The organism is Nocardioides sp. HB32 (genome assembly GCF_054058995.1).
The window spans coordinates 666,435-777,983 of record NZ_JBSSBS010000001.1 but is presented as its reverse complement, the minus strand read 5'-3'; the positions used below and the strand labels follow the sequence as shown (position 1 = coordinate 777,983).

The following is a 111,549-nucleotide window of genomic DNA, read 5'->3' as shown; positions in this document are numbered from 1 at the left end:
CAGAGACTTCCCGCCTGAGCGCGGGCTCATCCCCCTCACCCCAGCAAGGAGCCTGATCGCGTGGGACCCCTCGGCGACATCGGCCACTTCATCATGACGCCGCTGTACTACGCCATCTCGGCCATCCTGGTGGCCTGGCACTGGATGTTCGTCAACATCCTGCAGATGGACTCGGCCGGCGGCGCCACCTGGGTGCTGTCCATCATCGGCCTGACCCTGACCGTCCGGGCCGCCCTGATCCCGCTGTTCGTCAAGCAGATCAAGTCGAGCCGGAACATGCAGCTGATCCAGCCGAAGGTCAAGGAGCTGCAGAAGAAGTACGGCCACGACCGGGAGCGGCTCGCCCAGGAGACGATGAAGCTGTACCGCGAGAGCGGCACCAACCCGTTCGCCTCGTGCCTGCCGATCCTGATCCAGATGCCGATCTTCCTGGCCCTGTTCCGGCTGCTGGACCACCACGCCGCGAAGAGCTCCGGGATTCGCGTTCCTGACCGATGAGCTGGCGCGCAGCTTCGGCGAGGCCAAGCTGTTCGGCACCATCCCGATCACCGCGAGCTTCCTGCACTCCGGCGGCGTCCTCGCGGTGCAGGTGCTGGCCGCGGTGCTGGTGGTCGCGATGACCGCGACCACGTTCACCACCCAGCGGCAGCTGATGAGCAAGAACATGCCGCCGGACGCGCTCAGCGGTCCGTACGCCCAGCAGCAGAAGCTGCTGCTCTACGTGCTGCCCGTGGTGTTCGCCGTCGGCGGCATCGCGTTCCCGATCGGTGTCCTCTTCTACTGGACCACGTCGAACCTGTGGACCATGGGCCAGCAGTTCTACGTGATCCGGAACAACCCGGCGCCGGGCACCGCGGCGGCGAAGGCCAAGGAGGACCGCGACCGGGAGAAGGCGCTCAAGCACGGGACGGTGGTCGAGACCGTGGTCGAGGAGCCGGAGCCCGAGCGTCGCCCCCAGCAGCGCCAGCAGCCCAAGAAGCAGTCGCGCGAGAAGCGCAAGAAGACCAGCGGGCCGCAGCCCGCCCCGAAGCCGAAGCCCGAGGGAGGCACCCATGACTGACGCCGCGAACGAGACCGAGCCCGGGGCGGACACCGACACCGGGACCGAGGGGGACGGCGAGACCGGGACCGAGGCCCCGCTCGGGGAGGGATCCCGCATCCAGCGGCTCGAGCAGGAGGGCGACATCGCCGCCGACTACCTCGAGGAGCTGCTCGACATCGCGGACCTCGACGGCGACCTGGACATGGACGTCGAGGGCGACCGGGCGGCCGTCTCGATCGTCGGCGCGGACCTGTCCCAGTTGGTGGGTGCCAACGGCGAGGTGCTCGACGCCCTCCAGGAGCTCACCCGGCTGGCGGTCTACCGCGAGACCGGCGAGCGGTCCCGGCTGATGCTCGACATCTCGGGCTACCGGGCCGAGAAGCGGACCGAGCTGGTCAAGCTGGCCGAGGAGACGGTGGCCCACGTCAAGGAGACCGGCGCCCCCGTCTCGCTCGACCCGATGTCGCCGTTCGAGCGCAAGGTCGTGCACGACACCGTGGCAGCCGCCGGCCTCACCTCGGAGTCCGAGGGTGTCGAGCCGCGACGCCATGTGGTGGTGCTCCCCGCGTGACCACATGAGCGAGGTTTCACGTGAAACACCCTCCGCGCCCGAGGTGGCGCGGAGGGTGTTCCCGTCTGCGCGGCTGCCGCTGGCGGAGCGGTACGCCGAGCTGCTGGCCACCGACGGGGTGGTCCGCGGGCTGATCGGCCCGCGCGAGGCCCCCCGGCTGTGGGAGCGGCATCTGGTGAACTGCGCGTTGCTCGCCGACCTGGTGCCCGAGAACGCGGCGGTCTGCGACATCGGCTCCGGCGCCGGCCTGCCGGGCCTGGTGCTGGCCATCGCCCGCCCGGACCTCCGGCTCACGCTGGTCGAACCGTTGCTGCGCCGCACGACGTTCCTGGACGAGGTGATCGCCGACCTCGCGCTGAGTGGCGTCGAGGTCGTGCGGGGTCGTGCGGACTCCCTGCACGGGGAGCGTCGGTTCGCCGTCGTCACCTCGCGCGCGGTCGCACCGCTGGACCGGTTGCTCGGCTGGTCGATGCCACTGGTGGACCCGGAGGGAGCACTGGTCGCGATGAAGGGGTCCACGATCACCGACGAGATCGAGGCCGCTCGGCCGGTGTTGGACCGGTGGGGATGCGCCGAGCCGGAGGTACGCGTGCTCGGTGCGGGTCTCGTGTCGTCCACCACCGTTGCGGTCCGGGTGGCCTGGGCGGATCCGGGACGGGTATCTTGGCCGCTTGCGGCACCCAGAGCGAAGACCAAGTCGAACCGGAGGCGTCGGGCGTGAGCGAGTTTTCCACCGGCGACGGCGCACCCCCTGAGCGTGGTTATCCACAGGTCGGGCCCGGTCATCCACAGGCGGGCGGCCATTCGTCGGATGCCGATGTTTCACGTGAAACCGACGCGACCCGACCCGCGACGGGCATCTCGGTCCGGACCGCGGCGGACATCGCGGTCGCCGCACCGGACTTCCCGGGCACCGCCGACCTCGGGGGCGACCACTCGACGCCCTTGGCCCGTGCCGCCGAGCACGTCGTCCTGGCCCGGCACGGCGCCCGGATGCGGCCACCGCTGGAGCGCCCCCGTGCGACCCGCGTCTTCGTGGTCGCGAACCAGAAGGGCGGGGTCGGGAAGACCACCTCGACGGTGAACGTGGCCGCGGCGCTGGCCCAGCTCGGCCAGCGGGTGCTGGTCGTGGACCTGGACCCGCAGGGCAATGCCTCGACGGCGCTGGGCGTGGAGCACCGGCGCGGGGTGCCGTCGACGTACGACGCGCTGGTCGACGGGGTCCCGCTCGCGGACGTGGCGAGCCCGAGTCCCGAGGTCGACACCCTGATGGTCGTCCCGGCGACCATCGACCTGGCCGGCGCCGAGATCGAGCTGGTGTCGGTGGTCGCCCGCGAGGGCCGGCTGCGCAAGGCGATCCACGGGCACCCCCTGGTCGGCTCCGCGGAGGACGTCGGTGAGGACCGCTTCGACTACGTGTTGATCGACTGCCCGCCCTCACTGGGACTGCTGACGCTCAACGCGCTCGTCGCCGGCAACGAGATGATGATCCCGATCCAGGCCGAGTACTACGCCCTCGAGGGATTGGGACAGCTCCTCGAGACGGTGGAGATGGTCAAGGCGCACCTGAACCCGTCACTGGACGTCTCGACGATCCTCGTCACCATGTACGACGCCCGCACCCGGCTGGCCGCCGGTGTCGCGGACGAGGTGCGCGAGCACTTCGGCGACCAGGTCCTCAAGACCACGATTCCGCGCTCGGTCCGGGTCTCGGAGGCGCCGTCGTACGGACAGACCGTGATGACCTACGATCCCGGATCGCCGGGCGCGCTGTCCTACCTCGAGGCGGCGCGCGAGATCGCGATCAAGGGAGCACCCGCATGAACGCCGCCCAACGCCCGCCGCAGCGCCGCGGACTCGGTCGCGGACTGGGCTCCCTGATCCCCACCGCGCCGGCCGAGGACGCCCCCACGGCGGCCGGGGCGACCGACGACCTCGCCACGGTCGCGGGTGCCTACTTCGCGGAGGTCCCGGTCGGCCAGATCACGCCGAACCGGGTCCAGCCCCGCCAGGTCTTCGACGAGGAGGCGATGGCCGAGCTCGTGCACTCGATCCGCGAGATCGGGGTGCTCCAGCCCGTCGTCGTGCGCCGGCACGGGCCGGAGGACTACGAGCTGGTCATGGGCGAGCGGCGCTGGCGCGCCACCCAGGAGGCCGGCCTCGAGACCGTGCCCGCCATCGTCCGGGAGACCGACGACATCGACATGCTGCGCGACGCGCTGCTGGAGAACCTGCACCGGTCGGAGCTGAACCCGCTGGAGGAGGCCGCGGCCTACCAGCAGATGCTCGAGGACTTCGGGTGCACCCACGAGGAGCTCGCCTCCCGGATCGGGCGCTCCCGTCCGCAGATCAGCAACACGCTCCGGCTGCTCAGGCTCACCCCCGCCGTCCAGCGCCGGGTCGCTGCCGGCGTGCTCTCGGCCGGACACGCCCGTGCCCTGCTCGCCGTCGAGGACCCGGACCTGCAGGACCGGCTGGCGCAGCGGGTGGTGGCCGAGGGCATCAGCGTCCGGGGACTCGAGGAGATCGTCGCCGTGCGCGACACCGACGCACCCACGCAGCGGGTGGTCCGCCGGAAGCCGGTCGCACCCGGCCTGGTGGACCTGTCCGAGCGGCTCTCGGACCGGTTCGAGACCCGGGTGAAGGTCGACCTGGGCCGCAGCAAGGGCAAGATCACCGTCGAGTTCGCCTCGCTCGACGACCTCCAGCGCATCGTCGACATCATGGATCCGCGGAACCGGACCGACCGCCCGATCTGACTCGATCCATCGCTAAAGCGATAAGTCGACAAAACGACTCGTCGACCTGACGACTCCAGGCCTAGCGAGCGCGGCGCGCCTTCTCCTCGGCATCCAGGAGGAGCGCCTCCTCCGGGGTCGGAGCCGTCCCGCCGTACGACGCCGGCAGCCACCAGCAGCCCGGCGGCTGCTCGTCGGCGGGGTACTCCCGGATCGCCTCGTCCAGCAGGTCGGTCATCGCAGCGCGGAGCTCGGCCGTCTCGGCGACCGGGTCCGCGCCGGTCGGGTGCAGGGGCGCGCCGACCCGGATCGCGATGGTCTTGCCGCGCGAGAAGTCGCGCGGATGGTCCTTGGTCATCATCCGCTGGGTGCCCCAGAGGATCACCGGCACCAGTGGGACGCCGGCGTCGGCGGCGATCCGGACGGCGCCGGTCTTGAACTCCTTCAGCTCCATCGACCGCGAGATCGTGGCCTCCGGGAAGATGCCCACGGCCTCGCCGGCCTGCAGGTACTCCACGGCGGTCCGGTACGACGGCTCGCCGGCCCCGCGGTCGACCTCGATGTGGTGCAGCGACCGCATCAGGGGGCCGACCCACCGGTGGGTGAACAGCTCGCGCTTGGCCATGAACCGCACCAGCCGCCCGGCCGGGTCGGCCGCCAGGCCGCCGTAGACGAAGTCGACGTACCCGATGTGGTTGCAGGCGAGCAGCACGCCCCCGGATCGCGGCACGTGCTCGGTGCCGCTCATCTGGAACCGCTGCCCGAGGGCGCGGAACGCGGTCTTCGCCGCGACGATGACCGGGGGATAGGTGAGGTCGCGCATGCCGGCGGCCATCAGTAGCGGGTCTCGAGGTAGTCCGCGATCCGGCCGATCGCTTCCTCCAGCACGTGGACGTCCGGCAGGGTCACCAGCCGGAAGTGGTCGGGACGTGGCCAGTTGAAGCCGGTGCCGTGGGTGACCAGGATCTTCTTGGCCCGGAGGAGGTCGATCACGAACGTCTCGTCGTCCTGGATCGGGTAGACCTCCGGGTCCAGCCGCGGGAAGCAGTAGAGCGCGCCGCGCGGGGCGACGTTGCTGACGCCCGGGATCTCGTTCAGCAACCGGTCCGCGAGCTTGTTCTGCTCGTAGAACCGGCCACCCGGCACGATCAGCTCCTGGATCGACTGGTAGCCGCCGAGTGCCGTCTGGATCGCGTGCTGGGCCGGCACGTTCGCGCACATCCGCATGTTCGCGATCAGCGTCAGTCCCTCGAGGAAGTCCTCGGCGAGCTCCTTCGGCCCGGAGATCATCACCCAGCCGGCGCGGTAGCCGCAGACCCGGTAGGCCTTCGAGAGGCCGCTGAACGTCAGGCAGAGCACGTCGTCGCCGGCGTACGTCGCGGCGTGGTGGTGCACCGCCTCGTCGAAGATGATCTTCTCGTAGATCTCGTCCGCGAAGACCACGAGCTGGTGCCGCCGGGCGATGTCGATGAGCCCCTTGACCGTGTCCTCGCTGTAGACCGCCCCGGTCGGGTTGTTGGGGTTGATGATCACCAGGCCGTGGGTGTTCTCGGTGATCTTGGACTCCACCTCCGCGAGGTCGGGGTCCCAGCCGTTCGCCTCGTCGCAGTCGTAGTGCACGGCGGTGCCGCCCGAGAGCGTGATCGCGCCGGTCCACAGCGGATAGTCGGGCGCCGGCACCAGGATCTCGTTGCCGTCGTCCAGGAACGCCTGCAGCACCATCCCGATCAGCTCGGAGACGCCGTTGCCGATGAAGACGTCGTCGACGGTGACGTCGCGCAGGCCGTGGCTCTGGTAGTACTGCGCGACGGCGGTGCGTGCCGGGTAGATGCCCTGGCTGTCGCTGTAGCCCTGCGAGTCCGGCAGGTGGTGGACGATGTCGGCGACGATCGCCTCCGGGGCGTCGAAGCCGAACGGCGCGGTGTTGCCGATGTTCAGCTTCAGGATGTGGTGGCCCTCGGCCTCCAGCCGCTGCGCCTCGACGAGGATCGGCCCGCGTACGTCGTAGCGGACGTTCTGCAGCTTCCGGCTCTGTCGGATCTTGCGCACGCAGTCATCCTCGCAGGCGCGGGCCTACCATGGCTGACGAGGACCACGGGACGGAGATGTGATGTCGCGCAAGATCGTCCGGCTGACGCTCGACCACCTCGAGACGTTCCGCGCGCCCTGCCGGTCCTGCCTGTTCTGGGAGCTGGACCCGGTCCGGCGGGAGCGGGTCGCCGACCCGTGTGCGGAGAAGGACGCCTGGGTCTCCCAGGTGCTGCGCGAGTGGGGGTCCTGCGGCCGGGTGGCCCTCGTCGACGACCGCCCGGTGGGCTACCTCGTCTACGCGCCCGAGGCGTTCGTCCCCGGTGCCGCCGGCTTCCCCACCGCGCCGGTGTCGCCGGACGCCGTGCTCCTCACCATGGCGTACGTCGAGCCAGCGCACCGGGGCGGCGGACTGGGCCGGATGCTGGTGCAGGGCATGGCCCGAGACCTGATCCGCCGCGGGGGCGTGGGAGCGGTCGAGGCGTTCGGCGACCCGAAGGGACGCGCGGGGCACTGCGTCGTCCCGGTCGACTTCCTCGGCGGCGTCGGCTTCAAGACCCACCGGGCGCACCCGGCGAGGCCCCGGCTGCGGATGGACCTGAGCACCGCGGTCACGTGGCGGGACGAGGTCGAGGCCGCGATCGAGCGACTGGTCGGCGTCATGCGCCCGGCCCCGAAATCGGCGCGAGGCCCGGCGCCGAAGGCGACCCGGGCCTCGCGAACGAAGCTGAGCTAGGTGATCGTCAGGGTGTGCTGAACGGGTCTCGATACGCCCGTCGCTACTCGACCTGGCTGCTGGATCCTGGCCTTCGCAGGCTCAGGCCAGGGCAGCTCAGCTCAGGCGATGAAGTCCGCGAGCTCGTTGAGGAGCGCGGCCTTCGGCCGGGCGCCGACGATGGTCCTCACGACCTCGCCGCCCTGGTAGACGTTGATGGTCGGGATCCCGGTGACCCGGTAGTTGGACGGCGTGACCGGGTTCTCGTCCACGTTCATCTTGTAGAAGGTGATCTTGTCACCGTGGCTCGAGGCGATCTCGTCGAGGATCGGGGCGACCTGGCGGCACGGACCGCACCACTCCGCCCAGAAGTCCACGAGGACCGGCTTGTCGGACTTGAGGACCTGCGCGTCGAACTCGGCGTCGGTCACGGCACTGATGTTGCCCACGGATGATTCCCTTCTTCGATGAACACTGAGGTCTGATCACACTCAACAGCAGGGCGGCGACGGATGTTCCCCGCCGCGCCCGGGCAGCCGGATGGCGACCTCAGGCACCCGCGGTCTGGACGGCCTCGGTCACCATCTCGGCGTCCGCCCGGTCCTGGGCGTCGCGCGGGGAGGTCGCCGCGTGGTCCAGCTCGGCGAGGTAGCGCTCGGCGTCGAGCGCCGCGGCACAACCGGTGCCGGCGGCGGTGATCGCCTGGCGGTAGTGGTGGTCGACCAGGTCGCCCGCCGCGAACACGCCCGGCAGGTTGGTGCCGGTCGAGGGGTGGCTGGCGACGACGTACCCGTTCTCGTCGAGGTCGACCTGCCCGTGCAGCAGCTCGGATCGCGGGTCGTGGCCGATCGCGATGAACAGGCCGGTGGCCGGCAGGTTGCTCGTCTCGCCGGTGACCGTGTCCTCCAGCGTCAGGGACTCGAGCCGGTCGGCGCCGTTGATCTCCCGCACCTTGGCGTTCCAGATGATCTCGAGCTTCGGGTCGGCGAACGCGCGCTCCTGCATGATCTTGGAGGCGCGCAGCTCGTCCCGGCGCACGATCAGCGAGACCTTGGACCCGAAGCGGGTGAGGAACGTCGCCTCCTCGATCGCGGAGTCGCCACCGCCGACCACGGCGATGTGCTGGTCCCGGAAGAAGAAGCCGTCACAGGTCGCACACCAGGAGACGCCGCGGCCGGAGAGCTCCTCCTCGCGCGGCAGGCCGAGCTTGCGGTAGCCGGAGCCCATCGCGAGGATCACCGAGCGGGCGTGGAAGGTGTCGGTCGAGGTCTTCACGACCTTCACGTCGCCGGTCAGGTCGACCTCGACCACGTCGTCGGCGACCAGCTCGGCGCCGAACCGCTCCGCCTGGGCGCGCATCTCGTCCATCAGGGCCGGGCCCATGATGCCGTCGCGGAAACCGGGGAAGTTCTCGACCTCGGTGGTGTTCATCAGCGCTCCGCCTGCGGTGACCGAGCCCTCGAAGACGAGGGGCTTCAGGTTCGCCCGGGCCGTGTAGAGGGCGGCGGTGTAGCCGGACGGGCCGGAGCCGATGACGATGACATCGCGGACGTCGGTCATGGAGTGCGGGTCTCCTCGGAGGTCGGTGCTGGCGCGGTGGCGCGTCCAGTAGAACCGATCGTAGGTGAGGAATCTTCCCGGGCTACGGCGCGGGCAGCGTGACCGACCGGACCGGCTCGCCGCGTCCGCACAGGTAGAGGTCGACGACCTGGCTGTCGCCGGTCGGCCGCCGGAAGACCAGCGCACCGGGGGCGCCGTCGTACCGGACCGCGACGACCCGCCCGCGACCGACGGCGGGCAACGAGCAGGTCGGGGCCGGGGCCGCCATCAGCCCGTCGGTGGCGTCGAGGGACTGGTGGGACCCGTCGTCCGTCTGGTTCCGGGCGGCCACGGACTCCCGCAGCTTCGCGGCCTCTCGCGCGAAGCTGCGGGCGTCGAGCCGGGCGGGCTCGCCGTCGAACGCCCGGGACGAGGGCTCGGACGCCGGCTGCTGGCCGGCGCCTCCGCCGGCTCCCGACTCGGCCCCGGGGTCCGCCTGGTCGCCGGCGACGGACGAGCTGCTGCCACCGTCGGCGCCGCCGCCGCTCAGGTCGGCGCCGCGGAGCTGGTCGATCCCGATGCCCGCGACCACGACCGCGGCGGCCGCGACGAGGAGGCCACGCGCGCGGCGCCGCCGCCGGGCGGCGGCCAGATCGGCGACGGTCGACCGGACCGGGCGGTCGGCCTGGAGATCGGCGATCACCCCGTCCATCCGTCGGGCGACGTCGGGCGGGATCGGTCCGTCGTGCCTGGCCTCGGCCAGCAGCCGGCGGATCCGGTCGTCGTGCTCGGACACGGGGTTCACCTCCTCCTGATGTCTGATGTGAGCTGTGGTGCCGGTGGTGCCGGGCGGTCCCGGGTCAGGCCGGGGGGCCACGTGGGGCATCGTCGGATTCGACGGGCCCGGCCGGGTCGGGGTTCCGTGGGAGCGCGTGGTCCGCCTCACCCTCGCCCTCCTCGAGCAGGGGCGCGAGCAGCTCGGCGAGCCGGCCCCGGCCCCGGGAGCAGCGGGACTTGACGGTCCCGACCGCGCAGTCGAGCATCGCGGCCGCCTCGGCGACCGGGTAGCCCTCCATGTCGACGAGCACCAGCGCGGCACGCTGCTCGTCGGGCAGCTGCTGCAGGGCCGTCAGCACCAGGCGGCTGCGCTCGGCACCGACCGAGCGGTCCGCGGGGTCCTCGTCGGAGGCGGAGGCGATAGAGCCCCGGCCGCGGTACTCCTCGAGGTCGTCCGGCAGCGGCTCGGCCCGGCGTACCTTCGCCGCCCGGAGCCGGTCCAGGCAGGCGTTCACGACGACCCGGTGCAGCCAGGTGGTGACCGCGGAGTCGCCGCGGAACGTGCCGGCCCGGCGGTACGCCGCCACGAGCCCGTCCTGGAGCCCGTCCGCGGCGTCCTCCCGGTTGCCCATGGTCCGAACTGCGACCGCCCAGAGACGGTCACGGTGCCGCTGGAACAGCGCCCCGAACGCGAACGGGTCCCCGTCCACGTGGGCGCGCAGCAGCTCGTGGTCGCTCGCGTCCTCGAGCTCCTGGGGGGTCATCCGGAGGGGGTCATCCGCGGACCGTCACCTCGGCGACCTGCCCGCGGAAGCCACCGTCGACTGCCGGGATCGAGGTGAGCCACACGGTCACGAAGCGTCCGCTCACGGGCGAGTCCAGGTCCGACCGGGCGTGGCCGTCGTCGGCCGAGGTGCCGGTCGCGACCGGCGTCAGCCCCTTGACCGCGGTCGGCGGCTGGTCGGTCACGTACAGCGAGTAGCCCGTCGGGCCGCCGAGGAAGGTCAGGTCGACCGCGCTGACGTCGTGGGCCTTGCCGAGGTCGAGGACCAGGCCGACCCCGGTCTTGAGGCCGGCGGGACCGAAGTTCTGGTCGTAGGTCATCGTCGACCAGGCGGTGCCCGGCTTGCCGTCGACCGCGAGCCCGGTGAGCTCGGGGTGCTCGTCGAACGGCGGCGAGCCCTGGGGGTCGAAGTCCCGCGCCGTGATCCCGCTGATCGGTGCCGCCGGCTGGGTGGCGGGTTGGCTGGTCGCGGTCGGGTCCCCGTCGCCGCCGCCGACCGGGACGGCCAGCGGGCTGCGGCCCTGGCCCAGGTTGTAGGCGACCACGATCGCGAGGAGCAGCAGGAGGCCGGCCGCGATGGCCGCGGCCAGGCGCAGCCAGCTGCGGCCGGGGACCTCGTCGTCCCCGGGCTCCTCGACCGCTGGAGTGAGACCGGTACCGGTGCCGGTGGGCTGGCCGGAGCCGGTGTCCCAGGGCCAGTACGCCGCGCTCCCCGCGCTTGCCGCCGCCGGCAGGGGTCGCCGCGGCCGTCTGGCCGGGCCCTCGGCCGGCTCGGGGGCGAAGAGCGGACGCTCGGGCGGGTCCTCGAACGGCGGCGGGGGCGGGGCCGGGTCGGAGCGGGCCATTACCCAGGAGACGTCGTCGTTCTCGTCGTCGAAGATCGGCAGCCCGGCCTCCGTCGGCAGCTCGGTCGACACCGGGGCGGGCTCCGGGTCCGGCTCCGGTGCGGGCTCGGGTTCCGGCGCCCGGGGCGGCGGGTCCTTGATGGCCGGGAGCGAGATCGTCTCGGTCGTGTCGCGGTGGCCGAGCGCGGCCTCGGCCTCGGCCAGCCCGGTCGGGTCGCCGACGAAGGTCGCCAGGTAGTCCGCGATGCCTTGGGCGCTGGCCAGGTCGTAGGTCTCGCGCAGCCGCGAGCCGTCGTGGCCGGCGTAGGGGTTCACGACCTCGTCGCAGAGGACGTCGAGCGGCCGGGGGATGCCGGCCCGGACCTGCCGCGGCCGGAGCACCCGGCCCTGCACCACGGGCGCCGGCGGCACCTGCGACCGCGAGGGACCGGGCCACTTGCCGGTGAGCGCGGCGTACAGCAGACCGCCGAGGTCGGCGACGTCGGTGGAGGGCCGTGCGGTGATGTCGAACATCGCGGCGTCGACGGCGAAGCCGATCAGCCGCACCGCGCCCGCGTGGTCGACGAGGACGTTCTCGGGCACGAGCCGGCCGTGGCAGACACCGGCCTCGTGCCCGGCCGCGATCGAGGACGCGACCTCGGAGACCAGCCACGCGGCCCGGCGCGCGTCCAGGGGACCCTCGGCCGCCAGCATGATGTCGAGGGAGTCGCCGGAGCCCCACTCGTTGACGACGTACACGAGGCCGTCGGCGCGGTCGGCGTCCAGGACCCGCAGCAGCCGGCGGTCGTGGACCGTGGCCGACCGGCGGGCCGCCTCGAGCAGCGGCCCGGCGTGCGGGTCGTCCTCCGCCATCACGTGCAGGGTGACGTAGCGCTCCAGCACCTTGTCGTGGGCTCGCCAGAACCGGCCGCTGCTGCTCTCGGTCAGCAGGTCGATCAGGCGGTACCGGTCGGCGAGCACCTCGCCGGGCCGGATCGAGCTCGGCACGCAGCTCCCCTCGTCGAGTCCCGGACAGGGCCCATCGTAAGGCGGGTCAGGGTCGGCGGAGCAGGGGGACACGGCTGGTGAGCGTGTCGACCACGGTCGTCACCTCGCGCAGCCGCAGCACGCGCGCCATCAGCACCAGCACCACGACGTCGAGGGTGCCGACGAGGAGCACCCAGACGCCGGCCACGGCCCAGTTCGGGTCGTCCTGCAGCCGGTGGAGGAGGTACGCCGCCAGCGCCGCGGCAGCGGTGGCGACCAGCACGGCGATCGCGAGCCGGGCCAGGAACCGCACCAGGGTCGGGGTGCGGAGGCCGCCGAGCCGGCGGCGGAGCACGGCGTACGAGACGACCGAGCCGACGAGGTACGACGCGGAGTAGGCGACCACCAGCGCGGGCGAGGTGTGCTCGGCGTCGACCGAGTGCACCAGCCAGACCGCGGCCACGATGTTGGTCGCGGCCACCGCGCACTGGATCCAGAACACCGTACGGTTCAGCTCGAGCGCGTAGAAGCCGCGGAGCATCAGGTAGTGCACGGTGAAGAAGACCAGCCCCCCACCGAACAGCGCGAGCGACGCGGCGTACAGGCCGGTCGAGCTCGCGGCGGCGCCGTACCCCCAGATCACCCGGGCCAGGTCGGGCGCGATCACCGGCAGCAGCAGCGCGAACGGGATCACCACCGCGAGTGCGGTGCGCAGGGTGTCGGTGAGCGTGTGGACCAGGCCGTCGCGGTCGTCCGCGGCGGCGCGTGCCGACAGCCGCGGGAGGATCGCGGTCGCCAGCGAGACGGTCACCACCGAGTGCGGCACCATCATGATGAGGAACGTCGAGGAGTAGACCGTGTAGCCGGTGCCGTCGCCCGACGAGGCCGTGCCGCCGCCGGCCAGCCGGACCACGACGGTGTAGGCGATCTGGTTGACGATCACGAACAGCACCGTCCAGACACCCAGCCGGAGGGTGTGGGCGAGGCCCGTGTGCCGGTAGTCGAAGCGCGGCCGGTAGCGGTAGCCGGACGCGCGGAGGTACGGCACCAGCACCACGAACTGCGCGACGATGCCGGCGGTCGCCCCGAGCCCGAGCAGCAGCTCCTGCTGGTGGCTGAACGCGCCGAAGACCTCGCTGCCCTGCGCCGGGCCGAAGACGAACAGGTAGACGACCAGCACGCCCACCGAGATGACGTTGTTCGCGATCGGCGCCCACATCATCGGGCCGAACCGGCCGCGGGCGTTCAGGATCTGCCCGACCAGCACGTACATCCCGTAGAAGAACACCTGCGGCAGGCAGAACCGCGCGAACGCGACGATCGACTCGCGCTGCTCGGCGAGCGCCGGCTCGTCGTACCTGCTGGACAGGAACAGGTCCATCACCCACGGAGCGGCCACGACCAGGAGCACCGTGACCGCGCCGAGGAAGAGACCGGCCAGCGTGATGATCCGGCTCGTGTACGCCGTACCCCCGCTCGGGGTCGTGGCGCATGGACCGCACCAGCTGGGGGACGAGCACCGCGTTGACCACCCCGCCCGCGAGCAGGATGTAGAGCATGTTCGGGATCGTGTTCGCGATCGTGAAGAGGTCGGCGTGCAGCTTGGCGCCGAGCGCCGCGGCGAGCAGCGCGGACCGGACGAAGCCGCTCATCCGCGACACGATCGTGCCGGCGGCCATCACCGCACTGTTGGCGAGGACCCGCTGCTGCTCGGTCTGCTGCTCGTCGCTCATGCGCCCCTCGCCGCCCTGACCCGGCGGAAGAGCCGGACGACGATCGCACCGAAGAGCAGCGCGACGCCGGTGCCGAGGATCAGCCAGATCACGTTGCTCACCCGGTTGGACCGGATCGGGACGTCGTCGGACGAGCCGAGGGGTACGCCGTCGGTGTCGGTGAGCAGCAGCGTCACGTTCCGGATGCCGATCGCCGAGGAGGACGCGTTGAGGAGCACGGTCGTGCTCCGCTCGGGACCGAGGTCGATGGTCTCGCCCGGCACCGAGATCCGCAGCGGCGCGTCGGAGATGGCCTGGATCTTGACGCTGACGGGCTGGTCGAGCTTGTTGGTGACGGTGGCCGCGAACCGGCCGCTGCCGCTGGAGAGGATCACCGCCTTGGGCGCGTCCACCGTCACGGAGCGGAGCTTGCTCTCGATCCAGGTGCGCGACTGGTCGGCGGACGCGCGGGCGCTGTCCGGCCGCAGCCGGCTCGAGTACGAGAGGTCGGTCATCGCCTCGTCGCGGACCTCGGTGGCGACCTGGTCGTTGCGGGTCAAGAGGTTCTGGAGGGAGTCGCCGGCCTGCACGAGGTCGTCGGCGGCGGCGAACGACGCGGGGTCCAGCTCGAGCTTCGCCTGGTTCCCGGGGTAGTCGAGCCGGTCGGCGGGGACGTCGGTCCCCTCCCGCTGCATCGCGTCGGCGACCGTGGTGAGGTTCAGCCAGTCGACGTCGAGGCCCTCCCAGAAGCCGGACACCTCGTCCGGCGACCAGGTGGGCGGGAAGACCACGATCAGCGGCTTCCGCCCCGGCGTGAGCACCCGGATCGCGGCCTCGCTGAGGATGCGCTGCCGGACCGCGAGCGGCGCCAGCCGGTCGTCGGGACCGGGCCCGCCGGCCACCGCGCCGGACGACGTGACGCCGACCGTGTGGCCGGCGGCGTGCGCGACCGCGGGCGCGTGCGGGCCGAACATCCGGTCGGTGAGCAGCAGCGTCGCGGCCGACTCGACCGAGCGGATGCCGGCCGTGTCGAGGTACCCGGTGGGCGAGGACACGGCCGGCGTGGTGGGCAGGCCCCACGGCTGCAGGTCGCCGGCCGATCGCTTGCGCGCCTGCCGGTAGACCCGCCGGTCGTGGGCGGCCGACGCCGCGACGTCCACGTCGCCGTACGGCAGGCTCAGGATCTCGCCGCCCTGGAGGCCCTCGTGCAGGCGCTCCAGCCAGTCCGTCGCCGCGCCGGCGGCGGCTGCCGCGCTGGCGCTCAGGTCGCTGTCGTCATCCTCGGTGCCGCTCGACGGCGACGGGCTGGGCGACGGCGACCCGCTGGCGCCGCCCTCGTCCGGGGCCTCGCCCACGGTCGGTTCGAGCGAGCGACCGGGGTTGCCGGCGGCGAGCCGACGGGCGGCGTCGACGACCGACGGGTCGACCAGCCAGCTGACCGGGCGGGAGCCGGCGGCGACCCCCAGGTCGACGAGCGAGCGGAGCGAGCCACCCGGGGCCAGCTGCTCGTTCCAGCGGTCCAGGCTGCCGATCGACCCGTCCGGCGCGTGCGTGACCAGCCCGCGGACCGGGATGACGAGCGCGGTGTCGACGGACTTGTCGGTCGGCGGCACCAGCGGCAGGAAGGTGCGGGCCCGGCCGTCGGCGTTGGAGTCGCCGCCCTCGGCGTTGAAGCCCAGGGCGTGGGCGCCGAACCAGTAGACGCCCGGGCCGCCGGAGATGTGGCTGGCCAGCACCGCGTGCGAGACCTCGAGGGAGTACTGCCGGCTCTCACCGGGGGCCAGCTCGCCGATCGTGTCGTCGTAGCTGCCGGTGTCCAGGATCCGGTCGCCCACGGGCTGGCTCGGCCCGATCGCGGCGGCGTCGGCGAGCTCGGACGCCGTCGTCATCGGCGTGGCGGAGACGAACGCGTAGACGCTGATGTCGGTCCACGTCTCGTCGTCGCGGTTCGTGACCGTGCCGGTGACCGTGACCGGCCCCCGCTTCGGGATCACCGACGGCGCGAGGCTGTCGATGCTGACCGCGAGCGGCGTACGGACGGCCTCCTGCCGGGCCTGCCGGGGTGCCGAGGCCTCCGCGGTGCCCGTGCCGAAGCCGAGGAGGGTCGCCACCACCACGAGGGCAGGAAGCAGCGACACCGGGCGAAGCACGCCCGCGACTCTACTGGCCCGGGCTGTGCCGAATCGGCGGCCCACCCCGTCGCCACTAGACTGCTGGCCCGTGCCCGACGCCCCGCCTCCTCCGCCCCAGATGGCCGACGTCCAGCGCGCCGTCGCGGTCGAGCTGGACCGGATCGCGCCGGTCATCGACGACCTCGGCCGACGGTTCGCCGCCGCCGGTCACGAGCTGGCGCTGGTCGGCGGTCCGGTGCGCGACGCGATGCTCGGGCGGCAGCACAACGACCTCGACCTCGCGACCTCCGCGCGGCCCGATGAGACCGAGCGGCTGCTCAAGGGCTGGGCGGACGCGATCTGGGACATGGGGCGTGCGTTCGGCACCATCGGCTGCCGGCGCGGGCCGTGGCAGGTGGAGATCACGACCTACCGGTCCGAGGCGTACGACCCCTCCTCGCGCAAGCCGGAGGTCGACTTCGGCCACACGCTGGCCGGTGACCTCGGCCGCCGCGACTTCACGGTGAACGCGATGGCCGTGCTGGTGCCCGGTCGCGAGCTCGAGGACCCGTACGGCGGCGTGGTCGACCTCGCGAACCAGGTGCTCCGGACGCCGGGGCGACCGGAGGACTCCTTCTCCGACGACCCGCTGCGGATGATGCGGGCCGCGCGGTTCGCGGCGCAGCTCGGGTTCTCCGTCGACCCGTCCGTGGTGACGGCGATGACCGAGATGGCGGGGCGGATCGAGATCATCTCGGCCGAGCGGGTCCGCGACGAGCTGGTGAAGCTGGTCACCGCGCCGTACCCCCGGCTCGGGCTGGCGCTGCTGGTCGACACCGGGCTGGCCGAGCTGGTGCTGCCGGAGCTGCCCGCGCTGAAGCTCGAGCGCGACGAGCACCACCGGCACAAGGACGTCTACGAGCACACGCTCACGGTGCTGGAGCAGGCGATCGACCTCGAGTCGCGGCTGCCCGGCGGCGGACCGGACTTCGTGGCGCGCTTCGCTGCCCTGATGCACGACGTGGGCAAGCCGCGCACCCGGCGGTTCCTCGACGACGGCACCGTGACCTTCCACCACCACGACGTGGTCGGCGCGAAGATGACGCGGAAGCGGATGAAGGCGCTGCGGTTCTCCAACGACGACACCGACGCGGTCAGCAAGCTGGTCGAGCTGCACCTGCGGTTCCACGGCTACGGCTCCGGTGAGTGGACCGACTCCGCCGTACGCCGCTACGTGCGGGACGCCGGGGACCAGCTCGAGCGGCTGCACATCCTCACGCGCGCCGACTCCACCACCCGGAACCGGCGCAAGGCCGAGTTGCTCCAGCGCACCTACGACGACCTCGAGGAGCGGATCGCGCGGCTGTCGGAGCAGGAGGAGCTCGCCTCGATCCGCCCGGACCTGGACGGCAACCAGATCATGTCGATCCTCGGCATCGGTCCGGGGCGCGACGTCGGCGCGGCGTACTCGTTCCTGCTGGAGCTGCGGATGGACCACGGCCCGATGTCCGGGGAGGACGCCGCCGCTGCGCTGCTCGCCTGGTGGGCCGCGCGCTAGGTCATTCCCCGTCGAGTGACGCGAACTGGCTGTCATTCGGCCCGGATTCCAGCCATCTCGCGTCACTCGACGAGCCCGTCACGCCGGTCGAGGAGCTCGTCGAGGGTGGGTGAGGGAGCCGGGCCCAACGTCCAGAGCTGGGGCAGCCGCCCGGTGCGGGCCAACGCGTCCTCCATCCGTCCGACCACGCGGGCACTGGAGCGGAGGTCCCCGGCGACGACCTCGACGTACTCGAGGCCGACGCCGCGGATTGCGGCCTCCCGTTCGATGTCCGCTTCGTGCCGGTCGATGTCGCGGTGGTCGGCGCCGGCGTACTCGCCGACCACGCCGCGCTTCGCGTCGAGCAGGTCCGGTACGGCGACCAGGTGACCGTGCCGGTCCAGGATCGACCGGTTGAGGAGCGGCCGGCCCCAGCCGGCGTCGTACTCCCAGATCATCCGGAACCGGTCCTCCTGAGGTGACCGGCAGCCCTCGACCGCCATCTCGACGGCCTCGCGGACGACCCTGACGTCGCGGTACCAGCGCCGGGTGGCGGCGTACAACCGCATCCGCTTCACCGACGTCAGCCGCGCGGCGCACACCGCGCCGACGGCGACAGCCATCTCGCGCACGTGGCCGATCCGCCGCATCTCGTCGAACAGCGCGCGCTCGACGGTCGTGCACGGGACCCCGTGGAGCAGGACCACCTCGTCCGGCGGGACCGTGTACCTGAGCACCGTGATGGCGTCGTCGGATCCGAGGCGTTCGCCGTTCGCCGCCACCTGCACCGGCAGCCGGGTGCGACCGTCGCGAGCCAGCCCGTCGAAGAAGCCGGCGCCGTGCAGCCGCAGGGCCGCGGCGCCGGTGATGACCGCGCGGTCCCCGACCCGGGCGTGCGCCTCCACGATCCGCTGCTCGAAGCTGTGCCCGGCGGTCGCGGCCACCACGAGCCCGGGACCGACGGACTGCCACGCCGGCCCGCGGGCCTGTCCTCGGGTCGGGCCGGTCCGTCCGGCGGGATCGATGCGGACCGGGCGCACCAAGGTCGGGACGGGCGGCGCGACGGGATCCCAGCGGTGCGGCATGCGGAGCCGATGCCCGGGTCCGGTTGTGGAGGAAACCGGGGTCCCGCGGGCCTGTGGATTCCCCGTCGAGTGACGCGAACTGGCTGTGATCGGGGCAGATTCACAGCCAGTTCACGTCACTCGACGGTCTACGCGCAGCGGAGGGCCCGCTAGAAGCGGAAGGACTTCAGGTACGCGTGTCCCTTCGTCACGACCAGCTTCACGCGGTGCGGGCCGGAGCCGAGGCCGGTGAGCTTCCGGTGGACGAACGCCGGCTTCCTGGATGCGCCGCGGAAGCGGAAGGTCGAGACCTCGGTGCCGTCGACCAGCAGCTTCGCGCGGCCGCCACCGGTCGCCTTGCCGAAGAGGACGTCCAGGGCACCGCCGACGCTGGTGAGCGTCATGGTGTCGCGACCCTTGCCCTTGCCGAGGTTGTCGCAGTAGCGGCCGCCCGGCGCCGAGGCCGCCCGGACGTTGCGCCAGTTGCCGGTCCGCGTGACCTGCTTGGAGCCGCACTGCACGATCGTCTGCTTCGGTGGCGGGCCCTGGGTGACGACCACCCGGACGGCGTCGGTGTCGGTCGCGCCGGACGGGTCGGTGACCAGCAGCGTCACGTCGTAGGTGCCGGCCCGGGAGAAGGGGTGCTTCACGACCTCGCCGGTGGCGTCCTTGGTGGAGCCGCCGTCGCCGAAGTCCCAGCTGTAGTCGAGGTCGTCCGGCGTCTCGGCGTCACGGCTGCCGCTGCCGGTGAACGTCACCTGCTGGCCGGTGCCGGCCGTCGACCGGTCGGCCGCGGCGTGGGCGACCGGCGCGGTGTTCGCGGGCGCGACCACGGGCGCGTAGCCGTAGTCGAAGTCGCCGCAGCCGTCGCTCATCGTGAACCGCACCGAGCCGGTCAGGTCGCCGTTCGAGGTCGCCGGGCCGTTGGCGTTGCCGGTCATCGACAGCACCTTGAACGCCAGGCAGTCGTAGCCGAACTCCCAGTTCCCGGACGCCGACGACGGGTCCGCGTAGTTGTCGACGTGGGGGGCCGACCTTGCGTCCGAGTACGACGACCTGGCGGCCGCCGCCGTGAACGCGGCGTCGTTCAGGTCCGGGGTGTCGTTGCCGGGCTCGGGCGTCGAGTCGAGAGGCGATTGGGCCGGCGGGTCGTCGGTGCCGGCGTTGCCGTACCCGTGCGCCTCGTCGGTGTAGGAGAGGTAGAGACCGGGCTCGAAGCCGATCGGGTCGCGGTCGATCTGGCCGTGCCCGTCGAGGTCGAAGCCGGAGCGGTCCCGCATCTCCAGGTAGTAGGCGTGGTCGAAGCTCGCCTGCTCACCGGCCGCGACGTACTGCCAGCCCTTGGTGCAGTCACCGCCCGGGTTGTCGGCCTGGCAGCCGCCGTTGAAGATCCGCGGATCGTTCGGCCCGCCGTCCTTCTCGAGGTCGGTCTGCAGCAGCACTTGCTGGCCGCTCGGCGTGGTCGCGGTGACCTTCAGGTCGTCGATGAACCAGCCCGGCCGCGCGACGCCCGGGTCGGTCGAGTAGCTGAACCGCAGCACCGGGGCGGCCGCGCCGACCAGGTCGGAGATGTCGAAGGTGTCGGCCAGGAACTCCGACGCCGGGTAGTTGCCGGCCGTGCGGTCCAGCTGGACGGTGACCGGGTCGGTGTAGGACCCGCTCGAGCCGGTGATGCCGTTGCCGTACGCCGACTGGCAGGCGTTCTGGTTCGGGTTGGACGTGCCGGCCGTGGTCGTCGGGGTGCTGCGCTCCGAGGCGTGCGACGCGAACGTCTTGCCGCCGTCCTTCGACGTCAGCACGAACCCGTAGTCGAAGTCCCACTCGGTGTCGAACATCGACTTCAGGTCGAGCTGGAGCGTCGAACCGGCCGGCAGGTCCTTGATGCCGGGGATCGCGACGTCGAGGTTGTGCCCGCCGTCGTCGGTCGCACAGCCGAAGTCGTTGCCCGACCCGGAGTACCAGGCGTGGGACTTGCTCGCCTTGTCACCGGTGTCGAACTTGGCGGGATCGAGCAGCTGGCGGCCGGGCAGCTTCGCGACGTACATCTCGGAGTTGTGCACGGTGCCGTCCCGCCCGTTCACCAGGGTGTACGGCGTGCCGTCCTTGGTCCGCCAGCGGATCTCGCCGGTGTCCTCCTTGGAGTCGGTCCAGTCGTTGACCGTCTGCGTGCCCGGGCCGAGCACCCGCGGGACGACCCAGCCGAGCTCCTGGCGCGAGTACGCGTCCATGTCCTGCGACTTGTCGGTGGCCATCAGGTTCCAGTCGCCGTACGTCTCACGGCTGCCCAGGGAGTAGAAGTCGGGCAGGCCGAGGGAGTGGCCGTACTCGTGCGAGATCACGCTCGCCTTGTCGATCGCCGTCTCGGGGTTGAGGTTGTAGGGCCCGACGCGGACGAAGACCTTGAGCGCATCGCCCTTGTCGGTGGTCGTCATGTCCTTGTAGGTGTCGTCGGTCCACCACAGCGGCCTGCCCTCGAGGTCCTTGAGCTGGTCGTCGGTGACGAAGCCGGGCAGGCCGGTCGCCGGGTCGCTGTAGGTGTACTCGAGCGAGGAGCTGTGCGGCCAGATGTTGTCGTAGGGCAGCGCGTCCTGCGGGTCGCTGGTGCACGCGCCCAGCTGGGAGGCGCCGTTGCCGCCGCAGCCGGCGAACACGGCCATGAAGAAGTCGACCACGCCGTCCTTGTCGGTGTCGTAGTCGGAGTAGTCGATCTCCGGGTCGGCGAGCGCCGCGGCGTCGGCCACGACCTTGCCCGTCGGCCCGCAGCCGCTGTCGATCTGCATCAGCGCGGCCACGCCGGTCAGGGACCCGACGACCGCCGAGCCGGCGCCGTCGGACCCGTAGTAGCCGGTGGTGCCGGGCAGGTTGTAGACGCCGTTGGTGATCCGCTCCGGGTACGCCGGGGTGCCCGCCAGCTGGGGCAGGTCGCCGTACGTCAGGCCGCCGACGCACGTCGACACCGTGGTCGGGTCGGTCTTCGTGAACGGGAAGCCAGGCCCGTAGTCGAAGCCGGCGGTCGCGATCCCGGCCGACGGCACGTTGCCGTCGGGGAACAGCTGGCCCAGCGACATCTCCTGGTACAGGTTGTACGTCGACCCGGGCCTGGCCGGCGAGTCGATGACCTCTTCGAGCTGCTCGCCGGTGTGGTCGGCGAGGTAGGAGCGGTCGGTGTACTCGACGGGGATGACCGGGAACGGCCGGTCGCCGTACCGCGCGGTGTCGTAGGCCTCGCCCGGCGGGATCACCTTGGGGCCGTGGGAGCTGACGGTCTGGCTGGTGCCGGGCGCGGTGAGCCGCGCGGTGGTGGAGAGGTCGCGCCACACGACCGTCGGCTCGGCGGCGACCGTGTCGGCGCGGCTCTGCAGCACGAGCGTGACGGTGCCCGGGGAGGTGCCGCTCGCGGCGGGCACCGGCGGCAGCGTCCAGGTGACCGACCGCGGCGAGACCGGGTGGGTGCCCGGGCCGCTGGCGTCGACGAACGAGGTGCCCTCCGGCGCGGTCACCGTGACCGAGGCGCCGGTGACCGGCAGGGCGGCCGGGTTCCGCACGATGATCCGCGACGGGTACGTCTCGCCCGGCTTCACCCAGCCGACCGAGGACACGAAGCTGTCCTCGACCTGGAGGTCGTCGCTCGCGGCCTGCACCGCGACGTCGCCCGCCCCGGCGTCGGCGACCCGGCGGTCGGCGTACTCCGCGTCGAGGGCGCGTACGGCGAGGTGCGTGGCCTCGCCGGTGCGCGGCAGCGCGCTGGTGACCTTGCCCGGGACGGTCGTCGCGAACGAGCCGTCGCCGGCGGCGGTGACGTCCTGCGTGGCGAGGACCTGTCCGCTCGCGTCGGTGATCGCGAGCGTGAAGCTCGCGGGCACGCCCTTCTCCGCGGCGGTGACGACGGTCCCGGAGACCGGGAACTGGGCCCCGCGCACGATCGTCGCGGTCTGGCCGTCGAAGGCGACGGACAGCGCGGGTGCCGCCGGGACCCGCGGCGCGGCGGTGGCCGGGAGGGTCAGGGTCGTGAACCCGGTGGCGAGGCAGGCGGCCAGTGCGGTGGTGACCGCGGCGGCACGCCGCAGGGAGTGCTTGCTCATGGGCGGACGCAATCTCGGGATGGGTCGCGGGTGGCGACGCGGTGCCACCCCAACGACGGGTCGGTCGAGCGGGTTACGACCGGCGTACCCGTGTCTCGCAGCAGCCAGACCGCGTCCCGGGACCGGTCTGGACCGCAGGGATGCCGCAGCCCCGACGTTTCTCCCACCGGCGCCGCCGTCGCGCGCCTACGATCCAGGAGTCGTGCGGGTGCAGGCAGGGGGAATCGGGTGCTCAAGCGTGTTGCTGTGGTCGTGCTGGCGGTCGTTCTCGGGTGCCTGTCGACGGGTCCGGTGGCCGCGGCGACGTCGTTCACGCCACGCCCCGGACCCACGTGGAACAACCCCCGGGGCGACTACACGGCGCGCAACGTCAACATGGCCAAGGTGCGGAACACGATCGACAGCGTGCCGCGCAACGGCGTGATCAGGATCGCGGTCTACTCCTACAACCGCCGCGACATCGGTGACGCCCTGATCCGCGCGTGCCGACGGCACGTGTCGGTCCAGTTGGTGCTGAACGACAACGCGATCGGCGCCGAGGCCAACCGCATGATCCGGTACCTCGGCCGGGACACGCACCCGAGGTTCCGGGACCGGTGTCACCCGAGGAAGTACGGCCCGAGGCGCAAGCCGTACCCGGTGCCGAGCTTCTTCAAGGTCTGCCAGGGCGCCTGCCGGCTGGGCAGCGAGCGGTCGAACCAGCACAGCAAGTTCTACCTGTTCTCCGCGACCGGCAACGGGAAGCCGGTCGTCATGTTCGGCTCGAACAACCTCATGAGCTTCGCCGCCGACGTGCACTGGAACGACCTCTACACGGTACTCGGCAACCAGAAGATGTTCGACGACTTCAGCACGATCTTCGCGCAGATGGCGCAGGACCGGTGGCGGAAGCATCCCTACGTGGCGGTCCAGGACGGCCAGTACGCCGTCGAGTTCGGATCGGACCCACACGCCACCGGGTCCAGGGACCACGTCTACCAGCGCCTCGACCGGGTGGGCTGCCGAGCGCCGGCCGGGTACGGCGACAACGGTCACACCACGATCCGGATCATGATGTACGGCTGGGTGGGTGCGCGCGGCCTGATGCTCGCCCGCAAGGTCGCCGCGCTCTCGCGGGCCGGGTGCCGGGTCCTGGTGCTGGTCAGCGGTGCCGGGCGCAGGGTGCACGCCGTGCTGCACAGGTCCGGCGTCGCCATCCGGAGGTCCGCACTCGACCTCGACGACGACCCCCTCACGGGCTTCGACGACACGGGCTGGGAGGTCTTCTCCCACGAGAAGTGGATGTCGCTGTCCGGGACCTGGGCCGGGCACCCGTTCAAGGGGGTGTGGACCGGTTCGGAGAACTGGTCCAACGTCTCGCGGTTCAACGACGAGGTCACCGTGCGGGTCCCGTTCGCCTCGGCGCTCGCGGCGTACAGCCGCCACTTCCAGACCATCTGGGCGCACTACAGCCAGTGAACGACACCGCCCCGCCGGGACGGTGTCCTGGCGGGGCGGTGTGCGGTGCTCTGTGGTGCTGTGGATCAGTGGCTGACGTCGCCCTTGATGAACGCCTCGACGCGAGCGCGGCCCTCGTCGTCCGGCAGCTGCACCGGCGGGGACTTCATCAGGTACGACGACGCGGAGATGAGCGGGCCGCCGATGCCGCGGTCCTTCGCGATCTTCGCGGCGCGGATCGCGTCGATGATGATGCCGGCGGAGTTCGGGGAGTCCCAGACCTCGAGCTTGTACTCGAGGTTCAGCGGGACGTCGCCGAACGCGCGACCCTCGAGGCGCACGTAGGCCCACTTGCGGTCGTCGAGCCACGCGACGTAGTCCGACGGACCGATGTGCACGTTGCGGTCGTACTTCTTCCCGGCCAGCTCGCCGGTGAGGTTCGAGGTGACGGCCTGGGTCTTGGAGACCTTCTTGGACTCCAGGCGCTCGCGCTCGAGCATGTTCTTGAAGTCCATGTTGCCGCCGACGTTGAGCTGGTAGGTGCGGTCCAGCGTGACGCCGCGGTCCTCGAACAGCTTCGCCATCACGCGGTGGGTGATGGTCGCGCCGACCTGGGACTTGATGTCGTCGCCCACGATCGGGACGCCCGCGTCCTCGAACTTCTTGGCCCACACCGGGTCCGAGGCGATGAAGACGGGGAGCGCGTTCACGAACGCCACGCCGGCGTCGATCGCGCACTGCGCGTAGAACTTGTCGGCCTCCTCGGAGCCCACCGGGAGGTAGGAGACGAGCACGTCGGCCTGGGTGTCCTTGAGGACCTGGACGATGTCGACCGGCTCGGCCGCCGACTCCTCGATGGTCTCGCGGTAGTACTTGCCGAGGCCGTCGAGGGTGTGGCCGCGCTGCACCTCGATGCCGAGGGTGGGGACGTCGCAGATCTTGATCGTGTTGTTCTCGGAGGCGTTGATCGCCTCGGAGAGGTCCTTGCCGACCTTCTTGTCGTCGACGTCGAACGCCGCGACGAACTCCACGTCGGCGACGTGGTACTCGCCGAACGTCACGTGCATCAGACCCGGGACGGTGCCCGCGGGGTCGGCGTCCTCGTAGTAGTGCACGCCCTGGATCAGGGAGGTGGCGCAGTTGCCAACCCCCACGATTGCCACTCGAACCGAACCCATCGGGGATTCCTTCCTTGTCACTTCACGTCACTTCACTTCTGAGGTGGCCTGCTGGCCGTTGCTGGTGGTGGTGTCGGCACCGGGGTCCGTGATCGCGGAGGTGTCGACACGGTTCTGCTCTCCGCTGCGCTCGGCGTTGATGAGGTCCGAGAGCCACCGCACCTCACGCTCGACCGACTCGACGCCGTGGCGCTGGAGCTCCATGGCGTACCTGTCGACCTCCTTCTGGGTCATCGACAGCTGGCTCTGCACCCGCTCGAGGCGCTCCTGGAGGCGGGTCCGACGACCCTCGAGGACCCGCAGGCGGATCTCCATGTCGGTGCGGCTGAAGAATGCGAACCGGATGTCGAAGTTGTTCGTCCTCCCACGCCGTGGGACCGACCTCCATCATCAGGCGCTCGAACTCGTCCTGCCCGGCCTCGGTGAGCTGGTAGACGATCCGCGGCCGCCGGGTCACGGGGGTGACGGTGGTGGCCGCCTCCTCGATCAGGTTGCCGCGGAGCATCTTCTTCAAGGTGGGATAGAGCGACCCGTAGGAGAGCACGCGACCCCATCCGAGCATGAGGTTCAGCCTCTTGCGGAGCTCGTAGCCGTGCATGGGTCCCTCGTGCAGCAGTCCGAGGACTGCCAGCTCGATGGTCTCTGCCCGACGTGCCATGCGACCTATCGTAGCGATATATCCGCGCGTTGCGAACCGGGTACCGGTCCAGATGACCTGACGGACGTGTCGCAGCGCACCCGGGCGCCGTGTTGGGCCCGGTTGCCGGGTCCCCGTACCCTGACGTGGATCTCGACCTCGACCCGCGGAGCCAGCGACAGTGAGTGGTAAGCGCAGCGCGCCCAGCAAGTCCGCGGCGAAGCGACCCCGCACGCGCAAGCAGAAGGTGCTCCGGCTCGCCAAGTGGCTCGGGATCGCGTTCCTCGCCTTCGCGCTGGTCGCGGTGGGCGGGTTCGTCGTCCTCTACAAGATGATCGACATCCCGGACCCGAACCAGGACTTCCTCACCCAGACCTCGAAGATCTACTACGCCGACGGCAAGACCGAGCTCGGCGACTTCGCGGTCCAGAACCGCGACTCGATCACGCTCGAGGAGATGCCGGAGGACCTGCAGGACGCCGTCGTCGCGGCCGAGAACCGGACCTTCTGGACCGACAAGGGCATCGATCCCAAGGGCATCATCCGGGCCGCGTTCAGCAACGCGTCCGGCAACTCGACCCAGGGTGCGTCCACGATCACCCAGCAGTACGTGAAGATCCTGTACCTGAGCCAGGAGCGGTCCTACAAGCGCAAGGTCAAGGAAGCGATCCTGTCGCTGAAGGTCCAGCGCGAGCAGAGCAAGTCCGAGATCCTCCGGGGCTACCTCAACACCATCTACTTCGGCCGGGGTGCGTACGGCGTGCAGGCCGCCGCCCAGGCGTACTTCGACAAGGACGCCAAGGACCTGGACCTCAAGGAGTCGGCGGTCCTCGCCAGCGTCCTGAACAACCCGACCCACTTCGACCCGGCCAACGGCAAGCAGTCCAAACACGACCTGCACGAGCGCTACGACTACGTGCTCGACGGCATGGCGGACGCGGGCAACATCACCCAGGACGAAGCGGACAAGGCGAAGAAGCACCTGCCGAAGTTCCCGCCCGTCAAGGCCGACAGCCGGCTCGGTGGCCAGCGCGGCCACATGCTCACGATGGTCCGCGACGAGCTGCACCACCTCGGCTACAGCGACGAGCAGATCGACGGCGGAGGCCTCCGGGTCACCACGACCTTCACCCCCAAGGCGATGGACGCCGCCAAGCAGGGGGTCGTGGACGAGCGCCCCGAGGGCTTCGGCGACAAGCAGCTGCACATCGCGGTGGCGAGCGTCGAGCCCGGCACCGGCGCACTGCGCGGATTCTACGGCGGCCAGGACTACCTCGACTCCCAGATCAACTGGGCGGTGACCGGTGGCTCGCCGGGCTCCTCCTTCAAGCCGTTCGCGCTCGCGACCGGTCTGAAGGCGGGCTTCTCGCTCACGGACACCTTCGACGGGGACTCGCCGTACTACTACAACGGCGAGGGCACCGGTGACCGGGTGCGCAACGAGGGCTCGGGACCGGACGGCCTCGGCACCGACTACGGCTCCGCCGTCAGCCTCCTGTACGCCACCGAGGAGTCCATCAACACCGCGTACGCCGACCTGACCATGTCGATCCCGGACGGCCCGCAGAAGATCCTCGACACGGCGAACGCGGCGGGCATCCCGAAGTGGGACAAGTCCCAGTCCGGCTTCAACCACCTGCACACCAGCCCCGGCCTCGAGCCGATCTCCGGCATCGCCCTCGGATCGGCCACCGTCGCGCCCGTCAACATGGCCAACGCCTACGCCACGATCGCGAACGGCGGCGAGGCGGCCGACGTGCACGTGATCGAGAAGGTCGTCGACGAGCAGGGCGGCCACAACTACACGTGGAAGCAGCACACCACCCCGGCGTTCGACGCGGACGACGAGCAGATGAACAGCGACATCGCCGCGGACACCTCCTACGCGCTGCAGCAGGTGGTGAAGAGCGGCACCGGCCAGAACGCCCTCGCGCTGGGCCGTCCGGCGGCGGGCAAGACCGGGACGGCGACCAACGGCGACGACGAGGTCTCGTCCTCGTGGTTCGTGGGGTACACGCCGCAGCTGGCGACCGCGGTCATGTACGTCCGGGGCAAGGGCAACGAGCAGCTCGACGGATGGCTGCCGTCGTACTTCGGCGCCGACTACCCGACCCGCACCTGGACCGCCGTGATGCGCGCGGACATGGAGGGCCTGCCCGTGGAGGAGTTCCCGCTGGCGGCGAACCTCGACGGCGAGGCGCCGGACACCGGGCACGAGCCGGCTCCGCCGCCGCCGACGAGGACCAGGACCGCGCAGCCGTCCAGCACGCCGTCCACCCAGACGTCGTCGGCGCCGCCGTCCTCGCAGAGCCCGAGCGAGTCGCCGACCGAGTCGCCGTCGGACAGCTGTGGCCTGCTCGGCTGCGGCTCGTCGTCGAGCACCCCGTCGCCCTCCGACACCGCGAGCTCGCCCACGGGCAGCCCGTCGGGGCCCGGGGGCGGACACACCAGGGGCCGGCGCGGCCGGCGGCGTACCCCGGTGGCCTGAGTGTCGCCGGCGCGGGGTGACTGGGTCGATCCCACGTCGGACGATCCCGTCGTCGGTGCGCTGAGCGAGGGGGTGGGCGGCCCGGCCGGCCCACGCGCCGCGCGGCACCCGTGGTGGACGCCGGTGCGGGTGGTGCTGGCGATGACCGCGGTCGTCATGGCGCTCGGGATGTGGCAGAAGACGAACTGCTACGACGACACGTGGCAGGACGGCAACGCCCGCTACACCCACATGTGCTACTCGGACCTGCCGTACCTCTACACCGGCCGCGGCTTCGCGGAGCTCAGCTGGCCCTACAGCGACGACCCGCAGACGCGGGCGCGCTACGAGGTGATGGAGTACCCCGTCGGCATCGCCTACTGGGCGTACGGCGCCGCGTGGGTGACGCACTGGCTCAACGGCTCGCCCGACATCGAGCCGCGGTACTCCCAGTCGGTCGGCGACCTGTCGGGGACGGCGCCGGTGCTGCGCGAGATGCGGATCTTCGTGATCGTGAACGCGCTCGGGTTCGCCGCGCTGACGCTGCTCGCGGCGTGGCTGCTCGCGGGCGTCAACCGCCGGCGGCCGTGGGACGCGGCCGCCTTCGCGCTGTCACCGGCGCTGCTGCTGACGGGCCTCGTGAACTGGGACCTGGTCGCGGTCGTGTTCGTCGCCGGCGCGCTCTGGGCGTGGCGTCGGGAGAAACCACTGCTCACCGGCGTACTGATCGGGCTCGGGACGGCGGCCAAGCTCTACCCGCTGTTCCTGCTCGGCGGGATCCTGGTCATCTGCCTGCGCCAGCGCCGGATGCGCGAGCTCGGGCTCGCCACGCTCGGGGCGGCTGCGGCCTGGGTGCTGGCCAACGCGCCGGCGTACCTCTCCGGGCCGGCGGAGTGGAAGGTCTTCTGGACCTTCAACTCCGACCGCGGTGCGGACCTCGGCTCGGTGTGGCTCGTGGTCCAGCAGGCGATGGAGCGCACCGGCGACCCGTTCGCGTTCGAGCCGCACACGATCAACGTCGGGTCCTGGCTGTTCTTCGGGGCGTGGTGCATCGGCGTGCTGGTCCTCGGGCTCACCTCGCCGTCGACGCCGCGGCTGGCCCAGCTCGGGTTCCTCGTGGTGGCCGGCTTCCTGGTCGTGAACAAGGTGTACTCGCCGCAGTACGTGCTGTGGCTGCTGCCGCTCGCGGTCCTGGCGCGGCCGCGCTGGCGGGACCTGATCATCTGGCAGGCCGGTGAGGTGCTCTACTTCGCGGCGGTCTGGTGGTACCTCGGCGGCTTCCTCGCACCCGCGTCCGGCGGCGACTCGGGCTTCTACTGGGCCGCGATCCTGATCCGGGTCGCCTGCGAGCTGTGGCTGGTGGCGATGGTGGTCCGCGACATCTGGCGACCCCGTCACGACCCGGTCCGGGCGGCGGAGTGGGAGCCTCAGCTCAGGACGACGCGGTCGAACGCCGTGGCGGTGTAGCGCACCCGCACGTCCACCTCGTCGCCGACCGCGGGCACCCGCGCGCCGTGTGGGAGGAACAGCATGGAGGCCTGCATGTGCGGGGGCTCCGCGAACAGCCGTTGCTTGCCGTCGATCGAGAACGGCGAGCGCACGAAGCCGGCCGCGTCCAGGCCACCGCGCGCGAGCGTCGCGGCACGGGCCTTGATCGAGGCGTCGCCGGTGGGCGCCTCGAGGCCGATCCCGTGCGCCGTGCCGCCGCTGACGACGAGGATGTGCCCGGCCTTGGGCGCGGTGCGGTGCCGGTAGCCGTAGGAGTCGCCGCGCTCGACCTCGTGCACGTCGAGCACGGTCGCGGTCACCCGCAGCGCCCCGCGGTCCCCGAGCCAGAGGTCCGTGCCGACCCGCGGCCGGAAGGTCAGGTCGGGGTACGCCGAGCGCAGCTCCCCGAGCTCGGCCGCGCTGAGGTGGCTGACCCAGATGGTCTCGAGCGGCAGCTCGGCGGCGACCACGTCGTTGACCAGCCGGCGCACCTCGGTCAGGTGCGCCCCGTGGGCGAGGGGCAGGTGCAGCGCGACGCCCTCGACCTTCGCGCCCGGGCGCGCGGCGACCTCGCGGGCCGCGGCCCAGAGACCGCGCGCGGTCATGCCGTGGCGGAGCATGCTGGTCTCGCGCTCGAGGATGAACCGGGCGTCGGGCTGCCGGTCGAGCAGGTCGGTGACGTCCTCGGTGCGGCTGACGGTGTGGACGACCCGCCCGGCGATCGCGGGGTTGACGTCGAGAGCGGCGCCGAACGGCCGCCACGGCGTGAGCACCAGCAGGCTGCCGTCGTACCGCCCGGCGACCTCCGGGAGCTCGTCGTAGGTGCCGACGGCGAGGGTGTCGAGACCCAGCCACCCGGCCTTGCGGGCCAGCCGGCCGAGGCCGAAGCCGTAGCCGTTGCCCTTCGCGACCGGGACCAGGCCGGGAGTGGCGTCGGCGCAGGCGCGCAGGTGGCGGCGCCAGCGGTCGCCGTCGACCGTCAGGGTGAGGCTCATCCACGCCGCCGCATGTAGAGGTCGAAGGCCCGGTAGAGCGGCTTGCTGAGCGGCAGGTCCCACTCGCCGACGTACTCGACCGCCTCGCCGCCGGTGCCGACCTTGAACTGGATCAGGCCCAGGTGCGGGTCGTCGGAGGCCAGGGTGTCGGTGATCCCGCGGAGGTCGTAGACGTCCGCGCCCGCGGCGATCGCGGCCCGGATCATCGCCCACTGCACGGCGTTCGAGCCGCGGACCTCCCGCTTCTCGGTGGAGGAGGCGCCGTAGGAGTACCACGCGTGCGCGCCGACCCGGATCGCGATCGTCGCGGCGACGAGGGTGCCCTCGTGCCGGGCGGTGTGCAGGACGATCCGGTCGGGGTCCTCGGCGGCCAGCGCCTTGACCATGGTGGTGAAGTACGACAGCGGCCGAGGCGTGAAGTGGTCGCGCTCGGCGGTGTGCACGTAGAGGTCGTGGAAGGACTTGAGCTCCGGCTCGATCGCGACGCCGGCGTACGCCGCGGTCTCGACGCCCTCCTTGGCGGCCTTCTTGATGTTGCGGCGCCACTGCTGGTTCATGCCCGCCAGCACGTCGTCCTCGGTGCGGCCGGAGAGCGGGACCTGGAAGACGTACTGGGGCTGGCCCGCCGCGAACCCGCCCTCGGCCGCCTGCGGTCGCCAGCCCAGCTCGGTGAGCTGGGAGACCACCCGGGCGCCGGCACTGGAGCGCTCCGTGGGCGCCAGCTCGCCGAGCCGGCGTACGGCGTCGTCGGCGATGCCCTCCTTGACCGTCGCGGCGTCCCACCGGCGGGTCACCACCGGCGGGCCCATCCGGACGCCGAACGCCCCGCGCTCCTTGAGGTACGCCGCCATCGGGGCCAGCCAGGCGGCAAGGTCCTCGTCGTCCCAGTCCAGGTCCGGGCCCTCGGGGAGGTAGGCGAGGTAGCGCTTCAGGCGGGGCAGCTGCCGGTAGAGGACCAGGCCGACGCCAGTGAGCTCGCCGCCGCGGAAGAAGCCGATCGACTCGTGCCGCCACTCCGACTTCACCCGGCCCCAGGCCGGGGTCTGGAGGAAGCTGACCGAGCGCCTGGCCCGGATGTGCTCCAGGTGGTCGCTCGCGGAGATCTCGCGGACGCTGAGCTCTGGCCGGGGCACCGTCCGAGGTTATCCAATGGCCGGTCTCACCCGGACCGGGCGATGCCGGTCCAGACCGGTCGGCGGAAGATTCCGGTGACCAGGTATCAGGATCGGCCCCCGGAACCTCCTCCATGCCGTGATCCTGATCGAGAGACATGTCCAGCATCGGGGAGCGGCGCGACACGTGAGCAGAGCAGGCTCGGCCCGGCCGGTGGGTGGCGGCGATCGCCCCGACGGCGTCTCGGCGCGCGCCGGCGAGGTCTGGGGCCAGGCGACCGCCGGCTTCAACCGCTGGGTCGCGGGCGACCCTGCCGGGCTCGACGACCTGGTGGCCGTGATGACGCCGGTGCTGTGGCACGTGGTGCGGTCCTACCGGCTCTCGGAGTCGGCGGCCGAGGACGTCGTGCAGTCGACCTGGCTCGCGCTGGTGCGCCGGCGGTCCTCGATCGTCGACTCCGTCGCGATCGGCGGCTGGCTGACCACGACCGCGCGTCGCGAGGCGTGGCGGGTGGCGCAGGGTGACGGCCGCACCACCCCCGTCGCCGACCAGGACCTCGAGCCACGCATCCCGGCGGCGCGGTCCGCCGAGGAGGCCGCGGTGCAGCACGACGAGGGCGACCGGATCTGGGCGGCCGTGGACGGCCTGCCCGAGCGGTGCCGCCGGCTGCTGCGGATCGTCGCGTTCGAGAACCGGCCGGACTACCGTGAGCTGGCGTCCGACCTGGGCATGCCGGTCGGCAGCATCGGCCCCACCCGGGGCCGGTGCCTGGCGAAGCTGCGGGTCGCCCTGATGCAGACGGGGGAGTTCAAGTGATCCACCCCATGAAGTTCTCGTCCTCCCCCGCTGCGCTCCTCCGTCCGACAACTTCGAGGGGACCCCGATGAGCGAGCTGAGCAGGGACGCCCTCCTGGGCATCGTCCGTGACGTGTGGGAGCGGCACGACCCGGTGCCCGACCACCTGGTGGCGACCATGCAGGCCGCCGCCGCGATCGCTGCCTCCGACCTGGACGTGGAGCTGATGGAGCTCGTGGAGCGGGCGACCGAGCTGGTCGGCGCGCGCGGGTCCACGTCGTACACGCTCCGCTTCGTGCACGGCGACACCGACCTGCTGCTGCGCGTCGCGGTCGACGGCGTCCGGTCCCGCGTCGACGGCTGGGTGGTCCCGCCCGAGCCGATGACGGTCCGGGCGCTGCCCGGCGACAATCCGACCGACTGGTCGTCGGTCGTCACCGACACCGGACGCTTCGAGCTCACCGACCTGCCGCTCGGACTGCTGCGGCTGAGGCTCGAACCGCACGACACCACCCGTCCGGCGTTCGCGACGCCGACGTTCGAGATCTAGAGGAGCCATGGTCCAGCAGCAGCCCGAGCCCAAGCGTCCTGCCCGCAAGCCCCTCGACCGCGACCCCTCGCCGCCGCGGCCGTCCGCGATCGCCACCGTCGAGGGACGGATCCTGGACCCGGCCACCGCGATCACGGTCAAGGGCGTCACCCCGCGACCGACCGTGTACGTCGGTCCGCGGCTCGTGATCTCGAAGTCCGTCGACTTCGAGGGCGCGATGCGGGTTCTCCGCGCCGTGGCCGCACCGCTCGGCTGGGACGTCGAGCCGGAGCCGGAGGATCCGCGAACGGTGAGCCTGAGGTTCGGCGTCCGGCCGGTCCGCCTGGTCGTGGCCTCCGACCGCGCCACTATCGCCCCCGACGGCTGGACCCTCCTTCAGCAGACGCGCGCCCAGTTCGGGGTGGAGTCGGTTCGCGGCGTCGGGCTCGACCACGTCGTGTTCGTCAGCCCGTTCAACGAGTCCCACCCCTTCAACGAGAGCCACCCGTTCAACGAATCGCACCCTTTCAACGAGAGCCACCCGGCTGAGGGCGGCTACCGGCCCATGAGTACCTACGGCATCCCGGGGAGCGGAGGTCGACAGCCGGTCGCCTACGTCGGACCACCACCGCGGCGACGCAGGGCCGCTGCGCTACCGGGACGTCGACCGGTCGTGGCGCTCCTCGACACGGGCTGCGCTCCACATCCGTGGCTCGACGACGTCGTCCAGACCGACGTCACCCTCGATGGGCACTCCATCGGGTTCGACGATCCGGCGACCGATCCGGATCTTCACGGTGACCTCGTGGGCGACCTCGACGGGATGATCGATCCGTTGTCGGGGCACGGCACCTTCATCGCGGGCATCGTGCACCAAGCGTGCCCTGATGCCGACATCCTGTCGTGGCGGATCGTGCCGTCCGCGGGCCCGATCGCGGAGTCTGACTGGATCGTTGCGCTGTCGCAGATCGCGGAGCTCGTGCGCCGCGACCGGGCAGGCGAGGCCGGCGGGCGACGGATCGACGTACTCAGCCTCTCGCTCGGCTACTACCACGAGACCCCGGAAGACCTGCTGTTCGATCCGACGCTGTACGCCATTCTCGCCGACCTGTCCGCGAACGGGACCGTCGTCGTGTGCTCGGCCGGAAATGACGCGACGAGCCGACCGAGCTTTCCGGCCGCGTTCGCACCGTGGGCCGACGGGAGCGGTCCGGTGCCCGTCGAGGCCGCACGTCCGCCCATCGTCTCCGTCGGAGCCACGAACCCCAACGGCTGCTCCGACGCCTTGTTCAGCAACGCTGGGCCGTGGGTTCGCGCGTACGTTCCGGGCGCCGCAGTGATGAGCACGATGCCGGCGTTCCAAGGGGGGCTCCTTCCGGTGGCGAGGACACACGCGTTCGGCCGGTTGCGCGAGTCGATCGACCCGGACGACTTCCGCGGTGGCTTCGGGGTCTGGAGTGGGACGTCGTTCGCGGCGCCGCTCCTGGCCGGCGCCATCGCCGCGCGACTTCTCGAGACGGCTCAGGACGACGAGGATCTGGCCACCGTCATCGGTCGCGCCTGGGCGTGCGTCGCGGAGTTGACCGACATCACGCCATAGTGAGCGGGTGCGATCGGCGGAGGAGCTGCACCTTCAAGGGATGGTCGCGGTCAACGCCGGGCGGCTCGGTCAGGCACAGCGCCTGCTCGCGACTGCCCGGGAGCGCACGATGGATCCCGCCCTGCTCGCTCGTATCGATGCGACGGCGGCCTACGTCGCCGCTGACACGCAAGATCCCGACGTCGCCCTGCGGCTCCTGGACCGAGCTCTGAACGAGGAGCAGTTGCGGGGTCAGCATCGAGGGGTGCTGCTGTGCCAGCGCGCCCTCATCCTGCGGCGGACCGGCAACGCGATCAGCGCTCTGGACGCGTTCGGTCAGGCCATCGAGCTGTTGGCCGAGGCGCCTCTGGATCTCGCGAAGGCTCAGCTGAATCGAGGGACCGTCCACCTGGATCGTGGTGACCCGCAGTCTGCTGCGAGCGACTTCGAGTCCGCGGCGGCGAACTACAACCTGACGGGCGACGCGATCGCGCGCGCGAAGGCCGAGCACAACCTCGGCTACGCCCGCTTCCTCGCCGGAGACCTCGTCGGCGCCCTCAGGGCGATGGAGCAGGCGCACGTGGTGCTCGAACCGGTGAGCCCCGTCGTCAAGGCCACCTGTGAGCAGGATCGTGCCGAGGTCCTGCTCGCCGCGGGCCTGGTCAGCGAAGGGGTTCGTCTCCTGCATCGAGCGGCTGCGGACTACGGTCGGCGACGGATGCGACAACGTCAGGCGGAGGCAGAGCTCGCGCTGGCGATCAATGTCCAGCCATTCGACGCCCGGGTCGCCCTCACCGCGGCCAGGAGCGCCCGCCGGCGATTCCGGGCGTTGTCGTCGGACGTGTGGAGGGCGCGCGCCGAGGCACAGGTGGTGGCGGCGGAGGTATCGCTGGGAGGCACCGCTCCTCGGCTGGTTGCGACCGCAGATGCTGTCGCCGAGGAGCTGAGCGGGCTGGGACTGCCGTGGCGGGTCCGGTCGGCAGAGCTCGACGCGATTCGGGTGCTCGCCCGACGCGCAGACCTTGACGGAGCAGCGGTCCGACTGGGCGCTCCGATGGGGACAGCGGCGCCCCTGGCGCTGCGCATCGACGACTGCGACGTCCGCGCGGAGGTCGACGTCGCGCGGGGCCGCCCGACACGGGCTCTCGAGCACCTCCGGACGGGGCTGACGGCTCTGCACTCCTGGCAGAGCTCGTTCGGATCCCTCGACCTGCAGACCGGCGTGGCCGGGCACGGCGTACGTCTCGCGGCGCGTGGTCTCGCCCTGGCCGTCGAGTCGCCGAGGCTGGACGTGCTGTTCGAGTGGTCGGAGCGGGCGCGGATGCTCGCCAGCCGGGTGCAGCCGGTGCGGGCGCCGGAGGACGAGCAGATCGTGGCGGACCTCGCCGAGCTGCGCGAGATGGCCGCCGAGGGAGGACAGCGCGACCCCGAGCGCGAGGCCGAGCTGCGGCAACGGGTGCGGGAGCGGGCCTGGCAGCACGGGGGCTCGGGCGAGGTCGCGGACCCGGTGACGCTCGACGCGCTGCGCCCGGTCCTCGACGGCGAGGCACTTGTGGCGTACGTCGTCGCGGCGGACCGCGTGGTCGCGCTGGTCGTCACCTCCGACGACGTGACCCGGGTCGACCTCGGCGGCCGGGCACAGGTCGACGCGCTCCTGGGCGGCCTCCTGCCGGACCTCGACATGGCGGCCGCCGAGCTGCCGGAGGCCATGGCCGGGTTCGTGCGAGCGGAGCTGGCCGGTCGGCTCGCCGCGATCGCGGCCACCCTCGTCGAGCCGCTGCTGGCAGCGGTCGGGGAGCGAGCGGTGGTCCTCACGCCGTCCGGGGTGCTCGCCGGGGTGCCGTGGACGTTGCTGCCCGGGTTCACCGGTCGTCCCGTCACGGTCGCGCAGTCGGCGACCAGCTGGCTGGCCCGGCGAACGACGCCGCTGCGCTCGACCACGGCCGGCCTCGTCGCCGGTCCGCGGGTCGCCCGTGCCGAGGACGAGGTCACCGCAGCCGCGAAGGAGTGGGACGGTGCGCGGATCCTGACCGGGGAGGTCGCGACCGCCGGCGCCGTCTCGGAGCTCGCGTCGACGGTCGACGTCCTCCACGTCGCCGCGCACGGCCGGCACAGCTCCGAGAACGCGATGTTCTCCGGCCTCCAGCTCGCCGACGGCCCGTGGTTCGGCTACGACATCGACCAGCTCCGCCAGGTGCCCGACGTCGTCCTGCTGTCCGCGTGCGAGGTCGGTCGCTCCACGGTCCGGTGGGGGGACGAGCTGATCGGCATGACGACCGCCTGGCTGCACGCGGGTGCGCGCCGCGTCATCGCCTCGGCGGCAGCCGTCAACGACCGGGCGGCGTACGACGTCCTCGTGACGGTCCACCAGCAGCTCGTCGCCGGGGTGGACCCGGCCGTCGCACTCGCCGCGGCGGTACCCGCGGTCTCGGCCGACACCGCCCCGGTGCCGCTCGTGTGCTTCGGCTGACCGGTATCAGGGCGGGTCGGGGTCGCTCCTCGAAGACATGCCCATCACGATCCAGCACCGCATCCTGCGTGACCCGAAGCCCGGCGAGATCGTGCGCCTGCCGGCCGGCAGTCGCCTCGAGGTTCGGTTCCGTCGCCGGGGGCTCGGCCTGAGCCGCTGGCAGGTCGAGGACCGGCCTGCGCACCTGGTGCCCCTCGACGTGGGGGACCACGGCTTCCACTTCCTGGTGTTCCGCGGGGAGGGCGAGGGGCCGCAGCCGCTCCGCCTGGTCCGCAGTCGGGTCGACCGACCCGGCTCGGGCGAGGTCAGGGACCTGCTGGTGCTCGTCGGCTGAGCAGCCGGGACCGTCGGCGCCTACAAGGAGAAGTGCTCAGGCGCGAGACTGCGCAGCACGCAGAACTCGTTGCCCTCGGGGTCGAGCATCACGACCCAGCTCTTGTCCGGCGGCGCGAGGTCGGTACGCCGGGCGCCGAGTGCCTCGAGCCGCGCCACCTCGGCGTCGCGGTCGGTGTCGACGGGGGAGATGTCGAGGTGCACCCGGTTCTTCACGACCTTCTCCTCGGGCACCCGCGCGAAGAAGATCGTCGGCGGGACCGGCCCGGAGCGGACCTCGGCGAGCAGCCGCGCGTCCTCGCGGCCGGCCGGTCCGATCTCCACGAGGTCGGGGTCCTCGTCGAGCACGACGTAGTCGAGGGCCGCGGCCCAGAACCGCGCGAGCGCGGCCGGGTCGGCGCAGTCGACGCTGAGCTCGGTGATCCGGGACGTCATCCGATCCGCTCCTCGAGCCAGTCGGCGTCGGCGCCGTGCTCTCCGGCACCGCCCGGCGTCTCGAGCACGACCGGCGCCCCGGCGTCCCGCACGACGGCGGCCAGCAGGTCGGGGTCGACCTTGCCGGCGCCGAGGTTCGCGTGCCGGTCGGCGCCGGAGTCGAACTCGTCGCGGCTGTCGTTGCAGTGCACCAGGTCGATCCGCCCGGTGCGGCTGCGGACGTCCTCGACCACGGTCTCCAGCGCGTTGCCGCCGGCGTGCGCGTGGCAGGTGTCCAGGCAGAAGCCGACCAGGTCGAACTGCTCGGTCGACGAGATCGCGTCGAACACCCGCCCGATCCGGTCCAGGTGGCGGGTCATCGCGTTGTCGCCGCCGGCGGTGTTCTCGATCAGCAGCGGCAGCTTGAGGTCGACCGCCTCGATCGCCTTGCGCCAGTTGTCGAAGCCCACCGCAGGGTCGTCGTCCTTGTTCACGTGGCCGCCGTGCACGATCAGGCCGCGGGCGCCGATCGCGGCGGCGGCGTCCACGTGCTGCTGGAGCAGCTTGCGGCTCGGGATCCGGATCCGGTTGTTCGTGGTCGCGACGTTCACGATGTACGGCGCGTGCACGTACAGCCCGATCCCGGCGGCCTCGGCGTCGGCACGCAGGCCGTCCGCGCCGCCGGCGTACCGGAACTCGGGGCCCTTGTACCCCTGCGGGTCGCCGAGGAAGAACTGCACGTGGGACATCCCGCGCGCCTGCGCCTCGGCGATCGGGTCGGTCTGGTCGACATGGGCGCCGATCGCGATGCTCATGCGGCCAGCCTAGGCGCCGCCTCCGACGTGGTCCCGACCCGCGGGACGCTGTCCACGCCTGCGTGGCAGCGATTGTGTGGGCGCGTCGTGGCGCTGTTAATCTTGGGCGTTCTCTGTTTCCGCGCCCACCGACGGGTGCTCGCAGGGGACCCGTGCGGCTCGCCGTACGGAATCGCATCGCCCTCCTGCCACGGAGAGTCCGTGGCCGCCCGAGTCCAGAGGAGGTGGAGACCGCTGTGCGTGCCTACGAAGTGATGGTCATCCTCGATCCCAGCATCGAAGAGCGGACCGTCGAGAGCTCTCTCGACAAGTACCTCAACGTCATCCGTACCGACGGTGGCACCGTCGAGTCCGTCGACGTGTGGGGCCGGCGTCGCCTGGCCTACGAGGTCAAGAAGAACGCCGAGGGCATCTACGCCGTCATCACGCTGAACGCCGAGCCGGCCACGGTCAAGGAGTTCGACCGCCAGCTCACCCTCAACGAGTCGATCCTGCGCACCAAGGTCATCCGGCCCGACGTGCACTGAGCCCCAGGACTCCGTCCTGTGGATCGGCCCTTCCGCCTGTCGGTGCGAGACGCAACGATGTGCGGACGTGGTCGGACGACTCTGATCAGAACCAAGCCTTAGGAGCTCTTCATGGCAGGCGAGACCGTCATCACGGTGGTCGGCAACCTCGTCGACGACCCGGAGCTGCGCTTCACCCCGTCGGGTGCAGCCGTGGCGAACTTCCGGATCGCGTCGACGCCGCGCACCTTCGACCGTCAGACCAACGAGTGGAAGGACGGCGACGCGCTGTTCCTCTCCTGCTCGGTGTGGCGGCAGGCCGCGGAGAACGTCGCCGAGTCCCTGCAGCGCGGCATGCGCGTGATCGTGCAGGGCCGCCTCAAGCAGCGCTCCTACGAGACCCGCGAGGGCGAGAAGCGCACGGTCATCGAGCTCGAGGTCGACGAGGTCGGTCCCGCGCTCGCGTTCGCGACCGCCAAGGTCACCCGCGCCTCCCGCTCGGGCGGCGGGGGTGGCTACTCCGGCGGCGGCGGGCAGTCCCGTCCGCAGTCCGGTGGCGGCAACGACCCGTGGGCGACGCCCGCTGCCTCCCAGGGTGGCGGCGCTCCGTCCGGCGGCCAGGCTCCCGCGGGCAACGACCCGTGGGGCGCCCCGGGCGCCGGCTCGGACGAGCCGCCGTTCTGAGTCGCCCGCCGGCTCGCGCCGAAGGCGCGAGGCGACGGATCGGCGGGCAGGTCGAGTAGCGCCGGGACTGAGCGAAGCGAAGTCCTGACGCGCGTATCGAGACCAGCTCGGTTCTGATCCACCACCAAGAAATCCGAACACCCTCAACCATTCCGGCACTCAACCCACTCGTGGGGCCGGGCTTCTAGAGAGGAAGCACCACAATGGCCAAGGCAGTGATTCGCAAGCCGAAGAAGAAGGTTTGCCAGTTCTGCAAGGAGAAGGCGACCGGTGTCGACTACAAGGACACCGCCCTGCTCCGCAAGTTCATCTCCGACCGCGGCAAGATCCGCGCGCGTCGGGTGACCGGCAACTGCGTCCAGCACCAGCGCGACGTGGCGACCGCCGTCAAGAACGCCCGCGAGGTGGCCCTGCTGCCCTACACGTCGACCGGTCGCTGAGAGGAGGCACGGAGATGAAGCTCATCCTGACCCAGGAGGTCACCGGTCTCGGTGCTCCCGGCGACGTCGTCGAGGTGAAGGACGGCTACGGCCGTAACTACCTCGTCCCGCGTGGCCTCGCGCTGCGCTGGACGCGTGGCGCGGAGAAGACCGTGGAGTCGATCAAGTCCGCCCGCGCCTCGCGCGCGGTCCGCGACCTCGACCACGCGGAGCAGATCAAGACCAAGCTCGAGGCCCAGCCGGTCAGCGTGAAGGTGCGCGCCGGCTCCGGCGGCCGCCTCTTCGGCGCCGTCACGGTCACCGAGATCGCCGGCGCCCTCGCCGACGCCTCGGGCGAGCAGGTCGACAAGCGCACGATCGTGGTCGAGAACCCGATCAAGTCGCTCGGCGCCCACGAGGTGTCGGTCAAGCTGCACGACGACGTGTCGGCCACGGTGGCCCTCAACGTCATCCCGGCCTGACCCCCGGAGCATCAGCTCCTGCAGCGCAGCGGCACCAGGCCGTCGACCCGTCCGACCCCGTCGGGCGGGTCGTCGCCATTTCCGGTGGCGCCACGATCGCTGTCACGCGGGGTTACCCTCGCTGTAGCGCCCGCATGAGCCGTGGGCAGCGTCCATGACCCCGCGTTGCAGCTGCGTGCCGCGCCGTGCCGCGCCGTACCGGGTACACCTAGCGCGCGGAGACGGCGTCCACCCGGACCGGCTTGCCGTGCGAGGCGACCCGCACCTGGAGGGTGCCGGCCAGCAGCCCGCTGATCGCGTCGCGCACCGCGTAGACCTTCAGCTTCGCGGGGTCCTTGCTGTGCAGGTCGACCGGGTACCACCGGCCCCGGCCCACGCGGATCTCCACCCGCCCGAGCTGCGGGCCGGCAGGGGCCAGCAGCTGGATCTCGCGGACGTTGCGGACCGGGAAGCTCAGCACCGCGCCGTACGTCGAGGTCTCGAGGTAGTCGCCCCCGAACCCGCCCGGGTCCCGGAACCGCCGCCAGTCGCCGCGGGACGCACGGTCGGCGTCACCGAGGGCCAGGTTGCGGGGCACGAAGAACTCCTGCACGAACGGTGACGGGTCGACGTTCCCGGCCGGGTCGACGGCCGCCGCGCTGAACCGCTTGCCGCCCGGCGTGAGGTTGCGGAGCGTGGTCAGCCCGTCGTTGCACGCGACCGCCTTGCCGTTGAGGCTGCAGCGGTACGACGTGCCCTGCGTGCTCTGCAGCCGCAGCTGCGCGCTCGGCTCGACCAGCATAGGCCCGTCGAAGCCGGACTCGTCGGGGTACGACGTACGCAGGAAGCCGAAGGTGTTCGGGGCCGTCGCGTCGGCGGTGAACACGAGCTGGGCGGGCGTCTGGTCGTGGTCGGGGGCGTCGGTGCTGCCCGTGTAGGGCCACGCGTCGGTGGTCAGGTCGTGCGCGTCGTCCGGGGTGTCGACCGCCCGCACCCGGAAGGTGTACGGCGTCGCGCCGTTCTCGGTGAGCCCGTCCTGGGTGAACGGCGAGGTGCACGACTGCCAGGTCGTCGGAGCGCTGACGGAGTCGTAGAACTGGCACTCGTAGCCGATCGCGTCGGTGTCGGCGTCCGGGTGGGCGCCGTGGAAGGCGATCGTCACGCTGGTCGAGCGGAGCCAGGGCGTGCTGAGCGTCGGGCTGTCGATCGTCGTCTCGGGCGGGACGGTGTCGTCGCAGCCGGCCCCGCTCGGCAGTCCGAGCGGACCGGTCGGCTGTCTCTCGCTGTAGCACGGGTCGGCCGCGTCGGCCGCGGGCGAGACGGCCACCAGTCCGGCGGCGATGGCGAGGACGACGGTGCCGATCGCGGCGGCACGACGGTACGCAGGCATGGACCCTCCCTGGATCTCAGACGGTGCTCCCACCCGCCCAACGGACCGTCTGCCCGCGGGGTACGTCGGCCAACCCGGTCAGCCCGTGCTGGTCTGGTCCACCGGCGGAACGGCCCACGGGCGGGCGGCGTAGCGGAACAGCAGCACGATGACCAGCACGATCGTGACCACGCCGAGCGTGAGCATCGCGCCGACGGCGCCGGGCTCGGCGGCGAGCACGACGGCCGGGGCGATCCCGGTGAGGACGACGAGGGTGCACGCGGTGCGCAGCCAGGCGCGCGCCCGGCGGTCCCCGGCCTCCTCCGCGAGCCGGGCGAGGGCCGCGCAGACGGTGCCGACCGCCGCGACCTGCGGCAGCGAGCCCGCCCACTCCAGCGACGCGTCGGTGTCGGCGAGCGCGTCCGGGACGGCCGGGAACCACAGGAAGACCGAGACGACGAGCGCCAGCCAGCACAGGAACCGCACGGCCCCGGGCCAGGGCAGGTTCGGCAGCCGGCGTACGCCGTGCAGGACCAGGGCCCACCCGACCGGGTCCGGCAGCAGGTCGTAACCGTCGAGCCGGGCGACGAGGGCCACGATCACCAGGCCCATCGCGACGGACTGGAGCGGCTTCACGGCGTCACCCTACGGGCGGGGCTGGCACCGGTGACCAGCCACGCGTCCCCGCGCTGGCGGTGCAGGAGCACGAGGAGCCGGGCGCCCATGAACACCGCGCAGAACGACACCCAGACCGCGACCAGGCCCGCGTCGGCGGCGCCGCAGGCGAGGGCCACCGGAGCGTAGGCGAGCAGGGTCACCAGGCCGGCCATCGCGAGGTAGCGTCCGTCGCCGGCACCGATCAGCACGCCGTCGAGGACGAACACGACGCCCGCGACCGGCTGCCCCAGGGCCGCGACGAGCAGCACCGGGACGAGCAGGTCGGAGACGTCGGGGTCACCGGTGAACAGGCGCCCCAGCACCGGGCTCGCGGCCGCCAGGAGCAGCCCGGTGACCACGCCGCTCACCGCGCCCCAGCGGACCATCCGGGTGGTGAGCTCGCGGGTCCCGGTGACGTCGCCGGCGCCCAGCGCCCGGCCGGTGATCGCCTGTGCGGCGATCGCGATCGCGTCGAGCACGAAGGCGAGGAACGTCCAGATCGTCATCGCGAGCTGGTGCGTCGCGAGGTCGACCTCCTGCTCCCGCGTGCCCGTCGCGCCGAGGGTGACGGCGTACGTCGTCACGAGCAGCGCGGCCCGGAGGGTCATGGTGCGGACCACGAGCGGGACGCCCGCGCGCCCGGCGGCCCGGATGCCGGGCAGGTCGGGCCGGAGCGACGCACCGTGCCGCCGCGCGGCCCGGACCACGACGACCACGAAGACGGTCGCGCTGGCGACCTGGGCGATCACCGAGCCGAGCGCGGAGCCGGCGATGCCGAGGCCCGCGGGATAGACGAGCACCAGGTTCAGGACGACGTTGAGGGCGTTGCCGCCGACCGCGACCGCGAGCGGCGTACGGGTGTCCTGCAGGCCGCGGAGCACGCCGGTCGCGGCGAGCATCAGCAGCAGCGGGACGGTGCCGAGGAACGCGATCCGCAGGTACGTCGCGGCCGGGCCGGTCACCTGCTCGGAAGCCCCGAACAGCTGCACGAGCGGCTCGGCCAGCGGCACGCCGAGGACGGTCACCGCCGTGCCGATGCCGACCGCCAGCCAGAGCCCGTCGATCCCGTGGGCGAGGGCGCCGCGCAGGTCGCCGGCCCCGAGGAACCGCGCCACGCTCGCCGTGGTCCCGTAGGCGAGGAAGATGCACACCCCGATCGCGGTCTGCAGCACGGCGGCGGCGATGCCGAGGCCGGCCAGCGGGGCCGTGCCCAGGTGACCGACGATGGCCGCGTCCGCGAGCAGGAACAGCGGCTCGGCCACCAGCGCCAGGAACGCCGGGACGGCGAGCCGGACGATCTCCCGGTCCCGGGCGTCGGCCACGGACCCTCCTAGTCATGGTAAGCAGTGTTCAAGCGTCCATGGTCGATACAGGACTAGTTATCAACATCTGTGGACAACGCTGGGAAAACTCGGTTGTCCACGGTAAGTCGACAAACCGCCAGATGGCCGCCAGGTGACCAGCACCTGAACGGGAATTCCTGCCCGGGTATTTTCGGTCCACACCTGTGAGCGAGCGTTTCCGCAGGTCAGCGCGGTGCGAGACCCGTGCCTGCGGGCTCTGTCCACAGAGCGCTCCCCAAGCTGTGCACAGCTGTCGGCGTGTCCTCCACGCCGATCCGCGGGTTATCCCCAAGGCACCCAGGGGGGTGTGGATACGGCACTGTCGCACACGGGCCCGGGCCACGTAGCGTCCGGCCCGTCGTCGGTCGGGTGTCGGTGGTCGTCTCTAGCCTCGGCGCTGCCGTAGTCGAACACATGATCGAGCAGGTCGGTCGAGGGGGCCAGGTTGAGCGTCGAGCAGGATGCACGGGGCGGTCCCGAGGCGTCGTACGACGACTGGGGGGACGGGCCGGCGGCGTACGCCCCCGGCGAGCGCCCCACCCGCCCGGGCGACCGCACGCCGCCGCAGGACATGGCCGCGGAGCAGTCCGTGCTCGGCGCGATGCTCATCTCCAAGGACGCGATCGCCGACGTCACGGAGACGATCCGCGGCGTCGACTTCTATCGGCCCGCGCATGAGACCGTCTACGACGCGATCCTCGACCTCTACGGCCGCGGCGAGCCGGTCGACATGGTCACCGTCGCCGCCGAGCTCCAGCGCCGTGGCGAGCTCCAGCGGATCGGCGGCGCGCCGTACCTCCACACGCTCTCGGCGAACGTGCCGATCGCCGCGAACGCCGGCTACTACGCCGAGATCGTCCGCGAGAAGGCGATCCTGCGCCGGCTGGTCGACGCGGGCACCAAGATCGTGCAGATCGGGTACGCCGGCGAGGGCCAGGTCGACGACATCGTCGACGAGGCGCAGGCCGAGGTCTACAAGATCACCGACAAGCGGTCGTCGGAGGACTACGCGCCGCTGAGCGACATCATGGACGGCGTCCTCGACGAGATCGAGGCGATCTCCAACCGCGAGGCCGGGCTGTACGGCGTGCCGACCGGCTTCGCCGATCTCGACGACCTGACCAACGGGCTGCACGCCGGCCAGATGATCATCGTCGCCGCGCGTCCGGCCATGGGCAAGTCGACCGTCGCGCTCGACTTCTGCCGGGCGGCGTCGATCGCGAACAACCTGACCTCGGCGTTCTTCAGCCTCGAGATGACGCGCTCGGAGATTACGATGCGGCTGCTCTCGGCCGAGGCGAAGGTGCCGCTGAACCACATCCGCAACGGCAACATGAACGACGACGACTGGGCCAAGCTGGCCCGCAAGATGGGCGAGGTGTCGTCGGCTCCGATGTTCATCGACGACTCGCCGAACATGACGATGATGGAGATCCGCGCGAAGGCGCGGCGGCTGAAGCAGAAGCACGACCTGCGGCTGATGGTCATCGACTACCTCCAGCTGATGACGTCGGGCAAGAAGGTCGAGTCCCGCCAGCTCGAGGTCTCGGAGTTCTCCCGCCAGATCAAGCTGCTGGCCAAGGAGCTCGGCATCCCGATCATCGCGCTGTCCCAGCTCAACCGTGGCCCCGAGCAGCGCGGCGACAAGCGCCCGATGATGAGCGACCTGCGCGAGTCCGGCTCGATCGAGCAGGACGCCGACATGGTGATCCTGCTGCACCGCGACGACGTCTACGAGAAGGAGTCGACCCGCCCCGGCGAGGCCGACCTGATCGTCGCCAAGCACCGCAACGGACCCACCCGCGACATCACCGTGGCCTTCCAGGGCCACTACTCCCGGTTCGTGGACATGGCGCACTGATGGCAGGACGTCCGCTCCAGATGCGCCTGGTCGTCGAGGTCGACGACTACGACGAGGCCGTGCGGTTCTACCGCGACGTGCTCGGCGCGACCGAGGAGCTGCAGGTGCACGGCGAGGGCGGCGAGAAGGTCACGATCCTCGACGTCGGCCGGGCCACGCTCGAGCTGTCCAACCGCGAGCAGGTCGAGATGATCGACGACGTCGAGGTCGGCAGCCGGGTGGCGCCGCGACTGCGGGTCGCGTTCGAGGTCGCCGACGTGGCGACCGCGACCGAGCGGCTCGTGGACGGCGGAGCGGAGCTGGTCGCGCCGCCGACCCGCACGCCGTGGGACTCGCTCAACGCACGGCTCGAGGCGCCGGCCGACCTGCAGCTCACGCTGTTCCAGGAGCTGTGATCACGCCGGCTTCGTCGCGTGGACCCGCTCGATCGACCCGGCCTTGAGCCGCTCGGACTCGACGAGCTCGAAGCCGGCCTCTGCCACGAGCGGGAGCTGGCGGCGGGTGAAGTACTCGCCCGCGGTCCGGCCGGTGACCTGCTCGAGCAGCCACTGCCCGGCGTACACCGGAGGCCAGGTGCTGCGGACGTGGTCGAGCAGCAGCAGCCGGCCGCCGGGGACGAGGACGCGGTGCATCTCCGCCAGCGCGCGGCGCGGGTCGGGGATCGTGCAGAGCCCGAGGCAGCAGACCACCGTGTCGAACGACGCGTCGTCGAACGGCAGCCGCTGGGCGTCGCCCTCGCGGAGGTCGACGTCCAACCGGAGCGAGGCGGAGTGCCGCCGGGCGATCGCCAGCATCTCCGGACTGAGCTCGACGCCGGTGACCGCGACCCCGGGCGGGTAGAGCCCGAGGTTCCGGCCGGTGCCGACGGCGACCTCGAGCAGCCGGCCCTGCGCGTGGGCGGCCAGCCACTCCCGGCCGCCGCCGAACCAGATCCGCTCGAAGAACGCGATCTGCCGGTCGTACGCCGGCGCCGCCTTGTCCCAGACGCGCCGCTGCCGCTCGGTCGGCGACTCGCCGGTCACGAGGCCGACTCGGTGAGCCGTCGGTCCAGTGCCGCGCGCGCCTGGTCGTACACCGCGAAGCTGCCGAGCAGCAGCGAGCGCAGGTTGGCCGAGTCGAGGTACGCCGCCAGGTCGAACGCGAGCTGGTCGGCGTCGACGTCGGCGCGGATCTCGCCGGCCGCCTGGGCCTCCGCGATCGTCCGCGCGATCAGTCCGAGCCACTCGGTGTCCGCCGCGGCCAGCGCGTCGTGCACCGGGCCCGGGCGGGCGGCGAACTCGTGCGTGGCGCGCGCGAAGAAGCAGCCACCGGGGAACCGGCGGTCGCTGGAGTAGTCCAGCCAGGCGTCCAGCAGCGCGCGCACCCGGCCGAGGCCGGGGGGCTCCCGGAGCGCCGGCTCGACGACGGCGGTGGCGAAGATCGCGCGGGCGGCCCGGATCGTGGCCAGTTGGAGCTGCTCCTTGCTGCCGAAGTGCGCGATCAGGCCGCTCTTGCTCATCGACAGCTCCGTCGCGAGCCGCCCGATCGAGAGCCCCTCGAGCCCGTCGACCGAGGCCACGTCGACCGCGCGGCCCAGCACCAGCCGTCGGGTGCGGTCCCCGCGGCGGACCCGGCCGTCGGTGTCGGCGGGGTCGGCGGTGGTGCCGGCGGCGTCGGCGAGCTGGTCGGTCATCGTCCCCAGCCTAGTGAGCGGCATCGTCTTGACAGGACAAACAAATAGTACGATCGTTCGTATTATGACACAGATTGAGACGCGTCCGGCCCGGCCCGCCGCGCACGCCCGGGCGGGTGCCCTGCTCGACGCCACCGCCCGCGTCTCCCCGCGGCTCGCCGGGCGGGTCGCCCTCGAGCTCTGGCGCCGCCCGGGCCGGCCCGGGTCGGTGCGCACGTCCGAGCGCCCCGTCCACGACGCGGCGACGATCTCGTACGTCGACCACCGCGGCCGGGTCACGGCGTACTCCTGGGGCGATGGCGAGCGGCCGGTGCTCCTCGTGCACGGCTGGGGGTCTCGCGCCTCGCGGTTCGCCGGCCTCGTCGCCGCGCTCCTGGACCACGGCTACAGCCCGGTGTCGTACGACGCGTGGGCGCACGGCGCGAGCCCCGGCCCGGTCCGCACGATCCTCGACCACCAAGTCGTGATCGACGCCCTCGCGGAGCGGTACGGCGGGTTCGCGGGCGTGGTCGCCCACTCCTTCGGCGTCCCGGTGGCGCTGCATGCGGTCTCGGCGGGCCGGGTGGCCGCGATCAGCGGGATGGGCGACTTCGGCTACCTGACCGACGGGTTCTGTGCCGAGCTCGGGGCCGGCGAGGCGGTGAACCGGGAGCTGCGGCGGGCGATCGAACGTCGGTACTTCGACGGGGACACCGGCATCTGGGCGCGCTTCTCGGTCGCACCGGTGCCGGGCCGCGAGCTGCTGGTCGTGCACGACGCCGAGGACCGGGTCGTCGACGTCCGCCAGGCCGACGTGCTCGTCGCCGCGGGTGGCGAGCTGGTCCGCACCAGCGGGCTCGGCCACTCCCGGATCCTGGGCGACCCGGGCGTCGTCGCCGAGGTGGTCGCGTTCCTCGACGGGAGCCCGCGGTGACCCCCGACGTGCGCGCGGCCGGCCCCGGGGACTTCGCGCTCCTGGACGGGCTGCTGCGCGGCCTGTCGCGCGACTCGGCGTACCAGCGCTTCCAGACCGGCATCGGCGAGCCGAGCCCGAGCCTGGTCCGCGCCCTGCTGCCCCCGGAGGGCGCACTGCTGGCCTTCGCCGGCGACGAGGTGGTCGCGCACGGGCTCTGGGTCCGCGCCAGCCGGGCCGCCGAGGTCGCGCTGGTCGTCGCGGACGCGCACCAGCGCACCGGCATCGGTACGGCGCTCGCGCAGGCCCTGGTCGACGACGCGGCCGCCCGCGGGATCACCCGGATCGAGGCGTACAGCGGCGCCGGCAACGAGGCGGTCGCGCGGCTGGTGGCCCACCAGGCGCCGAACGCCCTGCGGGTGCTGGACGGACCGTCCGTGACCTACACGTTCGCGACGAGCACGGCGAGGTCGCGCTCGGCGTACTCCCGGTGCAGCCACTCCTCGGTCAGGATCGCGCCGAGCACGCGGGTGACCGGGTAGCGCTCGGGCGCCGGGTAGCCGGGACCCTCGACCGGCTGGGTCGTCCCGGCGAGCCGCTCGTCGGTGAGGCCGGCCAGCACCTCCCGGACGACCGCGAAGCGGGACTCCCGGACGGCCAGGATCTCGTCCAGGCTCGGCCGCGCATCCGGGTCGTTCGGGATCCCGGGGATGTCCTCCATCTCGGTGAACGGCAGGCCGAGCGGATCGTAGGGCCAGGGGTCGCCGACGTAGGCACGCAGCACCCAGGCGTCGGTCGCGAACACCAGGTGCCGCAGCGTCTCGATGAACGACCACTCGTCCCGTACCCGCTCGTGGAGCATCTCCTCCGGTACGCCGCGGGCGCGCTCGATGGTGGCCGCCCAGCGACGCTCGGTCATCTCCCAGCCGGCGCGGAAACCGTCGGCGGTCTCCGCGCGGACCAGCACCCGGTCGGGGTCCCGCCGGTCCAGCTCTGCCTCGATCAGGGGGCCGATGTCGACGCCGTTGATCGTCACGTTCTGGATGCCCGCGTCGATGTCGACGTTCTCGAGCCACAGGCCGCGCATCACGACGTTGCGCAGGTAGACGTTGCGCCACCACGAGTCGCTGAGGTCCACCTCCTCGACGCGCGCTCCGGTCAGGTCCCTGCGGTAGAACTCCTCGGTCACGGGCACCACTCCTCGTCGTCGTGCGCGAACACCACGCGCCTCGGGTCGAACTCGAGCAGCCGGGCCATCCACCCGGGCTGGTCCGGCGCGGTCCAGTCGACCGCGTGCTCGTGCGACTGCCCGGCGAGCACGACGGACCCGTCGTCGCACTCGACCACCAGCGACTGGTGGCCGTCGACGTGGCCCGGCGTCGGGACGACGTGCAGTCCAGGGAGGGGGGATGCCTCGCCCTCGAGCAGCTCGTAGGTCACCCCCTCGAGGAGGTGCTCGAACGTGTAGCCACCTGCTCGCGCGGTGGCGAGCTCGCGCCGCTGCGCCAGCACCGGCGTCGGGCCGAGCAGCGGGTTGCCGCCGCAGTGGTCGAAGTGCAGGTGGCAGTTGGCGACCAGCAGGAGCTCGTCGAGCGAGACACCGGCGCGGGACAGGGCGTCGCGCAGGTCGGTGCGCCGCGGCTGGTACCACGCCTCGGTCTCGTCGTCGCCGCGTCCCATGCCGGTGTCGAGCAGCACCAGGCCGGCGTCGTGCCGGACCAGGTAGCCGTTGACGACCTCGACCCGGGGCGCGCCGCCGGTCTCCTCGGCGGGCCGGGTGAAGGTGCCGAGGGGCACCCGGCGTACGTCATCGACGCGCACGCCACTCCTCCTCCAGCAGGGCGTAGCCCATGCCGTCGAGCCAGCCGCGGTCGCGGTGCAGGGAGTCGCGCACGTTGTGGGCCTCGCGACGCATGCCGACCCTCTCCATCAACCGCCACGAGGCGGTGTTGTCCGCGAAGCAGAGCGCCGTGACCCGGCGCAGCCCGAGGTGCGCGAAGCAGATCTCCAGCACAGCCTCCACCGCCTCGGTGCCGACGCCCCGGCCGGCGTACGGCGGCGCGACGACCCAGCCGAGCTCGGCCTGCGTCCGCTTCGCCTCCTCGACGACCTCGGCCTGGGCCCAGGGGTCCTCGATCCGGATCATCAGGTCGCCGACCACCTCGCCGTCCAGCTCGATGACGAGCGTGGACGCGAGCCGGTCCTCGGCGAGGAACACCCCGGCGTACTCCTCGCGGTCCTCGACCCGGTGCGTCAGCCACTCCCACACCGACGGCTCCTGGCGGAACGCCCAGGTCGCGTCGACGTCGTCGGGCGTGGCCGGGCGAAGGGTGAGGCGGGCGGTGCGGATCGGCCAGGGTACGGCGCTGAGGTCCTGGGTCACCGCGCCATTCTGCTCACTTGTGGCGTGCGGCGCAGGTGTCCTTGTACGTGCCGAGAGCGGGGTGCGGAGCGGTGGTCGACCGCTGGTTCGGCTTGCGGAGCGTCCAGTAGCGCAGCCAGTCCATCTGCATGCGGGCCTGGTTCATCCGCTTGCCGTCCTCGGCGAGCATCGTGAACCGCACCGCGAACGGGACCCCGGAGAGCGCGTCCTGACGCTTCTCGGTGCTGACCACGTGGGCGTCGACGAACCACGAGATCCGCTTGCGGGTCACCTCGACGGCGAAGGTGTGCCACTGGTCGTTGTGCAGCCCCAGGCCCTTGCGCATGATGTAGCGGTTGTGCGGCCGGGTCCGGATGTAGTGGCTGACGATCGTCTTGTTCGGCGTGTAGGCCTCGAGCGCGATGTTGTTCGCGCCGCAGTACTCCGGGCGCTTGCCGGCGGGCACCAGCTCGGTCATCACGCGGTAGTTCTGGTGGCCGTGGCCGTACTGGCGCGACCGCAGCCGGATCTCCCAGCGACCGACCTCGTGGCCCCTGGTGACCTGGGTGGCGCTGACGGTGCCGCGCTTCGCGGTGTTCAGCGTCAGCATGCCGTGCTGGTTGCGGACCGCGCCCGGCCCGGAGACGTGCCACTGGCTGTGCTTGAGCGGGCCCACGAACCGGTAGTCGACCGGCGCCTTGCCCCAGCCGTACACGCTGCCGGCGTGCACCGGGCCCGGTGCGGGCTGCGCCTGGGCCGGAGCGGCGAGCGTGGCCACGAGGGCGGCGGTGCCGAGGGTCGCGAGGGTACGGCGGAGGCGGTGCGTCGAGCTCATGGTCGCCCAAGGTACGTCGAGGTACCGCGGGTCAGTCAAACCGGCGATCTCGGGTCGTCCGCCTGAGGGTGGCGTATTCACGCGCGAGAGGCGGACGACCCGTCAGGAGTCGAACCCGAGGCCCGCCCGGTCGAGCGCCTTGAGGAACAGGTTGCGGCGGCCCTGGCGGTGGTCGGCCCGGTCGAGGGACCGGCGGGTCAGCTCGATGCCCAGGTCCGCGACCGGCGACGGCGGGAACGGCAGCGGCTTGCGGCGCACCATCTCCAGCGAGGTCCGCTCGGTGGTGAGGCCGGACAGCCGGTCCAGCATCACCTCGGCGGCGAACCGGGTCGCGCCCACGCCGAGACCCGTGAAGCCCGCGGCGTACGCCACCCGCCCCTTGGCCGTCAGCCCGTGGAACGCCGCGAACCGCGTCGAGGTGTCGATCGCGCCGGCCCAGCGGTGGCTGAACCGCACGTCCTCGAGCTGCGGGAAGACCGTGAGGAAGTGCGACGCCAGGCGACGGTACGTCGCGGGCCGCTCCTCGTGCGCGCTGTCGACGCGGCGGTGGTGGATGGCGTCGTACCCGCCCCAGAGGATCCGGTCGTCGGCGGTCAGCCGGGAGTAGTGGAACTGGTTGGCCAGGTCGCCGAGGCCCTGCCGGTTCGCCCACCCGACCGAGGCGAGCTGCGCGGACGTGAGCGGCTCGGTCATCAGGACGTAGTCGTAGACGGGCACCGTGAGCAGCCGGGTCCGGCGCAGCAGCGACGGGAAGACGTTGGTCGCCAGCGCCACCCGCTCGCTGGTGACGGTGCCACCCGGCGTGCCGACGCGGACCGGTCCGCGCGCAGGCGTCTCCAGCGAGGTGACCGTCGTCCGCTCGTGGATCTCGACGCCCAGGCCGGCGGCGACCCGGGCGAGCTCGCGGGCCAGCCGGGCCGGGTGCACCAGTGCGCAGCCCTCGCGGTCCCACTCGCCGGCGAGGAAGAGCGGGCTGTCGATCTCCCGTCGTACGGCGGCCGCGTCCAGGAAGTCCGGCGACTCGCGCAGCCACTCGACCTGGTGCTCCTCGACCGCGACCGACAGCGCGCCGGTGCGCTCGAACTGGCAGTCGAGGCCCAGCGAGGAGACATCGGCCTCGACCGCGTCCAGGTTCTCCCGGCCGAGCCGGTCGAGGACGTCGTACTCCGCGGGCCAGCGGCGCCGGCCGTTCTCCTCGCCGTGCGTGAGGCTCGCCTCGCAGAAGCCGCCGTTGCGCCCCGACGCCGCCCAGCCCACGGACTGCGCCTCGAGCAGCACCACCCGCGCGCCGGGGTTGCGCCGCTGGGCGAGCAGCGCGGTCCACAGCCCGCAGTAGCCGCCTCCCACCACGGTCAGGTCGGCGCTGCCGTCGCCGGTCAGCGCCGGGTACGACGTGCCGGGTGCGTCCTCCAGCCAGAACACCGCGTGCCGGCTCGGTGCCAGCGCGGCGTCGACGACGGCGGCGGGAGGGGCGAGTCGCTCGTAGACGGTGCTACGACTGCGCATGCTGGTCGCCGGCCTTGAGCGCGTCGTCGAGGATGGCCAGGCCCTCGCGGGCCTCCTCGTCGCTCATCGTGCACGGCGGGACCAGGTGGATCCGGTTGGTGTTCGAGAACGGCAGCACCCCGGCCGACTTGCAGGCGGCGACCACCTCGTTGAGGGCGCCTGGCGACAGCATCGCCTTCGTCTCCTGCGAGATCACCAGGTCGATCGCCCAGAACGCACCGACTCCACGGACCTCGCCGACGCACGCGTGTCGCGCCGCGATCTCGGCCAGCCCGGGCCCGAGGACCTCACGGCCGAGGCGATCCGCCTTCTCCACGATGGCCTCGTCGCGCATCGTGTTGATCGTCGCGACCGCCGCGGCGGTGGCGAGCGGGTGACCGGAGTAGGTCAGGCCGCCGGGGTAGGGGCGGTGCGCGAACGTCTCCGCGACCGGGTCGCTGATGATCACGCCGCCGAGCGGCACGTAGCCGGAGTTCACGCCCTTGGCGAACGTGATCAGGTCCGGTACGACGTCGTACCGGTCGAGCGCCAGCCAGGACCCGGCGCGGCCGAAGCCGGCCATCACCTCGTCGAGGACCAGCATGATGCCGTGCCGGTCGCACAGCTCGCGGACGCCCGGGAGGTAGCCCGGCGGCGGCTCGAAGATGCCGGCCGTGCCCGGGATCGTCTCGAGGATGATCGCCGCGATCGTGTCCGGTCCCTCGGCCTCGATGGTGCGCGCGAGGTGGGCGAGCGCGCGCTCGCACTCCTCGGCCTCGGTGGTCGCGTGGAACTCCGAGCGGTAGAGGAACGGCCCGAAGAAGTGCACCGTCCCGGCGGTCGCGGTGTCGTTCGCCCAGCGGCGCGGGTCGCCGGTCATGTTGATCGCGGTCTGGGTGCCGCCGTGGTAGCTCCGGTAGGTCGACATCACCTTGAAGCGGCCGGTGTGCAGCCGGGCCATCCGGACGGCGTGCTCGTTGGCGTCGGCCCCGCCGTTGGTGAAGAACACCTTCTCGAAGCCGTCCGGCGCGACCTCGCTGATCAGCCGGGCGGCCTCGGAGCGCTGGTCGTTCGCGAACTGGGGCGCGATCGTGCAGAGCCGGTCTGCCTGCTCCTTGATCGCGGCGACCACGCGCGGGTGTTGGTGGCCGATGTTGGTGAACACCAGCTGGCTGGAGAAGTCGAGGTAACGGCGGTCCTCGTCGTCCCACACGTACGAGCCGCGGGCGGCCGTGATCACCATCGGCGTGATCTCGGCCTGCGCGGACCAGGAGTGGAAGACGTGCTTGCGGTCCAGCTCGAAGGCGGTGCTCATGTCGGCTCCTGTCAGTGGTTCTTGGGGAAGGCGAGCTCGAGGCCGCCGGCGGTGGCGGGGTCGGGCCACCGGGTGGTGACGACCTTGCCACGGGTGAAGAAGTGCACGCCCTCGGTGCCGTGCGCGTGGGTGTCGCCGAACAGCGAGGCCTTCCAGCCGCCGAAGGAGTAGTACGCCATCGGCACCGGGATCGGCACGTTGACGCCGATCATGCCGACCTGCACGTCGGTCTCGAAGGCGCGGGCCGCGCCGCCGTTGCTGGTGAAGATCGCGACGCCGTTGCCGTACCTGTTGGCGTTCACCAGGTCCAGCGCCTCCTGGTAGGTGTCCGCGCGGACGACGCTGAGCACCGGCCCGAAGATCTCGTCGGTGTAGACGCTCATCTCCGGCGTGACGTGGTCGAACAGCGTGGGGCCGAGCCAGAAGCCGTCGCTCGCGCCGTCGGCGTCGACCTGCCGACCGTCCACGACGAGGCTCGCGCCCTCGGACTCGCCGGCGTCGACGTACGACGCCACCTTGTCGCGGTGGGCCAGCGTGACCAGCGGGCCCATGTCGGTGCCCCGCTCGCCGTCGCCGACCCTGAGGGTGCCGGTGCGCTCGGCGATCTTCTCGACGAGCGCGTCACCGGTGTCACCGACCGCGACCACGACGCTGATGGCCATGCAGCGCTCGCCGGCCGAGCCGTAGCCGGCGCTGACGGCCGCGTCCGCGGCCAGGTCGAGGTCGGCGTCGGGGAGGACGACCATGTGGTTCTTCGCGCCGCCGAGAGCCTGCACCCGCTTGCCGGTGCGGCTGGCGCGCTCGTAGACGTACTCGGCGATCGGGGTGGAGCCGACGAAGCTGATCGAGGCGACGTCGGGGTGGTCGAGGAGCCCGTCGACGGCGACCTTGTCGCCCTGGAGGACCGTGAACACACCGGCAGGGAGGCCGGCCTCGGCCCACAGCTCGGCGAGCCAGATCGAGGCGGACGGGTCCTTCTCGCTGGGCTTCAGCACGACCGCGTTGCCGGCGGCGATCGCGATCGGGAAGAACCACATCGGGACCATCGCGGGGAAGTTGAACGGGCTGATGATGCCGACCACGCCGAGCGGCTGGCGGACGCTGTGCACGTCGACGCCGGTCGAGACCTGCGGGGAGTTGCCGCCCTTGAGCAGGTGCGGGATCCCGCACGCGAACTCCACGACCTCCTGGCCGCGCGCCACCTCGCCGAGGGCGTCGGAGTGCACCTTGCCGTGCTCGCTGGTGATGATCCGGGCCAGCTCCTCCTTGCGCTCGTTGAGCAGCTCGCGGAACCGGAACACCACCTGGGTGCGGGCGCTGACCGACGTGGCCGCCCAGTCGACCGCGGCCTTCCTGGCCGAGGCGACCGCGGCCTCGACGTCCTCCGCCCCGGCGAAGGCGACGCGGCCGGTGACCTCGCCGGTCGCCGGGTCGGTGACGTCGCCGGCGCGGGTGCTGGTGCCGGGGTGGGCCTGGCCGTCGATCCAGTGCGGGATGGTTCTCATGCCCCCATGCTGGCGACCCACCGCCGGACGGGCGAGGGACGATCTGTCCTTCGTCGTACGACGGATGCGACACTGTGTCGCATGCCGGTCACCGTCCGCGAGGCGCTCGCCCTCCCCGCGCTGTCGGCCGGCGACCCGGTCGTGCTCAGCGGTGAGGCGGGGCTGGACGCGGCACTGCGCTGGGTGCACGTGTCCGAGCTGCACGACATCGGCGGCCTGCTGTCCGGCGACGAGCTCGTCCTGACGACCGGTCTCGGGATGGCTGCGTCGGCGGACGCGGCCGACGACGTCGTCCGGCAGCTCGTCGGGGTCGGCGCCGCCGGACTGGTGGTCGAGCTCGGCGCGGCGTACCCCTCGGTGCCGGAGCCGGCGCTGCGACGGGCCCGGGCGGCCGGGTTCCCGGTGGTGGTGCTCAACCGGCCGGTGCGGTTCGTGGACGTGACCGAGGCGGTGCACCGGGCGATCGTGGCCGAGCAGTTCGAGGAGGTGCGGTTCGCCGGTGACGTGCACGCGACGTTCACCGAGCTCGGCCTGGCCCGCGCGCCGATGGCGCGGCTGGTCGAGGCGGCCGCGGACCTCGCCGGGAGCTCGGTGGTGCTGGAGGATCTCTCGCGGCGGGTGCTGGTGCCGGCCGCGCGGGCCGAGCCGGTCGACCGGCTGCTCACCGACTGGGAGCGGCGGTCCCGGCTGACGCCGTACCTCCGGACGACGGGCGTGGGCGGGCCCGAGCGGTGGCTGACCACGCCCGTCGGGATCCAGGGCGGGGCGTGGGGACGGCTGGTCGTGACCGCGCCGCGCGACGAGGCCCGGGTCCGGCTGGTAGCCGAGCGGGCGGCTCAGGCGCTCGAGCTCGGCCGGATGATCGAGCGCGACGAGACCTCGCTGCAGCTGCGTGTGCACGGCGGCTTCCTGCTGGACCTCCTCGACGACCGGCTCGGCACCGAGGCCGTGGCCGCGGCCCGGCTGCGAGGCCTCGGCGTACCCGGGTCGGGGACGTTCGTCGGCGCGGTGGCGCGGCTGCGCTCCGAGGGACCGGTGGACCGGCTGGTGTCCGCCCTGGGCGGGATACCGGGCCTGGTGGGCGTGCTCGACGCGGTGCACGTGGGGCTGCTGGTCCCGGCCGGTGCGGACCTCGACGGCATCGCCCGCGGGCTCACCGCACTGGAGCCCGACGCGGTGCTGGCCGCCGGTCACCCGGTGTCCGGGGTGCTCGCGGCGGCGGCCTCGCTGCGCTCGGCGCGGGCGGTGGCCGACGTCGCGGCGACCCTGCCGGGCGTGTCCGGGTGCGTGCGGCAGGCCGACATCCGGCTGCCCGGCCTGCTGATGTCGCTCCGCGAGGACGCCCGGCTGCAGGAGTTCGCCGAGGCCGAGCTCGGTGCGCTGCTCGAGCACGAGGCCCGGCACGGCGGCGGGCTGGTCGACCTGCTGCGCCAGTTCCTCGCCGTCGGCGGCAACAAGACCGAGCTCGCGCGGGTCGCGCACCGCAACCGCACCTCGCTCTACCCCGCACTGCGCCGGCTCGAGGAGCTGGTCGGACACCCGCTGGACGACCCGGCCTCCCGGCTGTCGCTGGGGGTGGCGCTGCTGGCGTACGACCAGGCCCGCGAGCTGCGCTGACGAGGAACTTGTCCGCGGAAACCCGACGGACACGCCGGGCCGCCTCGGCGTGTCCGTCGGGTTTCTCCGGCTGACCGGAGAAACCCGCCGGCGCGTCGCTACTCCGTGGCCGCGAGCGTGGCGCCGAGGCCGATCATCATCACGCCGCCGGCGACGCCGAGCTTGTCGAGGCGCGCCGGACGCCGGGCGAACCAGTCCCGGGCGCGCGAGGCGGCCAGCGCCCAGGCCGAGTCCGAGCACGCCGCCATCACGCCGAAGATCACGCCGAGCAGGGCGAGCTGGAGGCCGGTGTGGCCGGCCGCCTCGTTGACGAACTGCGGCAGGAAGGCCACGAAGAACACGATCGTCTTCGGGTTCGTCAGGCCGACGGTGAAGCCGACCCGGAGTGAGCGCAGCGCGGCGGCCCGCACCACCACGGACGTGTCGACGGCGTCCAGCGCCGCCCGGGCGTCCGCGCGGTGCCGGATCGCCTGGATCCCGAGCCAGATCACGTACACCGCGCCGCAGACCTTCAGCACGACGTACGCCTCGGTGCTGGCCGCGACGACGGCACCCAGGCCGACCGCGACGAACATGACCTGGGTCGTGACGCCGATCGCGTTGCCGACCACCGAGAGCAGCGCGTCGCGGCGGCCGACCGTGAGGGCGCGGCCGATCGTGAACAGCAGGCTCGGCCCGGGCACCTGGATGAAGAGGGCGCTCGCCACCACGAAGGCGAGCCACTGGCTGGTCGTCGGCACCGGCCCATTCTGCGGGCAACCGGGCCTCGACGGCACACTGTTTCCCGTGGTGAGCATCGGTCGAGAGATCCAGGGCGACATCTACCGGGCCGGCGTCTTCGGTCACAAGCCGGTGGTGCCGGTCGAGCCGGTGGCCCTCGCGGCCGCCGCCGAGCGCCGGATGAGCCCTGAGGCGTGGGCGTACGTCGCCGGGGGGGCCGGCCAGCACCGCACCGTGCAGGCCAACACCGACGCGTTCGCGCGGCACCGCATCGTGCCGCGGATGCTCGTCGACGTCGGCGAGCGTGACCTGTCCGTCGAGCTGCTCGGCCGCACCCTGCCGGCGCCGCTGCTGCTCGCGCCGATCGGCGTCCTCGAGATGGCGCACCCGGACGCCGAGCACGCGGTCGCCGAGGCCGCCCGCGACCTCGGCCTGCCGATGGTGATCTCCACCCAGGGCTCGGTGCCGATGGAGGAGACCGCCCGCGCCCTCGGCGACAGCCCGCGGCTCTACCAGCTCTACTGGAGCAACGACGACACCGTCGTGGACTCCTTCGTACGCCGGGCGGAGGCGATCGGCAGCGACGCCCTGGTGGTCACGCTCGACACGCACCTGCTCGGCTGGCGGACCCGCGACCTCGACCTCGGGTACCTGCCGTTCGCGCGCGCCGAGGGCATCGCGCAGTACACCAGCGACCCGGCGTTCCGCGCCCTCGCCGAGGCTCGCGCGCAGAACCCGTCCGGCGATCCCACGCCCCGGCCGACGGTCGCCGCGGTGAGGTCGCTGCTCAGCATCGCCCGGCACTATCCGGGGAAGATGCTCGACAACCTGCGCTCGCCGGTGCCCCGGGCCGCGGTCGAGACGTTCCTCGACGTGTTCTCCCGGTCCACGCTCACGTGGCAGGACCTCGCCTACCTGCGCGAGCGCACCTCGATGCCGATCTACCTCAAGGGCGTCCAGCACCCCGACGACGCGCGGCTGGCGATCGAGCACGGCGTCGACGGCATCGTGGTCTCCAACCACGGCGGCCGCCAGGTCGACAACGCGATCGCGTCCCTGGACGCGCTGCCCGGGGTCGTCGACGCGGTCGACGGTCGGGTGCCGGTGCTGTTCGACAGTGGGGTGCGCAGCGGCGCGGACGCCTTCGTCGCGATCGCCCTCGGCGCGCGGGCCGTGCTCGTGGGCCGGCCGTGGGTCTACGGCCTCGCGCTCGCCGGCGCGGACGGCGTCCGTGCGGTGCTGCAGCACCTCCAGGCCGAGCTGGACCTGACCATGGCCCTGGCGGGCGTGAAGTCGGTTGACGAGATCACGCGGGACCTGCTGGTCTCGGCCGGTGACTGAGCTCCGCGCCCTCGCCCAGGCCTGTCTCGACGCCGACGGCGGCCTCCCGCTGCTGACCGAGGAGCACATCCTGCGGGCCCGGCTGCACTCGGGCGAGACCCGCGAGATCCGTACCCCGGACGGGAGCCTGGTGGCCGCCGCGGCCGTGACGGTCCGTGGGGACGGCGCCTCGACCTCGGGCCTGGTGCACCCCGCGCACCGGGGGCAGGGGCACGGGCGCGAGCTGCTCGGCTGGGCGCTCGAGCGCGCCGGCGGCGTACCGCTGACGGTGACGTGCGAGAACGTGAATCCCTCGGCCGAGCGGCTCTACGCGCGGTTCGGCCTGGAGCGGTTCTTCGCGGAGCAGGTGATGCGGCACCCGCTCGGGTCGGTGCCCGACGTGGCCGCGCCGGAGGGCGTGACGCTGGTGCCGGTCGCGGACGCGAGCCGCGCGGACCTGTTCGCGGCGTACGCCGCGTCCTTCAGCGATCGCCCCGGCTTCCCCGACCCGACCGAGGAGGAGTGGCTCGAGGAGCTCGACGGGGACCCCGAGTGGCGCCGCGACGTCTCCGCGGTGGCGCTCGGCGAGCACGGCGAGCCGGTCGGGTTCGTGAACGTGCTCGGCTGCTGGGTCGACCAGGTCGGGGTCGTCCCGGCCTGGCGCGGCCGCGGCCTGGGCGCGCACCTCGTGGTGCGCGCGCTCGCGGGGCTGGTCGGCGAGGCCTGGCTGAGCGTCAACCTCGACAACCCGGCCGGCGACCTCTACGCGTCGCTCGGCTTCGAGCGGTACGGCGTGCGCGGCCGCTGGGCCTGAGCGCCGAGCACCCGGACCCGGGATCAGGTCGTCGTCAGGTTGCGGGAGGCAGGATGGATCGGTGCCGTCCTCTGCCCCCGCCGTCCGGATGCTGGGGCTGCGCAAGGAGTTCGGCCGGATCGCCGCCGTCGACGGGATCGACCTCGAGGTCCCGGCGGGCGGAGTGTTCGGCTACCTCGGCCCCAACGGAGCTGGCAAGACCACCTCGTTGCGGATGCTCCTGGGCCTGGTCCGTCCGACCTCCGGCAGCGTCGAGCTGTTCGGTCAGGACCCGGCCGCCGTCGGCGTCGCGGCCCTCGACGGTGTGGCGGGGTTCGTCGAGAACCCCGCGTTCTACGCCTACCTGTCGGGTCGTCGGAACCTGCACCTGCTGGCCGACATGGACGGCGGCCGGCACCACGACCGCGTGGAGCCGGTGCTCGAGATCGTCGAGCTCGACGGGCGCGGTGACGACAAGGTCGGCACCTACTCGCAGGGGATGCGGCAGCGGCTCGGCCTGGCGGCGGCGTTGCTGCGCGAGCCGCGGCTGATGCTGCTCGACGAGCCCACGAACGGGCTCGACCCCGGCGGCATGCGCGACATGCGCCGCCTGGTGGCCACGCTCGCCGACGAGGGCCTGACCGTCCTGCTGTCGAGCCACCTGATGAACGAGGTCGAGCAACTGTGCTCCCGACTGGCGATCGTGGCCCGCGGACGGATCCGCTTCTCCGGCACGCTCGAGGAGCTGCGTGCGCGCCAGCACGGCCCCGACCACCTGCTGCGGGTGACCGACGTGGTCGGGGCCCTGGCAGTCGCCGGGGAGGTGCCGGGCGTCCGGGCCGAGCCGACGGCGGGAGCCGCCGAGATCCTGGTGACCGTCGACGGTCCCGGCGACGCCGCCCGGCTCACGGTGGCGCTGGGGCGGGCGGGGATCGGGTTGCTCGCGATGCTGCCGGCCGCGCCGTCGCTCGAGGAGCTGTTCTTCGACCTCACCGAGGGGGTCGAGCGGTGAGGACCTACGCCTGGGAGATGCGCAAGCTCCTCGCCCAGCGCCGCACCTACCTGGGCTGGGTGGCGGCGACGCTGATCCCGGCCGCCTTCGCGATCGGCCTCGCGATCAACCCTCCGAAGGCGCCGGAGCCGGGCGGGCCGGTCGACCCGGACGTCTACATCTCGCTGGCCTACAACAGCTCCGGCCTGGTCCTTCCGCTCATCGCGCTGTTCTTCTCCTCGCTGGTCCTGGTACCGCTGCTGTGCGCCCTCGTCGCCGGTGACATCGTGGCGGCCGAGGACTCCAACCAGACGCTCAAGACGGTGCTGGCGCGCTCGACCAGCCGGTGGCAGCTGCTTCGGGCCAAGATGCTGGCCACCGCGACGTACGTCCTGGTGCTGCTGGTCTGCTTCGGGCTGAGCGGCACGGTGATCGGGGTCCTCGCGAACGGCGCGGAACCGGTCCCCCTGGGAGGGGTGCCCCTGGGTGCCACCGGCTTCACGCTCGGAGCCCACGAGATCGGCGCGGGCTCGATGCTCGGCCGGCTGGCGATCTGCCTCGGTGCCTACGCCGCTCCGCTGCTCGCGGTGAGCGCGTGGGGCTTCCTGTTCTCGACGTTGTCGCGCAACAGCGCGGCCGCCATCGTCGGGATGCTGGTGTTCAGCTTCGCCAACCAGATCATCGCGTTCCTGCCGAACGTCCCCGAGTCCATCACGAGGTGGTTGCTCACCGACCAGTTCACGGCGTGGGAGGGCGTGCTGGGCACCACCGTCGACACGGGCGCGCTGTGGCACGCGCTCCTCGTCTCGACCCTGTTCGCCGTGCCGCCGCTGGCGGTGAGCGCCTGGTGGTTCCAGCGCCGGGACGTCCTCGTCTGAGCCACGTCGCGTCGCCAGCCCCGTCGCCGACCGGCGTCGGTCCGTAGCGCGGGGCCTTGTCGTGATGAAGGGACCTTATGCTGACAAGCATGACGCTGACCGACCGCGAGCGCGAGGTCGTGACCCTGCTGCGCCGCGACCCGCTGATCGGGTCCGCCGCCATCGCGGCCGCGCTCGGCACCACGCGGGCCGCGGTCAACGTGCACCTCTCGAACCTCGGCAAGAAGGGCGTGATCCGCGGCCGCGGGTACGTGCTCAGCGAGGAGCCGTCGGTCGTGGTGATCGGCGGCGCGAACGTGGACGTCAAGGCGCGCAGCACCCGCGCCGCCGTACCGGCCACGAGCAACCCGGGCACCGGGTCGATGGCCGCCGGTGGAGTCGGCCGCAACATCGCGGAGAACCTCGCCCGGCTGGGCACCCGCACCCACCTGGTCGCGGCGATCGGCGTGGACCGCCTCGGCGACCAGGTGCTCGCCGCGACCTCCGGCGCGGGCGTGCACGTGGAGCACGTGCGCCGGTCCGCGCGGCCCACCGGCACCTACACCGCGGTCCTCGACGCGGACGGCGAGCTGGTCGTCGCGGTGTCGGACATGGCCGCGACCGACGAGCTGGCGGCCGACCAGGTGAACGCGGCGCGCGACCTGGTCGCCGCGGCCGGCCTGGTGGTGCTCGACGGCAACCTCGCCACGGAGACGCTGAGGTTCGCGCTCGACCTCGCTGTCGGACACGGCACCCGGGTCGTGCTCGAGCCGGTCAGCGTCCCCAAGGCGACCGCGCTGGCCCCGTTGGTGTGCACCGAGCACCCGGTGTACGCGATCACCCCCAACCGCGACGAGCTCGCCGCCCTCACCGGGTTGCCGACCCGCACCGCCCGCCAGGTGGCGAAGGCCGCCGCCGCGCTGCACGACCGCGGAGTTGAGCTGGTCTGGGTGCGGCTGGGCGCGGCCGGCTCCCTGCTGAGCACGCGCGACGGCGCGACCGCGCTGGCCGCCGTGCCCGCCGAGGTCGCCGACGTCACCGGCGCCGGCGACGCGATGCTCGCGGCGTTCTGCCACGCGCTGCTCTCCAGGAGCGAGCCGGCCGAGGCGGCGGCGTACGGCCACGCCGCGGCCGCGCTCACCGTCGCGAGCCCGCACACCGTCCGCCCCGACCTCACCGACCGACTCGTCAGGAGCCTGCTGTGACCCACCCGATGCTGACCGTCACCGAGGAGGTGGCCGACGCGCTGGGGGACGGTACGCCGGTCGTCGCGCTGGAGAGCACGATCATCAGCCACGGCATGCCGTACCCGCAGAACGTCGCGATGGCGACCGAGGTCGAGGGCATCATCCGCGAGCACGGGGCCGTGCCGGCGACGACCGCGGTGCTGGACGGCGTGCCGCGGATCGGGCTGTCGGCCGAGGACCTCGAGCTGCTCGCCAGCCACGGCGACGTCACCAAGGTCAGCGTGCGCGACCTGCCGCTGGTGATGGCGCGGCGCGCCCACGGCGCCACGACCGTCGCCGCGACGATGCGGCTCGCGGCGCTGGCCGGCATCCGGGTGTTCGTGACCGGAGGCCTCGGCGGCGTGCACCGCGGCGCGCAGCAGACCTTCGACGTCTCGGCTGACCTCACCGAGCTGGGCCGGACCTCGGTCGCGGTCGTGTCTGCGGGCGTGAAGTCGATCCTCGACATCGGCCTCACCCTGGAGACCCTGGAGACGCTCGGCGTCCCGGTGCTCGCGGTCGGCAGCGACGAGTTCCCGTCGTTCTACTCCCGGTCGAGCGGGTACGCCGCGCCGAACAGGGTCGACACCGCCGCCGAGATCGCCGCGGTGATGGCCGCGAAGTGGCGGCTCGGGCTCGAGGGCGGCCTCGTCGTCGCCAACCCGATCCCCGCCGAGGACGAGATCCCGGCCGACGAGATCGGTGTCATCATCGATCAGGCGCTCGCCGACCTGGACCGGCTCGGCATCCACGGCAAGGACGCCACGCCGTACCTCCTCGGCCGGATCGTCGAGATCACCGGCGGCGCCTCGCTCACCGCCAACATCGCCCTGGTCCGCCACAACGCCCGTCTCGGTGCGGCGGTCGCGCGGGAGTGGGCGGCGCTGGCCTGACGAGTGGCGGGCGCGGTCCAGACCGGCGTATCAGCAGCACGGGCCCGAGCTCCTGAGCAGCGTGCAGAAGCGAACCACGAACCAGCCCCGCCCCCACCGCCCCGACGGCCGGCCGGACCGCGCCATCGCGGCCGCCCTCAGCGCGCGCGCCGCCCTCCAGCGCGCCGGCGTCTGACACCTCGCGGCGACTGGACAAATCGGGCGATCTGTCTCATGGTGGCCGGCATGTACCGACCCGCCACGCAAGAGACCTGGGCGAACCCGTGGCCGATGTACGCCGGCCTGCGCGACCGAGACCCCGCCCACCACGTCGAGCGACCCGGCGGCCGTGACTACTGGGTGCTGTCCCGGCACGAGGACGTGCTCGCGGCGGCGGTCGACACCGCGACGTACTCCTCCGCCGAGGGCCTCACCGTCGAGTACGACGAGCTCGAGACGATCGGCCTCGCCGACAACCGGCCCCTGGTGATGCTGGACCCGCCGGACCACACCGCGTTCCGCAAGCTGGTGGCGCGCGGCTTCACGCCCCGCCAGGTCAGCACCTTGGAGCCGCTGGTGCGCGCGTTCGTCGTCGAGCGGCTCGAGCGGCTGCGCGACGAGGGCGGCGGCGACATCGTGGAGACGCTCTTCAAGCCGCTGCCGAGCATGGTGGTCGCCCACTACCTCGGCGTGCCCGACGACGGCCGCGAGCGCTTCGACGACTGGACGCACGCGATCGTCTCGGCGAGCTCGGCCGGAGCGATCACCGGCGCCGCCGAGGCGCTCACCGAGATGACGGGCTACTTCGCCGAGCTCATCGAGCGGCGCCGGGCCCAGCCCGGCGACGACACGGTCTCGCACCTCGTCGCGGCCGGCGTCGGCGACGACGACCGCGGCGTGCTCTCGATCCTCGCCTACGTCTTCACCGTCGTGACCGGCGGCAACGACACGACGACCGGCATGCTGGGCGGTGCGGTCCAGCTGCTGGAGCAGGACCGCGACCAGCGCCGGGTACTCCTCCAGGAGCCCGCCCTGGTCAAGGACGCCGTCGAGGAGCTGCTCCGGCTGACCTCGCCCGTCCAGGGCCTGGCGCGGACGACGACCCGCGACGTCGAGCTGCACGGCCGCACCATCCGCGCGGGTCGCCGCGTCCTGCTGCTGTACGCCGCCGCGAACCGCGACCCACGTCGCTACGGACCCGACGCCGACGACCTCGACGTCCGTCGCCGGCCCGGCCAGCTCCTGACGTTCAGCCAGGGCAGCCACCACTGCCTCGGCGCCGCCGCCGCCCGGCTGCAGGCGCGGGTCGCGCTCGAGGAGCTCCTGGCCAGCTGCCCGGACTTCACCGTCGACCTCGACGGCGTCGCGTGGGCCCCCGGTCCGTACGTGCGGCGGCCCACGACCGTGCCGTTCCGGGCGGCGGCATGAGCCCGGAGCGGATCCTCGATGCCGCCGCGGGCCTGTTCGCCGAGCACGGCGTGAACGTCGTCGGCATGGGCGAGGTCGCCCGCGCCGCCGGCTGCTCGCGCGCGACGCTCTACCGCTACTTCTCGGACCGGCACGCGCTGCACCTCGCGTTCGTGCACCGGGAGGCCCGCCGGATCGGCGCGTTGCTCGCCGGTGAGACGGACCTCGCAGATGCGGTGCTGGCCGCGGTCGGCCACGTCCGCGCCCGACCGGAGCTGCTGGCCTGGTTCGGCGCGGCCGACGCCGGCACGACGGCCGAGCTCGCGCAGTCCAGCGAGGTGGTCGGCGCCCTCGGTCTCGGCGCCGCCGGCGATCCCGACGCGGCGCGCTGGCTGGTGCGGGTGATCGTCTCGCTGCTGATCGTGCCCGGCCGCGACGGGGCCGAGGAGCGCCGGATGGTCGAGCGGTTCGTGGCGCCGTCGATCGGCCAGCGCCGGTAGGGCCGGCCCCGATAGGGCAGTCTGACCCCGTGCACTTCGTCGGGATCGACCTCGCCTGGGGCGAGCGGCAGCGGACCGGCCTCGCCGTCCTCGACGCCGACGGCCGGCTGGTGCACCTCTCCAGCGTGCACACCGACGAGGAGATCCGCGACGCGCTGGCGCCGTACGTCGACGGCCCGTGCCGGGTCGGCATCGACGCACCCCTGGTCGTCACGAACCCCACCGGCTCCCGGATCGCCGAGCAGGAGCTCAACCGCGACTTCCGGAGCTTCGAGGCCGGCACGCACCCGTCGAACACCGGCAAGCCCGAGTTCGCGAACGGCACCCGCGGCGCGCGCATCTGCCGGCTGCTCCGCCTCGACATGGACCCGCGGTCGGGCCGGGAGCGGCGCGCGATCGAGGTCTACCCGCACCCCGCGACCGTGGTGCTGTTCGGGCTGCGGAAGACCTTCAAGTACAAGGACAAGCGCGGCCGGACGATCGACTCCATGCGCGGCGAGCTGCTGCAGCTCATGGACCACCTCGAGCGGATCGTTCCCACCGGCCGCACCTGGCAGGCGCTGCGCGCCGACGTCGAGGCCGCGACCCGGAAGAGCGAGCTCGGCCGTGCCGAGGACCAGGTCGACGCGGTCGTCTGCGCGTACGTCGCGTTGTTCGCCGAGCGCTGGCCGGAGCGGGTCACGACGTACGGCGACTTCGAGCGCGGCTACATCGTCACGCCCACGCTGGACGACGCCCACGCCGCGATCCGGAAGGCGATCGAGGAGTACGCGCGACGCCAGCCCCGCCTCGCCGTGGTGGCCGACGAGTACGTCGCGCTGGTGACGTTGGTCCTGGACGAGGCCGGCATCAACTACCTGAGCGTCACCGGGCGGGCCAAGAGCGTCGAGTCGTTCGCGACCAAGGCGGCGCGCACGGACGACGGCGTGCCGGCGTACGCCGACCCGCTGCGCGAGATCACCGACCAGGTCGGCGTCCGCGTGATCACCTACGTGCGCAGCGACGTCACCGCGGTCGCCGACGTCCTGGGAGCACAGCTGAGCGTGCTCGACGACCGCGACCTCGGCCAGGAGACCGCGAGCGAGGGCCGGTTCGGCTACGCCAGCCGGCACCTGCTGGTCTCCCGCGAGGACGGCACCGTCGCGCAGGTCCAGGTCCGGACCGTGCTCCAGCACGCGTGGGCCGAGTTCGAGCACGACATCCGCTACAAGGGCAACGTCCCGGCCGAGCACGCCCGCGACTTCGACCGCCGCTTCACGCTCGCGGCCGGCCTGCTCGAGCTCGCCGACCAGGAGTTCACCACGATCCGCGAGCGCCTCCGCGGCGCCTCCGTCGACGAGCCGGCCACGGACGGCATCTCGCCGCGCGAGCTGGCGGCGTACCTCGCCGGGCAGTACGCCGACGCCGAATGGTCCCGCCCCGACCACTACGAGTGGATCGGGGGCCTGCTGCCCGAGCTCGGCCTCACCACGCTCGCCGAGCTCGGCGACGTCCTGGGCCGCGTCGACGGCGGCGCGCTGGTCGCGAAGATGGACTACCGCTACCCGCCCGGAGCGGTCCGCCGGCTCGACGACGCGCTGCTCGCCGCGTTCGGCGACCAGTACGTCGACCTGCCCGGCAACGCCCACCGGCGGGGGCTGCTGCGCACGCGGCTGGAGCGGATGACGGGCTAGCAGCGGGCGCGGTTGTTGAGGTGAGATTAGCGCCGGCGACGAGCCTCGGAACCACCATCCCGGTGCCTGTGGAGATCGGTCGGTGATCGTGACCTGATCGTGACCAGAACCCTTGTGGACAAGGGGATTCTCGGCGCTCGAGTGTCGGTGCCGAGTGCTGTGCTGGATCCATGACGGCGATCGCGACTCCCCGGCACCGGGTCGGTGTCGCGACCGAGCACGTGCACGCCGAGCTCGACGCCGTGGCCGATGCGTCGGTGTGGTCGATGGACCCGGTCGAGACCGGCCAGACCCTGGTCGCGCTGCAGCGTGCCGAGGCGCGGCTGGTCGAGCTCAAGGCCCGGGTCGCGGTGTACGCCGAGGACCTGCACGTCGGCCAGGAGGTCGGTGCCTCGTCCGCGGCGAACTGGCTCGCCGACCAGACGAAGGCGACCCGGTCGGCGGCGTACGCCGCGGGCAGTTGGGTCGTGACCTCGACGCCCATCGGGCCACCCGGGACGCGCTGGCTGCCGGCCGGGTGCTGGCCGAGCAGGTGCGGGTGGTGATCCGGTGGATCGACCAGCTCCCCGACATCCTGGACGCGCACAGGAGTCGCGGTTCGGGCAGCTCTTTCAGACGGCGTCGTGCTTTTCGGTGGTGACGCCGGCCATCACGATGTCGATGAGTCGCTCGGCACGCGCTTCGCGGGCCGCTGGCTCGGGGTCGTTCAACTGCCAGATGCCGGCTAGAGCGAGCAGGAGGTCGTCGCGGGTGAGGTCGGGTCGGATCGTGCCTGCCCGCTGGTTGGCCCCGAGGAGGGTGGACACGGCATCGGCGCACCGTGTGTAGCCAAGGGGGGCCGGGTCGTCGCCGGTAGCGATGGACCGGTGCATCGCGAGCCCGAGGTTCGTGTTCGCGACCGCGAACGCTCCCAGTCGGCGCATCCACTCCCGAAGGGCGGGCAAGGGCGCCAGACGGTCAAGCAGCTCGGCCGCGGCGTCCACGAGGCGCTGCACCTCGCGGTCGTAGGCCGCCCACAACAGCGCGTCACGGTCGGGAAAGTGGCGGTAGAGGGTGCCCTGCCCGACGCCGGCCTTCTTCGCAATCGTGCGGAGTGCTACGTCGGGGTCCGCTTCCAGTTGGAGCAGTGCGACGTCGATGATGCGGTCCCTGTTGCGCTGCGCGTCCGAACGAGGCGGACGGCTTGCGAGCGTCGACCTGGTGGGAGGTACCGACATCGGTCCTCCTTCCGTCGATCCGAGCTTGAGCTCCTCGCCTCCACGGTAGCCGCTCGGCTCGTCAACGAGGAGCGCGGTCGATGTGACCCCGTCGGTCGGTCGCCCGGCTCGCACCCGGCCCCGACGCGTCGTGGGCGGGTGCGTGGCGTGCGGGCTGCGCTGGACTCCGGCGACCCGCTGAGGGCCGGTTGATACATCAACCTAAGCGGCGTATATTGGTTGACATGTCAACCACCTATCTCCTTGGAGTGTCGCTGTGACGAACTACGGCCACGCCATCCGGTTCGGTGTCGAGGTTGTCGGTGGTGCCGACGCACCCGCTGACTCGGTCGCGCTGGCGGTGCTTGCCGAGGAGCTCGGTTACGACTTGGTGACCTTCCCTGAGGGTGTTGGCCTGGGCGGCGCCGATGCGTTGAGCCTGACGGCGTGGACGGCTGGGCGGACGAGGACCGTGCAGATCGCTCCGTCGCGGCTCGACGCCACCGAGCGACCCGCTTCGGTGCTCGCCCGGGGAGCTGGGAGTCTCCAGCTGCTGTCAGATGGTCGGGCGATGCTGGTGCTCGGAGCAGGGTCGGCGGCTGCGGACCTCGACGCCGTCGAGGAGGCCGCCATGGTGATCCGCGCGTTGCAGGACACCACCCGAGACCAGGTCAGTTCGGCCGGAACTCACCACCGTCTGGCCGACGCGGAGCCAGGTCCCGCCTTGGAGCGGGACGTCCCGCTGTGGCTGCAGGGCTCGGACACCGCCGTCGCTGCGCTGGCCGGCCGGCTCGCCGACGGATGGATGGTCGATCTCGAGGAGGTCGGCCTCGAGGGACTCGCGACCCTGAACGAGGTCCTGGACCACGCCGCGACCGATGCGGGGCGCGATGCGCGTGAGGTACGACGGTCGGTGACCCTGGCCCGCGGCGATGCGGCCGACATCAGCGCTTTGGTCGCACTGGTGGTCGACCACGGCGTGAGCTCCTTGGTGCTCCGTATCGGGACCGACGACGTGACCACGCTGCGAACGTTCCTGGACGATGTCGCACCCGCGATCCGCGAAGGTGCCGAGCGCGCGCTCCCACAAGGTGCGCTTTCCTCGCGCCCGGTGCGTCGGGCCGACGCCCGAGCGCGTCGCCGACCTGGCATCGCCTACAACGAGGTTCCCGAAGAGTTGGCGGGAACCGCCGTCGAGCCCGGAGATGCAGCGTTCGGCAAGGTGCGCTCGACGTACCTGCGGGGCGGCGACCCCGGCCTGGTGCTGCGGCCGCGCACCGTGGCGGAGGTGGCGAGTGCCGTGGGCTTCGCTCGCGAGCACATGCATCTGCCTCTCGGCATCCGCAGCGGCGGCCACGGCATCAGTGGCCGCTCGACCAACGACGGTGGCCTGGTGATCGACGTCGGCGGGCTCGATGACATCACCGTGCTTGATGAGGCCGCGCGGCTGGTCCGCATCGGGGCGGGCGCCCGCTGGCGCGACGTCGCCCGGGCGCTACAGCCCCACGGATGGGCCCTCAGCTCCGGCGACTATGGCGGGGTGGGCGTCGGCGGGCTCGCCACCGCGGGCGGCATCGGATTCCTCTCCCGCAAGCATGGTCTGACGATCGATCACCTCCGCGCGGTCGACATGGTGCTCGCCGACGGCACCGTCGTGCGGGCCAGCGCGACCGAGAACACCGAGCTGTTCTGGGCAGCCCGGGGCGCCGGCGCGAACTTCGGTGTCGCGGTCGCCTTCGAGTTCGTCGTCGATGAGGTCGACGAGGTGGGCTGGGCCCAGCTCGCGTTCCAGGCCCCCGATCCGGCGGCGTACCTCGAGGCGTTCGGTCGGGTGGTCGCCGACACCCCGCGCGAGACCACACCGTTCCTGATCCTCGGACAGGGGGTCGCGCAGCTGATGGCGATGGTCGACTCCTCCGACCCCGAGGTGATCGTCAGTCAGCTCCAGCCGTTCGCCGAGATCGCACCCCTGGTACAGCAGCAGGTCGTGATCGCACCGTACGCGGCGGTCATGAACATGTTCCCCGAGACCGCGCACAACGGGCGCGGCGAACCGGTCTCACGTTCAGCCTTCACCCGCGAGATCACCCCCGGATTCGCCTCCGCGTCGGCCGACCTGATCCGCAGCGGCGCATCCCACTGGTACCAGATCCGCACCGTCGGCGGTGCCGTGGCGGACATCGCTCCGGACGCCACCGCATACACGCACCGTGACGCCAAGTTCGCCCTCGCCGTGATGGGCAGCAACGCGCAGCGCCTGGACCGCTGGTTCGAGCCAGTCCGCCGGCACGCCTCCGGCCTCTACCTCAGCTTCGAGAGCGACCGCCACCCAGACCGGATCGCCGACGCGTTCCCGCCAGCCACCCTGGACCGGTTGCGCCGACTCAAGGCGAAGCTCGACCCCCACAACCTGTTCCAGGACAACTTCAACATCCTCCCCGCCCACGACCACACCAGGAGTGCCACATGAACACCGGCACGAACAGCGGCACGAACACCGGAGCGAGCACCGACTACGGCCACGACCTGCTCTTCGGCACCTTCGTGACCCCCACGAACCACCCCGTCCACCAGGCCGTCGAGCAGGCCGTCGTCGCCGACCGCGCCGGGCTGGACCTGGTCACGTTCCAGGACCACCCGTACGTGGCGAGGTTCCACGACACCTCGACCCTGCTGGCCTACGCCGCCGCCCGCACCGAGCGAATCCACCTGTCGGCGAACGTCACCAACCTCCCGCTCCGCCCGCCGGCCGTGCTCGCCCGGGCGATCGCCACCCTCGACCTGCTCAGCGGCGGCCGGATCGAGCTGGGCATCGGCGCGGGAGCGTTCTGGGACGGCGTCGCCGGCATGGGCGGGCCGCGGCGAGGGCCCGGAGAGTCGATCGAGGCGCTGGAAGAGGCGATCGCGATCATCCGCGGCGTCTGGAACACCGGCGAGTCCGGCGCCCTGTCCGTGCGCGGCCAGCACTACGGCGTCCGCGGCGCCAAGCGCGGGCCGGCACCCGCGCACCCGGTAGGTATCTGGGTCGGCGCGTACAAGCCCCGCATCCTGCGCCTGGTCGGTCGCGCCGCGGACGGCTGGCTCCCCTCGATCCAATACCTGCAGAAGGGCCTGCCGGAGCTGGCCGAGATGAACAGTCACATTGACGAATCCGCCCACGCCGCGGGCCGCGAACCGCGCGACATCCGCCGTTTCCTCAACATCGGCGGCCAGTTCGCTGCCCAGGGCCGCGGCTTTCTCCAGGGTCCGCCGAGCCAATGGGCCGAGGAGCTCGCCGAGGTGGCCCTCACCTATGGAACGAGCGGCTTCATCCTCGCGTCCGACGACACGGCCCTGACGCAGACCTTCGCCGCCGAGGTTGCCCCCGCAGTCAGGGAGCTCGTGGCCGACGCTCGCGGAACAGGCCGCCATGAGTGACTGGCTGGACGAAGACGAACAGCGAACCTGGCGCAGCGTCCTGCGGATGCACGCCCAGCTGACCGCCGCCTTGGCCCAGGCGCTCAAGACCGACTCCGACATGTCCATCTCGGACTACGAGGTACTGGCCATCCTCTCCGAGACACCCGACGGAGTCCTGCGCGCACGCGATCTGCGATCCGAGCTGCAGTGGGAGAAGAGCCGCTTGGCGCACCACATCCGACGCATGGAGCAACGAGGGTACGTCCGCCGGGACGCCTGCACCGATGACCTACGTGCCCCGCTCGTCTGCCTCACCAAGACGGGTCTCGAAGTCATCCGGGCCGCAGCCCCCACCCACGTCGCACGGGTCCGCGAGCTCTTCTTCTCAAGCCTGACGCCCGCCCAGGTACTCGCCGTGCGCGAAGCCGCGGACACGGTGCTGGCAAATATCGCGCGACATGCCGCAGATGAAACGACTCCTCGGAACTGACTTGACCGGCGACCGAGTGGCGCTGGTCCTGCCGCGGCAGGACCAGCGCGACCTGCTGCGCTTCAACACGCGGCTCATCGGCAGATCCGCGCATCCGACAGGCGGCGGATAGACGCGCTCGGACGCGGGTCTCGCGGAAGATCTGGACGGCTTTTTCCGGCGGCGCCGGGTTCCGTGCCCCTTGACAAGGAGCGTTTGGGCGGCGGATTCTCCTAATCATGTTAGGTTCACCTACGCACGATAGGGTTGCCGAACGTCGTAAGGCGGCCCGTCGAGAGATCATCGACGCCGCTTTGGGAAGTCGCCCACCAGAAGGGCATCGCCGCCGTCACTCTCAAGGACGTTGCCGACCGGGTCGGGATGCGCCCGCCATCGCTCTACTCGCACTTCGCATCCAAGAACGCCATCTACGACGCCATGTTCGGCCAGGCTTGGCAAGGCTGCCTGGACGCACTGCGCGCCGCCGCGGACCGCGGGCTTCCTGACGACCCGCGAGTGGCGATGACCGTGATGGGCCGCGCCTACTTCGAGTACGCGGTCGCCGACGAGGCCCGCAACCAGCTGATGAACGCCCGGATCAGCGCCGATTTCCAGCCCAGCCCAGAGGCGTACGCGCCCTCGCTCGCTGTTTGGGAGCTGAGCCGGACCCATCTCGCCATGATCGGGGTGACCGCAGAGGCGGACCTCGACCTCTACTCAGCGGTCGTCGGGGGCCTCGTCGACGCCCAGCTGGCCAATGACCCCGGCGGAGAGCGCTATGCGCGGCAGCTCGAACGGGCTATCGGCATGCTCGCCGACCACTTTGGATTCTGAGGAGACTGCCATGCCCACGCAGGTTGCAGACCACGCCACTGTCCATGACTCCCGGTTCGACCACCAGACCGCCATGGCTCTGGCGGCCGAGGAGTACACCCGATTCGCCGACACCCTCGTCGGCCTGGCCGAGGAGGACTGGCAGATGCCCACCAGCTGTACCGGCTGGACGATCCGCGACATGGCCGGGCACACGCTCGGGATGGCCGAGCTCGCAGGGTCGCTTCCTGAGATGGCGCGTCAGCTGATCCGCGCCTCCCGCGCCGCGAAGCGGTCGGGAAAGCCACAGATCGACGAGCTCACCGACCTTCAGGTTCGCAAGCACGAGCAGCTCAGAGTCGCGGATCTGGTCGGTGCGGTCCAGCGCATCGGGCCCAAGGCGGTCGCCGGGCGCCGCCGTCGGCCGGCGCTGATGCGGGCGATGACCATCATCGACCAGGGGCCGGACGGAGCGAGCCCGGAGCGCTGGAAGGTCGGTTTCCTGACCGACACGATCCTGACCCGTGACCCTTGGATGCACCGCAGCGACATCGCCCAGGCATTGGGACGACCCATGAAGCTGACCCGCGAGCACGACGGCGTCGTGGTCGCTGACGTGGTTGCCGAGTGGGCCCTCCGGCACGGGCAGCCCTTCGACCTCATCCTGACCGGACCCGCCGGTGGCCGTTGGAAGTCCGGCGCGTCCGGCGCGTCCGGCGCGTCCGGTGAGGCGATCAGCCTCGACGCCGAACAGTTCTGCCGGATTCTGTCCGGACGCGGCTCCGGCGCGGGGCTGATGGCGACGTTCGTGCCGTTCTGAACGGATCAGGCCCACAGGTCCACATCAACGCCTCCCTCGTGACGCGGTGGGAACGAACCTGCCAACGCCGCCCTCGCGGGCGCAACGAGCCTCGCTCGTTCCGGCCAAGCGACTTCGCAGACGTGAAGCTCGCCCACCCTGCGGGTCTCTCGAGCGCCCTGCGGACTTGACCGAGCTCCGCCCAGGTCGCATCCCCACTAGTCGCTACGAACCGTCACCCATCGGCATGTCCGGCTGTTCCGCTGGCGCCGACAGGCGCCGAGATGTCTCGTATCCGAATGCGTATCCAACGCGGAGGCACAGCGCGCTGCCCCGTCAGCCCGCAGGCTCGAACAGCTCGACCAGGTTCCCGGCTGGGTCCGCGACCAGGATCTGCCGGCCGCCGGGCCCTGCGGTGACGTCGCTGCGGAACGGGACGTCCGCACCGCGCAGGTGGGCGACCTCGGCCTCGAGGTCGTCGACGAGCACGAGCACGCGGTTGCGGCCGGGTACGGCGGCGTCGTCGGGGGTCGAGCGGTAGCCGGAGCTGGCCGGCCCCGAGATCAGCAGGCGCAGCGGGCCGGAGACGACCTCGGCGAACGCCGGCACCGCGAGCCGGCCGGCGGTGAACCCCAGGTGCGTGGTGTAGAAGTCGAGCGCCGCCTGGACGTCGTCGACCACGTAGCGGACGCTGGCCATCGTCTCGGTCATGTCTCCTCCTCAGGAGTCGTGGGTCAGGGTCGGGAGCAGGTGCCGGACTCGGGCGTCGATCTCGGTCGCGGCCGCCACGGTGTCCCGGTAGCCGTCGGGCTCCGGGATGCTCCAGTGGGTGCGCGCGGGCTCGGTGCCGCCGGGAAGAACCTCGCGGGCGCGGTCACAGAGCGTGACGACGCGGTCGAACCGCTGGTCCCCCAGGTCCTCGATGCCGCGCGTCCGGCGGCCGGCGACGTCGATGCCGTACCGCTCGCGGAGCACCCGGACGGCGTGCGGCGCGGTGCGGTCGCGCGGCGAGGTGCCCACGCTGGCGGCGCGGACGCGGCCGCCCCCGTGGTGGCGCAGCAGCGCCTCCGCGATCGGTGAGCGGGTCCCGTTGCCGGTGCAGACGAACAGGACCGAGGCGGGCGGCAGTCGGCGCGGCTCGGGTGGCGCCGGCACCATCCGCAGCCCGGGGTGCAGTGCGGCGCCGGCCCGGGCCAGGGCGTCGGCACACCGGTCGAGATCCAGGTGGTAGTAGGTGTCGCGCGCGTCGAGGCTGCTCCGGCGAGCGGTGACGAGACCGTCGTCGCGCAGCACCCGGAGGTGGTAGGACACCAGGCTCTGCGGCTCGCCGACCAGCTGCACCAGCTCGCGCACGCGCAGGTCGCTGCAGCCCAGCGCCGCAGCCAGCTGCCAGCGGAGCGGGTGGCTCGCGAGCCGGACGAACGGTTCGACCATCCGCCGAGATTACATCAAATCAATTTGATGTAGTAGGCCCGGCGCGACGCCGTACCCGGCTCGTCAGCAGCGCGACCAGCCCGAGCCCGAGGCCCGCGCCGACGAGCAGCAGCAGCGCGCCGACCGGCCAGATGGTGCCCTCAGCGCACGGGTCGTCGATGGTGATCGCGTCGACGGCGAACAGGACCGTCACCTCGACGGTCGCTGCGGCCGCCGCCGCGACCTCGGCGCGGAGGAACGAGGCGACGACGACGAGCAGGACCATGCCGAGGGCGAGGGGGACGACCTGGGCGGCGTCGTACGGGCCGGTGCACGTTCCCGGGTCCTTCGGCGTGTTCCACCCCAGGCAGGCGACGTAGAGCGCGGCGGTGCCGACGCCGCCGAGAAGGACTCCGAGAAGCTGCCTCATGCCGCGTCGAGGGTAGCCAGCCGCGCGACTACGGCGCGGCGGCGCGCAGCTTCTCCAGCAGCGGGCCGGCGGCCTCGGCCAGGAACCGGTCCTGCCCCTCGTCCCCGATCTGCACGACCGCGATGTCGGTGAAGCCGGCCTTCCAGTACGCCGAGATCGCCTCGACCGCCTTGTCGAGATCCGGGCCGCACGGGATCGCCCCGGCGACGTCCTCTGGCCGCACGAACTGGGTCGCGCCGGAGAAGCCGGCCGGCGTCGGCAGGTCGGCGTTGACCTGCCACCCACCGCCGAACCAGCGGAACTGCTCGTGGGCACGCTTGACCGCGGTGTCCTCGTCGGGATCCCAGCAGATCGGGATCTGCCCGATCGCGCGCGCGCCGCGGCCGATCTCCGGTGCACCGTCGACGGCGTTCCAGTCCCTCACCAGGGACTCCTCCGGCTCGACGCCGATCAGGTGGTCGCCGAGCGGCGCGAGCGTCTCGATCGCGCGCTCCCCGGCCACGGCCAGGCCGATGTCGACGCCCTCCTCGGGCACGTCCCACACGCGGGCCGAGTCGACCTGGTAGTACTCCCCGCGGTGGTCGACCAGCTCGCCGGTGTGCAGCGCGCGGATGATCTCGACGGCCTCCCGGAGCATGTCCTGGCGGTCCTGGATCGCGGGCCAGCCCTCGCCGACCACGTGCTCGTTCAGGTTCTCGCCGCTGCCGAGCCCGAGCGTGAACCGTCCCTCGGCGAGGATCTGCAGGGTCGCGGACTTCTGGGCGACGACCGCGGGGTGGTAGCGCATCGTCGGGCAGGTCACGTAGGTCATCAGGCCGACCCGCGAGGTCGCCTGGGCGACGGCGCCGAGCACGGTCCAGGCGTACGGCGCGTGGCCCTGCTCGGTCAACCAGGGCGAGTAGTGGTCGCTCGACACCTCGAAGTCGAAGCCGACCTCCTCCGCGGCGACGGCGTACCGGACCAGCTCGCGAGGCCCGCTCTGCTCGGTCATCAGGGTGTAGCCGAAGTTGGTCATGGGGCCGGAGTACCCATTCGGCGCGGGCGTAACGTCGGGGCCATGACCCCAGCGGACGTGTACATCGACTTCTTCGAGCGTGTCCTCGAGAACGGCGTCGCCGTCGTCGGCGGCCTCGACGACGACACCCTCGCGCACCGCCCGACCGCCGACGCCAACTCCATCGCCTGGCTGGTGTGGCACGCGGCCCGCGTCCAGGACGCCCAGATCGCCGACGTGGCCGGCACCGAGCAGGTCTGGTTCACCCAGGGCTGGGTGGACCGGTTCGGCCTGGACCTCGACCCGAACGACCACGGGTACGGCCACACCAGCGAGCAGGTCGGGAAGGTCCGGGCCAGCGGCGAGCTGCTGGCCGACTACCTCCGCGCCTGCCACGACGCGACCGTCGCGTACCTGAAGACCTTGAGCGAGGGCGACCTGGACCGGATCGTCGACGAGCGATGGGACCCGCCGGTCAGCCTCGGCGTCCGGCTGGTCAGCGTCGCGGACGACGACGCCCAGCACGTCGGGCAGGCGGCGTACCTGCGCGGGCTACTCGACCGGTGAGGCCGACCGGGTGACCCGGTAGCGGACGAAGGACGGGACGACGACGGCCGCCGCCACGGTCCCGACCACGACCAGCAGTCCGCCGCCGGCGGCAGCGGCGGCCGTGCCCACCAGCGCCGCGCTGGTGCCGTGCACGACGTCGGCGATCCGGGGCCCGCCCGCGACCACGACGATGAAGACGCCCTGGAGACGGCCGCGGACAGAGTCGTTGGCGGCGCTCTGGAGCATCGAGGTCCGGAAGGCCGCCGACGCCATGTCGGCCGCGCCTCCGATCACCAGCATCAGCAGCGCGACGACCAGCATCGCTCGCTGCCAGTGGTCGGCGAGCCCGACCGCGAGCCCGAAGCCGGTCATCGCCAGGCCCCAGACGAGGATGCAGACGATCACGGCGTACCCCTGCCGATCGACGCGCGACACCCAGCCGGAGAACACGCCGCCGATCACCGCGCCGGCCGGGATCGCCGCGAACAGCAGCGCGAAGACGAGGCCGCCCTCGTCCGGACCGCCGAACGAGAGATGCGCGATCTCCGGGAACAGCGCCCGCGGCATGCCGAAGACCATCGCGATCAGGTCGACCACGAACGACATCAGCAGCACCGGGTGACCCTTGAGGTAGGTGAAGCCCTCGATCACCGAGCGCAGGCCCGGCGTCCCCTTCGCGGCGTCCTCGACCGGCAGCCGCGGGAGGCGTACGACGGCGCTCAGCGTCGCGAACAGCGTGAACGTGTCGATGAGGTACAGCCACTCGAACCCGAAGACCGGGATCAGCACGCCGGCCACCAGCGGACCGCCGATCGCGCCTGCCTGGAAGATCGTCATGTTGAGCGAGTTCGCCGCGGGCAGCAGCTCGGCGGGCAGCAGCTTCGGCAGCACCGCGCTGCGAGTCGGCTGGTTCACGGCGAAGAACGCCTGCTGGACCGAGAACAGGCCGAGCAGCAGCCACACGTCGGTGTTGCCGAGCGCCGCCTGCAGCCAGAACAGCCCGCTCGTGACGATCAGCCCGGCGGTCGTGCAGATCAGCATCGTGCGCCGGTCGAAGACGTCCGCGAGCGCGCCGCCCCAGAGGCCGAACACGATCAGCGGCACCAGGCCGAACAGGCCGGTCAGGCCGACGTACGCCGACGACCCGCTGATCTGGTAGATCTGGGCCGGCACCGCGACCACCGTGAGCTGGGCGCCGACGACCGTGACGATGTTCGCGAGCCAGAGGCGGCGGAAGTGCTCGTTCCGGAGGGGTCGGGTGTCGGCCACCAGAGCCCGGAACCTGCGCACGATCACCGAACCCTACCGGCGCGGACGTTGTTCCCCGCACGATCGGCTGGTGAGCGATGACTTCGGCCGGCGAGGACGGTCGAAGTGTCATGACGGACATCGACGTGACGTTCGAGGCGGTGCTCCGGAAGAGCGACGCGAAGGGCGGCTGGACCTACGTGGTGTGGCCGAGGTCCGCCGACTTCTTCGGCACCCACGGTCTGGTGAAGGTCCGCGGCACCGTGGACGGGGTCCCGTTCGAGAGCAGCTTCATGGCGCTCGGCGACGGCAACCACAAGCTGCCGGTGAAGTCGGCGCTGCGCGTGGAGTCGGGCAGGCAGGCGGGTGACAGCGTGACCGTGCACCTGGAGGAGAGGATCTCCTGAGGGCCGCTACTCGATGCCGGCGACGCGGTCGAGGTGCTGCAGCAGGTCGTACGCCGTCCGCTCGATCTTCTTGTGCCGCCACTCCGCCGCGCGGTACACGCAGGCGATCAGGCCGCTGCGGTGCACCCGGCGCAGGTCGCCGTACGCGAACGCGTAGCGGGCCTTGGTCTCGTCCTTCGCGCCCTCGGTGAGGCCGAGGTGCCAGACGGCGTACTCGGCCCAGGAGTGCCCCTCGAGGTAGGCGTTCTCGTCGTCGGCCCGCGGCTGCACCTCGCCCCAGTCGCTGTCCAGGACGTACTGCCGCTTGTCGATCAGGGCGCGCGCGTGGGCGACGGCATCGGGGTTGAGCTCGTACGTCGCCATCGCGCGCCTACGGGCAGGAGCCCTGGTCCGAGGTGTCGTCGATCAGCCGGTCGGCGAGCATGTCGCACCACCGGCCGGACGGCCCGCCGCCGTTGACCTGGCCGTCGGACTCGCCGGGGTGCTTGACCCACAGGGTCCCGTCGAAGGCGCCGTCGAAGACCAGCCGCGGCGCCCTGCCCAGCCGCGCCCAGGTCGGGTTGATGACGTCGTACCCGCTGCCGTCCGGGGGCGCCGCCCCGTTGCGGGAGGTGTCGACGACGTAGTGCTTGCCCGTGATCCCGAGCTTGCGCAGGCCGCGGAGCATCTTTGCGGCGTACGCCTTCTCGTCGGCGAGGGGGCGGAAGTTCGAGACGTTGGTGCTGAAGCCCCGGTCGAAGGCGACGCCGGCCGCCTTGAGGTACTTGGGCCTGGTGTCGTACGGCGTCCAGTTCGAGTGCCCGGCGTCCAGGTAGACCCATGCGCCGGCGCTGCTGAGCTTCCGGGAGGCGTACCGCAGCATGGCCTGCCAGCCGTCGGGCTTGGTCGGGCAGGACTGCACAGAGCTGCTGAAGAGCGGCAGCGCGTCCGGCTCGAGGATCACCAGCGGACGGGTGCCGCGCAGCCCGGCGGCGATCTGCTTGATCCAACCGCGGTACTGCGCGGCGGTCGTGAAGGGGTTGCCGGAGGAGTACTGGCCGCAGTCGCGTCCGGGGATCCCGTAGATCGTCAGCACCGGGGTCTTCCGAGCGGCGGCGGCGTCGCCGGTGTACTCGAGGATCTTGTCCTTCACGTGGCTGGTGTCGTAGGCCTCCGGGATCACCCAGAACGCCTGCGCACGACTGCCGATCTCCTGGCGGTAGGCGCCGCCCTGCTGGTACGCCGGCATCTTCGGGTCGACGAACAGCCCGAGCTTCTTGCGCGGGTCGGTCTTGGCGACGACGTGGTGCCCGACCGGGTCTGCGGCGCTCGGGGCGACCAGGCCGACCACTCCCAGCGCGAGGGCGCCCAGCAGCGCGACCGCGCGCGTCGACACGGACCGAGGGAGCACCCGATCAGGGTAGGGGCTGATCGTCCTCGCGGGGACCGAAGATGCACAGCTCGTCGAGCTGCTCGGGAGACAGCGGCAGTCCCCAGGCCTGCATCTGGGTGCGCGAGCGCCGCGAGAAGATCGCGCGGAACAGCTCGTAGCGGTCCACGTCCTCGGGTACCCCGGCGGTGCCGAACTTCATCGGGGCGACGCCGGCCAGCACCGGGGCCCACAGGCCCTCGGGCAGCATCCCGAGGCCGAGCGCCTCGTGCAGGTCGGCATGGTGGACCGAGATGTCCCAGACGATCGCGGGGCGCGGGTTGTCGACGGTCGTCTCGACGATCGCGTCCTGGTGGGTGTCCAGCTCCGCGAGCAGGTCGCTGACCGGGAGCTGCTGCCGCTCGCTGACGTGCCGCGAGGTCCACTCGGGGGTCGGCGCCCCGTCCATCCGTCCGGTGACCGCGTCGGACGCGCCCCCTGCCAGGTGGGCAAGCACGTCGTGCACCCGCCATGCGGGCGTGCCCGGGACCGTCGTCCCGAGCTGCTCGTCGGTGAGGTCGCCGGCGAGCGCGGAGACGGCGGCGACGTTGTGCCGGTACAGCACACCCCAGTCGGTCATGGCCAGACGGTAGACCGCTCAGTGCACCGGTGCGAAGAGGCAGAAGGGGTGGCCGGCCGGATCGAGCAGCACCCGGACGTCGTCCTGCGGCTGGTACGGCGCCAGCCCGGCGCCCAGCGCCTTCGCGCGGGCGACACCCTGGTCGAGGTCGTCGACGGCGATGTCGAGGTGCGACTGCATCTGCTGCTCGCCCGGGCCGGACGGCCAGCTGGGTGGCACGTGCCCGTCCTCGAGCTGGAACGCGAGGCCCGCCGTACCTGCCGGCGGCTCCAGCACCACCCACTCCGGCCGGTCCGTCCGGACCTCCCAGCCGAGCAGGTCCCGGTAGAAGGCGGCCAGGCCGCGGGGGTCGGCGGTGCCGAGCACGGTCGACGACAGGCGGAACTCGGGAGCCGACATGGGCCTCACAGTAGGCAGACAGGATTCTTTTCGGGAAGGGTGTCGTACCGGGGTCGTGTCGTTCGTGGAGACAGTGAAGGACCCCGACCCCAGGAGGAAGCCATGACCCAGTACCTGCTCAGCGTGCACAGCGGCCCGGACGACTACGCCCGCCCGCTCGAGGAGATGCTGCCGGCCTTCGAGGCCGTCGACCGCTTCAACGAGAAGGCACGCGACGCCGGCATCTGGGTGTTCGCCGGCGGCCTGAAGCCCGGCGACACCGCCACGACCGTCGACGGCACCGGCAGCGACCCGATCCTCGTCGACGGGCCGTACCTCGAGACCAAGGAGTGGCTCGGCGGCTTCTGGGTCTTCGACCTCCCCGACCGCGACACCGCGATCCGCTGGGCCGTCGAGGCGTCGGCCGCCTGCGGCGGCAAGGTCGAGGTCCGGCCGTTCCAGGACGAGCCTGCGTGACGCAGGCGGCGATCGAGCGGATCTACCGCGAGGAGTACGGCCGGGTGGTCGCCTCGCTGGTACGACGGTTCGGCGACATCTACATCGCCGAGGAGGCGGCCGGCGAGGCCCTGCTGGTCGCGGTCGAGAGGTGGCCGGTCGACGGCGTACCTCCCAACCCGGGCGGCTGGCTGACCACGACCGCCGGCAACCGCGCCATCGACCGGATCCGCCGCGAGTCCCACCGAGACGCGAAGCACCAGGCGGCCCTGATGATCCACGACGACACCCCGCACGAACCGACCGGGCTGGTCGAGGACGACCGGTTGCGGCTCATCTTCACCTGCTGCCACCCGGCGCTCGCGCCGGAGGCTCGCGTGGCCCTGACCCTGCGCCTCCTGGGCGGGCTGACCGTCGGCGAGATCGCGCAGGCGTTCCTGGTGCCGGAGACGACGATGGCGCAGCGGATCACGCGCGCGAAGAAGAAGATCAGCACGGCGAACATCCCGTACCGGGTCCCGGACGCCGACGACCTGACGGCGCGGCTCGGGGGTGTGCTCGCGGTCGTCTACCTGGTCTTCAACGAGGGCTACCTCGCGAGCTCCGGTGAGCACTCGATCCGCGAGGACCTCACCGGCGAGGCGATCCGCCTCGGCCGCATCCTGCGCGAGCTGCTGCCCGGGCAGCCGGAGGTGGCCGGGCTGCTGGCGCTGATGCTGCTCATCGAGGCCCGCCGGCCGACCCGGGTCGACGCCGCCGGCGAGCTGGTGCCGCTGCGCGACCAGGACCGCGGCGGCTGGGACCGGGAACTGATCGCGGAGGGCCACGCGCTCGTGCGCGAGTGCCTGCAGATCGGCCGTCCGGGGCAGTACCAGCTGATGGCGGCGATCAACGCCGTGCACACCGACGCACCCGACATGTCGGCCACCGACTGGGGACAGATCGCGGCGCTGTACGACCAGCTCTACGCCGTCGCGCCGACCCCCGTCGTCGCACTGAACCGGGCCGTCGCGCTCGCCGAGCTGGACGGTCCCGAGGTCGCCCTCGCGCAGGTCGACGGGCTCGGGCTCACGTCGTACCACGCCTGGCACGCGACCCGGGCCGACCTGCTCCGCCGGCTCGGCCGGAGCGCCGAGGCGCGGGCGGCGTACGACGCCGCGATCGCCGCGACCGAGAACCCGGCGGAGCGGGCGTACCTCTCCAGGCGGCGTGGCAGTCTGGCGCCATGACGCCCCTCGCCCTTCCCACGGCCGACGACGCGCAGGAGTGGGTGGAGGGCCGGACCAGGGACGGACTCGCGGCGGCGCGGGAGCTCGTCGAGGGGCTCCGGTCGGACCCGCCGGCCGACCCCCTCGCACTGCTGCGGCAGTGGGACGCGGTGTCGCGGCACCTGTCGAACGTCGCGGCGACCGCGTCGCTGCTCGCCAACGTGCACCCGCTCGAGGGGGTCCGCACGACCTGCGAGCAGGCGGAGCTGGAGGTCGACCGGTACGTCACCGAGCTGCGCCAGGACCGGCGGCTCTTCGAGGTGTTCGCGGCTGCATCCGCCGACGGGCTCGACCCGGTCGCGGCCCGCCTGCTGACCAAGACCCTCGACGACTTCCGGCGCGCGGGCGTCGACCTCGACGACGAGGCGCGCACCCGGCTGGCGCAGATCAACGAACGGCTGACCGAGGTGGGGCAGGAGTTCGGCCGCAACATCCGCGACGACGTGCGGACCGTCCGCGTGCCGGCCGCCCGGCTCGACGGCCTCCCCCAGGACTGGCTCGACGCGCACCCGGCCGACGAGGACGGCCTGGTCACGGTCACCACCGACTACCCGGACTCGGTGCCGGCCCGGATGTTCGTCCACGACGCGGCCGTGCGCCGCGATGTCACCGTGGCCTTCCTCGAGCGCGGCTGGCCCGAGAACGAGCCGCTCCTGCACGAGCTGTTCGCGCTGCGTGAGGAGCTGGCCAGGCTGGTCGGGTACGCCGACTGGGCGTCGTACGACGCGGACGTGAAGATGATCGGCACGGGGCCGGCGATCCCCGGGTTCATCGACCGGATCACCGATGCGGCCGCCGAGCCGATGCGGCGTGACCTCGAGCTGCTGCTGGAGCGGTACCGCCGCGACGTGCCCGACGCCGGGTGGATCGACTCGGCCGACGCCTCCTACTACGAGGAGCTGGTGCGGCAGGAGCGGCACGACGTCGACGCCCAGCAGGTGCGGACCTACTTCGACTTCGGCCGGGTGCGGCAGGGACTGCTCGACGTGACGGCCCGGCTGTTCGGCATCTCGTACGTCGCGGTGCCGGACGCGCAGGTCTGGCACGAGGACGTCACGGCCCACGACGTGGTGCGGGACGGCGCGCGGATCGGCCGGATCTACCTCGACCTGCACCCGCGCGAGGGGAAGTACAAGCACGCCGCGCAGTTCTCGCTCGTCGACGGGCTGGCCGGGCGGCAGCTCGCCGAGGGTGCGCTGGTCTGCAACTTCAGCCGCGGCCTGATGGAGCACGACCACGTGGTGACGCTGTTCCACGAGTTCGGCCACCTGGTCCACCACGTGCTCGCGGGGTCGGGGGAGTGGACGCGGTTCTCCGGTGTCGCGACCGAGTGGGACTTCGTCGAGGCGCCGAGCCAGATGCTCGAGGAGTGGGCGTGGGACGCCGACGTGCTGCGGACGTTCGCACTCTCGCCGTCCGGCGACCCGATCCCGGCGGACCTGGTCGCGCGGATGCGGGCTGCCGACGACTTCGGGAAGGGCTACCAGGCCCGGACCCAGATGTTCTACGCGGCGATGTCCTACCGGTTCCACACCGACCGGCCCTCCGACCTGACCGCCGCGATGCGCGAGCTGCAGGCCCGGTACTCGCCGTTCGCCTACATCGACGGCACCCACATGTTCGCCAGCTTCGGCCACCTGTCCGGCTACTCCTCGGCGTACTACACCTACATGTGGTCGCTGGTGATCGCGAAGGACCTGTTCTCGGCCTTCGACCCCGGCGACCTCTTCGACGCGGCCGTCGCCGGCCGGTACCGCGACCGCGTCCTCGCCCCCGGTGGCTCCCGCGATGCCGCCGACCTGGTCGCCGACTTCCTCGGCCGGCCCTACACCTTCGACGCGTACGCCGCCTGGCTGGCGCGGTAGGGGCGGCGGGATCCCCGGTCCACCGGGGATCCCGTCGCTTCACGGGCACTGCAGCACCCGACAAGCGCTGGGATACCCGGCTCACCGGGGATCACGCCCTTGCGCCGCCCGAGCAGTCGGCGTACGGTCGCGATATATCGCGACCCGTCGGCGACAGTCACGCGGTGCGGTACCACCGACATAGCAGAGAGGAGTCCTGTCATGGGACACCGAGGATTCAACCGACAGTGGGGAAGCCACCCCGACCAGCAGTGGCAGCAGCACGGGCGACGCGGCGGCTGGGGCGGCCCGCCCTGGGCCGGCCCCGGCGGCTTCGGCGGTCCGGGACACCCGGGCCCGCCGCCGTGGGTGGCCGGCCTGTTCGGCCTGGCCCAGGGCGAGCGGCAGCGCGGACCGCGGGTCCGGCGCGGCGACGTCCGCTCCGCGATCCTGGACGTCGTCCGCACCGCGCAGTCGAACGGCGAGGACATCAACGGCTACCAGGTCATCCAGCAGATCGCCGAGCGCAGCAACGGAGCGTGGCGGCCGAGCCCCGGCTCGGTCTACCCGACAGTCCAGCAGCTCGAGGACGAGGGCCTGGTCGTCACGACCGACGCGAACGGCCGGCGCAGCCTGCGGCTGACCGACGCCGGCACCGAGTACGCCGAGGCGCACGCCGACGAGCTCGCCGCGGTGTGGGCGCCGTTCGAGGAGCCTGACCGCGAGGAGGACAGCGGCTTCGCCGACCTCCGGCCCGAGATCGGGCAGGTGATGGGTGCGGTCTGGCAGATCGTCACCACTGGCAGCGAGCAGCAGCGCCGCGCGGCGGTCGACATCCTGGTCGACACCCGGCGCAAGCTGTACGGCGTGCTCGCCGACGGCGACCCCGAGCAGCCCGAGGACGCGTGATGGACGACCAGCTCCGGATCAGCGACGCCGAGCGCGAGCAGGCCGCGGCCGAGCTCGCCGAGCACTACGCGCAGGGTCGGATCACCGTCGAGGAGCACGCGGAGCGGCTGGACCGGATCTGGTCCAGCCGCACCCGCGGCGAGCTCGCGCCGATCTTCGACGACCTCCCGGGCCGGTACGGGCCGGTCGCCCCGCAGCCGGACCGCGACGCCCGCCGACCGGCGTACTGGGCACCGGGACCGCCCGTTCGGGGTCGCCCCCCGGGTCCGCTGCTGGCCGTGCTCGTGGTGCTCCTCGTGCTGACGGTCCTCACCCACGTGCCGTTGATCCTCGCCGGCCTGCTGGTGCTGTTCTTCGTCGGCGCTCGTCGCCGGCGGCGGCACTGGTCCAGGTGGGCCCGCTAGACCATTGGCGTAGACCAGGGCGGTAGACCACCTTCGTCCCGCGCGGCAGCGGTCCTAACCTGACCGGTACCGGGCCGGGGGGGCCGGAGGAACGATCTCGGGAAGACGTGCTCACGCCCTATTTCCTGTCAATGCAAGGAGATCGTCGTCATGGCGATTCAAACCCGGTTCCGCGTTGCCGCGGCCGTCGGCGCGCTCATCGCCCCGATGGCCCTGGTCGCGACCGCCTCCGCTCCGGCGGACGCAGGCACCTCGAAGCACAAGCACGAGGTGTACATGTACAAGGTCGAGAAGAACATCCGTCTCTCCGGGGTGGGCAGCGACTCCAGCGCCGACTCCGGCTCACAGATCCTGCAGTGCGACTCCGGTGACTCGGTGCTCGACGGCATGTGGTCGGTCAAGCACGTCGACCAGTACCAGCCGCCGCAGCCTGATCCCGACGAGGACCCCGACTTCCCGAGCGCGCCGACCCTCCACGGCGTCTACGACGACGAGCGCGACGTCTGGGTGCAGGCCTCCTACCCGGTCCACTTCGAGGGCCCGTCGGACTTCCGGTCCTGGCAGTTCAACCTGGAGAACAAGGCGTGGGGAGACGCCCAGGTCAAGCTCTTCCTGACCTGCATCCGCGGCTACACCGAGTACACGAACTCGCACCGCCACCAGGTCGTCGTGCGGGATCTCTTCGGCGGTGCCTACCAGATGGACGACCAGGGTGGTTGGTACGGCTCCGAGCCGCAGATCCAGCCGTGGGGCTCGTGCCGCTCCGACGAGTACTTCGTGGCTCCGGGCTTCGACGTCCACTCGACGAACTGGCGGCTCCGGGGCACCTACCCGCGCCAGAGCGGGCGGTCGTGGGGCTGGTCCTTCATCTCCGACGGAACGCCGTTCCCGGCGTCGGTCAACATCGATGTCTACGGCCGCTGCATCTCGCGCCGGGTGGTCGACGGGCCGACGCCCAAGCACTCCCTGGGCATGGTCGGCCTGCCGAGCTGGGACTACGCGAGCTGGTACCAGTCCGACATCGTCCTGGGCGACCCGGTGGAGAAGCAGTACACCTGCGACCAGCAGAACGGGGCCCTGCACGCCTACAAGGCGATGGTGGCGTGGTTCTGGCTCGACACGCACTGGGACCAGAACTGGTACCTGGGCATGGAGCCTCGACCGAAGACCCGTGCGTTCACCTTCTGGAACCACGCCGGGAGCAACGCGAAGGTCCGCTACGGCACCTTGTGCGTCAACAGCCGTACGTCGTTCCCGCTTCCGTGACCGACTGACGAGCCACGACGCGACAGCCGCGTGAGCCGAACACCTGAGCCCGTCCCGGGCTTGCTTTCCGGGGCGGGCTCAGGCATTCCCGGAGAAGGCTCCCCGCCGGGTGGGAACGCACCAGACAGGAGTGCGCGTCCTGCCCGGCGGGGTCACCACGGTCCCGACCGGGTGGAGGTGTCCGCGCCCTGAGCGTGCCGCGGACGCGCACCGCGACTCCTCGCGGAGCTACCACGCCGACGAGGGCGCCCCGCTGCCCGACAGCAGCTCGTCCATCCACAGGAAGCACGCCGCGGCCAGGTCCGCCAGCGGGGCCGCGCCGGGCAGCAGCGCGTAGACCCGGTCCGCCATCTCGGGGGGCAGGTCGGTGCGCAGGTAGCGCATCCCGAAGTCGTGCCGCCACGGGCAGTGCCGGATCCGCAGCAGCCGGACGACGACCCCGAGCCCGAAGCGCAGGTACAGCTCGGTCGCCTCCGGCAGGTGGCCGCGTGCCACCGCGCGGTTCACCAGCCACTCCGCCGTCGCCCGGCGCTGGCGGGCCTGGTCGACCGCCTCGGCGATGGCGCGGTCGGTCTCCGCCCGGTCGTCGTGACGCAGCACCAGCAGGCCGTCCGGGTCGTGCAGGACGATGGGCGTCCCGTGCCGGCGGACGTCGAGGAAGCGGTGCCGGTCGGAGAGGTCGGAGACGTGCAGGTCCACGATCCTCGTCGGCTCGGTGAGGGAGCCGGGACGGTGCTGCATGCTCACGACGCACTGCCGCCCGTCCGGCCAGGTCGACGGCGGCAGCTCCCACACGTGGTCGACGGCGAGGCGCTCCCGGGCACGGCGGATCAGCCGGTCGTGGACGGCGGACGCCTCGCCGGGGGTGCACAGCAGGTCGACGTCGAGGTCGGACCACTGGTCCCAGCCGCCGGTCGCCGCGCTGCCGCCGACCCAGGCCACGCGGACGTCGCGGTCGGTCTCGCCCAGCTCTCGCAGGAGGGCCAGCCAGCCGTCGTACCTGGTCAGGTCCGCGGAGGATTCCCAGGGGTCCATGGGCGTCATTCTCGGGCAAATGGGGTACGGGCGCGTTGTCCCCGTTGTCGGGAGGTGCCTGATGTCCTCACGCGGACGATGGGCCGTGATCGGCCTGCTCCTCGCCCCGGCGATCGTGCTGCCGCTGTGCGTGTCGCTCTACAACCGGGAGGACCCGACGCTGTTCGGCTTCCCGTTCTTCTTCTGGTTCCAGTTCGCCCTGATCGTCGCCTCGGTCGGGCTGACCGTGCCGGCGTACCTGCTGTCGCAGGGCGCGGAGCGCGCCGACCGCGAGCGCCACGGGCTGCCCGCGGAGCCGCCCGAGCCCCGTGAGCCCGGCAAGGGGGCGCGGCCGTGATCGACCACGTGAACGGCGTCGTGCTCGGCGTCTTCGTCTTCCTCTTCCTGCTCGTCACGGTGCTCGGCTTCGCGGCCGCCCGGTGGCGCCGCGCGGAGAGCCTCGACAGCCTGGACGAGTGGGGCCTCGGCGGCCGAGGCTTCGGCACCTTCATCGCCTGGTTCCTGATCGGCGGCGACATCTACACCGCCTACACGTTCATCGCGGTGCCCGCCACGCTGTACGCCGGGGCCGCGACGGGTTTCTTCGCGGTTCCGTACACGATCGTGGTCTACCCGCTGATCTTCCTGTTCCTGCCGCGGCTCTGGTCGGTGTCGCACCGGCACGGCTACGTCACGCCGGCGGACTTCGTGCAGGGTCGCTACGACAGCCGGTCGCTCGCGCTGGTCATCGCGCTGACCGGCATCCTCGCGACGATGCCGTACATCGCGCTCCAACTCGTCGGCATGCAGGTCGTGCTCCAGGTCATCGGCATCGGGACCGGCAGCGACAGCTGGTTCGTCAAGGACCTGCCGCTGTTCCTCGCGTTCGCGGTGCTGGCGGCGTACACGTACTCCAGCGGGCTTCGCGCGCCGGCGCTGATCGCGTTCGTCAAGGACACGCTGATCTACGTCGTGATCATCGTCGCGGTGATCTACATCCCGTCGCGGGTCGGCGGGTGGGACCACATCTTCTCGACGGTGAGCGACTCGTTCGCGTCGTTCAACAAGGACAACGCGGACGCGATCGCCGCCGGGGACGCTGCCCCGAAGGCCACCATGCCGGCCGCCGGCATCAGCCAGTGGGCCTACTCCTCGCTGGCGCTGGGCTCCGCGCTGGCGCTGTTCATGTACCCGCACTCGGTGACCGGCGTGCTCTCGACGCGCAGCCGGTCGGTGATCCGCCGCAACGCGGCGCTCCTCCCGGCGTACTCCTTCCTGCTGGGCCTGCTCGCCCTGCTGGGGTTCGTCGCGATCGCGGCCGGGGTGAAGGTGGAGAACCCGCAGCAGTCGGTGCCGCAGCTCTTCGAGGACCAGTTCAGCCCCTGGTTCGCCGGCGTCGCGTTCGCGGCGATCGTGATCGGCGCGCTCGTGCCCGCGGCGATCATGTCGATCGCCGCTGCGAACCTGTGGACCCGCAACGTCTACAAGGCGTTCATCAACCGCACTGCCACCCACCAGCAGGAGGCGACCCAGAGCAAGGTCGTGTCGTTGCTGGTGAAGTTCGGTGCGCTGGTGTTCGTGCTCGCGCTGTCGAAGGACTTCGCGATCAACCTCCAGCTCCTCGGCGGGGTCTGGATCCTGCAGACGCTGCCCACCATCGTGGTCGGGCTCTACACGCGCTGGCTGCACCGGTGGGCGCTCTTCGCGGGCTGGGCGGTCGGCATGGCCTACGGGACCTGGCTCGCCTACGGCGTCGCCTCGCCGACCCAGGACCACTTCGGAGGTCCGCTGGTGAACTTCCCCGGGACCACCACGAAGGTCTACATCGCCCTCCTCGCGTTCGGCCTGAACCTGCTCGTGGCGGTCGTCCTCACGCCGCTGCTGCTTGCCGCCGGCGTCGCGGCGGGACGGGACCAGACGACGCCGCAGGACTACCACGCCGACATCGGCGACGCCGGCGTCGACGAGGAGCTCGGCTCGGGCACTCCGGTGCACGCCTGAGATCCGGCCACCGGGGTACAGGCGGACCATGCCCAGCCTGGCCCGCACCGCCTCCTCCGCCGGGGGTGGTCTGCTGGCCGCCGCCACCGGCGTGCTGGCGGTCCTCCGGCCCGCGCGCAAGCCGCTCCACCCGGACGGCGAGATCCTGGCCGCACGGGTCTTCCGCAGCGGCTCGGCCGAACCCACCGGCGTCGGCTGGCTCGACGAGCCGGGCGAGGACGACGCCGACGTCCGCCTCTCCCGGGCCGTCGGGCTCCCCGGCGCGCTCCCCGACATCCACGGCCTCGCCCTGCGCGTGCACGCCCCCGACGGGGTGGGCGACGTCCTGTTCGCCACCACCGGCGTCGGGAGGCTCACCCGGTTCCTGCTGACCCCCAGCCGCCGGCCGCAGACCCGGCCGATGACGACGCTGCTGCCCTACCGGACGGACACCGGTGCGGTCGTCCTCGCCGCCGAGGCGATCGGGGCGGAGGTCTACGAGCTGTCGTGGGCCCGCCCCGACGGCCCGTGGCACGCCTTCGCCGTGCTCCGCCTGTCGACCGGCCGGCGTGAGCAGCACCTGTCCTTCGACCCGGTCGTCCACCAGATCACCGGGCTCGAGCAGTACCCGTCCGTACGCCGGCTGCGCGGACCCGCCTACCGCCGCGCGCGCCACTCGCGTGGCGACGACGTCTCTCCCACCACCGCCACGACCACTCAGGAGAACACCCATGTCCAGTGACGCCATCGTGATGCTCAAGAACGACCACAAGGAGATCCTCCGCGCGTTCCGCGAGTTCGAGAACGCCGGTGACGACGCGATCGAGACCAAGGGCAAGCTGGTCGACCGGATCATCGAGCTGCTGACCGTGCACACCTACATCGAGAACGAGGTCATGTACCCGCGGGTGCGTGAGCTCGTCCCGGACCTCGAGGACGACGTCCTGGAGTCCTACGAGGAGCACCACGTCGCCGACGTGCTGGTGATGGAGCTGGCCGCGATGAAGCCGGACGACGAGCGGTTCACGGCCAAGACGACGGTGCTGATCGAGAGCGTGCGGCACCACATCGAGGAGGAGGAGGACGAGTGGTTCCCGCAGGTGCGCGAGGCGCTCGGACGCAAGACCCTCCAGGAGATCGGTGCTGAGATGGCCGAGGCACGCGAGAAGGCGCCGCGCCGGCCGTCCCAGCCCAGCGCGCTGAAGAAGACCGTCGACGCGGTCATCTCCTAGCGGCCGGCGGGGTGCGTCGACCACCCGGTCAACGACGCCTGAGGTCGACCGGCTGCCCGTCCTTCGGGAACGGCAGCGAGTGGTTGTTCATCGGCGCCACGTACGCCGGGTCGACGGTCCACTCGAAGTCGAGCAGCAGGTGGAACATCAGCGCGGTGACCTCGGCTCCCGCGAAGTACATGCCGAGGCACTTGTGGACGCCACCGCCGAACGGTGCCCACGCGTAGCGGTGCGCCTTGTCCTCGCGCCGGCCGGGGCCGAACCGCTCCGGGTCGAACGTCTCGGGGTCCGTCCAGTACTCCGCCATCAGGTGGCTGAACTGGAGGCCTACGGTCGCGTAGGTCCCGGCAGGGATGCGGGTGCCGAGGACGACGGTGTCCTTGACGGTCCTGCGGAGCACGACGGGCACCGGAGCGCGCAGCCGCAGTGACTCCCTCATCACCAGGTCGACGGACGCCAGGCCGTCGAGGTCGGCCAGGCCCGGCGTCGTACCGACCCGGGCGGCGAGCTCCTCGGCCTCCGCGCGGCAGCGCTGCTGCCAGTCGGGGTGCTGCCCGAGAAGCTGCATCATCGTGGACAGCGTGATGGTGGAGGTGTCGTGCGCCGCCATCATCAGGAAGATCATGTGGTTGACGACGTCCTCGTCGCTGAAGCGCTCGCCGTCCTCGGACTCGATGTGGCAGAGCACGGAGAAGAGGTCGTCGGTCGCGGTCGCCCGCCGCTCGGACAGGTAGGTGGTGAGGAAGTCCTCGAGGTGCCGGCGGCCCCGCAGGCCACGGCGCCAGCGGGTGAACGGCACGTCGTGCCGGATGATCGAGGCGGCCGCCTGGACGCAAGAGATGAACGACCGGTTGACCCGTTCCATCTCCTCGGGCGAGCTGTGCTCGGCGCCGCCCATGAAGGTGTTGGTGGCGATGTCGAGGGTCAGGTCCTTGAGGGCCCAGTACGCCTGGAATCCCGGCGTCGGCGTCCACGAGGCGAGCCCCGCGGTGATGGCGGGGTGCATGGCCGCGGTGTAGTTGGCGAGCCGGTCGCGGGTGAACGCCTGCTGCATGATCCGGCGGTGCAGGTGGTGCTCCTCGAAGTCCAGGAACATCAGGCCGCGCCCGAAGAACGGGCCGACCAGGTAGGTCCACGCCGGCCCGTTGGCGAAGGCCTTGTCCGGGTTGCGCAGCGCGACCTCGCACGCGTCCGGCCCGAGCAGCATCACCCACCGGTCCCTGCCGACCAGGCTCATCGGCGAGACCGCGCCGTACGCCTCCCACTGCTTGCGGAACAGCGCCATCGGGTCGCGGGCGTACTCGAGGCTGCGGCCGATGAGCGGCAGACCCCGGGGCGCGTGCGGCAGCTCGCGGACCTGCGGCTGCGGAGTGGTGGTGGCCACAGCCGTCACAGTAGAACGTGTTCCGGTCCGTCGGTAGCCTCGGCGCATGACCCCCTCCTTCGACCTGGACCAGGACCACCTCGACCTCCGCGACTGGCTGCACGGCTTCGCGGCGGACGTCATCCGTCCGGCCGCGGCCGAGTGGGACGAGAAGGAGGAGTTCCCCTGGCCCGTCGTCGAGGAGGCCGCGAAGGCGGGCATCTACTCCGTCGACTTCATCGTCGCGCAGGCCCTGGACGAGACCGGCCTCGGCTTCCCGATCACCATGGAGGAGCTGTTCTGGGGCGACGCCGGCATCGGGCTCTCGATCGTCGGGACGTCACTCGCCGCCGCCGGCGTTCGCGCGAACGGCACCGACGAGCAGGTGGCCGAGTGGGTCCCCGCCATGTACGGCACGCCGGGCGACCTCAGGCTCGGCGCGTTCTGCTCCTCCGAGCCGGACGCCGGCTCCGACGTGGGCGCGATGCGCACCCGCGCGACGTACGACGAGGCGACCGACGAGTGGGTGCTCAACGGCACCAAGACCTGGGCCACGAACGGCGGCATCGCCGACGTGCACGTGGTGACCGCGGTCGTCGACCCGGAGCTGCGCACGCGCGGTCAGGCGTCGTTCGTCGTACCGCCGGGGACCCAGGGGCTCAGCCAGGGGCAGAAGTTCCACAAGCACGGCATCCGCGCCTCGCACACGGCCGAGGTGGTGCTCGACCACGTCCGGGTGCCCGGCCGGTGCCTGCTCGGCGGCAAGGAGAAGCTCGACGCCCGCCTGGCCCGCGCCCGCGAGGGTGGCGGCGCCCGGGGCAACGCGTCGATGGCGACCTTCGAGCGCACCCGTCCGGCCGTCGGCGCGCAGGCGATCGGCATCGCGCGCGCGGCGTACGAGGTGGCCCTGGACTACGCGAAGACCCGCGAGCAGTTCGGCAAGGCGATCATCGAGAACCAGGGCATCGCCTTCAAGCTCGCGGACATGGCGACCTCGATCGAGGCGTCCCGGCTGCTCGTGTGGCGCGCGGCCTGGATGGCGCGGCAGGGCAGCAAGTTCGAGAACGCCGAGGGCTCGATGTCCAAGCTGTTCGCGGGCGAGACCGCGGTCAAGGTGACCGGCGAGGCCATGCAGATCCTCGGCGGCAACGGCTTCACGCGCGAGTACCCGGTCGAGCGGATGGCCCGCGACGCCAGGATCTACACGATCTTCGAGGGCACCTCGGAGATCCAGCGGCTGGTCATCGCCCGGTCGGTCTCGGGCGAGCCGATCCGCTAGGTGCGCCCGCCACTGGTGGTACTCGTGCGTCCCGTGCGAGGCCTCGCCGAGGCAGACCGATGCGTTTCGCGCGCGTCGGATCGGGCCGGTCAGGGTGACCAGCTCGCGGCCGACGGTCACTTCTTCTTGGCCCGGCCGCCCTTGAACAACTCGCGCCAATCGTCAGCGTCCACGTCGATGTCGTACTTCTTCGCGGCGGACAGAATCCTCTTCCAGGCACGATCGCGGTCGGCGTCGCTGACACCCTCCACCTGATCGAAGCGTGCGATCGCGTTGCGCACGTGCTTGGCGTCGCTCAACGGTTCCTTGCGCTGCTCGGGGAATGCGAAATCCTTGTCCGACAGACGGTTCTCCTCTGCCGTGCTCATGCCCTCGGCCCGGCGGGGCACGTCCTCGCCGTGCGCGCGGTCGCTCTGTGCCGCCCGGGCCTTCTTCAGGTTGCGTTTCGCCGCTTCCTTCTGCTTGGTCGTGGCCATGTGAGCCTCACCTCCATGGCCGAGCCAGTACCCCGTCGCCGCTGTTCTACCTCCGCGGTGGGTGGCGGCTTGCCGCGGGTTCATCGGCCCAGCCAGCGCACGAGCGGGTCCGCGCGCTCCAGGTCCCACAGGACCTGGTCGGGGGACCAGCGGACGTCGCCGTCGGCGCCGTCGGCGAGCAGGGCGTCGATCGCGAGGCGGAACATGAGCGCGCGCAGCACGAGCTGCCGACCCGCGGCCGGCTCGTGCTCGAGGAACAGCTCGGCGAGCGAGACGTCGGCGCCGTACCAGAGCACCGCATCGACCACGACCTGCGCGGCGCCCAGGCCCCCGGGTCGCCAGGACGGCGACAGGTCGATGACGGCGGGCGGCGCCTCGTCGGCCCAGAGCAGGTTGCCGGCCACGTCGCCGTGCACGACCTGGGCGGGCAGGTCGAGCGGGGTCCGCCACCGGCGCAGGTGCGTGAGCCCGGCGCCCACCGCACCACCGGCATCGATCTCGGCCTCGCCCCACGCGCACCGGTCGGCGCGGGCGAAGACGTCGGTGCGGTCGTCGAGGTGCGGCGGGCGGGCCGCGCCACGCAGCGCGCGGTGGAGTCGGACGGCGACCTCGAGGGCGACGGGCCAGTCCGCGTCCCAGGTCCGGTGCTCGCCGGCGACCCGCGTCCACGCCGTCCAGCCGTCGACCGTCCAGCCGTCGCCCGGCCGGAGCGGCCGCGCCACCCGGAAGCCGTCCTCGACGAGGCCGGCGGTGGTCTCGGCGGTCCACCGGTCGGCCACGGCTCCCCGGCTCGGCTGCAGCACCGCGTCGGCCACCGCCCACGTGCGGCCCTGACCGCCGGGCAGCGGCACCGGTCGCCCGGTCAGCCCGAACGCCGCGAGGACCCGCTCGCCGGGACCGGTCACAGGTCGATGGCGCGGTTCAGCCAGGTGGACGTGACCCGCATGCCGACCTTCTCGTAGAGGGAGAGCGCCCCGGTCCGCGAGTCCGTGGCGAGCCCCGAGTGCGTCGCGCCGTGCGCCCGGGCCGCCGCGAACGCGTCGACGAGCAGCGCCTGACCGAGCCCGCCGCCGCGCTGGTCTGCGCGGGTCGCCACCTTGCTGACGTACCCCTCGTCGCCGCCGAACAGCAGCACGTTGCAGACGCCGACGACCTCCCCGGAAGGATCGGTGACCACGCGCAGGTGCCACGGCTCGAATCCCTGCCGGCCGACGACCGAGGCGAGGAAGTCGTCGTACGGTTGCCGGTCCCGGGCGGCCCACTCGAGGAACGCGTCCTCGAGCACCGTCCAGCACGCGCGGTGGTCGGCGGGCGTGGCCTCGCGCAGGGCGTAGCCGGAGGGCAGCGGCCGGGCCGGGATCTCCGCGCCCTCGGGGAGGTAGAGCTCCCACGTCTCCCACCGGACGTGGTAGCCGAGCGCGGCGAGCAGCCGGTCGCCGTCCGAGCCCTGCGGCACCGGCATCCCGACCACCGTCGCGCCGGAGGCCCTGGCCCGCTGCTGCATCCAGTGCGCGAGTGCCGTCCCGATGCCGCGGCCTCGGTACGCCGGGTGCACGGCCGCGTCGCCCTTGTCGGCGCCCATGTGCTCGGCGTACGCCACGAGCCGGTCACCGTCGAGGACGCCGACGGTGCCCGCGCCGACGTCGTACGACGGCCGCTGCCAGTCGGCCAGGATGTCGGCCTCCTCGATGGCGACCTTGCCGATGTCCCGCTGCTCCTGGGCCGCCATCACCTCGAAGACCGCGCGAGCGTCGGACATCGCGAGCGGGCGGCTGGTGAGGCCCGCGGGGAGCTCGATCATGTCGTGCACCGGCACATCGAACCAGCAAATGCCGAACGGGGCCGCCGGATATCCGGCGGCCCCGTCCAGGGAGTCAGGCGATCAGGCGTTGCGGATCGCCGAGATGTCGAACTCGAGCTTGACCTTCTCGGAGACCAGCACGCCGCCGGTCTCGAGCGCGGCGTTCCAGGAGACGCCCCAGTCCTTGCGGTTGATCGTGGTGCCACCCTCGAAGCCGATGCGGAGGTTGCCGTACGGGTCGCGAGCCGAGCCGGTGGGCTCGAAGGTCACCGTGACCGGCTTGGTCACGCCGTTGAGGGTCAGGTCGCCGGTGATGACCCAGTCCTCGCCGTCGCGCTCGACCGCGGTGGAGGAGAAGGCGATCTCCTTGTTCTCGTCGGCGTTGAAGAAGTCGGCCGACTTCAGGTGCGCGTCGCGGTCGGCGACACCGGTGTCGATGCTGCCGGTCTGGATGGTCAGCTCGACGCGGGAGCTGGCGGGGTTCTGGGAGTCCACGTGCGCGGTGCCGGCGAACTCGGAGAAGTGGCCGCGGACGGTGGTGACCATCGCGTGGCGGGTGCTGAAGCCGATCCGGCTGTGCGCCGGGTCGATCGTGTAGTCGCCGGAGATGTCCTCGACGGCGGCGGTGGGGGCGTCGAACTGCTCGGCGGCCTGGCGGTTGAAGAACGACATCAGATGGCTCCTGGTTCGGGATCGGGGTTGTTGAAGCTTTGATGACTTGAACCGGACTGCGGTCCGATTCATTCCCGGTATCCCGAACCGACCCGAGAATGTGCATCGGCCCGCCAGTGCGTGACTGGCGGGCCGACGATGAAGCTGGGTCAGGCGGCGTGGGTGGCCTGCGTGGGTGCACCGCTCTGCTGGGCCGGTGTCCACCGAGCCTCCAGACGGGTCTGCCCGGTCGCGTCCGTGACCGTCACCCAGGTCATGGCCAGGTTGTTGGTCATCGTGTCGCTCCTCGGACGTCTGTTGTTCACGTTCTGTTCACCAAAGGTACCGCGCCTCCACCGTGACCGCCAAGGAACCCACGAGATCCCGCGCGGTCCTCCACTGGAGGGACCCGGAGCGGGTCCGGTCGCCGGTCGCGCCCCACCTGAGCGGGGCGCGGAACGGCTGTGGCGCTTTGGAACAACGGCCCATTTCCTGCCCGAAATCGGGCAGGAAGTTGCATATTCGCGCGCCGCACCCGGAAGATCGTCGTCGTGCCCGCGCCTCCCGACCCCGAGATCGTCGACCGGATCGTCGCCAGCACCGGTCTCGAGCCGACCGAGGCGGCGCGGGTGGTGGAGGACGTCATCGCGTTCCACGCGGAGCCGGTCGAGGACTACGTACGGCGCCGGCACGCGCACCTGAAGACCTACGGCGCGAGGAACCACGAGATCTTCGCCCGGATCACCGAGGAGCTGGCCGGCCGCGTGGTCGCCGCTCCCGACCTCACCGAGCGCCAGCTGCGGCGCATCGTCTACGGCTGAAGAGGAGCCATCACATGTGCGGAATCGTCGGCTACGTCGGCACCCAGCAGGCCAGCCCGATCCTGGTCGAGGGCCTGACCCGGCTCGAGCACCGCGGCTACGACTCGGCCGGCCTCGCCGTGCTCGGGAGCACGGGCGTCAAGGTCGCGAAGCGGGCCGGCCGGGTGCGGGACCTGGCCGACGGGCTCCCCAAGCGGTTCGCCGGCAAGGTCGGCATCGGCCACACCCGCTGGGCGACGCACGGTCCGGCGAACGACGTGAACGCCCACCCCCACACGGATGCCAAGGGGCTGGTCGCGATCGTGCACAACGGGATCATCGACAACGCGGCCGCGCTGCGGCAGCGGCTGGCCGACGAGGGCGCCGACCTGGTCAGCGACACCGACAGCGAGGTGCTGGCGCACCTCGTCGGCCGCTCGGGAGCGGACACGCTCGAGGGCAAGGTCAGCGACGCGCTCTCCGCGGTCGAGGGGACCTACGGCCTGGCCGTCCTGCACGCGGACTTCCCGGACCGGCTGGTCGTCGCCCGCAACGGCAGCCCGCTGCTCGTCGGCGTCGGCGACCGGGAGATGTACGTCGCGTCCGACCTGGCCGCGATCGTCCGGCACACGACCACGGTCGCCCACTTGGACGACGGCGAGATCGCGACGCTGACAGCGACCGGCTTCACGACGTACCGCCTCGACCTCTCGCGGACCGCGCGGGACGCGACCACGCTGGACATCGACCCGGCGGCGTACGAGGCAGGCGACCACGAGTCGTTCATGCACAAGGAGATGCTCGAGCAGCCGGCTGCGGCGGTCCGGGTGCTGCGCGGTCGGCTGGACGAGCGGTTCGGCACCGCCCACCTCGGCGGCCTGGACATGGACGCCCGCGAGACCCGGGCGATCAGGCGCGTCAAGATCCTGGGCTGCGGGTCGGCGTACTACGTCGGGCAGATGGGCGCCTCGCTCGTGGAGGAGCTCGCGCGCATCCCGGCGGACGCCGAGGCGGCCAGCGAGTTCCGCTACCGCAACCCGATCATCGAGCCCGACACGCTGTACGTGGCGGTCTCGCAGTCGGGCGAGACCATCGACACGTTGCTGGCGGTGCAGGAGATCCGGCGCAAGGGCGGCCGCGTGATCGGCCTCGTGAACGTCGTCGGCAGCGCGATCGCCCGCGAGTGCGACGGCGGCATCTACCTGCACGCGGGCCCGGAGGTCGCGGTCGCGTCCACGAAGGCGCTGACGAACATGTTCCTGGGCTTCGCCCTGCTGGCCCTGCAGCTGGGGCGGGTGCGTGACCTCTCGATCGCGGACGGCCGGCGGCTGATCGCCGGGCTGCAGAGGCTGCCCGAGCAGATCGAGGAGGTGCTGGCCCAGGAGGAGGCGCTCGCCGCGCTGGCCGGCCGGCTGGCCGAGGCGGAGAGCCTCTTCTTCGTCGGCCGCGTGCGCGGGTTCCCGGTCGCGCGCGAGGGGGCGCAGAAGTTCAAGGAGATCTCGTACCGGCACGCCGAGGCGTACCAGACCTCGGAGCTCAAGCACGGGCCGCTCGCCCTCATCTCGCCGGACGTGCCGACGGTCGCGATCGTGCCCGAGGACGAGCTCACCGACAGGAACGTCGGGGCGCTGCACGAGATCGCCGCCCGGCGCGGGCCGCTCGTCGTGGTCACGCACGAGGGCGTCGACCTCGGGGACGTCGAGGCCGAGCGGGTCGTCGTACCACGCAACGAGCGCGAGCTGGACCCGATCCTGATGACGATCCCGCTGCAGCTGCTGGCCTACCACGCGGCCCTCCGGCTGGGCCACGACATCGACAAGCCGCGCAACCTGGCCAAGTCGGTGACGGTGGAGTGAGCCAGCCCACCGCGTTGACGAAGGTGGCGCCCCCGCGTGCAACCACTACCGTTGTCGGGTGAGCAACGAGGACCTTGACGACCCCACCACGCCCGAGGTGACGTTCGCCGACCTCGGCCTCGACCCGAAGGTGCTGAAGGCGCTGGCAGACGTCGGCTACGAGACGCCGTCGGCGATCCAGGCCGCCACGATCCCGCCGCTGCTGGCGGGCCGCGACGTCGTCGGCCTCGCGCAGACGGGCACCGGCAAGACGGCGGCGTTCGCACTGCCGATCCTGAGCCGCCTCGACCTCTCCCAGAAGACCCCGCAGGCACTCGTCCTGGCACCCACCCGGGAGCTGGCGCTCCAGGTGTGCGAGGCGTTCGAGCGCTACGCCGCGCACATCAAGGGCGTGCACGTGCTGCCCGTGTACGGCGGCCAGGCGTACGGCGTACAGCTCAGCGCGCTGCGCCGCGGGGTCCACGTCGTGGTCGGGACCCCCGGCCGGATCATGGACCACCTCGACAAGGGCACCCTCGACCTCACCGAGCTGCGGTTCCTCGTGCTCGACGAGGCCGACGAGATGCTCAACATGGGCTTCGCCGAGGACGTCGAGACGATCCTCGCCGACACCCCCGACGACAAGAACGTCGCGCTCTTCTCCGCGACCATGCCCGCGCAGATCCGCCGGATCTCGAAGCAGTACCTCAACAACCCCGAAGAGATCACGGTCAAGAACAAGACCGCGACCGCGCCGAACATCACCCAGCGCTACCTGATGGTCTCCTACCCCCAGAAGGTCGACGCCCTCACCCGGATCCTCGAGGTCGAGAACTTCGAGGGGATGATCGTCTTCGTCCGCACCAAGAACGAGACCGAGACGCTCGCCGAGAAGCTGCGCGCCCGTGGCCTCTCCGCCGCTGCGATCAACGGCGACGTGGCGCAGGCCCAGCGCGAGCGGACGGTCAACCAGCTCAAGTCGGGCAAGCTGGACATCCTGGTCGCCACCGACGTCGCCGCGCGCGGCCTCGACGTCGAGCGGATCAGCCACGTCGTCAACTACGACATCCCCACGGACACCGAGTCCTACGTGCACCGCATCGGCCGCACCGGCCGGGCCGGGCGCAGCGGCGACGCGATCTCGTTCGTGACGCCGCGCGAGCGCTACCTGCTCAAGCACATCGAGAAGGCGACCCGCTCGCCGCTCACCCAGATGCAGCTCCCGACCGCCGAGGACGTGAACGCGACCCGGCTCTCGCGCTTCGACGACGCGATCACCGAGGCGCTCGAGCAGTCCTCGCGGATCGAGCGGTTCCGCGACATCATCAGCCACTACGTGCGCGAGCACGACGTGCCGGAGGTCGACGTCGCCGCGGCGCTCGCGGTCGTCGCCCAGGGCGAGACCCCGCTGCTCATCGACCCCGCCGCGGAGAAGCCCATCCGGGCACCCCGCGAGGAGCGCGACCGCCCGGAGCGGTCCGCGAGCCGCGAGCGTCGTGGCTCGAGCGACGTGCCGATGGCGACGTACCGGATCAACGTGGGCAAGCGTCACAAGGTCGAGCCGCGCCAGATCGTCGGCGCGATCGCCAACGAGGGCGGCCTGCGCCGCAACGACTTCGGACACATCCAGATCCGCCCCGACTTCTCGCTCGTCGAGCTGCCCGCCGAGCTCCCCAGCACCGTCTGGGACGCCCTGCGCCAGACCCGGATCTCCGGCAAGCTCATCGAGCTCCAGCTCGACTCCGGCGGCGGCTCGCCCGCCCGCGACCGGAAGCCCCGCCACAAGAACCGTTGAGTCGGGGGTTCTGACGGGGGCGGGGCGTGCGCTGGTAGAACCGAGGCGTGCGCTCCCTCGTCTCCACTGTCGTGCTGGTCGTCGCCCTGACCGCGTGCAACCCCTCGGACACCGTCACGGGTCCCGACCCGCAGGAGGCCGCGGACACGCTCGCGGACGCCCTGGAGTCCGGGGACTTCGCTGACGTGGCCTTCACCGACTCGACGCCCGACGAGGTCACGGCGGAGTACGGCGAGGTCGTCGAGGGGATGGGTGAGCTGCAGCCGGTGGTCACCGCGGGCGACGTCGAGGAGGGCGACGGCACCGCGACCGCGCCGATCTCCTGGACGTGGCCGGTCGGCGGGGACGAGTGGACCTACACGACCGAGGCCACGATGACGGAGACCGACGACCAGTGGCAGGTCGCTTGGTCCCGGGAGATGGTCGAGTCCAGCCTCGGCAGGAAGTCCGTCCTCGACCTGACTCCGATCGCCGCCGCCCGCGGCCCGATCGTCGGGGCCGGAGGCCTCGAGCTCGTGACGAACCGCCCGGTGCTGCGCTTCGGCATCGACAAGACCCTGGTGTCCGAGGCGCGCGCCGGCGACTCCGCGCGACGGCTCGCGCAGCTGGTCCGCATCGACCCGGCGGCGTACGTCAAGCAGGTCGAGGCTGCCGGCGACCGGGCGTTCGTCGAGGCCATCGTGTTCCGCAAGGAGGACGTGCCGGAGCAGGCGGCGCTGCTCTACGACGACATCGAGGGCGTCCGCGCGATCCCGGACGACATCCCACTGGCGCCGACCCGCGAGTTCGCCGCGCCGATCCTCGGCACCGTCGGCGAGGTCACCGCGGAGATGGTCAAGAAGGACCCGGACACGTACCAGACCGGGGACGTCGCCGGGCTCTCCGGGCTGCAGGCGCGGTACGACGACCAGCTGCAGGGCACCGACGGCGTGGTCGTCAACCGCGAGGGCGGGGGCGGCGGAGAGCGCGAGCTCTACCGGGTCGAGGCGCAGCCGGGCGCGCCCCTGAGGATCACCCTGGACGAGCGGCTGCAGACGATCGCGGAGAACCAGCTGGCGGGCGTCGGCCCTGGGAGCGCGCTGGTCGCGATCCGGCCGTCGACCGGCAACATCCTGGCGGCCGCCAACGGTCCGGGGAACGACGGCTACAACCTCGCGACGTACGGCCGGCTCGCGCCGGGCTCGACGTTCAAGAGCGTCAGCAGCCTCGCGCTGCTGCGGTCCGGGCTGACACCGTCGTCGATCGTGCCCTGCACCTCGTCCATCGTGGTCGACGGCAAGCGGTTCGAGAACTACGACGACTACCCGAGCGGCGCCCTCGGCCGGATCCCGTTGCGTACGGCGATCGCCAACTCGTGCAACACCGCGGTGATCTCCCAGGCCGGGCGGCTGCACGACGGCGACCTCGCCGGCGCGGCGGCCTCGCTCGGGCTCGGGATCGACCACGACCTCGGCTTTCCGGCGTACTTCGGCAGCGTCCGGCCGCCCGCCTCGGAGACCGAGGCGGCCGCCGACATGATCGGCCAGGGCACCGTGCTCGCCTCGCCGATGGCGATGGCGACGGCGGTCGCCTCGATCGAGGCCGGCCACACCGTGGTGCCGCGGCTGCTGGACTCCGTCGACGTGTCGGTCCCCGAGCAGGCGGACCCGCTGACCCAGCAGGAGGCCGCCCAGCTCCGCGACCTGCTGCGCGCGGTCGTGACCTCGGGCAGCGGCACCGGGCTGTTGGACGTCCCCGGCCCACCGGTGATCGCGAAGACCGGCACCGCCGAGTTCGACAAGGGCGGCAAGGTCCTCACCCACGCGTGGATGATCGCGGCCCAGGGTGACCTGGCCGTCGCGGTCTTCGTGGACGTCGGCTCGTCCGGCTCGGGCACCGCCGGGCCGATCCTGGAAGGGTTCCTGCGGGCGGCCCGGAGCTAGCCGCGAGCCGGGATGCCCTTGGCGACCTCCTCGGGCATCGCCTCGAAGTGCGCGAACTCCCGGGTGAAGACACCGGCGCCGTGCGTGGCCGACCGCAGGTCGACGGCGTACCGGACCAGCTCGGTCTGCGGCACGTCGGCCAGCACCTGGGTGCGGTCGTCGCCGACCTTGTCGGTGCCGAGCAGCCGCGCCCGCCGGGCGGAGAGGTCGCTCATCACCGACCCCACCATCTCGTCGGGTACGACGACGCGCACGGTGTCGAAGGGCTCCAGCATCCGCACGGTCGCCGCCGCCGCCGCCTCGCGCAGGGCGAGGGCGCCGGCGGTCTGGAACGCCATGTCCGAGGAGTCGACGCTGTGCGCCTTGCCGTCGACGAGCGTCACCCGCAGGTCGACCATCGGGTGGCCGAGGCGGCAGCCGCGCTCCATCTGGGCACGCACCCCCTTCTCGACGCTCGGGATGAACTGGCGCGGCACGGAGCCCCCGACGACCTTGTCGACGAACTCGAACCCCGCGCCCTCCGGCAGCGGCTCGACCTCGATGTGGCAGACGGCGTACTGCCCGTGGCCGCCGGACTGCTTCACGTGCCGGCCCTGGCCCATGGCGCTGCCGGCGAACGTCTCACGCATCGACACGACGAAGGGCTCCTGGTCGACGTGCACGCCGTACCGCTCGGTCAGCCGCTCGAGCGTGACGTCGGCATGCGACTCGCCCATCGTCCAGAGGACCAGCTGGTGGGTCTCGGCGTTGTTCTCGATGCGCAGCGACGGGTCCTCCGCCGCGAGCCGGGACAGCGCCTGGGAGAGCTTGTCGTCGTCGGACTTGGTCTGCGCGACGATCGCGACCGGCAGCAGCGGCTCGGGCATCGACCACGGCTTGAGCACTCGCGGGTCGTCGACCCCGGAGAGCGTGTCGCCGGTCTCGGCCCGCGTCAGCCGGCCGATCGCGCAGAGGTCGCCGGCGACCACCTGGTCGGCGGGCGTCTGCTGCTTGCCGAACGGGTAGGACAGCGTTCCGACCTTCTCGTCCTCGTCGTGGTCCTCGTGGCCCGCCACCTCGCCGAAGAACGACGAGAAGTGCCCGGACACGTGCACCGCCTGGTCCGCCCGCAGCGTCCCGGAGAACACGCGGACGAGGCTGAGCCGCCCGACGTACGGATCACTGGTCGTCTTCACGACCTCGGCCACGAGGGCGCCCCCCTTGTCGCAGGTGATCGGGTCGGCGGCGGCGCCGCTCGGCTTGAACACCTCCGGTGACGGGTGCTCGGCCGGCGACGGGAAGCCCCGGACGGCGAGGTCGAGCAGCTCGGTGCAACCCACGCCGGTCACCGAGCACACGGGCATCACCGGGTGGAACGAACCACGCGCGACGGCGCGCTCGAGGTCGTCGACCAGCACCTCCTCGGCGATCTCCTCGCCGCCGACGTACCGGTCCATGAGGGTCTCGTCCTCGGACTCCTCGATGACGGCCTCGATCAGCTCGCCGCGCAGGCCGCTCTCCTCGGCCTCGGGGGTCGGGCGGAGCAGACCGGTCAGACCGGTGACCTCCGATCCGGAGCGGACCGGGACGTAGAGCGGCACCACCTTGCTGCCGGCCGGACCGCCGAACGACTCCTGGGCCTGGCGCAGGACGCCCTCGTAGTCGGCGCGCGCCTGGTCGAGCTTGGTGATCACCACGGCCCGCGGCATGCCGACCGCGGCGCACTCGCGCCAGAGGGCGCGGGTGCTGTCGTCGACGCCCTCGTTCGCGGCGACCACGAACAGCGCGCAGTCGGCGGCGCGCAGCCCGGCGCGCAGCTCACCGACGAAGTCGGCGTACCCGGGGGTGTCGATCAGGTTGACCTTGGTGTCCCGGTGGACGAGTGCGGCGACCGCGAGCGAGATGCTCCGGCCGTGGACGTGCTCGGACTCCTCGAAGTCCGTCACGGTCGTGCCGTCGCGGACCGAGCCGGCGCGGGGGATCGCGCCCGAGGCGGCGAGCAGGGTCTCGGCCAACGTGGTCTTCCCGGACCCTGCCGGGCCCACCAGCACCACGTTGCGGATCCGGTCCGGGCTGCTCGCCACCAGATCGTGGCCGGCTGCTCTCCGGGTGCTGCCCTTGTCGCCCATGGTCGTACCTCCTGCTCCGAGCGAACCCCTCATCGCGGCGACGCGCAAGGGTCTGATTTCGCTCGGCGGGAGCGCGAAGGCCCCGGACGTGCCGGGGCCCTCGCCCCTTCACGGGCACCTCGTCAGCTCCGGGTGCGAGGGGTGCACCGGGGCAGGCCCATCAAGGGTGAACCCCTCGCTGCATGGGGTCAGCAAGGGGTTCTTGCCGACGACAAGGTGCTCCCTCCGAAGTCGACAATCCAAGGGTCGCACGTCGGCAAGGGCCTGTCAGCGGTTTGCCACCACGGCGGGTGCAAGATGGCTCCATGAACGGACTCGATCTCCTCGGCCCCCAACAGCGGGGCCTCTACATCGGCGGCGCGTGGCGCGAGGCGGAGGGCGGTCGGCGCCTCGACGTCATCGACCCCGCCGACGGCTCGGTGCTGACCGACGTCGCCGACGCCTCGATCGGCGACGCCGTCGAGGCCCTCGACGCCGCCGTCGAGGCGCAGGCGTCGTGGGCGCGGACCGCCCCCCGCGAGCGCGGCGAGATCCTGCGTACGGCGTTCGGCCTGATCACCGAGCGCGCCGACGAGTTCGCGCACCTGATGAGCCTCGAGATGGGCAAGACCGTCGCCGAGGCCCGGGGCGAGGTGGGGTACGGCGCGGAGTTCTTCCGCTGGTACTCCGAGGAGGCGGTCCGCATCCACGGCCGCTGGATGCAGGCGCCCGCCGGCGGCAGCCGGCTGCTGACCATCAAGAAGCCGGTCGGCCCGTGCCTGTTCATCACGCCCTGGAACTTCCCGCTCGCGATGGGCACCCGCAAGATCGGCCCGGCGATCGCGGCGGGCTGCACGATGGTGGTCAAGCCCGCCAGCCAGACGCCGCTGACGATGCTCGCGCTCGCGGCCCTGCTCGAGGAGGCGGGCCTGCCCGCCGGCGTCCTCAACGTGGTGACCACCAGCCACACCGGCGAGTTCAGCCAGGCGCTCCAGGGCGACGACCGGCTGCGCAAGGTCAGCTTCACCGGCTCCACCGGCGTCGGCAAGGTGCTGGTCCGGCAGTCGGCCGACCAGCTGCAGCGGCTCAGCATGGAGCTCGGCGGCAACGCGCCGTTCCTCGTGTTCGAGGACGCCGACGTCGACGCGGCCGTGGACGGCGCGATGATCGCGAAGATGAGGAACATGGGCGAGGCCTGCACCGCGGCGAACCGGTTCCTCGTGCACAGCTCGGTGGCAGGGGAGTTCGCCGACAAGCTCGGCAAGCGGATGGGCTCGCTGACCGTCGGGCGCGGCCAGACCGACGGCGTGGACGTCGGCCCGCTCATCGACGAGAAGGCGGTGGAGAGCGTCGGCCGGCTCGTCACCGACGCGATCCACGACGGCGCCCGGGTGGTGGTCGGAGGCGAGGCCCCCGGCGGCCCGGGCTACTTCTTCCCGCCGACGGTGCTGCTCGACGTGCCGGCGGACTCGGAGATCAACGTCCAGGAGATCTTCGGGCCGGTCGCGCCGATCACGACGTTCGAGTCCGAGGAGGACGCCGTCCGCCTCGCCAACGACACCGAGTACGGCCTTGCGTCGTACGTCTACACCCGGGACCTGGCCCGGACCATCCGGATGGCTGAGTCGCTGGAGTTCGGCATGGTCGGGATCAACAGCGGCCTGATCTCCAACCCGGCGGCGCCGTTCGGCGGCGTGAAGTCGAGCGGCTTCGGTCGCGAGGGCGGCTTCGAGGGGATCGAGGAGTACCTCGAGACGACCTACGTCGCGCTGCCGGCGGGCTGATCGCCCAGCTGCTGAGCGAGGTGGGTCAACCACAGGTCCCACCCGCGCACCAGCTGGTCGCGGCCGCGCACCGGCCGCTGGTCGGAGACCCAGTACCCGAACACGTCGTCCCCCTCCGGGGTGACGTTGCGGAGTCGCATCGTCACGGGCAGCGACTCGACCCGCACCGCGGCCATCGCCGCGCTCGCGAGGCGCGCGACGTCCGCGCCGTACCTCTGGAGCGTGAGGCGCTCCGGCGGCACGGACCCGCCAGGGAACCCGACGTCGAGGTCGAGCAGCACGTGCCCGTCCCGGCGCTCGAGCCGCCAGCGGGAGGCTGGGGCCGGCAGCACCTCGGACGTGACCGAGCGCTGGGCCCCCTGGAAGAGCAGGACGTCGGTCGGTGACACCCGGCCCGCCGCGACGAAGGAGCTGTCCCCGTCGCGGAACGTCCAGACCGTGCCGGCGAAGCCGTAGTGGATCCGGCTCGCCTCGCCGACGTCGTGCGCGATGCCGGCGCCCGAGTCGACGTCGATCTCCTCCGCGCCCGGCTCGAAGCGGTAGCCGACGTCGCCGAGCAGCGCCGAGGTGGTCGCGAACCAGTTCCCGAGCACCGAGGACTCCTCCTCGCTGCCGCTGAACGAGTCGTCCACCGTCAGCCGGTCGCGGTCGTAGCCGGCGGGCACCAGGTCGAGGCGGTACGACGGGTAGTCCTCGTCAGCCGCGACGGCGCTGATCTCCTTGATCAGTCGCGCGAGCGTCCGCTCGGTACCGGCGTCGTCGTAGGTGACCTCGATCGCGGCCCCGGTCTGCGCCGACGGCGTACTGACCTGCGCGTCGGTGACCTCGTCGATCCGGTTGAGCCGGGTCTGCACGCTGTGCGCCTGGTCGAGAGCGCCGGAGCACGAGGTGAGGACGGCGACGGGCAGCGCGAGCGCCACCAGGACGGAGGCACGCGCCACCGCCCTTCGCCCCCCGAAGGTCCTCATGCCGAGAATGGTGACCCATCGGGCCCGGCCGCCGGGCGGGAATCGACAATGGCGTCGTGGACCTCGCAGCGGACACCGCCGAGCAGTACCGGGACTTCGCGCTCGATGCCCGCGACTACTCGCCCTGCTACGACGACTGGTGCACGCGGGTCGCCGACGACGCCGAGGTGCTCGCCTGGCTGGACCGGCTGCCGCCGCCCAAGCGCCAGCCGAACCTCGTGCTCGCCGCGGCGCGCTGGCACGGCGTACCGGCGCCGGGGCCGTACGACGCCTTCCGGTCCGCACTGCTGGCGGACGACGGCACCATCGTCGCGACGATCCGGGCGCGCTCGACGCAGACGAACGAGGTCGGCCGGCTGGCCACCCTGGTGCCGGCGTTCGCCCTCGTCGCCGACAGGCCGGTGGCGCTGATCGAGGTCGGCGCCAGCGCGGGGCTGAACCTCTTCCCGGACCGCTACTCCTACGCCTGGGGCGGGCGGACGATCGGCTCGGGGCCCTTGCTGACCGCATCCGTCTCCGGCGACCCGCCCCTGCCGGCGGCGGTGCCGTCCGTCGCCTGGCGCGCCGGCGTCGACCTGAATCCGCTCGACGTGACCGACGACGACGCCATGCGGTGGTTGTCGTTCCTGGTCTGGCCCGAGCACGAGGAGCGGCGCGCCCGGTTGGCGACGGCGGTCGCGATCGCCCGCTCCGCGCCGCCCGTGCTCGTGCGGGGCAACCTGCTCGACGAGCTCCCCGCGCTCGTGGCGACCGCGGCCGCGCACGGTCCGGTCGTCGTGTTCCACAGCGCGGTCGCGGTGTACCTCTCGCCCGAGGACCGGGACCGGTTCCAGGCGCTGATGACCGGGCTGGTCGCGGAGGGACGCTGCCACTGGGTGAGCAACGAGGCGGCGTGCGTGCTGCCGGAGGTGACGGCCAGCGGACCGGTGCCGTCCGACGCCCGCGGCTTCGTGCTCGGCATCGACGGCCGCGCGGTCGCGCTCACCCATGGCCACGGGGCGTGGCTGCGCTGGCTCTGAGTGGGTCAGGCGACGCCGAGGCTGGTGGCGAGCCCGGCGCGGGACCGGATGCCGAGCTTGCGGTAGACGTGCGAGAGGTGCCACTCGACGGCCTTGACGGTGACCACGAGCTGGAGCGCGATCTCGCGGTTGGTCAGCCCGTCGGCGGCCAGCTTCGCGACCCGGCGCTCGGACGCCGTCAGCGCACGCAGCGCCTCGCCGAGCACCGGACGGGCCGGCTCGCCCAGCCGCTCGAGCAGCCGCCGGATCCGGCTCTGCAGCGGCCAGAGCTCCTCGCACCCGGCGTACTCCTCGGCCGAGCGGAGCAGCTGGACGGCCTCCCGCGCCTCGTCACGACCCCCACCGGAGTGGGTGGACAGCAGCAGCAGGCCGGCGAGGTCGGTGTCGATCTGGGCCGCCAGCCGGGCGGCGGGGGTCGCGAGCAGCGCCGCGCGCGCCTCGCGCAGGGTGCTCGTGCGGTCCACGTGCATGTCCACGGTGGCGAGGGTCCGCAGGCCGAGGGCGGTGGCGTACGGCGCCCGCGCCTCGCGCGCCAGCGCCACGTGCTCACGCGCGAGCACGACCGCGTCGGCCCGCCGTCCCGCTCGAACGGCCGCGAGCGCGGCGTACGCCCGCCACGGCAGCAGGTCGGGCTCCTCGTCGTCGAGGATCCGGCCGACGCGGGCGTAGTGGCCGGCCGCGAGATCCGGGTCGCCGGACGCGGCGGACAGCTCGCCCCGGCCGAAGTGCGCGGTCGCACCGACCAGTCCGGTTCCGTCCAGCAGCACCCCCAGCGCATCGCCGTCCGTCGTCGCGGGCGTCAGCTCGCCCCGTGCGAGCCGGCAGTCGATGGAGGTCGTGAGCAGCGCCGCGCGGTCCAGGTCGGAGAGGCGGAGCCAGTCCTGGCGGGCCTCGTCGAGGTCGGCGAGGGCCGCGGTGATCTGCCCCGCCCGGGCTCGCGAACAGCCGCGGGCCACGAGGGCGTGCAGGGTGCGGAGGTCCTCCCGGGCCGAGGCCTCGGCGAGATCCGCCTGGGGCGTCAGCATGCGGGCCAGCCTAGGAACGGCCGCCCGGTGGCGGTCGGGAATGCGGGGAACCCGGGCAGCGGTCCAGTCAGGTCCGTCCGAGGTGGGCGAGCAGCCGGACGTCGTCGGCGGCGTCCGCCGCCGCCGGCCGCGGTGCCGCGAACCGGACCCCGCGGTCGGCCGGGCCGACCACGCGCTCGGCCACC

111 protein-coding genes and 3 pseudogenes (2 of these 114 running past the window's edge) are annotated in these 111,549 nt (G+C 72.1%); 61 read left to right on the top strand and 53 right to left on the bottom strand.

Going from position 1 to position 111,549, the window contains the following annotated elements; genetic code table 11:
* The 7 genes from yidD to ACVW2K_RS03950 all read left to right on the top strand — a co-directional run.
* Nucleotides 1-56, top strand: partial view of a membrane protein insertion efficiency factor YidD gene (yidD, locus tag ACVW2K_RS03980; protein WP_457201625.1) — the end only. It extends 238 nt beyond the left edge of the window; the window shows 56 of its 294 coding nt (coding positions 239-294); its start codon lies off the left edge, out of view; it ends in the stop codon at nt 54-56.
* 4 nt (nt 57-60) lie between these two features.
* Nucleotides 61-498: a membrane protein insertase YidC gene (gene yidC / locus ACVW2K_RS03975; RefSeq protein ID WP_457201624.1), complete on the top strand. Its 438-nt coding sequence runs from the start codon at nt 61-63 to the stop codon at nt 496-498.
* An 85-nt stretch (nt 499-583) separates the two neighbouring features.
* Complete coding sequence (locus ACVW2K_RS03970) at nt 584-1,060, top strand: YidC/Oxa1 family membrane protein insertase (RefSeq protein ID WP_457201623.1); 477 nt, start codon at nt 584-586, stop codon at nt 1,058-1,060.
* Nucleotides 1,053-1,613 (top strand): Jag family protein, encoded by a 561-nt coding sequence (locus ACVW2K_RS03965; RefSeq protein ID WP_457201622.1) that lies wholly within the window; start codon nt 1,053-1,055, stop codon nt 1,611-1,613. Before ACVW2K_RS03970 ends, ACVW2K_RS03965 begins: the two co-directional genes overlap by 8 nt.
* A gap of 4 nt (nt 1,614-1,617) precedes the next feature.
* The gene (gene rsmG, locus ACVW2K_RS03960) at nt 1,618-2,334 is read left to right on the top strand and encodes a 16S rRNA (guanine(527)-N(7))-methyltransferase RsmG (protein ID WP_457201621.1); all 717 of its coding nucleotides are present in this window, start codon (nt 1,618-1,620) and stop codon (nt 2,332-2,334) included.
* Entirely contained in the window at nt 2,331-3,437 is a 1,107-nt protein-coding gene (locus tag ACVW2K_RS03955; RefSeq protein ID WP_457201620.1) for a ParA family protein, read from the top strand. The genes rsmG and ACVW2K_RS03955 overlap by 4 nt, the downstream gene beginning before the upstream one ends.
* On the top strand, nt 3,434-4,372 hold the full coding sequence (locus ACVW2K_RS03950; RefSeq protein ID WP_457201619.1) for a ParB/RepB/Spo0J family partition protein: 939 nt from the start codon (nt 3,434-3,436) through the stop codon (nt 4,370-4,372). Before ACVW2K_RS03955 ends, ACVW2K_RS03950 begins: the two co-directional genes overlap by 4 nt.
* Nucleotides 4,373-4,433: 61 nt before the next feature.
* Here ACVW2K_RS03950 and ACVW2K_RS03945 read toward each other — a convergent pair whose 3' ends face one another.
* The gene (locus ACVW2K_RS03945; protein WP_457201618.1) at nt 4,434-5,186 is read right to left on the bottom strand and encodes a lysophospholipid acyltransferase family protein; all 753 of its coding nucleotides are present in this window, start codon (nt 5,184-5,186) and stop codon (nt 4,434-4,436) included.
* On the bottom strand, nt 5,186-6,400 hold the full coding sequence (locus tag ACVW2K_RS03940; RefSeq protein ID WP_457201617.1) for a pyridoxal phosphate-dependent aminotransferase: 1,215 nt from the start codon (nt 6,398-6,400) through the stop codon (nt 5,186-5,188). The genes ACVW2K_RS03945 and ACVW2K_RS03940 overlap by 1 nt, the downstream gene beginning before the upstream one ends.
* 61 nt (nt 6,401-6,461) lie before the next feature.
* Between ACVW2K_RS03940 and ACVW2K_RS03935 the strand changes: the two genes are divergently transcribed.
* Complete coding sequence (locus tag ACVW2K_RS03935; protein WP_028637875.1) at nt 6,462-7,115, top strand: GNAT family N-acetyltransferase; 654 nt, start codon at nt 6,462-6,464, stop codon at nt 7,113-7,115.
* Nucleotides 7,116-7,216: 101 nt separating this feature from the next.
* Here ACVW2K_RS03935 and trxA read toward each other — a convergent pair whose 3' ends face one another.
* The 6 genes from trxA to murJ form a co-directional block, all read right to left on the bottom strand.
* Nucleotides 7,217-7,543 (bottom strand): thioredoxin, encoded by a 327-nt coding sequence (trxA, locus tag ACVW2K_RS03930; RefSeq protein ID WP_028637874.1) that lies wholly within the window; start codon nt 7,541-7,543, stop codon nt 7,217-7,219.
* 100 nt (nt 7,544-7,643) lie between these two features.
* Nucleotides 7,644-8,654 (bottom strand): thioredoxin-disulfide reductase, encoded by a 1,011-nt coding sequence (trxB, locus tag ACVW2K_RS03925; protein WP_036570662.1) that lies wholly within the window; start codon nt 8,652-8,654, stop codon nt 7,644-7,646.
* An 82-nt stretch (nt 8,655-8,736) separates the two neighbouring features.
* Entirely contained in the window at nt 8,737-9,429 is a 693-nt protein-coding gene (locus ACVW2K_RS03920; RefSeq protein ID WP_457201616.1) for a hypothetical protein, read from the bottom strand.
* 64 nt (nt 9,430-9,493) lie between these two features.
* Nucleotides 9,494-10,174, bottom strand: a complete 681-nt coding sequence (sigM, locus tag ACVW2K_RS03915; RefSeq protein ID WP_036570659.1) for an RNA polymerase sigma factor SigM — start codon at nt 10,172-10,174, stop codon at nt 9,494-9,496.
* A gap of 10 nt (nt 10,175-10,184) precedes the next feature.
* Entirely contained in the window at nt 10,185-12,026 is a 1,842-nt protein-coding gene (locus ACVW2K_RS03910; protein WP_028637872.1) for a protein kinase family protein, read from the bottom strand.
* A 46-nt stretch (nt 12,027-12,072) separates the two neighbouring features.
* Entirely contained in the window at nt 12,073-13,446 is a 1,374-nt protein-coding gene (murJ, locus tag ACVW2K_RS03905; RefSeq protein WP_457204043.1) for a murein biosynthesis integral membrane protein MurJ, read from the bottom strand.
* Nucleotides 13,447-13,562: 116 nt separating this feature from the next.
* Between murJ and ACVW2K_RS03900 the strand changes: the two genes are divergently transcribed.
* Nucleotides 13,563-13,757, top strand: coding sequence for a hypothetical protein (locus ACVW2K_RS03900; RefSeq protein ID WP_457201615.1), 195 nt, complete (start codon nt 13,563-13,565; stop codon nt 13,755-13,757).
* Here the strand turns inward: ACVW2K_RS03900 and ACVW2K_RS03895 are convergent.
* Entirely contained in the window at nt 13,735-15,867 is a 2,133-nt protein-coding gene (locus tag ACVW2K_RS03895) for a DUF6049 family protein (protein ID WP_457201614.1), read from the bottom strand. The two genes, ACVW2K_RS03900 and ACVW2K_RS03895, sit on opposite strands and share 23 nt — an antisense overlap.
* 100 nt (nt 15,868-15,967) lie before the next feature.
* On the opposite strand from ACVW2K_RS03895, the gene ACVW2K_RS03890 reads away from it, so the two are divergent.
* A complete protein-coding gene (locus ACVW2K_RS03890) occupies nt 15,968-17,386 on the top strand; it encodes a CCA tRNA nucleotidyltransferase (RefSeq protein WP_457204042.1) in 1,419 nt (472 codons plus the stop codon).
* A gap of 62 nt (nt 17,387-17,448) precedes the next feature.
* Here the strand turns inward: ACVW2K_RS03890 and ACVW2K_RS03885 are convergent, their stop codons facing one another.
* The 3 genes and pseudogenes from ACVW2K_RS03885 to ACVW2K_RS03875 form a co-directional block, all read right to left on the bottom strand.
* Nucleotides 17,449-18,450, bottom strand: coding sequence for a hypothetical protein (locus ACVW2K_RS03885; RefSeq protein WP_457201613.1), 1,002 nt, complete (start codon nt 18,448-18,450; stop codon nt 17,449-17,451).
* Nucleotides 18,451-18,599: 149 nt separating this feature from the next.
* Nucleotides 18,600-19,235: pseudogene (locus tag ACVW2K_RS03880) on the bottom strand (PKD domain-containing protein); the annotation flags it as partial.
* Between the two features lie 909 nt (nt 19,236-20,144).
* Nucleotides 20,145-20,861: pseudogene (locus ACVW2K_RS03875) on the bottom strand (immune inhibitor A domain-containing protein); the annotation flags it as partial.
* 1,878 nt (nt 20,862-22,739) lie between these two features.
* Here ACVW2K_RS03875 and ACVW2K_RS03870 point away from each other — a divergent pair.
* Nucleotides 22,740-23,969 carry a phospholipase D-like domain-containing protein gene (locus ACVW2K_RS03870; protein ID WP_457201612.1) on the top strand — a complete coding sequence of 410 codons (1,230 nt, stop codon included), beginning with the start codon at nt 22,740-22,742 and terminating at the stop codon, nt 23,967-23,969.
* 65 nt (nt 23,970-24,034) lie between these two features.
* Here the strand turns inward: ACVW2K_RS03870 and ACVW2K_RS03865 are convergent, their stop codons facing one another.
* The 3 genes and pseudogenes from ACVW2K_RS03865 to ACVW2K_RS03855 all read right to left on the bottom strand — a co-directional run.
* Nucleotides 24,035-25,126: an inositol-3-phosphate synthase gene (locus ACVW2K_RS03865; protein ID WP_457201611.1), complete on the bottom strand. Its 1,092-nt coding sequence runs from the start codon at nt 25,124-25,126 to the stop codon at nt 24,035-24,037.
* 27 nt (nt 25,127-25,153) lie between these two features.
* Nucleotides 25,154-25,441, bottom strand: a complete 288-nt coding sequence (locus ACVW2K_RS03860; RefSeq protein ID WP_457204104.1) for a hypothetical protein — start codon at nt 25,439-25,441, stop codon at nt 25,154-25,156.
* Between the two features lie 142 nt (nt 25,442-25,583).
* Nucleotides 25,584-25,724 (bottom strand): annotated as a pseudogene (locus ACVW2K_RS03855) (PadR family transcriptional regulator); the annotation flags it as partial.
* Between the two features lie 220 nt (nt 25,725-25,944).
* Here ACVW2K_RS03855 and ACVW2K_RS03850 point away from each other — a divergent pair.
* Together ACVW2K_RS03850 and ACVW2K_RS03845 are read left to right on the top strand one after the other, a co-directional pair.
* Nucleotides 25,945-28,251 (top strand): transglycosylase domain-containing protein, encoded by a 2,307-nt coding sequence (locus ACVW2K_RS03850; protein ID WP_457201610.1) that lies wholly within the window; start codon nt 25,945-25,947, stop codon nt 28,249-28,251.
* Nucleotides 28,252-29,697 (top strand): glycosyltransferase family 87 protein, encoded by a 1,446-nt coding sequence (locus tag ACVW2K_RS03845; RefSeq protein ID WP_457201609.1) that lies wholly within the window; start codon nt 28,252-28,254, stop codon nt 29,695-29,697. It begins immediately after the preceding gene.
* On the opposite strand, the gene ACVW2K_RS03840 is transcribed toward ACVW2K_RS03845, so the two are convergent.
* The gene (locus tag ACVW2K_RS03840; protein WP_457201608.1) at nt 29,658-30,713 is read right to left on the bottom strand and encodes an alanine racemase; all 1,056 of its coding nucleotides are present in this window, start codon (nt 30,711-30,713) and stop codon (nt 29,658-29,660) included. The genes ACVW2K_RS03845 and ACVW2K_RS03840 overlap by 40 nt on opposite strands.
* A complete protein-coding gene (locus ACVW2K_RS03835; RefSeq protein ID WP_028637862.1) occupies nt 30,710-31,846 on the bottom strand; it encodes a lipid II:glycine glycyltransferase FemX in 1,137 nt (378 codons plus the stop codon). Before ACVW2K_RS03835 ends, ACVW2K_RS03840 begins: the two co-directional genes overlap by 4 nt.
* Before the next feature lie 166 nt (nt 31,847-32,012).
* On the opposite strand from ACVW2K_RS03835, the gene ACVW2K_RS03830 reads away from it, so the two are divergent.
* From ACVW2K_RS03830 to ACVW2K_RS03810, 5 genes are all read left to right on the top strand, one after another.
* Nucleotides 32,013-32,642 (top strand): RNA polymerase sigma factor, encoded by a 630-nt coding sequence (locus tag ACVW2K_RS03830; protein ID WP_457201607.1) that lies wholly within the window; start codon nt 32,013-32,015, stop codon nt 32,640-32,642.
* 67 nt (nt 32,643-32,709) lie between these two features.
* Nucleotides 32,710-33,171: a hypothetical protein gene (locus ACVW2K_RS03825; RefSeq protein ID WP_457201606.1), complete on the top strand. Its 462-nt coding sequence runs from the start codon at nt 32,710-32,712 to the stop codon at nt 33,169-33,171.
* 235 nt (nt 33,172-33,406) lie between these two features.
* The gene (locus ACVW2K_RS03820) at nt 33,407-34,750 is read left to right on the top strand and encodes a S8/S53 family peptidase (RefSeq protein ID WP_457201605.1); all 1,344 of its coding nucleotides are present in this window, start codon (nt 33,407-33,409) and stop codon (nt 34,748-34,750) included.
* Between the two features lie 7 nt (nt 34,751-34,757).
* Nucleotides 34,758-37,199, top strand: coding sequence for a CHAT domain-containing protein (locus ACVW2K_RS03815; RefSeq protein WP_457201604.1), 2,442 nt, complete (start codon nt 34,758-34,760; stop codon nt 37,197-37,199).
* A gap of 37 nt (nt 37,200-37,236) precedes the next feature.
* A complete protein-coding gene (locus ACVW2K_RS03810; RefSeq protein WP_457201603.1) occupies nt 37,237-37,533 on the top strand; it encodes a hypothetical protein in 297 nt (98 codons plus the stop codon).
* 20 nt (nt 37,534-37,553) lie between these two features.
* On the opposite strand, the gene ACVW2K_RS03805 is transcribed toward ACVW2K_RS03810, so the two are convergent.
* Complete coding sequence (locus ACVW2K_RS03805) at nt 37,554-37,967, bottom strand: VOC family protein (protein WP_457201602.1); 414 nt, start codon at nt 37,965-37,967, stop codon at nt 37,554-37,556.
* The gene (locus tag ACVW2K_RS03800; protein ID WP_457201601.1) at nt 37,964-38,761 is read right to left on the bottom strand and encodes a deoxyribonuclease IV; all 798 of its coding nucleotides are present in this window, start codon (nt 38,759-38,761) and stop codon (nt 37,964-37,966) included. The genes ACVW2K_RS03805 and ACVW2K_RS03800 overlap by 4 nt, the downstream gene beginning before the upstream one ends.
* Before the next feature lie 236 nt (nt 38,762-38,997).
* Between ACVW2K_RS03800 and rpsF the strand changes: the two genes are divergently transcribed.
* The 4 genes from rpsF to rplI all read left to right on the top strand — a co-directional run bounded on the left by rpsF (nt 38,998) and on the right by rplI (nt 40,852).
* Nucleotides 38,998-39,288: a 30S ribosomal protein S6 gene (rpsF, locus tag ACVW2K_RS03795; RefSeq protein ID WP_028637857.1), complete on the top strand. Its 291-nt coding sequence runs from the start codon at nt 38,998-39,000 to the stop codon at nt 39,286-39,288.
* A 111-nt stretch (nt 39,289-39,399) separates the two neighbouring features.
* Nucleotides 39,400-39,951, top strand: a complete 552-nt coding sequence (locus ACVW2K_RS03790; RefSeq protein ID WP_028637856.1) for a single-stranded DNA-binding protein — start codon at nt 39,400-39,402, stop codon at nt 39,949-39,951.
* Between the two features lie 203 nt (nt 39,952-40,154).
* On the top strand, nt 40,155-40,391 hold the full coding sequence (rpsR, locus tag ACVW2K_RS03785; RefSeq protein WP_028637855.1) for a 30S ribosomal protein S18: 237 nt from the start codon (nt 40,155-40,157) through the stop codon (nt 40,389-40,391).
* 14 nt (nt 40,392-40,405) lie between these two features.
* The gene (gene rplI / locus ACVW2K_RS03780; RefSeq protein ID WP_457201600.1) at nt 40,406-40,852 is read left to right on the top strand and encodes a 50S ribosomal protein L9; all 447 of its coding nucleotides are present in this window, start codon (nt 40,406-40,408) and stop codon (nt 40,850-40,852) included.
* A gap of 208 nt (nt 40,853-41,060) precedes the next feature.
* Here rplI and ACVW2K_RS03775 read toward each other — a convergent pair whose 3' ends face one another.
* The 3 genes from ACVW2K_RS03775 to ACVW2K_RS03765 all read right to left on the bottom strand — a co-directional run bounded on the left by ACVW2K_RS03775 (nt 41,061) and on the right by ACVW2K_RS03765 (nt 44,179).
* Nucleotides 41,061-42,221 (bottom strand): hypothetical protein, encoded by a 1,161-nt coding sequence (locus tag ACVW2K_RS03775; protein WP_457201599.1) that lies wholly within the window; start codon nt 42,219-42,221, stop codon nt 41,061-41,063.
* Nucleotides 42,222-42,299: 78 nt separating this feature from the next.
* Nucleotides 42,300-42,836: a hypothetical protein gene (locus ACVW2K_RS03770; RefSeq protein ID WP_457201598.1), complete on the bottom strand. Its 537-nt coding sequence runs from the start codon at nt 42,834-42,836 to the stop codon at nt 42,300-42,302.
* Nucleotides 42,833-44,179 (bottom strand): MATE family efflux transporter, encoded by a 1,347-nt coding sequence (locus tag ACVW2K_RS03765; protein ID WP_457201597.1) that lies wholly within the window; start codon nt 44,177-44,179, stop codon nt 42,833-42,835. The genes ACVW2K_RS03770 and ACVW2K_RS03765 overlap by 4 nt, the downstream gene beginning before the upstream one ends.
* Before the next feature lie 466 nt (nt 44,180-44,645).
* Here ACVW2K_RS03765 and dnaB point away from each other — a divergent pair, with 466 nt between their 5' ends.
* Together dnaB and ACVW2K_RS03755 are read left to right on the top strand one after the other, a co-directional pair.
* A complete protein-coding gene (gene dnaB / locus ACVW2K_RS03760; RefSeq protein WP_028637850.1) occupies nt 44,646-46,061 on the top strand; it encodes a replicative DNA helicase in 1,416 nt (471 codons plus the stop codon).
* Nucleotides 46,061-46,456, top strand: a complete 396-nt coding sequence (locus tag ACVW2K_RS03755; protein ID WP_028637849.1) for a VOC family protein — start codon at nt 46,061-46,063, stop codon at nt 46,454-46,456. Before dnaB ends, ACVW2K_RS03755 begins: the two co-directional genes overlap by 1 nt.
* Here the strand turns inward: ACVW2K_RS03755 and ACVW2K_RS03750 are convergent, their stop codons facing one another.
* Together ACVW2K_RS03750 and ACVW2K_RS03745 are read right to left on the bottom strand one after the other, a co-directional pair.
* Nucleotides 46,457-47,083: a class I SAM-dependent methyltransferase gene (locus ACVW2K_RS03750; RefSeq protein WP_457201596.1), complete on the bottom strand. Its 627-nt coding sequence runs from the start codon at nt 47,081-47,083 to the stop codon at nt 46,457-46,459.
* The gene (locus ACVW2K_RS03745; RefSeq protein ID WP_457201595.1) at nt 47,080-47,733 is read right to left on the bottom strand and encodes a TetR/AcrR family transcriptional regulator; all 654 of its coding nucleotides are present in this window, start codon (nt 47,731-47,733) and stop codon (nt 47,080-47,082) included. Before ACVW2K_RS03745 ends, ACVW2K_RS03750 begins: the two co-directional genes overlap by 4 nt.
* Nucleotides 47,734-47,797: 64 nt before the next feature.
* Here ACVW2K_RS03745 and ACVW2K_RS03740 point away from each other — a divergent pair, with 64 nt between their 5' ends.
* On the top strand, nt 47,798-48,646 hold the full coding sequence (locus ACVW2K_RS03740; protein ID WP_457201594.1) for an alpha/beta fold hydrolase: 849 nt from the start codon (nt 47,798-47,800) through the stop codon (nt 48,644-48,646).
* Nucleotides 48,643-49,167 carry a GNAT family N-acetyltransferase gene (locus ACVW2K_RS03735; RefSeq protein ID WP_457201593.1) on the top strand — a complete coding sequence of 175 codons (525 nt, stop codon included), beginning with the start codon at nt 48,643-48,645 and terminating at the stop codon, nt 49,165-49,167. Before ACVW2K_RS03740 ends, ACVW2K_RS03735 begins: the two co-directional genes overlap by 4 nt.
* Here ACVW2K_RS03735 and ACVW2K_RS03730 read toward each other — a convergent pair.
* From ACVW2K_RS03730 to ACVW2K_RS03700, 7 genes are all read right to left on the bottom strand, one after another.
* Complete coding sequence (locus ACVW2K_RS03730; protein WP_457201592.1) at nt 49,068-49,814, bottom strand: DinB family protein; 747 nt, start codon at nt 49,812-49,814, stop codon at nt 49,068-49,070. The two genes, ACVW2K_RS03735 and ACVW2K_RS03730, sit on opposite strands and share 100 nt — an antisense overlap.
* A complete protein-coding gene (locus ACVW2K_RS03725) occupies nt 49,811-50,446 on the bottom strand; it encodes an MBL fold metallo-hydrolase (RefSeq protein ID WP_457201591.1) in 636 nt (211 codons plus the stop codon). The genes ACVW2K_RS03730 and ACVW2K_RS03725 overlap by 4 nt, the downstream gene beginning before the upstream one ends.
* Nucleotides 50,433-51,008 carry a GNAT family N-acetyltransferase gene (locus ACVW2K_RS03720; protein WP_457201590.1) on the bottom strand — a complete coding sequence of 192 codons (576 nt, stop codon included), beginning with the start codon at nt 51,006-51,008 and terminating at the stop codon, nt 50,433-50,435. Before ACVW2K_RS03720 ends, ACVW2K_RS03725 begins: the two co-directional genes overlap by 14 nt.
* 13 nt (nt 51,009-51,021) lie before the next feature.
* The gene (locus ACVW2K_RS03715) at nt 51,022-51,822 is read right to left on the bottom strand and encodes a family 16 glycosylhydrolase (protein WP_457201589.1); all 801 of its coding nucleotides are present in this window, start codon (nt 51,820-51,822) and stop codon (nt 51,022-51,024) included.
* Nucleotides 51,823-51,924: 102 nt separating this feature from the next.
* Nucleotides 51,925-53,328, bottom strand: a complete 1,404-nt coding sequence (locus tag ACVW2K_RS03710) for an NAD(P)/FAD-dependent oxidoreductase (protein WP_457201588.1) — start codon at nt 53,326-53,328, stop codon at nt 51,925-51,927.
* Complete coding sequence (locus ACVW2K_RS03705) at nt 53,315-54,622, bottom strand: aminotransferase class III-fold pyridoxal phosphate-dependent enzyme (protein WP_457201587.1); 1,308 nt, start codon at nt 54,620-54,622, stop codon at nt 53,315-53,317. Before ACVW2K_RS03705 ends, ACVW2K_RS03710 begins: the two co-directional genes overlap by 14 nt.
* Nucleotides 54,623-54,633: 11 nt before the next feature.
* Nucleotides 54,634-56,127 (bottom strand): CoA-acylating methylmalonate-semialdehyde dehydrogenase, encoded by a 1,494-nt coding sequence (locus ACVW2K_RS03700; RefSeq protein WP_457201586.1) that lies wholly within the window; start codon nt 56,125-56,127, stop codon nt 54,634-54,636.
* An 81-nt stretch (nt 56,128-56,208) separates the two neighbouring features.
* Between ACVW2K_RS03700 and ACVW2K_RS03695 the strand changes: the two genes are divergently transcribed.
* Nucleotides 56,209-57,744, top strand: a complete 1,536-nt coding sequence (locus ACVW2K_RS03695) for a PucR family transcriptional regulator (RefSeq protein ID WP_457201585.1) — start codon at nt 56,209-56,211, stop codon at nt 57,742-57,744.
* A 98-nt stretch (nt 57,745-57,842) separates the two neighbouring features.
* Here the strand turns inward: ACVW2K_RS03695 and ACVW2K_RS03690 are convergent, their stop codons facing one another.
* On the bottom strand, nt 57,843-58,484 hold the full coding sequence (locus ACVW2K_RS03690) for a LysE family translocator (protein WP_457201584.1): 642 nt from the start codon (nt 58,482-58,484) through the stop codon (nt 57,843-57,845).
* 49 nt (nt 58,485-58,533) lie between these two features.
* On the opposite strand from ACVW2K_RS03690, the gene ACVW2K_RS03685 reads away from it, so the two are divergent.
* The 10 genes from ACVW2K_RS03685 (at nt 58,534) to ACVW2K_RS03640 (ending at nt 68,648) form a co-directional block, all read left to right on the top strand.
* The gene (locus tag ACVW2K_RS03685) at nt 58,534-59,805 is read left to right on the top strand and encodes a lactate 2-monooxygenase (protein WP_457201583.1); all 1,272 of its coding nucleotides are present in this window, start codon (nt 58,534-58,536) and stop codon (nt 59,803-59,805) included.
* On the top strand, nt 59,798-60,598 hold the full coding sequence (locus tag ACVW2K_RS03680) for a GNAT family N-acetyltransferase (RefSeq protein WP_457201582.1): 801 nt from the start codon (nt 59,798-59,800) through the stop codon (nt 60,596-60,598). The genes ACVW2K_RS03685 and ACVW2K_RS03680 overlap by 8 nt, the downstream gene beginning before the upstream one ends.
* 61 nt (nt 60,599-60,659) lie before the next feature.
* Nucleotides 60,660-61,589, top strand: coding sequence for an ABC transporter ATP-binding protein (locus ACVW2K_RS03675; RefSeq protein WP_457201581.1), 930 nt, complete (start codon nt 60,660-60,662; stop codon nt 61,587-61,589).
* On the top strand, nt 61,586-62,446 hold the full coding sequence (locus ACVW2K_RS03670; RefSeq protein ID WP_457201580.1) for an ABC transporter permease: 861 nt from the start codon (nt 61,586-61,588) through the stop codon (nt 62,444-62,446). Before ACVW2K_RS03675 ends, ACVW2K_RS03670 begins: the two co-directional genes overlap by 4 nt.
* A gap of 89 nt (nt 62,447-62,535) precedes the next feature.
* Nucleotides 62,536-63,630 (top strand): carbohydrate kinase, encoded by a 1,095-nt coding sequence (locus ACVW2K_RS03665; protein WP_457201579.1) that lies wholly within the window; start codon nt 62,536-62,538, stop codon nt 63,628-63,630.
* On the top strand, nt 63,627-64,544 hold the full coding sequence (locus ACVW2K_RS03660) for a pseudouridine-5'-phosphate glycosidase (RefSeq protein ID WP_457201578.1): 918 nt from the start codon (nt 63,627-63,629) through the stop codon (nt 64,542-64,544). Before ACVW2K_RS03665 ends, ACVW2K_RS03660 begins: the two co-directional genes overlap by 4 nt.
* A gap of 225 nt (nt 64,545-64,769) precedes the next feature.
* Nucleotides 64,770-65,951 (top strand): cytochrome P450, encoded by a 1,182-nt coding sequence (locus tag ACVW2K_RS03655; RefSeq protein WP_457201577.1) that lies wholly within the window; start codon nt 64,770-64,772, stop codon nt 65,949-65,951.
* Nucleotides 65,948-66,430, top strand: coding sequence for a TetR/AcrR family transcriptional regulator (locus ACVW2K_RS03650; RefSeq protein ID WP_457201576.1), 483 nt, complete (start codon nt 65,948-65,950; stop codon nt 66,428-66,430). Before ACVW2K_RS03655 ends, ACVW2K_RS03650 begins: the two co-directional genes overlap by 4 nt.
* Nucleotides 66,431-66,459: 29 nt before the next feature.
* On the top strand, nt 66,460-68,103 hold the full coding sequence (locus ACVW2K_RS03645) for a DUF429 domain-containing protein (RefSeq protein WP_457201575.1): 1,644 nt from the start codon (nt 66,460-66,462) through the stop codon (nt 68,101-68,103).
* A gap of 170 nt (nt 68,104-68,273) precedes the next feature.
* Nucleotides 68,274-68,648 carry a hypothetical protein gene (locus tag ACVW2K_RS03640; RefSeq protein WP_457201574.1) on the top strand — a complete coding sequence of 125 codons (375 nt, stop codon included), beginning with the start codon at nt 68,274-68,276 and terminating at the stop codon, nt 68,646-68,648.
* A 66-nt stretch (nt 68,649-68,714) separates the two neighbouring features.
* Here the strand turns inward: ACVW2K_RS03640 and ACVW2K_RS03635 are convergent, their stop codons facing one another.
* Nucleotides 68,715-69,320 (bottom strand): TetR/AcrR family transcriptional regulator, encoded by a 606-nt coding sequence (locus ACVW2K_RS03635; RefSeq protein ID WP_457201573.1) that lies wholly within the window; start codon nt 69,318-69,320, stop codon nt 68,715-68,717.
* Nucleotides 69,321-69,576: 256 nt separating this feature from the next.
* Here ACVW2K_RS03635 and ACVW2K_RS03630 point away from each other — a divergent pair, with 256 nt between their 5' ends.
* The 5 genes from ACVW2K_RS03630 (at nt 69,577) to ACVW2K_RS03610 (ending at nt 74,800) form a co-directional block, all read left to right on the top strand.
* The gene (locus ACVW2K_RS03630; RefSeq protein ID WP_457201572.1) at nt 69,577-71,769 is read left to right on the top strand and encodes an LLM class flavin-dependent oxidoreductase; all 2,193 of its coding nucleotides are present in this window, start codon (nt 69,577-69,579) and stop codon (nt 71,767-71,769) included.
* Entirely contained in the window at nt 71,766-72,716 is a 951-nt protein-coding gene (locus ACVW2K_RS03625) for an LLM class flavin-dependent oxidoreductase (RefSeq protein WP_457201571.1), read from the top strand. The genes ACVW2K_RS03630 and ACVW2K_RS03625 overlap by 4 nt, the downstream gene beginning before the upstream one ends.
* Complete coding sequence (locus tag ACVW2K_RS03620; protein WP_457201570.1) at nt 72,709-73,188, top strand: MarR family winged helix-turn-helix transcriptional regulator; 480 nt, start codon at nt 72,709-72,711, stop codon at nt 73,186-73,188. The genes ACVW2K_RS03625 and ACVW2K_RS03620 overlap by 8 nt, the downstream gene beginning before the upstream one ends.
* 246 nt (nt 73,189-73,434) lie before the next feature.
* Complete coding sequence (locus ACVW2K_RS03615) at nt 73,435-74,001, top strand: TetR/AcrR family transcriptional regulator (protein WP_457201569.1); 567 nt, start codon at nt 73,435-73,437, stop codon at nt 73,999-74,001.
* A complete protein-coding gene (locus tag ACVW2K_RS03610; RefSeq protein WP_457201568.1) occupies nt 73,946-74,800 on the top strand; it encodes a maleylpyruvate isomerase family mycothiol-dependent enzyme in 855 nt (284 codons plus the stop codon). The genes ACVW2K_RS03615 and ACVW2K_RS03610 overlap by 56 nt, the downstream gene beginning before the upstream one ends.
* A gap of 315 nt (nt 74,801-75,115) precedes the next feature.
* Here ACVW2K_RS03610 and ACVW2K_RS03605 read toward each other — a convergent pair whose 3' ends face one another.
* From ACVW2K_RS03605 to ACVW2K_RS03590, 4 genes are read right to left on the bottom strand one after another with little or no spacing between them, the layout of a single operon-like run.
* A complete protein-coding gene (locus tag ACVW2K_RS03605) occupies nt 75,116-75,490 on the bottom strand; it encodes a VOC family protein (RefSeq protein ID WP_457201567.1) in 375 nt (124 codons plus the stop codon).
* 9 nt (nt 75,491-75,499) lie between these two features.
* The gene (locus ACVW2K_RS03600) at nt 75,500-76,213 is read right to left on the bottom strand and encodes an arsenate reductase/protein-tyrosine-phosphatase family protein (RefSeq protein ID WP_457201566.1); all 714 of its coding nucleotides are present in this window, start codon (nt 76,211-76,213) and stop codon (nt 75,500-75,502) included.
* A gap of 19 nt (nt 76,214-76,232) precedes the next feature.
* Complete coding sequence (locus ACVW2K_RS03595; protein ID WP_457201565.1) at nt 76,233-76,622, bottom strand: hypothetical protein; 390 nt, start codon at nt 76,620-76,622, stop codon at nt 76,233-76,235.
* Nucleotides 76,623-76,650: 28 nt separating this feature from the next.
* Complete coding sequence (locus tag ACVW2K_RS03590; RefSeq protein WP_028637822.1) at nt 76,651-77,637, bottom strand: LLM class F420-dependent oxidoreductase; 987 nt, start codon at nt 77,635-77,637, stop codon at nt 76,651-76,653.
* A gap of 42 nt (nt 77,638-77,679) precedes the next feature.
* On the opposite strand from ACVW2K_RS03590, the gene ACVW2K_RS03585 reads away from it, so the two are divergent.
* Nucleotides 77,680-78,183 carry a mycothiol transferase gene (locus ACVW2K_RS03585; protein WP_457201564.1) on the top strand — a complete coding sequence of 168 codons (504 nt, stop codon included), beginning with the start codon at nt 77,680-77,682 and terminating at the stop codon, nt 78,181-78,183.
* On the opposite strand, the gene ACVW2K_RS03580 is transcribed toward ACVW2K_RS03585, so the two are convergent.
* A complete protein-coding gene (locus ACVW2K_RS03580; protein WP_457201563.1) occupies nt 78,169-79,455 on the bottom strand; it encodes an MFS transporter in 1,287 nt (428 codons plus the stop codon). The genes ACVW2K_RS03585 and ACVW2K_RS03580 overlap by 15 nt on opposite strands.
* A gap of 89 nt (nt 79,456-79,544) precedes the next feature.
* Between ACVW2K_RS03580 and ACVW2K_RS03575 the strand changes: the two genes are divergently transcribed.
* Nucleotides 79,545-79,820 (top strand): DUF1905 domain-containing protein, encoded by a 276-nt coding sequence (locus ACVW2K_RS03575; RefSeq protein WP_457201562.1) that lies wholly within the window; start codon nt 79,545-79,547, stop codon nt 79,818-79,820.
* A gap of 6 nt (nt 79,821-79,826) precedes the next feature.
* On the opposite strand, the gene ACVW2K_RS03570 is transcribed toward ACVW2K_RS03575, so the two are convergent.
* The 4 genes from ACVW2K_RS03570 to ACVW2K_RS03555 are packed head-to-tail and all read right to left on the bottom strand — an operon-like array spanning nt 79,827 to nt 82,207.
* On the bottom strand, nt 79,827-80,183 hold the full coding sequence (locus ACVW2K_RS03570; RefSeq protein ID WP_457201561.1) for a hypothetical protein: 357 nt from the start codon (nt 80,181-80,183) through the stop codon (nt 79,827-79,829).
* Between the two features lie 7 nt (nt 80,184-80,190).
* The gene (locus ACVW2K_RS03565; protein WP_457201560.1) at nt 80,191-81,210 is read right to left on the bottom strand and encodes a glycoside hydrolase family 6 protein; all 1,020 of its coding nucleotides are present in this window, start codon (nt 81,208-81,210) and stop codon (nt 80,191-80,193) included.
* A gap of 4 nt (nt 81,211-81,214) precedes the next feature.
* Nucleotides 81,215-81,808, bottom strand: coding sequence for a maleylpyruvate isomerase N-terminal domain-containing protein (locus ACVW2K_RS03560; protein ID WP_028637817.1), 594 nt, complete (start codon nt 81,806-81,808; stop codon nt 81,215-81,217).
* Between the two features lie 18 nt (nt 81,809-81,826).
* Nucleotides 81,827-82,207, bottom strand: a complete 381-nt coding sequence (locus tag ACVW2K_RS03555; RefSeq protein ID WP_028637816.1) for a VOC family protein — start codon at nt 82,205-82,207, stop codon at nt 81,827-81,829.
* Nucleotides 82,208-82,309: 102 nt separating this feature from the next.
* Here ACVW2K_RS03555 and ACVW2K_RS03550 point away from each other — a divergent pair, with 102 nt between their 5' ends.
* The 6 genes from ACVW2K_RS03550 (at nt 82,310) to ACVW2K_RS03525 (ending at nt 88,333) form a co-directional block, all read left to right on the top strand.
* Complete coding sequence (locus tag ACVW2K_RS03550) at nt 82,310-82,663, top strand: YciI family protein (RefSeq protein ID WP_457201559.1); 354 nt, start codon at nt 82,310-82,312, stop codon at nt 82,661-82,663.
* Complete coding sequence (locus tag ACVW2K_RS03545; RefSeq protein ID WP_457201558.1) at nt 82,660-83,871, top strand: RNA polymerase sigma factor; 1,212 nt, start codon at nt 82,660-82,662, stop codon at nt 83,869-83,871. The genes ACVW2K_RS03550 and ACVW2K_RS03545 overlap by 4 nt, the downstream gene beginning before the upstream one ends.
* On the top strand, nt 83,868-85,775 hold the full coding sequence (locus tag ACVW2K_RS03540) for a M3 family metallopeptidase (protein WP_457201557.1): 1,908 nt from the start codon (nt 83,868-83,870) through the stop codon (nt 85,773-85,775). The genes ACVW2K_RS03545 and ACVW2K_RS03540 overlap by 4 nt, the downstream gene beginning before the upstream one ends.
* Nucleotides 85,776-85,976: 201 nt before the next feature.
* Entirely contained in the window at nt 85,977-86,663 is a 687-nt protein-coding gene (locus ACVW2K_RS03535; protein ID WP_457201556.1) for a PadR family transcriptional regulator, read from the top strand.
* Nucleotides 86,663-87,067: a DUF1707 SHOCT-like domain-containing protein gene (locus ACVW2K_RS03530; protein ID WP_457201555.1), complete on the top strand. Its 405-nt coding sequence runs from the start codon at nt 86,663-86,665 to the stop codon at nt 87,065-87,067. Before ACVW2K_RS03535 ends, ACVW2K_RS03530 begins: the two co-directional genes overlap by 1 nt.
* Before the next feature lie 150 nt (nt 87,068-87,217).
* Nucleotides 87,218-88,333 (top strand): hypothetical protein, encoded by a 1,116-nt coding sequence (locus ACVW2K_RS03525; RefSeq protein ID WP_457201554.1) that lies wholly within the window; start codon nt 87,218-87,220, stop codon nt 88,331-88,333.
* 228 nt (nt 88,334-88,561) lie between these two features.
* On the opposite strand, the gene ACVW2K_RS03520 is transcribed toward ACVW2K_RS03525, so the two are convergent.
* Nucleotides 88,562-89,368, bottom strand: a complete 807-nt coding sequence (locus ACVW2K_RS03520; protein WP_457201553.1) for a hypothetical protein — start codon at nt 89,366-89,368, stop codon at nt 88,562-88,564.
* Nucleotides 89,369-89,453: 85 nt separating this feature from the next.
* On the opposite strand from ACVW2K_RS03520, the gene ACVW2K_RS03515 reads away from it, so the two are divergent.
* From ACVW2K_RS03515 to ACVW2K_RS03500, 4 genes are read left to right on the top strand one after another with little or no spacing between them, the layout of a single operon-like run.
* Nucleotides 89,454-89,705: a DUF3311 domain-containing protein gene (locus ACVW2K_RS03515; protein ID WP_231496223.1), complete on the top strand. Its 252-nt coding sequence runs from the start codon at nt 89,454-89,456 to the stop codon at nt 89,703-89,705.
* Complete coding sequence (mctP, locus tag ACVW2K_RS03510) at nt 89,702-91,348, top strand: monocarboxylate uptake permease MctP (protein ID WP_457201552.1); 1,647 nt, start codon at nt 89,702-89,704, stop codon at nt 91,346-91,348. Before ACVW2K_RS03515 ends, mctP begins: the two co-directional genes overlap by 4 nt.
* A gap of 28 nt (nt 91,349-91,376) precedes the next feature.
* Nucleotides 91,377-92,069, top strand: a complete 693-nt coding sequence (locus ACVW2K_RS03505; protein WP_457201551.1) for a hypothetical protein — start codon at nt 91,377-91,379, stop codon at nt 92,067-92,069.
* Nucleotides 92,059-92,559 (top strand): hemerythrin domain-containing protein, encoded by a 501-nt coding sequence (locus ACVW2K_RS03500; protein ID WP_457201550.1) that lies wholly within the window; start codon nt 92,059-92,061, stop codon nt 92,557-92,559. Before ACVW2K_RS03505 ends, ACVW2K_RS03500 begins: the two co-directional genes overlap by 11 nt.
* A gap of 28 nt (nt 92,560-92,587) precedes the next feature.
* Here ACVW2K_RS03500 and ACVW2K_RS03495 read toward each other — a convergent pair whose 3' ends face one another.
* Nucleotides 92,588-93,943, bottom strand: coding sequence for a cytochrome P450 (locus ACVW2K_RS03495; RefSeq protein WP_028637808.1), 1,356 nt, complete (start codon nt 93,941-93,943; stop codon nt 92,588-92,590).
* A gap of 46 nt (nt 93,944-93,989) precedes the next feature.
* Between ACVW2K_RS03495 and ACVW2K_RS03490 the strand changes: the two genes are divergently transcribed.
* Nucleotides 93,990-95,201, top strand: a complete 1,212-nt coding sequence (locus tag ACVW2K_RS03490; RefSeq protein WP_457201549.1) for an acyl-CoA dehydrogenase family protein — start codon at nt 93,990-93,992, stop codon at nt 95,199-95,201.
* A gap of 116 nt (nt 95,202-95,317) precedes the next feature.
* Here the strand turns inward: ACVW2K_RS03490 and ACVW2K_RS03485 are convergent, their stop codons facing one another.
* The 5 genes from ACVW2K_RS03485 to ACVW2K_RS03465 all read right to left on the bottom strand — a co-directional run bounded on the left by ACVW2K_RS03485 (nt 95,318) and on the right by ACVW2K_RS03465 (nt 98,425).
* On the bottom strand, nt 95,318-95,677 hold the full coding sequence (locus tag ACVW2K_RS03485) for a DUF6582 domain-containing protein (RefSeq protein WP_197025347.1): 360 nt from the start codon (nt 95,675-95,677) through the stop codon (nt 95,318-95,320).
* Between the two features lie 80 nt (nt 95,678-95,757).
* A complete protein-coding gene (locus ACVW2K_RS03480) occupies nt 95,758-96,582 on the bottom strand; it encodes a hypothetical protein (RefSeq protein WP_051549290.1) in 825 nt (274 codons plus the stop codon).
* Nucleotides 96,579-97,478 carry a GNAT family N-acetyltransferase gene (locus ACVW2K_RS03475; RefSeq protein WP_457204041.1) on the bottom strand — a complete coding sequence of 300 codons (900 nt, stop codon included), beginning with the start codon at nt 97,476-97,478 and terminating at the stop codon, nt 96,579-96,581. The genes ACVW2K_RS03480 and ACVW2K_RS03475 overlap by 4 nt, the downstream gene beginning before the upstream one ends.
* 81 nt (nt 97,479-97,559) lie before the next feature.
* Entirely contained in the window at nt 97,560-98,150 is a 591-nt protein-coding gene (locus tag ACVW2K_RS03470) for a YceI family protein (protein ID WP_457201548.1), read from the bottom strand.
* Nucleotides 98,151-98,299: 149 nt separating this feature from the next.
* Entirely contained in the window at nt 98,300-98,425 is a 126-nt protein-coding gene (locus ACVW2K_RS03465) for a hypothetical protein (RefSeq protein WP_457201547.1), read from the bottom strand.
* A 255-nt stretch (nt 98,426-98,680) separates the two neighbouring features.
* Between ACVW2K_RS03465 and ACVW2K_RS03460 the strand changes: the two genes are divergently transcribed.
* Genes ACVW2K_RS03460 through ACVW2K_RS03445 form a run of 4 tightly spaced genes read left to right on the top strand, consistent with a single transcriptional unit; the run spans nt 98,681 to nt 104,481 of the window.
* On the top strand, nt 98,681-98,950 hold the full coding sequence (locus ACVW2K_RS03460; RefSeq protein ID WP_036570620.1) for a hypothetical protein: 270 nt from the start codon (nt 98,681-98,683) through the stop codon (nt 98,948-98,950).
* A gap of 14 nt (nt 98,951-98,964) precedes the next feature.
* Nucleotides 98,965-100,785 (top strand): glutamine--fructose-6-phosphate transaminase (isomerizing), encoded by a 1,821-nt coding sequence (gene glmS / locus ACVW2K_RS03455; protein WP_028637802.1) that lies wholly within the window; start codon nt 98,965-98,967, stop codon nt 100,783-100,785.
* 58 nt (nt 100,786-100,843) lie between these two features.
* Entirely contained in the window at nt 100,844-102,559 is a 1,716-nt protein-coding gene (locus tag ACVW2K_RS03450; protein ID WP_028637801.1) for a DEAD/DEAH box helicase, read from the top strand.
* Nucleotides 102,560-102,606: 47 nt separating this feature from the next.
* Nucleotides 102,607-104,481 carry a penicillin-binding transpeptidase domain-containing protein gene (locus ACVW2K_RS03445; protein ID WP_457201546.1) on the top strand — a complete coding sequence of 625 codons (1,875 nt, stop codon included), beginning with the start codon at nt 102,607-102,609 and terminating at the stop codon, nt 104,479-104,481.
* Here the strand turns inward: ACVW2K_RS03445 and ACVW2K_RS03440 are convergent.
* Nucleotides 104,478-106,589 carry an elongation factor G-like protein EF-G2 gene (locus ACVW2K_RS03440; RefSeq protein WP_457201545.1) on the bottom strand — a complete coding sequence of 704 codons (2,112 nt, stop codon included), beginning with the start codon at nt 106,587-106,589 and terminating at the stop codon, nt 104,478-104,480. The two genes, ACVW2K_RS03445 and ACVW2K_RS03440, sit on opposite strands and share 4 nt — an antisense overlap.
* 305 nt (nt 106,590-106,894) lie before the next feature.
* On the opposite strand from ACVW2K_RS03440, the gene ACVW2K_RS03435 reads away from it, so the two are divergent.
* Complete coding sequence (locus ACVW2K_RS03435) at nt 106,895-108,352, top strand: NAD-dependent succinate-semialdehyde dehydrogenase (RefSeq protein ID WP_028637798.1); 1,458 nt, start codon at nt 106,895-106,897, stop codon at nt 108,350-108,352.
* Here the strand turns inward: ACVW2K_RS03435 and ACVW2K_RS03430 are convergent.
* Nucleotides 108,328-109,320 carry a hypothetical protein gene (locus tag ACVW2K_RS03430; RefSeq protein ID WP_457201544.1) on the bottom strand — a complete coding sequence of 331 codons (993 nt, stop codon included), beginning with the start codon at nt 109,318-109,320 and terminating at the stop codon, nt 108,328-108,330. The genes ACVW2K_RS03435 and ACVW2K_RS03430 overlap by 25 nt on opposite strands.
* 56 nt (nt 109,321-109,376) lie before the next feature.
* Here ACVW2K_RS03430 and ACVW2K_RS03425 point away from each other — a divergent pair, with 56 nt between their 5' ends.
* Nucleotides 109,377-110,339 (top strand): DUF2332 domain-containing protein, encoded by a 963-nt coding sequence (locus tag ACVW2K_RS03425; RefSeq protein WP_457201543.1) that lies wholly within the window; start codon nt 109,377-109,379, stop codon nt 110,337-110,339.
* Between the two features lie 5 nt (nt 110,340-110,344).
* Here the strand turns inward: ACVW2K_RS03425 and ACVW2K_RS03420 are convergent, their stop codons facing one another.
* Together ACVW2K_RS03420 and ACVW2K_RS03415 are read right to left on the bottom strand one after the other, a co-directional pair.
* Entirely contained in the window at nt 110,345-111,364 is a 1,020-nt protein-coding gene (locus ACVW2K_RS03420; protein WP_457201542.1) for a helix-turn-helix transcriptional regulator, read from the bottom strand.
* Nucleotides 111,365-111,431: 67 nt separating this feature from the next.
* A protein-coding gene (locus ACVW2K_RS03415) for a TIGR03086 family metal-binding protein (protein WP_028637794.1) crosses the window boundary here: on the bottom strand, nt 111,432-111,549 show its 3' portion. The gene runs 446 nt beyond the window's last position; 118 of the gene's 564 nt are visible here — the last part of the coding sequence; the start codon falls outside the window, past its right edge; its stop codon occupies nt 111,432-111,434.

Coding starts and splice junctions, on each gene's coding strand:
- ACVW2K_RS03965 (WP_457201622.1), top strand. CDS start 1,053: ATGACTGACGCCGCGAACGAGACCGAGCCCGGGGCGGACACCGACACC.
- rsmG (WP_457201621.1), top strand. CDS start 1,618: ATGAGCGAGGTTTCACGTGAAACACCCTCCGCGCCCGAGGTGGCGCGG.
- ACVW2K_RS03950 (WP_457201619.1), top strand. CDS start 3,434: ATGAACGCCGCCCAACGCCCGCCGCAGCGCCGCGGACTCGGTCGCGGA.
- ACVW2K_RS03945 (WP_457201618.1), bottom strand. CDS start 5,186: ATGGCCGCCGGCATGCGCGACCTCACCTATCCCCCGGTCATCGTCGCG.
- ACVW2K_RS03935 (WP_028637875.1), top strand. CDS start 6,462: ATGTCGCGCAAGATCGTCCGGCTGACGCTCGACCACCTCGAGACGTTC.
- trxB (WP_036570662.1), bottom strand. CDS start 8,654: ATGACCGACGTCCGCGATGTCATCGTCATCGGCTCCGGCCCGTCCGGC.
- sigM (WP_036570659.1), bottom strand. CDS start 10,174: ATGACCCCCCAGGAGCTCGAGGACGCGAGCGACCACGAGCTGCTGCGC.
- ACVW2K_RS03900 (WP_457201615.1), top strand. CDS start 13,563: ATGTTCGGGATCGTGTTCGCGATCGTGAAGAGGTCGGCGTGCAGCTTG.
- ACVW2K_RS03890 (WP_457204042.1), top strand. CDS start 15,968: ATGGCCGACGTCCAGCGCGCCGTCGCGGTCGAGCTGGACCGGATCGCG.
- ACVW2K_RS03885 (WP_457201613.1), bottom strand. CDS start 18,450: ATGCCGCACCGCTGGGATCCCGTCGCGCCGCCCGTCCCGACCTTGGTG.
- ACVW2K_RS03865 (WP_457201611.1), bottom strand. CDS start 25,126: ATGGGTTCGGTTCGAGTGGCAATCGTGGGGGTTGGCAACTGCGCCACC.
- ACVW2K_RS03860 (WP_457204104.1), bottom strand. CDS start 25,441: ATGGAGATCCGCCTGCGGGTCCTCGAGGGTCGTCGGACCCGCCTCCAG.
- ACVW2K_RS03840 (WP_457201608.1), bottom strand. CDS start 30,713: ATGAGCCTCACCCTGACGGTCGACGGCGACCGCTGGCGCCGCCACCTG.
- ACVW2K_RS03825 (WP_457201606.1), top strand. CDS start 32,710: ATGAGCGAGCTGAGCAGGGACGCCCTCCTGGGCATCGTCCGTGACGTG.
- ACVW2K_RS03810 (WP_457201603.1), top strand. CDS start 37,237: ATGCCCATCACGATCCAGCACCGCATCCTGCGTGACCCGAAGCCCGGC.
- ACVW2K_RS03805 (WP_457201602.1), bottom strand. CDS start 37,967: ATGACGTCCCGGATCACCGAGCTCAGCGTCGACTGCGCCGACCCGGCC.
- ACVW2K_RS03800 (WP_457201601.1), bottom strand. CDS start 38,761: ATGAGCATCGCGATCGGCGCCCATGTCGACCAGACCGACCCGATCGCC.
- ACVW2K_RS03790 (WP_028637856.1), top strand. CDS start 39,400: ATGGCAGGCGAGACCGTCATCACGGTGGTCGGCAACCTCGTCGACGAC.
- rpsR (WP_028637855.1), top strand. CDS start 40,155: ATGGCCAAGGCAGTGATTCGCAAGCCGAAGAAGAAGGTTTGCCAGTTC.
- rplI (WP_457201600.1), top strand. CDS start 40,406: ATGAAGCTCATCCTGACCCAGGAGGTCACCGGTCTCGGTGCTCCCGGC.
- ACVW2K_RS03775 (WP_457201599.1), bottom strand. CDS start 42,221: ATGCCTGCGTACCGTCGTGCCGCCGCGATCGGCACCGTCGTCCTCGCC.
- ACVW2K_RS03755 (WP_028637849.1), top strand. CDS start 46,061: ATGGCAGGACGTCCGCTCCAGATGCGCCTGGTCGTCGAGGTCGACGAC.
- ACVW2K_RS03745 (WP_457201595.1), bottom strand. CDS start 47,733: ATGACCGACCAGCTCGCCGACGCCGCCGGCACCACCGCCGACCCCGCC.
- ACVW2K_RS03740 (WP_457201594.1), top strand. CDS start 47,798: ATGACACAGATTGAGACGCGTCCGGCCCGGCCCGCCGCGCACGCCCGG.
- ACVW2K_RS03715 (WP_457201589.1), bottom strand. CDS start 51,822: ATGAGCTCGACGCACCGCCTCCGCCGTACCCTCGCGACCCTCGGCACC.
- ACVW2K_RS03710 (WP_457201588.1), bottom strand. CDS start 53,328: ATGCGCAGTCGTAGCACCGTCTACGAGCGACTCGCCCCTCCCGCCGCC.
- ACVW2K_RS03705 (WP_457201587.1), bottom strand. CDS start 54,622: ATGAGCACCGCCTTCGAGCTGGACCGCAAGCACGTCTTCCACTCCTGG.
- ACVW2K_RS03700 (WP_457201586.1), bottom strand. CDS start 56,127: ATGAGAACCATCCCGCACTGGATCGACGGCCAGGCCCACCCCGGCACC.
- ACVW2K_RS03695 (WP_457201585.1), top strand. CDS start 56,209: ATGCCGGTCACCGTCCGCGAGGCGCTCGCCCTCCCCGCGCTGTCGGCC.
- ACVW2K_RS03665 (WP_457201579.1), top strand. CDS start 62,536: ATGACGCTGACCGACCGCGAGCGCGAGGTCGTGACCCTGCTGCGCCGC.
- ACVW2K_RS03655 (WP_457201577.1), top strand. CDS start 64,770: ATGTACCGACCCGCCACGCAAGAGACCTGGGCGAACCCGTGGCCGATG.
- ACVW2K_RS03650 (WP_457201576.1), top strand. CDS start 65,948: ATGAGCCCGGAGCGGATCCTCGATGCCGCCGCGGGCCTGTTCGCCGAG.
- ACVW2K_RS03640 (WP_457201574.1), top strand. CDS start 68,274: ATGACGGCGATCGCGACTCCCCGGCACCGGGTCGGTGTCGCGACCGAG.
- ACVW2K_RS03635 (WP_457201573.1), bottom strand. CDS start 69,320: ATGTCGGTACCTCCCACCAGGTCGACGCTCGCAAGCCGTCCGCCTCGT.
- ACVW2K_RS03625 (WP_457201571.1), top strand. CDS start 71,766: ATGAACACCGGCACGAACAGCGGCACGAACACCGGAGCGAGCACCGAC.
- ACVW2K_RS03620 (WP_457201570.1), top strand. CDS start 72,709: ATGAGTGACTGGCTGGACGAAGACGAACAGCGAACCTGGCGCAGCGTC.
- ACVW2K_RS03610 (WP_457201568.1), top strand. CDS start 73,946: ATGCGCGGCAGCTCGAACGGGCTATCGGCATGCTCGCCGACCACTTTG.
- ACVW2K_RS03605 (WP_457201567.1), bottom strand. CDS start 75,490: ATGACCGAGACGATGGCCAGCGTCCGCTACGTGGTCGACGACGTCCAG.
- ACVW2K_RS03600 (WP_457201566.1), bottom strand. CDS start 76,213: ATGGTCGAACCGTTCGTCCGGCTCGCGAGCCACCCGCTCCGCTGGCAG.
- ACVW2K_RS03595 (WP_457201565.1), bottom strand. CDS start 76,622: ATGAGGCAGCTTCTCGGAGTCCTTCTCGGCGGCGTCGGCACCGCCGCG.
- ACVW2K_RS03590 (WP_028637822.1), bottom strand. CDS start 77,637: ATGACCAACTTCGGCTACACCCTGATGACCGAGCAGAGCGGGCCTCGC.
- ACVW2K_RS03585 (WP_457201564.1), top strand. CDS start 77,680: ATGACCCCAGCGGACGTGTACATCGACTTCTTCGAGCGTGTCCTCGAG.
- ACVW2K_RS03575 (WP_457201562.1), top strand. CDS start 79,545: ATGACGGACATCGACGTGACGTTCGAGGCGGTGCTCCGGAAGAGCGAC.
- ACVW2K_RS03570 (WP_457201561.1), bottom strand. CDS start 80,183: ATGGCGACGTACGAGCTCAACCCCGATGCCGTCGCCCACGCGCGCGCC.
- ACVW2K_RS03560 (WP_028637817.1), bottom strand. CDS start 81,808: ATGACCGACTGGGGTGTGCTGTACCGGCACAACGTCGCCGCCGTCTCC.
- ACVW2K_RS03555 (WP_028637816.1), bottom strand. CDS start 82,207: ATGTCGGCTCCCGAGTTCCGCCTGTCGTCGACCGTGCTCGGCACCGCC.
- ACVW2K_RS03550 (WP_457201559.1), top strand. CDS start 82,310: ATGACCCAGTACCTGCTCAGCGTGCACAGCGGCCCGGACGACTACGCC.
- ACVW2K_RS03540 (WP_457201557.1), top strand. CDS start 83,868: ATGACGCCCCTCGCCCTTCCCACGGCCGACGACGCGCAGGAGTGGGTG.
- ACVW2K_RS03535 (WP_457201556.1), top strand. CDS start 85,977: ATGGGACACCGAGGATTCAACCGACAGTGGGGAAGCCACCCCGACCAG.
- ACVW2K_RS03530 (WP_457201555.1), top strand. CDS start 86,663: ATGGACGACCAGCTCCGGATCAGCGACGCCGAGCGCGAGCAGGCCGCG.
- ACVW2K_RS03525 (WP_457201554.1), top strand. CDS start 87,218: ATGGCGATTCAAACCCGGTTCCGCGTTGCCGCGGCCGTCGGCGCGCTC.
- ACVW2K_RS03520 (WP_457201553.1), bottom strand. CDS start 89,368: ATGGACCCCTGGGAATCCTCCGCGGACCTGACCAGGTACGACGGCTGG.
- ACVW2K_RS03505 (WP_457201551.1), top strand. CDS start 91,377: ATGCCCAGCCTGGCCCGCACCGCCTCCTCCGCCGGGGGTGGTCTGCTG.
- ACVW2K_RS03500 (WP_457201550.1), top strand. CDS start 92,059: ATGTCCAGTGACGCCATCGTGATGCTCAAGAACGACCACAAGGAGATC.
- ACVW2K_RS03490 (WP_457201549.1), top strand. CDS start 93,990: ATGACCCCCTCCTTCGACCTGGACCAGGACCACCTCGACCTCCGCGAC.
- ACVW2K_RS03485 (WP_197025347.1), bottom strand. CDS start 95,677: ATGGCCACGACCAAGCAGAAGGAAGCGGCGAAACGCAACCTGAAGAAG.
- ACVW2K_RS03475 (WP_457204041.1), bottom strand. CDS start 97,478: ATGATCGAGCTCCCCGCGGGCCTCACCAGCCGCCCGCTCGCGATGTCC.
- ACVW2K_RS03470 (WP_457201548.1), bottom strand. CDS start 98,150: ATGTCGTTCTTCAACCGCCAGGCCGCCGAGCAGTTCGACGCCCCCACC.
- ACVW2K_RS03465 (WP_457201547.1), bottom strand. CDS start 98,425: ATGACCAACAACCTGGCCATGACCTGGGTGACGGTCACGGACGCGACC.
- glmS (WP_028637802.1), top strand. CDS start 98,965: ATGTGCGGAATCGTCGGCTACGTCGGCACCCAGCAGGCCAGCCCGATC.
- ACVW2K_RS03440 (WP_457201545.1), bottom strand. CDS start 106,589: ATGGGCGACAAGGGCAGCACCCGGAGAGCAGCCGGCCACGATCTGGTG.
- ACVW2K_RS03435 (WP_028637798.1), top strand. CDS start 106,895: ATGAACGGACTCGATCTCCTCGGCCCCCAACAGCGGGGCCTCTACATC.
- ACVW2K_RS03430 (WP_457201544.1), bottom strand. CDS start 109,320: ATGAGGACCTTCGGGGGGCGAAGGGCGGTGGCGCGTGCCTCCGTCCTG.
- ACVW2K_RS03420 (WP_457201542.1), bottom strand. CDS start 111,364: ATGCTGACGCCCCAGGCGGATCTCGCCGAGGCCTCGGCCCGGGAGGAC.